The organism is Oceanisphaera arctica, from assembly GCF_002936955.1.
Taxonomy (GTDB): Bacteria; Pseudomonadota; Gammaproteobacteria; order Enterobacterales; family Aeromonadaceae; genus Oceanimonas; species Oceanimonas arctica.
In genome coordinates this window covers 1-106,965 of record NZ_MPZM01000008.1, presented here as the reverse complement: position 1 = coordinate 106,965, position 106,965 = coordinate 1, and the positions used below count along the sequence as shown (strand labels likewise).

The 106,965-nt window shown below is 57.8% G+C and carries 107 protein-coding genes, 1 tRNA gene and 1 pseudogene; 69 read left to right on the top strand and 40 right to left on the bottom strand.

The features are described 5' to 3' along the window. Positions 1 to 147: 147 nt before the first annotated feature. The 10 genes from UN63_RS05920 to hemB all read left to right on the top strand — a co-directional run bounded on the left by UN63_RS05920 (position 148) and on the right by hemB (position 7,196). Positions 148 to 348, top strand: coding sequence for a tautomerase family protein (locus UN63_RS05920; protein ID WP_104485855.1), 201 nt, complete (start codon positions 148 to 150; stop codon positions 346 to 348). Positions 349 to 471: 123 nt separating this feature from the next. Continuing rightward, positions 472 to 858: a fluoride efflux transporter CrcB gene (crcB, locus tag UN63_RS05915; protein ID WP_104485854.1), complete on the top strand. Its 387-nt coding sequence runs from the start codon at positions 472 to 474 to the stop codon at positions 856 to 858. A gap of 57 nt (positions 859 to 915) precedes the next feature. Further along, on the top strand, positions 916 to 1,671 hold the full coding sequence (gene ubiE / locus UN63_RS05910) for a bifunctional demethylmenaquinone methyltransferase/2-methoxy-6-polyprenyl-1,4-benzoquinol methylase UbiE (protein WP_104485853.1): 756 nt from the start codon (positions 916 to 918) through the stop codon (positions 1,669 to 1,671). After that, on the top strand, positions 1,671 to 2,291 hold the full coding sequence (locus UN63_RS05905) for a ubiquinone biosynthesis accessory factor UbiJ (protein WP_104485852.1): 621 nt from the start codon (positions 1,671 to 1,673) through the stop codon (positions 2,289 to 2,291). Before ubiE ends, UN63_RS05905 begins: the two co-directional genes overlap by 1 nt. Continuing rightward, positions 2,288 to 3,925 carry a ubiquinone biosynthesis regulatory protein kinase UbiB gene (ubiB, locus tag UN63_RS05900; protein ID WP_104485851.1) on the top strand — a complete coding sequence of 546 codons (1,638 nt, stop codon included), beginning with the start codon at positions 2,288 to 2,290 and terminating at the stop codon, positions 3,923 to 3,925. The genes UN63_RS05905 and ubiB overlap by 4 nt, the downstream gene beginning before the upstream one ends. A gap of 83 nt (positions 3,926 to 4,008) precedes the next feature. After that, on the top strand, positions 4,009 to 4,263 hold the full coding sequence (gene tatA / locus UN63_RS05895; RefSeq protein WP_104485850.1) for a Sec-independent protein translocase subunit TatA: 255 nt from the start codon (positions 4,009 to 4,011) through the stop codon (positions 4,261 to 4,263). A gap of 2 nt (positions 4,264 to 4,265) precedes the next feature. Beyond that, entirely contained in the window at positions 4,266 to 4,637 is a 372-nt protein-coding gene (gene tatB, locus UN63_RS05890; protein ID WP_104485849.1) for a Sec-independent protein translocase protein TatB, read from the top strand. After that, positions 4,638 to 5,387, top strand: a complete 750-nt coding sequence (tatC, locus tag UN63_RS05885; RefSeq protein WP_104485848.1) for a twin-arginine translocase subunit TatC — start codon at positions 4,638 to 4,640, stop codon at positions 5,385 to 5,387. Then, positions 5,384 to 6,163 carry a 3'-5' ssDNA/RNA exonuclease TatD gene (tatD, locus tag UN63_RS05880; protein WP_104485847.1) on the top strand — a complete coding sequence of 260 codons (780 nt, stop codon included), beginning with the start codon at positions 5,384 to 5,386 and terminating at the stop codon, positions 6,161 to 6,163. The genes tatC and tatD overlap by 4 nt, the downstream gene beginning before the upstream one ends. A gap of 19 nt (positions 6,164 to 6,182) precedes the next feature. After that, a complete protein-coding gene (gene hemB, locus UN63_RS05875; RefSeq protein WP_104485846.1) occupies positions 6,183 to 7,196 on the top strand; it encodes a porphobilinogen synthase in 1,014 nt (337 codons plus the stop codon). A gap of 42 nt (positions 7,197 to 7,238) precedes the next feature. On the opposite strand, the gene gppA is transcribed toward hemB, so the two are convergent. Together gppA and rhlB are read right to left on the bottom strand one after the other, a co-directional pair. Next, positions 7,239 to 8,729, bottom strand: a complete 1,491-nt coding sequence (gene gppA, locus UN63_RS05870) for a guanosine-5'-triphosphate,3'-diphosphate diphosphatase (RefSeq protein ID WP_104485845.1) — start codon at positions 8,727 to 8,729, stop codon at positions 7,239 to 7,241. 5 nt (positions 8,730 to 8,734) lie between these two features. Next, positions 8,735 to 10,033, bottom strand: a complete 1,299-nt coding sequence (rhlB, locus tag UN63_RS05865) for an ATP-dependent RNA helicase RhlB (RefSeq protein ID WP_104485844.1) — start codon at positions 10,031 to 10,033, stop codon at positions 8,735 to 8,737. 116 nt (positions 10,034 to 10,149) lie between these two features. On the opposite strand from rhlB, the gene trxA reads away from it, so the two are divergent. The 4 genes and pseudogenes from trxA to fre all read left to right on the top strand — a co-directional run bounded on the left by trxA (position 10,150) and on the right by fre (position 14,254). Beyond that, positions 10,150 to 10,476 (top strand): thioredoxin TrxA, encoded by a 327-nt coding sequence (trxA, locus tag UN63_RS05860; protein WP_104485843.1) that lies wholly within the window; start codon positions 10,150 to 10,152, stop codon positions 10,474 to 10,476. 185 nt (positions 10,477 to 10,661) lie between these two features. Then, positions 10,662 to 11,927 carry a transcription termination factor Rho gene (rho, locus tag UN63_RS05855; RefSeq protein ID WP_104485842.1) on the top strand — a complete coding sequence of 422 codons (1,266 nt, stop codon included), beginning with the start codon at positions 10,662 to 10,664 and terminating at the stop codon, positions 11,925 to 11,927. Between the two features lie 113 nt (positions 11,928 to 12,040). Beyond that, positions 12,041 to 13,556 (top strand): annotated as a pseudogene (gene ubiD, locus UN63_RS05850) (4-hydroxy-3-polyprenylbenzoate decarboxylase). 2 nt (positions 13,557 to 13,558) lie between these two features. Further along, positions 13,559 to 14,254: an NAD(P)H-flavin reductase gene (fre, locus tag UN63_RS05845; protein ID WP_104485840.1), complete on the top strand. Its 696-nt coding sequence runs from the start codon at positions 13,559 to 13,561 to the stop codon at positions 14,252 to 14,254. 30 nt (positions 14,255 to 14,284) lie between these two features. On the opposite strand, the gene UN63_RS05840 is transcribed toward fre, so the two are convergent. Beyond that, on the bottom strand, positions 14,285 to 14,464 hold the full coding sequence (locus UN63_RS05840) for an acetyltransferase (protein ID WP_104485839.1): 180 nt from the start codon (positions 14,462 to 14,464) through the stop codon (positions 14,285 to 14,287). After that, entirely contained in the window at positions 14,451 to 14,717 is a 267-nt protein-coding gene (gene ubiK / locus UN63_RS05835) for a ubiquinone biosynthesis accessory factor UbiK (protein ID WP_104485838.1), read from the bottom strand. The genes UN63_RS05840 and ubiK overlap by 14 nt, the downstream gene beginning before the upstream one ends. A 119-nt stretch (positions 14,718 to 14,836) precedes the next feature. On the opposite strand from ubiK, the gene UN63_RS05830 reads away from it, so the two are divergent. Further along, the gene (locus UN63_RS05830; RefSeq protein ID WP_104485837.1) at positions 14,837 to 15,883 is read left to right on the top strand and encodes a potassium channel family protein; all 1,047 of its coding nucleotides are present in this window, start codon (positions 14,837 to 14,839) and stop codon (positions 15,881 to 15,883) included. A 568-nt stretch (positions 15,884 to 16,451) separates the two neighbouring features. Here the strand turns inward: UN63_RS05830 and ilvY are convergent. Further along, positions 16,452 to 17,336, bottom strand: coding sequence for an HTH-type transcriptional activator IlvY (gene ilvY / locus UN63_RS05820; RefSeq protein WP_104485835.1), 885 nt, complete (start codon positions 17,334 to 17,336; stop codon positions 16,452 to 16,454). A gap of 153 nt (positions 17,337 to 17,489) precedes the next feature. Between ilvY and ilvC the strand changes: the two genes are divergently transcribed. Then, entirely contained in the window at positions 17,490 to 18,977 is a 1,488-nt protein-coding gene (gene ilvC, locus UN63_RS05815) for a ketol-acid reductoisomerase (RefSeq protein WP_104485834.1), read from the top strand. A gap of 528 nt (positions 18,978 to 19,505) precedes the next feature. After that, entirely contained in the window at positions 19,506 to 20,288 is a 783-nt protein-coding gene (gene tcdA / locus UN63_RS05810; protein ID WP_104485833.1) for a tRNA cyclic N6-threonylcarbamoyladenosine(37) synthase TcdA, read from the top strand. A 445-nt stretch (positions 20,289 to 20,733) separates the two neighbouring features. On the opposite strand, the gene csdE is transcribed toward tcdA, so the two are convergent. Together csdE and UN63_RS05800 are read right to left on the bottom strand one after the other, a co-directional pair. Continuing rightward, positions 20,734 to 21,153: a cysteine desulfurase sulfur acceptor subunit CsdE gene (csdE, locus tag UN63_RS05805; protein WP_104485832.1), complete on the bottom strand. Its 420-nt coding sequence runs from the start codon at positions 21,151 to 21,153 to the stop codon at positions 20,734 to 20,736. Next, entirely contained in the window at positions 21,153 to 22,373 is a 1,221-nt protein-coding gene (locus tag UN63_RS05800; RefSeq protein ID WP_104485831.1) for an aminotransferase class V-fold PLP-dependent enzyme, read from the bottom strand. The genes csdE and UN63_RS05800 overlap by 1 nt, the downstream gene beginning before the upstream one ends. A 211-nt stretch (positions 22,374 to 22,584) precedes the next feature. Between UN63_RS05800 and rep the strand changes: the two genes are divergently transcribed. Then, the gene (gene rep, locus UN63_RS05795) at positions 22,585 to 24,600 is read left to right on the top strand and encodes a DNA helicase Rep (RefSeq protein WP_104485830.1); all 2,016 of its coding nucleotides are present in this window, start codon (positions 22,585 to 22,587) and stop codon (positions 24,598 to 24,600) included. Positions 24,601 to 25,035: 435 nt separating this feature from the next. After that, a complete protein-coding gene (locus UN63_RS17050; protein WP_181068188.1) occupies positions 25,036 to 25,209 on the top strand; it encodes a hypothetical protein in 174 nt (57 codons plus the stop codon). Here UN63_RS17050 and UN63_RS05790 read toward each other — a convergent pair. Continuing rightward, positions 25,188 to 25,565 carry a c-type cytochrome gene (locus UN63_RS05790; protein WP_373294574.1) on the bottom strand — a complete coding sequence of 126 codons (378 nt, stop codon included), beginning with the start codon at positions 25,563 to 25,565 and terminating at the stop codon, positions 25,188 to 25,190. The genes UN63_RS17050 and UN63_RS05790 overlap by 22 nt on opposite strands. Positions 25,566 to 25,857: 292 nt before the next feature. Between UN63_RS05790 and UN63_RS05785 the strand changes: the two genes are divergently transcribed. Further along, positions 25,858 to 26,394: a MarR family winged helix-turn-helix transcriptional regulator gene (locus UN63_RS05785; RefSeq protein ID WP_219821075.1), complete on the top strand. Its 537-nt coding sequence runs from the start codon at positions 25,858 to 25,860 to the stop codon at positions 26,392 to 26,394. A gap of 170 nt (positions 26,395 to 26,564) precedes the next feature. Then, positions 26,565 to 27,185 carry a glutathione S-transferase family protein gene (locus tag UN63_RS05780; RefSeq protein ID WP_104485828.1) on the top strand — a complete coding sequence of 207 codons (621 nt, stop codon included), beginning with the start codon at positions 26,565 to 26,567 and terminating at the stop codon, positions 27,183 to 27,185. Positions 27,186 to 27,216: 31 nt separating this feature from the next. Here UN63_RS05780 and UN63_RS05775 read toward each other — a convergent pair whose 3' ends face one another. Next, the gene (locus tag UN63_RS05775) at positions 27,217 to 28,125 is read right to left on the bottom strand and encodes a DMT family transporter (protein ID WP_104485827.1); all 909 of its coding nucleotides are present in this window, start codon (positions 28,123 to 28,125) and stop codon (positions 27,217 to 27,219) included. Between the two features lie 125 nt (positions 28,126 to 28,250). On the opposite strand from UN63_RS05775, the gene sbcD reads away from it, so the two are divergent. Together sbcD and UN63_RS05765 are read left to right on the top strand one after the other, a co-directional pair. After that, a complete protein-coding gene (gene sbcD, locus UN63_RS05770) occupies positions 28,251 to 29,462 on the top strand; it encodes an exonuclease subunit SbcD (protein WP_104485826.1) in 1,212 nt (403 codons plus the stop codon). Next, the gene (locus UN63_RS05765) at positions 29,459 to 32,881 is read left to right on the top strand and encodes an AAA family ATPase (RefSeq protein WP_104485825.1); all 3,423 of its coding nucleotides are present in this window, start codon (positions 29,459 to 29,461) and stop codon (positions 32,879 to 32,881) included. Before sbcD ends, UN63_RS05765 begins: the two co-directional genes overlap by 4 nt. 213 nt (positions 32,882 to 33,094) lie before the next feature. On the opposite strand, the gene UN63_RS05760 is transcribed toward UN63_RS05765, so the two are convergent. Then, entirely contained in the window at positions 33,095 to 34,558 is a 1,464-nt protein-coding gene (locus UN63_RS05760; RefSeq protein ID WP_104485824.1) for a DUF3360 family protein, read from the bottom strand. 249 nt (positions 34,559 to 34,807) lie between these two features. Between UN63_RS05760 and UN63_RS05755 the strand changes: the two genes are divergently transcribed. The 8 genes from UN63_RS05755 to UN63_RS05730 all read left to right on the top strand — a co-directional run bounded on the left by UN63_RS05755 (position 34,808) and on the right by UN63_RS05730 (position 42,041). Then, positions 34,808 to 35,491, top strand: coding sequence for a glutathione S-transferase (locus UN63_RS05755; protein ID WP_104485823.1), 684 nt, complete (start codon positions 34,808 to 34,810; stop codon positions 35,489 to 35,491). A gap of 58 nt (positions 35,492 to 35,549) precedes the next feature. Next, positions 35,550 to 36,851, top strand: coding sequence for a mechanosensitive ion channel family protein (locus UN63_RS05750; RefSeq protein WP_104485822.1), 1,302 nt, complete (start codon positions 35,550 to 35,552; stop codon positions 36,849 to 36,851). A gap of 542 nt (positions 36,852 to 37,393) precedes the next feature. Then, entirely contained in the window at positions 37,394 to 38,029 is a 636-nt protein-coding gene (locus UN63_RS16935) for a hypothetical protein (protein WP_146084719.1), read from the top strand. Positions 38,030 to 38,082: 53 nt separating this feature from the next. After that, on the top strand, positions 38,083 to 38,397 hold the full coding sequence (locus tag UN63_RS05745; protein WP_104485821.1) for a hypothetical protein: 315 nt from the start codon (positions 38,083 to 38,085) through the stop codon (positions 38,395 to 38,397). Position 38,398: 1 nt separating this feature from the next. Then, the gene (locus UN63_RS05740) at positions 38,399 to 39,073 is read left to right on the top strand and encodes a C39 family peptidase (RefSeq protein WP_104485820.1); all 675 of its coding nucleotides are present in this window, start codon (positions 38,399 to 38,401) and stop codon (positions 39,071 to 39,073) included. Positions 39,074 to 39,084: 11 nt separating this feature from the next. Further along, complete coding sequence (locus tag UN63_RS16930) at positions 39,085 to 39,537, top strand: hypothetical protein (RefSeq protein WP_146084718.1); 453 nt, start codon at positions 39,085 to 39,087, stop codon at positions 39,535 to 39,537. Positions 39,538 to 39,813: 276 nt separating this feature from the next. Further along, positions 39,814 to 41,058, top strand: coding sequence for a VpsR-related response regulator (locus UN63_RS05735; RefSeq protein WP_104485819.1), 1,245 nt, complete (start codon positions 39,814 to 39,816; stop codon positions 41,056 to 41,058). Positions 41,059 to 41,060: 2 nt separating this feature from the next. Continuing rightward, positions 41,061 to 42,041: a transporter gene (locus UN63_RS05730; protein ID WP_104485818.1), complete on the top strand. Its 981-nt coding sequence runs from the start codon at positions 41,061 to 41,063 to the stop codon at positions 42,039 to 42,041. A 96-nt stretch (positions 42,042 to 42,137) separates the two neighbouring features. On the opposite strand, the gene UN63_RS05725 is transcribed toward UN63_RS05730, so the two are convergent. From UN63_RS05725 to ytfE, 7 genes are all read right to left on the bottom strand, one after another. Next, a complete protein-coding gene (locus tag UN63_RS05725; RefSeq protein WP_229793524.1) occupies positions 42,138 to 43,211 on the bottom strand; it encodes a c-type cytochrome in 1,074 nt (357 codons plus the stop codon). Further along, positions 43,211 to 43,822: a c-type cytochrome gene (locus UN63_RS05720; protein WP_104485817.1), complete on the bottom strand. Its 612-nt coding sequence runs from the start codon at positions 43,820 to 43,822 to the stop codon at positions 43,211 to 43,213. Before UN63_RS05720 ends, UN63_RS05725 begins: the two co-directional genes overlap by 1 nt. A gap of 129 nt (positions 43,823 to 43,951) precedes the next feature. Next, positions 43,952 to 44,446 (bottom strand): M48 family metallopeptidase, encoded by a 495-nt coding sequence (locus UN63_RS05715; RefSeq protein ID WP_104485816.1) that lies wholly within the window; start codon positions 44,444 to 44,446, stop codon positions 43,952 to 43,954. 143 nt (positions 44,447 to 44,589) lie between these two features. Continuing rightward, positions 44,590 to 44,946 carry a metalloregulator ArsR/SmtB family transcription factor gene (locus UN63_RS05710; RefSeq protein WP_229793525.1) on the bottom strand — a complete coding sequence of 119 codons (357 nt, stop codon included), beginning with the start codon at positions 44,944 to 44,946 and terminating at the stop codon, positions 44,590 to 44,592. Continuing rightward, positions 44,940 to 45,353, bottom strand: coding sequence for an arsenate reductase/protein-tyrosine-phosphatase family protein (locus UN63_RS05705; RefSeq protein ID WP_104485866.1), 414 nt, complete (start codon positions 45,351 to 45,353; stop codon positions 44,940 to 44,942). The genes UN63_RS05710 and UN63_RS05705 overlap by 7 nt, the downstream gene beginning before the upstream one ends. A gap of 202 nt (positions 45,354 to 45,555) precedes the next feature. Beyond that, positions 45,556 to 47,832, bottom strand: a complete 2,277-nt coding sequence (locus UN63_RS05700; protein ID WP_104485814.1) for a nitric-oxide reductase large subunit — start codon at positions 47,830 to 47,832, stop codon at positions 45,556 to 45,558. Beyond that, entirely contained in the window at positions 47,825 to 48,502 is a 678-nt protein-coding gene (ytfE, locus tag UN63_RS05695) for an iron-sulfur cluster repair protein YtfE (protein WP_104485813.1), read from the bottom strand. Before ytfE ends, UN63_RS05700 begins: the two co-directional genes overlap by 8 nt. A gap of 152 nt (positions 48,503 to 48,654) precedes the next feature. Between ytfE and norR the strand changes: the two genes are divergently transcribed. Together norR and UN63_RS05685 are read left to right on the top strand one after the other, a co-directional pair. Next, a complete protein-coding gene (norR, locus tag UN63_RS05690) occupies positions 48,655 to 50,214 on the top strand; it encodes a nitric oxide reductase transcriptional regulator NorR (RefSeq protein WP_104485812.1) in 1,560 nt (519 codons plus the stop codon). Between the two features lie 88 nt (positions 50,215 to 50,302). Then, positions 50,303 to 50,884, top strand: coding sequence for a porin family protein (locus UN63_RS05685; RefSeq protein ID WP_104485811.1), 582 nt, complete (start codon positions 50,303 to 50,305; stop codon positions 50,882 to 50,884). 413 nt (positions 50,885 to 51,297) lie between these two features. On the opposite strand, the gene UN63_RS05680 is transcribed toward UN63_RS05685, so the two are convergent. The 9 genes from UN63_RS05680 to UN63_RS05640 form a co-directional block, all read right to left on the bottom strand. Continuing rightward, entirely contained in the window at positions 51,298 to 52,584 is a 1,287-nt protein-coding gene (locus tag UN63_RS05680; protein ID WP_104485810.1) for a TRAP transporter large permease, read from the bottom strand. A 53-nt stretch (positions 52,585 to 52,637) separates the two neighbouring features. Beyond that, complete coding sequence (locus UN63_RS05675; protein ID WP_244905167.1) at positions 52,638 to 53,270, bottom strand: TRAP transporter small permease; 633 nt, start codon at positions 53,268 to 53,270, stop codon at positions 52,638 to 52,640. Between the two features lie 124 nt (positions 53,271 to 53,394). Beyond that, positions 53,395 to 54,405, bottom strand: coding sequence for a TRAP transporter substrate-binding protein (locus UN63_RS05670; protein WP_104485809.1), 1,011 nt, complete (start codon positions 54,403 to 54,405; stop codon positions 53,395 to 53,397). 423 nt (positions 54,406 to 54,828) lie between these two features. Beyond that, the gene (locus UN63_RS05665) at positions 54,829 to 55,587 is read right to left on the bottom strand and encodes a MipA/OmpV family protein (protein WP_104485808.1); all 759 of its coding nucleotides are present in this window, start codon (positions 55,585 to 55,587) and stop codon (positions 54,829 to 54,831) included. A 358-nt stretch (positions 55,588 to 55,945) separates the two neighbouring features. Beyond that, entirely contained in the window at positions 55,946 to 58,177 is a 2,232-nt protein-coding gene (locus tag UN63_RS05660) for an NADP-dependent isocitrate dehydrogenase (RefSeq protein ID WP_104485807.1), read from the bottom strand. Positions 58,178 to 58,397: 220 nt separating this feature from the next. Continuing rightward, positions 58,398 to 59,861, bottom strand: a complete 1,464-nt coding sequence (locus UN63_RS05655; RefSeq protein ID WP_104485806.1) for a diguanylate cyclase — start codon at positions 59,859 to 59,861, stop codon at positions 58,398 to 58,400. Between the two features lie 217 nt (positions 59,862 to 60,078). Beyond that, positions 60,079 to 61,407, bottom strand: a complete 1,329-nt coding sequence (locus UN63_RS05650) for a dicarboxylate/amino acid:cation symporter (protein WP_104485805.1) — start codon at positions 61,405 to 61,407, stop codon at positions 60,079 to 60,081. A 304-nt stretch (positions 61,408 to 61,711) separates the two neighbouring features. Beyond that, positions 61,712 to 62,920 carry an ammonium transporter gene (locus tag UN63_RS05645; RefSeq protein WP_104485804.1) on the bottom strand — a complete coding sequence of 403 codons (1,209 nt, stop codon included), beginning with the start codon at positions 62,918 to 62,920 and terminating at the stop codon, positions 61,712 to 61,714. A 206-nt stretch (positions 62,921 to 63,126) separates the two neighbouring features. After that, positions 63,127 to 64,503: a hypothetical protein gene (locus UN63_RS05640; RefSeq protein ID WP_104485803.1), complete on the bottom strand. Its 1,377-nt coding sequence runs from the start codon at positions 64,501 to 64,503 to the stop codon at positions 63,127 to 63,129. A 219-nt stretch (positions 64,504 to 64,722) separates the two neighbouring features. On the opposite strand from UN63_RS05640, the gene UN63_RS05635 reads away from it, so the two are divergent. The 3 genes from UN63_RS05635 (at position 64,723) to UN63_RS05625 (ending at position 67,625) form a co-directional block, all read left to right on the top strand. Further along, complete coding sequence (locus UN63_RS05635; protein ID WP_104485864.1) at positions 64,723 to 64,968, top strand: DUF2960 domain-containing protein; 246 nt, start codon at positions 64,723 to 64,725, stop codon at positions 64,966 to 64,968. A 229-nt stretch (positions 64,969 to 65,197) separates the two neighbouring features. Then, positions 65,198 to 67,027, top strand: coding sequence for a sensor domain-containing phosphodiesterase (locus UN63_RS05630; protein WP_104485802.1), 1,830 nt, complete (start codon positions 65,198 to 65,200; stop codon positions 67,025 to 67,027). 256 nt (positions 67,028 to 67,283) lie between these two features. Then, complete coding sequence (locus tag UN63_RS05625; protein ID WP_181068187.1) at positions 67,284 to 67,625, top strand: helix-turn-helix domain-containing protein; 342 nt, start codon at positions 67,284 to 67,286, stop codon at positions 67,623 to 67,625. 383 nt (positions 67,626 to 68,008) lie between these two features. Here the strand turns inward: UN63_RS05625 and UN63_RS05620 are convergent, their stop codons facing one another. Further along, on the bottom strand, positions 68,009 to 69,352 hold the full coding sequence (locus UN63_RS05620; protein ID WP_229793526.1) for an aldehyde dehydrogenase: 1,344 nt from the start codon (positions 69,350 to 69,352) through the stop codon (positions 68,009 to 68,011). Here UN63_RS05620 and UN63_RS05615 point away from each other — a divergent pair. Both UN63_RS05615 and UN63_RS05610 read left to right on the top strand, forming a co-directional pair. Beyond that, on the top strand, positions 69,351 to 70,016 hold the full coding sequence (locus tag UN63_RS05615; RefSeq protein WP_229793527.1) for a Na+/H+ antiporter NhaC family protein: 666 nt from the start codon (positions 69,351 to 69,353) through the stop codon (positions 70,014 to 70,016). The two genes, UN63_RS05620 and UN63_RS05615, sit on opposite strands and share 2 nt — an antisense overlap. Positions 70,017 to 70,163: 147 nt before the next feature. Further along, complete coding sequence (locus UN63_RS05610) at positions 70,164 to 70,634, top strand: copper chaperone PCu(A)C (protein ID WP_104485800.1); 471 nt, start codon at positions 70,164 to 70,166, stop codon at positions 70,632 to 70,634. Between the two features lie 66 nt (positions 70,635 to 70,700). On the opposite strand, the gene UN63_RS05605 is transcribed toward UN63_RS05610, so the two are convergent. The 5 genes from UN63_RS05605 to UN63_RS05585 form a co-directional block, all read right to left on the bottom strand. Then, the gene (locus tag UN63_RS05605; protein WP_229793528.1) at positions 70,701 to 71,120 is read right to left on the bottom strand and encodes a CoA-binding protein; all 420 of its coding nucleotides are present in this window, start codon (positions 71,118 to 71,120) and stop codon (positions 70,701 to 70,703) included. A 117-nt stretch (positions 71,121 to 71,237) separates the two neighbouring features. Then, positions 71,238 to 71,672: a thioredoxin TrxC gene (trxC, locus tag UN63_RS05600; protein ID WP_104485799.1), complete on the bottom strand. Its 435-nt coding sequence runs from the start codon at positions 71,670 to 71,672 to the stop codon at positions 71,238 to 71,240. A gap of 2 nt (positions 71,673 to 71,674) precedes the next feature. Beyond that, a complete protein-coding gene (locus UN63_RS05595) occupies positions 71,675 to 72,082 on the bottom strand; it encodes an META domain-containing protein (protein WP_104485798.1) in 408 nt (135 codons plus the stop codon). A gap of 9 nt (positions 72,083 to 72,091) precedes the next feature. Then, on the bottom strand, positions 72,092 to 73,081 hold the full coding sequence (locus tag UN63_RS05590; RefSeq protein ID WP_104485862.1) for a 2-hydroxyacid dehydrogenase: 990 nt from the start codon (positions 73,079 to 73,081) through the stop codon (positions 72,092 to 72,094). Positions 73,082 to 73,140: 59 nt separating this feature from the next. Beyond that, positions 73,141 to 73,995 carry a type 2 periplasmic-binding domain-containing protein gene (locus UN63_RS05585; protein WP_104485797.1) on the bottom strand — a complete coding sequence of 285 codons (855 nt, stop codon included), beginning with the start codon at positions 73,993 to 73,995 and terminating at the stop codon, positions 73,141 to 73,143. Positions 73,996 to 74,115: 120 nt separating this feature from the next. On the opposite strand from UN63_RS05585, the gene UN63_RS05580 reads away from it, so the two are divergent. Together UN63_RS05580 and UN63_RS05575 are read left to right on the top strand one after the other, a co-directional pair. Next, positions 74,116 to 74,805 (top strand): MOSC domain-containing protein, encoded by a 690-nt coding sequence (locus tag UN63_RS05580; protein WP_104485796.1) that lies wholly within the window; start codon positions 74,116 to 74,118, stop codon positions 74,803 to 74,805. Between the two features lie 62 nt (positions 74,806 to 74,867). Then, positions 74,868 to 74,944, top strand: a tRNA-Pro gene (locus tag UN63_RS05575). Between the two features lie 327 nt (positions 74,945 to 75,271). On the opposite strand, the gene UN63_RS05570 is transcribed toward UN63_RS05575, so the two are convergent. Then, positions 75,272 to 76,195 carry a LysR substrate-binding domain-containing protein gene (locus UN63_RS05570; protein ID WP_104485861.1) on the bottom strand — a complete coding sequence of 308 codons (924 nt, stop codon included), beginning with the start codon at positions 76,193 to 76,195 and terminating at the stop codon, positions 75,272 to 75,274. Between the two features lie 213 nt (positions 76,196 to 76,408). Here UN63_RS05570 and UN63_RS05565 point away from each other — a divergent pair, with 213 nt between their 5' ends. Both UN63_RS05565 and UN63_RS05560 read left to right on the top strand, forming a co-directional pair. Next, the gene (locus UN63_RS05565) at positions 76,409 to 77,191 is read left to right on the top strand and encodes a HalD/BesD family halogenase (RefSeq protein WP_104485795.1); all 783 of its coding nucleotides are present in this window, start codon (positions 76,409 to 76,411) and stop codon (positions 77,189 to 77,191) included. Between the two features lie 207 nt (positions 77,192 to 77,398). Next, positions 77,399 to 78,754 carry a Na+/H+ antiporter family protein gene (locus UN63_RS05560; RefSeq protein WP_104485794.1) on the top strand — a complete coding sequence of 452 codons (1,356 nt, stop codon included), beginning with the start codon at positions 77,399 to 77,401 and terminating at the stop codon, positions 78,752 to 78,754. A gap of 88 nt (positions 78,755 to 78,842) precedes the next feature. On the opposite strand, the gene UN63_RS05555 is transcribed toward UN63_RS05560, so the two are convergent. Continuing rightward, complete coding sequence (locus UN63_RS05555) at positions 78,843 to 79,058, bottom strand: RNA-binding S4 domain-containing protein (RefSeq protein ID WP_104485793.1); 216 nt, start codon at positions 79,056 to 79,058, stop codon at positions 78,843 to 78,845. Between the two features lie 313 nt (positions 79,059 to 79,371). Here UN63_RS05555 and UN63_RS05550 point away from each other — a divergent pair, with 313 nt between their 5' ends. The 19 genes from UN63_RS05550 (at position 79,372) to rmuC (ending at position 95,033) form a co-directional block, all read left to right on the top strand. Next, positions 79,372 to 80,505: an aminotransferase class V-fold PLP-dependent enzyme gene (locus UN63_RS05550; RefSeq protein WP_104485860.1), complete on the top strand. Its 1,134-nt coding sequence runs from the start codon at positions 79,372 to 79,374 to the stop codon at positions 80,503 to 80,505. Between the two features lie 732 nt (positions 80,506 to 81,237). Further along, a complete protein-coding gene (gene phnC / locus UN63_RS05540; protein WP_104485859.1) occupies positions 81,238 to 82,086 on the top strand; it encodes a phosphonate ABC transporter ATP-binding protein in 849 nt (282 codons plus the stop codon). Then, entirely contained in the window at positions 82,083 to 83,072 is a 990-nt protein-coding gene (gene phnD, locus UN63_RS05535) for a phosphonate ABC transporter substrate-binding protein (RefSeq protein ID WP_104485791.1), read from the top strand. The genes phnC and phnD overlap by 4 nt, the downstream gene beginning before the upstream one ends. Before the next feature lie 55 nt (positions 83,073 to 83,127). Further along, positions 83,128 to 83,913 (top strand): phosphonate ABC transporter, permease protein PhnE, encoded by a 786-nt coding sequence (gene phnE / locus UN63_RS05530; protein WP_104485790.1) that lies wholly within the window; start codon positions 83,128 to 83,130, stop codon positions 83,911 to 83,913. 86 nt (positions 83,914 to 83,999) lie between these two features. After that, a complete protein-coding gene (gene phnF / locus UN63_RS05525; RefSeq protein ID WP_104485789.1) occupies positions 84,000 to 84,695 on the top strand; it encodes a phosphonate metabolism transcriptional regulator PhnF in 696 nt (231 codons plus the stop codon). Next, positions 84,696 to 85,139, top strand: coding sequence for a phosphonate C-P lyase system protein PhnG (phnG, locus tag UN63_RS05520; RefSeq protein WP_104485788.1), 444 nt, complete (start codon positions 84,696 to 84,698; stop codon positions 85,137 to 85,139). It begins immediately after the preceding gene. Beyond that, a complete protein-coding gene (gene phnH / locus UN63_RS05515) occupies positions 85,139 to 85,735 on the top strand; it encodes a phosphonate C-P lyase system protein PhnH (protein WP_104485787.1) in 597 nt (198 codons plus the stop codon). Before phnG ends, phnH begins: the two co-directional genes overlap by 1 nt. A 2-nt stretch (positions 85,736 to 85,737) precedes the next feature. Beyond that, positions 85,738 to 86,838: a carbon-phosphorus lyase complex subunit gene (locus UN63_RS05510; protein ID WP_104485786.1), complete on the top strand. Its 1,101-nt coding sequence runs from the start codon at positions 85,738 to 85,740 to the stop codon at positions 86,836 to 86,838. Then, entirely contained in the window at positions 86,835 to 87,722 is an 888-nt protein-coding gene (locus UN63_RS05505; protein WP_280530380.1) for an alpha-D-ribose 1-methylphosphonate 5-phosphate C-P-lyase PhnJ, read from the top strand. Before UN63_RS05510 ends, UN63_RS05505 begins: the two co-directional genes overlap by 4 nt. Before the next feature lie 35 nt (positions 87,723 to 87,757). Then, entirely contained in the window at positions 87,758 to 88,576 is an 819-nt protein-coding gene (gene phnK / locus UN63_RS05500; protein WP_104485857.1) for a phosphonate C-P lyase system protein PhnK, read from the top strand. Between the two features lie 8 nt (positions 88,577 to 88,584). After that, entirely contained in the window at positions 88,585 to 89,313 is a 729-nt protein-coding gene (gene phnL, locus UN63_RS05495; RefSeq protein WP_104485785.1) for a phosphonate C-P lyase system protein PhnL, read from the top strand. After that, on the top strand, positions 89,310 to 90,446 hold the full coding sequence (gene phnM / locus UN63_RS05490) for an alpha-D-ribose 1-methylphosphonate 5-triphosphate diphosphatase (RefSeq protein ID WP_104485784.1): 1,137 nt from the start codon (positions 89,310 to 89,312) through the stop codon (positions 90,444 to 90,446). Before phnL ends, phnM begins: the two co-directional genes overlap by 4 nt. 17 nt (positions 90,447 to 90,463) lie before the next feature. Then, positions 90,464 to 91,021: a ribose 1,5-bisphosphokinase gene (gene phnN, locus UN63_RS05485; protein ID WP_104485783.1), complete on the top strand. Its 558-nt coding sequence runs from the start codon at positions 90,464 to 90,466 to the stop codon at positions 91,019 to 91,021. Between the two features lies 1 nt (position 91,022). After that, positions 91,023 to 91,805 (top strand): phosphonate metabolism protein PhnP, encoded by a 783-nt coding sequence (gene phnP, locus UN63_RS05480; RefSeq protein ID WP_104485782.1) that lies wholly within the window; start codon positions 91,023 to 91,025, stop codon positions 91,803 to 91,805. 75 nt (positions 91,806 to 91,880) lie between these two features. Next, the gene (locus tag UN63_RS05475) at positions 91,881 to 92,030 is read left to right on the top strand and encodes a hypothetical protein (RefSeq protein ID WP_104485781.1); all 150 of its coding nucleotides are present in this window, start codon (positions 91,881 to 91,883) and stop codon (positions 92,028 to 92,030) included. An 81-nt stretch (positions 92,031 to 92,111) separates the two neighbouring features. After that, positions 92,112 to 92,528: a DUF4399 domain-containing protein gene (locus UN63_RS05470; protein ID WP_104485780.1), complete on the top strand. Its 417-nt coding sequence runs from the start codon at positions 92,112 to 92,114 to the stop codon at positions 92,526 to 92,528. Positions 92,529 to 92,543: 15 nt separating this feature from the next. Continuing rightward, positions 92,544 to 93,383 (top strand): PfkB family carbohydrate kinase, encoded by an 840-nt coding sequence (locus tag UN63_RS05465; protein ID WP_104485779.1) that lies wholly within the window; start codon positions 92,544 to 92,546, stop codon positions 93,381 to 93,383. A gap of 58 nt (positions 93,384 to 93,441) precedes the next feature. After that, entirely contained in the window at positions 93,442 to 93,678 is a 237-nt protein-coding gene (locus UN63_RS05460; RefSeq protein WP_104485778.1) for a hypothetical protein, read from the top strand. A gap of 8 nt (positions 93,679 to 93,686) precedes the next feature. After that, the gene (gene rmuC, locus UN63_RS05455; protein WP_425320320.1) at positions 93,687 to 95,033 is read left to right on the top strand and encodes a DNA recombination protein RmuC; all 1,347 of its coding nucleotides are present in this window, start codon (positions 93,687 to 93,689) and stop codon (positions 95,031 to 95,033) included. Here rmuC and trkA read toward each other — a convergent pair. Genes trkA through def form a run of 4 tightly spaced genes read right to left on the bottom strand, consistent with a single transcriptional unit; the run spans position 95,030 to position 99,200 of the window. Further along, positions 95,030 to 96,406, bottom strand: a complete 1,377-nt coding sequence (gene trkA / locus UN63_RS05450) for a Trk system potassium transporter TrkA (protein ID WP_104485776.1) — start codon at positions 96,404 to 96,406, stop codon at positions 95,030 to 95,032. The two genes, rmuC and trkA, sit on opposite strands and share 4 nt — an antisense overlap. After that, a complete protein-coding gene (gene rsmB / locus UN63_RS05445; RefSeq protein WP_104485775.1) occupies positions 96,403 to 97,698 on the bottom strand; it encodes a 16S rRNA (cytosine(967)-C(5))-methyltransferase RsmB in 1,296 nt (431 codons plus the stop codon). Before rsmB ends, trkA begins: the two co-directional genes overlap by 4 nt. Positions 97,699 to 97,723: 25 nt before the next feature. Further along, the gene (fmt, locus tag UN63_RS05440) at positions 97,724 to 98,668 is read right to left on the bottom strand and encodes a methionyl-tRNA formyltransferase (protein ID WP_104485774.1); all 945 of its coding nucleotides are present in this window, start codon (positions 98,666 to 98,668) and stop codon (positions 97,724 to 97,726) included. A 22-nt stretch (positions 98,669 to 98,690) separates the two neighbouring features. After that, positions 98,691 to 99,200 (bottom strand): peptide deformylase, encoded by a 510-nt coding sequence (def, locus tag UN63_RS05435; protein WP_104485773.1) that lies wholly within the window; start codon positions 99,198 to 99,200, stop codon positions 98,691 to 98,693. A gap of 95 nt (positions 99,201 to 99,295) precedes the next feature. Here def and UN63_RS05430 point away from each other — a divergent pair, with 95 nt between their 5' ends. Genes UN63_RS05430 through hemF form a run of 6 tightly spaced genes read left to right on the top strand, consistent with a single transcriptional unit; the run spans position 99,296 to position 104,100 of the window. Then, entirely contained in the window at positions 99,296 to 100,420 is a 1,125-nt protein-coding gene (locus UN63_RS05430) for a LysM peptidoglycan-binding domain-containing protein (RefSeq protein ID WP_104485772.1), read from the top strand. Further along, a complete protein-coding gene (dprA, locus tag UN63_RS05425) occupies positions 100,401 to 101,498 on the top strand; it encodes a DNA-processing protein DprA (RefSeq protein ID WP_104485771.1) in 1,098 nt (365 codons plus the stop codon). Before UN63_RS05430 ends, dprA begins: the two co-directional genes overlap by 20 nt. Positions 101,499 to 101,500: 2 nt before the next feature. Further along, positions 101,501 to 101,974 carry a DUF494 family protein gene (locus UN63_RS05420; protein WP_104485770.1) on the top strand — a complete coding sequence of 158 codons (474 nt, stop codon included), beginning with the start codon at positions 101,501 to 101,503 and terminating at the stop codon, positions 101,972 to 101,974. A gap of 47 nt (positions 101,975 to 102,021) precedes the next feature. After that, positions 102,022 to 102,570 (top strand): DNA topoisomerase family protein, encoded by a 549-nt coding sequence (locus tag UN63_RS05415; protein ID WP_104485769.1) that lies wholly within the window; start codon positions 102,022 to 102,024, stop codon positions 102,568 to 102,570. A 28-nt stretch (positions 102,571 to 102,598) separates the two neighbouring features. After that, complete coding sequence (gene tsaC / locus UN63_RS05410; protein WP_104485768.1) at positions 102,599 to 103,162, top strand: L-threonylcarbamoyladenylate synthase type 1 TsaC; 564 nt, start codon at positions 102,599 to 102,601, stop codon at positions 103,160 to 103,162. A gap of 29 nt (positions 103,163 to 103,191) precedes the next feature. Further along, the gene (hemF, locus tag UN63_RS05405; protein WP_104485767.1) at positions 103,192 to 104,100 is read left to right on the top strand and encodes an oxygen-dependent coproporphyrinogen oxidase; all 909 of its coding nucleotides are present in this window, start codon (positions 103,192 to 103,194) and stop codon (positions 104,098 to 104,100) included. On the opposite strand, the gene hdfR is transcribed toward hemF, so the two are convergent. After that, positions 104,097 to 104,951 (bottom strand): HTH-type transcriptional regulator HdfR, encoded by an 855-nt coding sequence (gene hdfR / locus UN63_RS05400; protein ID WP_195826265.1) that lies wholly within the window; start codon positions 104,949 to 104,951, stop codon positions 104,097 to 104,099. The two genes, hemF and hdfR, sit on opposite strands and share 4 nt — an antisense overlap. 169 nt (positions 104,952 to 105,120) lie before the next feature. Between hdfR and aroE the strand changes: the two genes are divergently transcribed. Next, complete coding sequence (gene aroE / locus UN63_RS05395) at positions 105,121 to 105,945, top strand: shikimate dehydrogenase (RefSeq protein ID WP_104485856.1); 825 nt, start codon at positions 105,121 to 105,123, stop codon at positions 105,943 to 105,945. Next, positions 105,942 to 106,202, top strand: coding sequence for a DUF1488 family protein (locus UN63_RS05390; protein ID WP_104485765.1), 261 nt, complete (start codon positions 105,942 to 105,944; stop codon positions 106,200 to 106,202). The genes aroE and UN63_RS05390 overlap by 4 nt, the downstream gene beginning before the upstream one ends. Positions 106,203 to 106,309: 107 nt before the next feature. Here UN63_RS05390 and UN63_RS05385 read toward each other — a convergent pair whose 3' ends face one another. Further along, entirely contained in the window at positions 106,310 to 106,846 is a 537-nt protein-coding gene (locus UN63_RS05385) for a gamma carbonic anhydrase family protein (protein WP_104485764.1), read from the bottom strand. Between the last annotated feature and the right edge of the window lie 119 nt (positions 106,847 to 106,965).

Genomic DNA, 106,965 nt, shown 5'->3' with positions numbered 1-106,965 from the left:
AAAAATAGTGAGGTGTGAAGGGTAAGGTGAGGTGCAAACACAGCGCCGAGCTTCGATCACCAAGCTCAACACGCCTCACGGAAAGTTGACTCGGCTCACATTTTTTACTGTAATGATTGCCTATTTTATTACTGAAAGGAAGTCGTAATGCCGATTCTCAATATCGCCCTGATCGAAGGACGCAGCAACGCGCAGAAAGAAGCGTTGATCCGTGAAGTGACCGACGCCTGTGTACGTGCGCTGGACGTCAAGCCGGAAACGGTCAGGATCCTGCTGCAGGATATTGCCACTCAGGACTTCGGTGTAGCCGGTGAATCGGTCAAGGCCAAGCGGGAACGCCTTGCCTGAATTTTTCAGCGTATCAGGGCAGCGTCTACAGCCCTGCTATCAAGGACCTTACACAACTGACTGTGGGTTTTTGATGATGCGCGGCGTAAACTGAGCCATTATTTTTTCTGAGCCGGTTTTAAAATGAAAACCCTGCTGTTTATTGCCGTCGGTGGTGCAACGGGAGCCGTATTGCGCTTTGTCATCACCGACCTGATGGCCCGTCTACTGGGCCGTTCTTTCCCCTACGGTATTCTGACCGTCAACCTGCTCGGCTCCATGCTGATGGGCGTCATGTTCGTGCTGGTGCAACAGCAGGTGCTCAGCACTCATTCATGGCGTCCTTTTGTCATGGTCGGAATGCTGGGTGCACTTACCACCTTCTCTTCTTTCTCGCTCGATACGGTGTTATTACTTGAGCATGGTCAATGGCTTAAGGCCGTGTTGAATGTGTGTCTCAATGTGGTTTGCTGTATCATGTTTACGTATTTTGGTATGCAGATTACCGGCAGTCTGATAGCTTCCCGTTAGTCGGGACCACGCATTTGCAGTACACTAACTCACTTTGATTTTATAGGTGCCTTCAGCATGCCAGAACAGCACAAGTCGACGACCCACTTTGGTTACAAAACGGTGGAAGCCAATGAAAAAGAACAGATGGTCGCCAGCGTATTTCACTCGGTAGCCGCGAAATACGACCTGATGAATGACCTGATGTCTTTTGGTGTTCATCGGTTGTGGAAACGTTTCACCATCGATTGTTCTGGAATACGCAAGGGACAGAAAGTGTTGGATCTGGCCGGTGGCACCGGTGATTTGACCGCGAAATTTTCCCGTATCGTCGGCGAAACCGGACAGGTGGTGCTGGCTGATATCAACGATTCCATGCTCAAGGTGGGCCGGGACAAACTGAGAAACAGGGGGCTGGGCAGCAACATCGCCTATGTGCAGGCTAATGCAGAGGCGCTGCCGTTCCCGGATAATCACTTCGATCTGATTACCATTGCCTTCGGCCTGCGTAACGTAACCGATAAAGACAAGGCGCTGGCGTCCATGCAGCGGGTACTTAAGCCCGGCGGCCGTTTGCTGGTGCTGGAGTTCTCCAAACCTCAGCACGAAATCATGAACAAGCTGTACGACTTCTATTCGTTCAATATTCTGCCCAAGGTCGGCAGCATCGTAGCCAAAGACAGTGACAGCTACCAGTATCTGGCTGAGTCTATCCGTATGCACCCGGATCAGGAAACCCTGAAGTCGATGATGGAGCAGGCAGGTCTGGAGCAGGTGGAATACTTTAACCTGACCGATGGCATAGTAGCGTTGCACCGCGGGTTCAAATTCTGATGAAAGACTTGCTGTTTCCCTTGCTCAATGGTTCGCTCGAGGCGGTATTTAATCGTTTTATGCTGCAGGATAGCGAGCGATTGAAGAAGATGACGCCATTACAGGGGAAGGTGTTGCAGCTGACCGTGACCGATGTGGCTGGCCTGTACCTGCTGTTTTCCGCCGAACGGTTGGAAATACTGCGGCATTATGAAGGCGCGGTGGACAGCCATCTGAGTTTGTCACTCAATGCCTTGGGCCTGCTGAAAGACAAAGGCCTGCTGATGCAATATATCCGTGACGGGCGTATCGATTTGCAGGGAGACCCTCAGCCCTGGCAGGATTTTTCCGCCTTGGTCAAAGATCCCAATATCGATCTGGAAGCGTTGCTCGCCCCTTATACCGGCGACATCATGGCGCACCTGTTGTGTCGTCATGGCCGTGAGTTCAGGACGGCCGTAGAGCGCCGAGCTCTGGGAGTACGGGATCAGCTAGGAGATTATGTGCGGGAAGAAGCCCGCCTGGCGGTGGGCCCGCTGGAGCTGGCCGACTTTAGTGATGACGTGGCCGAGCTGAACAAGCGCTTGTTGCAGTTGCAGGGACGACTGGCAACGCTGACGGATAAGGTTGTGCATTCATGAAAAAACTGCGGGAGTTATTCCGGCTCTACCAGATTGGAAAAACCCTGTTCGAGTATGGCCTGGATGAACTGATACCGGCACGGCTACAGGTATTGCCGGCGCGGTTGGCAAGAAAAAGCCTGTTCTGGCTGAAAAATCGGCATCCGGACTTGTCGCGCGGCAAGCGTATCCGCCTGGCGTTCGAGCATCTGGGGCCTGTCTTTATCAAGTTCGGTCAGATGTTGTCGACGCGCCGCGATCTGTTACCACCGGATATTGCCGAAGAGCTGGCACTGCTGCAAGACCGGGTGCCCCCCTTCGATGGCATCCTGGCCCGCAAGCAGATTGAAGCCAGCCTGCGGCAGCCCATAGAGGTATTGTTCGATAACTTCGATGAAAAACCGCTGGCCTCGGCCTCCATTGCCCAGGTACATACCGCCAGGCTGAAAACCGGTCAGGAGATCGTGATCAAGGTGATCCGACCCGATATCGAGAAGGTTATCGAGGCCGATGTCAGCCTGATGCATTCCATGGCTACACTGGTGGCCCGCCTGGTGCCCGAGCGCAGCAGTCGGTTGCGGCCGGTCGAGGTGGTGGAAGAGTACCGAAAGACTCTCTTTGACGAGTTGAACCTGCTGCGCGAAGCGGCTAACGCCATTCAGTTGCGACGCAATTTCGAAGGTTCTCGTACCCTGTACGTGCCGGAAATCCATTCCAGCTACTGTCATGAAAATGTGCTGGTGATGGAGCGTATCTACGGTATTCCGGTCTCCGATATTGAGGCGCTGGAAGCCAATGGCACTAACATGAAGCTGTTGGCGGAGCGGGGCGTGGAAGTGTTCTTTACCCAGGTGTTCCGTGACAGCTTTTTTCATGCGGACATGCATCCGGGCAATATCTTCGTCTCTTACGAACACCCGGAAGATCCCCAGTGGATCGGCATCGACTGCGGCATAGTGGGCACCCTCAACCGGGACGACAAGCGTTATCTGGCGGAGAACTTCCTGGCGTTCTTTAACCGGGATTACCGCAAGGTAGCCGAGCTGCATGTGGAGTCGGGCTGGGTGCCGGCTGACACCAAGGTGGAAGAGTTCGAGTCAGCTATCCGTACCGTGCTGGAGCCCATCTTCGAAAAACCGCTGTCGGAAATTTCCTTCGGCCATGTACTGCTGAACCTCTTCAATACCGCCCGCCGCTTCAATATGGCGGTGCAGCCGCAGCTGGTGTTGTTGCAGAAAACCCTGCTCTATGTCGAGGGTGTCGGTCGTCAGCTGTATCCGCAGCTGGACTTGTGGAAGACGGCCAAGCCCTTTCTGGAAGAATGGATGCAGCAGCAGGTCGGTTACAAGGCGGTGATCAATGCGGTGAAGGAAAAGGCGCCGTTCTGGGCCGAGAAGCTGCCCGACTTGCCGGAGCTGGTCTATGACGCTCTGCGCCAGGCAAAGTTGCAGCAGCGGCAGGTGCAAGGTCTCTATAACCAGTTTGCCCAGCAAAATAAAGGCCAGGGCCAGGGGCGTTTCTTGCTGGCCATGGGCGCCACTATCTTGCTGGCCAGTACCCTGCTGCTGGGGATGGATAAAAGCGAGTGGGCCATGTCTGGTCTGGTACTGACTTTGGTTGTATGGTTGCTGGGCTGGCGAAAAATAGCACGTTAATTTGATCTGGTGTCCAGATACTGTCATCAAGCTCGGATATCATGTTTATTGATTGTTTACTCTTTATATAGGAAAGGTGTGCTATGGGTGGAATCAGTGTTTGGCAGCTGCTTATCGTGGTGTTGATAGTGGTGCTGTTGTTCGGTACGAAGAAGTTGCGCGGTATGGGTTCCGACCTGGGCTCGGCGGTGAAGGGCTTCAAGAAGGCGATGACCGACGAGGAGAAGGACAAGAAGGATGCCGACTTCGAGCAGCAGACGCTGGCCGACAAAAAAGAACAGGGTGATGCCCTGAACAAGAAAGATCAGGAAAAAACCAAAGATAAAGATCAGGTATAACCATGTTCGATATCGGTTTCTGGGAGCTGGTGGTAATTGGGGTGGTCGGGCTGCTGGTACTGGGGCCGGAGCGACTTCCTGTGGCCATCAGAACTGTGTCCCGGATGTTCAGGACGGTACGGGACACCGCCAATGCGGTGAAAACCGAGCTGGCTCAGGAATTAAGAATGGAAGAGTTGCATCGGGATCTGAAAAAAGCCGAACAGCTCGACATGAAAAACCTGAGCCCGGAGCTGCAAGAGTCCATCGACCAGTTGAAGGATGCTGCTGCCTCCGTTACTCGCCCCTATGAAAAAAGAGAGGCCGGTAGCGCCGGTGTCCATGGTGCCGAAACCGATACCCCGCCATCGAAAGAGCCTCAGGATAAATCTTAAATGAGTCAAACACAGCAGCCGCTGATCAGCCATCTGGTTGAGCTGAGGAGTCGCCTACTCAGGGCCTTTGCCGCGATTGTGCTGGTCTTTCTGGCCCTGGTGTATTTTGCCAACGACATCTACAGCATTCTGGCCGAGCCGCTGCTGCGGCAGTTGCCGGAAGGCACCAGCATGATTGCCACCGGGGTAGCGACGCCGTTTCTGACCCCAATGAAGCTCACGCTGATAGTGTCGTTTTTTGCTGCCATTCCCTATGTGCTCTATCAGGTCTGGGCCTTTATTGCCCCCGGCCTGTACAAGCACGAGAAGCGGCTAATAGCCCCGCTGGTGTTTTCCAGCGCCCTGCTGTTTTATGCGGGCGCTGCGTTCGCCTATTTCGTGGTATTTCCGCTGGCCTTCGGTTTCTTCACCAAGATGGCGCCGGAAGGGGTGACCATTGCCACCGACATTGCCAGTTATCTCGACTTCGTGCTCGGCCTCTTCGTGGCCTTCGGCATCGCCTTCGAGATTCCCATCGCCACCATTTTGTTATGTTGGACCGGGGTGACGACGCCGAAAGATCTGTCTGGCAAGCGGCCCTATGTGATTGTGGTGGTGTTTATCGTCGGCATGCTGCTGACGCCGCCGGATGTGATATCCCAGACCCTGCTGGCTATTCCCATGTGGTTGTTGTTCGAAGTCGGGGTCTTCTTCGCCCGTTTCTACGTGCGTGATAAAGGCGAGGAAGAAGAGCAGGACGACGCCTCATGATCGACATCGGGGTCAACCTGACCAACAGCCAGTTCGACAAAGATAGAGATCAGGTCATTATCAGGGCCAAAGCTGCCGGTATCTCGGCGCTGGTGCTGACCGGCACCAATCTGGAAGAAAGCCGGGCGGTGGCCGATTATGCCGCCACCGAGCCCGGATTCTGTTACGCCACCGCCGGCATTCATCCTCATGATGCCAAGACCTTCGACGGCCAGAGCCTGTCGGTACTGCGAGCACTGGCGGCACAGCCCCAAGTGGTGGCCATCGGCGAGTGTGGCCTCGACTATAACCGGGACTTTTCGCCGCGGCCCCAGCAGGATGCGGTGTTTGAAGCCCAGCTAGAGCTGGCGGCCGAGTTGCAGCTGCCGGTATTCATGCACTGCCGGGACGCCCATGATCGCTTTCTCGATATCCTCAGGCCCTGGCGCAGTCGGCTGCCAGCGGCGGTGCTGCACTGTTTCACCGGCAGCGAAGCCGAGCTGCGCGGCTGTCTGGCACTGGATCTTCATATCGGTATCACCGGCTGGATCTGCGACGAACGTCGTGGCCAGGAATTACAGCGTCTGGTGTCGCTGATCCCGGACCATCGATTGATGATCGAAACCGACAGCCCCTATCTGTTGCCGCGAGACTTGTCACCCAAGCCGTCCAGCCGACGTAACGAACCGGCGTACCTCCCTCATATTGCCCGGCGCATTGTCGCCTGCCGGGGCGACGATCCCGACGCCCTGGCAGCCGCGACTACGGCGACCAGCCGCGCTTTTTTCCGTATTTAGGACGTATTCAGGAGTAGCTATGACTCAACAAGTGTTTGCTGGTTTTCCCTCTCGTCGCTTGCGTCGCTCACGCAAGCATGATTTCAGCCGTCGACTGGTACGCGAAAATACTCTGACGGTGGACGATCTGATCTATCCGGTGTTTGTCTTGCCCGGCTTTCAGCGTAGGGAAGCGGTAGCGTCCATGCCCGGTATCGAGCGACTGTCCATCGATCTATTGCTGGAAGAAGCGGCGGAGCTGGTGCAATTGGGCGTGCCGCTGATTGCTTTGTTCCCGGTGGTGAACCCGAGTGAGAAAACGCTGCTGGCCGAAGAAGCCTACAATCCGGAAGGGCTGGCCCAGGAAGCGGTACGAGAGCTCAAGAAAGCCTTTCCCGAACTGGGCGTAATGACCGACGTGGCATTGGATCCCTTCACCGTGCACGGTCAGGACGGCATTCTCGACGACGACGGCTATGTGCTCAACGATGTGACCACCGAAGTACTGGTGAAGCAGGCGCTGAGTCACGCCGAAGCCGGAGCCGACATTGTGGCGCCTTCCGACATGATGGATGGCCGTATCGGTGCCATTCGTCAGGCGTTGGAAGAAGCCGGCTTTATTAACACTCAGATCATGGCCTATTCCGCCAAGTACGCTTCCAACTATTACGGCCCTTTCCGCGATGCGGTCGGCTCCGCGGGTAACCTCAAGGGTGGCAACAAGTCCACTTATCAGATGGATCCGGCCAACAGCGATGAAGCGCTGCAGGAAGTGGCCCTGGATATCCAGGAAGGCGCCGACAGCGTCATGGTCAAGCCGGGCATGCCCTATCTGGACGTGGTACGCCGGGTGAAAGATCAGTTTGGCGTACCGACTTTCGCCTATCAGGTCAGTGGTGAGTACGCCATGCACATGGCGGCCATTCAGAACGGCTGGTTGAAAGAGCGGGAAACCGTACTGGAGTCACTGATGTGCTTCAAACGCGCCGGGGCCGACGGCATCCTGACCTACTTTGCCAAGCGGGTCGCGACCTGGCTGAAAGAAGAAAAGTAAAACAGGGACTGGGGATTTGGGACTGGTTAGGGTCCCTAATCCCTAATCTTGCTCCTGAATCACCAGCGGCCAGCCTTGTGCGGTTTGGCGCTGAGCTTCTTGCTGTAACTCACTGGCGCGCAGATGATGGGTCTGACTCCAGTTAGCCGGTAGCGTCAGCGTTAGCTGCTGAGCATCTGCCACCAGCCGGAACTCCGGCACCGTGCCGCGGGTGCGGCGCAGGCAGAGGATGATGGCCAGACGCAGTAGTCGGGCCAGCAGAATAGCCTGCTCTGTTTCGATGGCGCTTTGCTGCTCCAGCGACTCCTGTCGGAAGTCGTCCCGCTGGTTCAGTAACAGGGCGGCCAGCAGCTGTTTCTGAGCAGGTGTAAAGCCCGGCAAGTCCACATGGCGGATGATATAGGCGGCATGCTCGGGAGCGCGTTTGTACTCTATGCAGAGCCCCAGTTCGTAGAGCAGGGCGGCCCAGCCCAGCATGGCGGTGGCTGGGGAGTCGATATTCTGGCTGTTGGGCAGTTGCTGCAGGGCCTTGAGGGCGGTGTTGCGCACTCGTTCGGCCTGTTCCCTGTCCAGCTGATAGCGGCTGATCAGGCTGTCGGCGGTGCGCACCCGGGCATCACACTCTCGGCGGCGGCCCAGCATGCCGTAGATCAGGCCCTCGCGCAGAGCGCCGCCGGCCAGCGTCATGCTGTCTATCGCCAGCATCTCGAACAGGGCGATCAGAATCGCCAGGCCGGACGGAAATACGGTGACGCGATCCACTTGCAAGCCGGGTTGCTGGAGCCGGTCGAGATGGCCACAGGCGATGGCCTGTTGTTTGAGTTGCATCAGCTTGGCCAGGGTGATTTGTTCATCCTCACCCTGACTTATCATGATTTCCTGAATGGCCTGCACGGTGCCGGAGGCGCCGATGCAGTTTTGCCAACCGAGTTTGAGGTAGTCGCCGGCAACTGGCATCAGGGTCTGACGGGCGGCGGCAATGGCGTGGTCAAAGTTGGCGGCAGACAGCTGCCCGCCGACGAAGTAGCGATTAAGCCAGGTGACGCAGCCCATGTGCAGGCTGTTAAGCAGCTGCGGAGCCGTGCCTTCACCGACGATCAGCTCGGTGCTGGCACCGCCGATGTCGATCACCAGCCGTCGGCCGACACCGGATGAGGTCCAGGCCACGCCTTCATAGATGGTGGCGGCTTCTTCTTCACCGGAAATAATGCGGATGGGATGGCCCAGAATGGCCTGAGCCCGTTCGAGAAAGACCGTTATATTGGTCGCCAGGCGCAGGGTGGCGGTGCCGACGATACGAATATGGTCGGCGGGAATGTCCTGCAACTGTTCGGCGAACAGTTGCAGGCAATCCCAGCCTCGTTGCATGGACGCCGCATCGAGGCTGCCGTCGGCTTGCAGGCCGGCGGCGAGGCGCACCTTGCGCTTGATCTTGGCCAGGGTGCGGCAGGCGCCGGCCACTTCATGCACCACCAGCATATGGAAGCTGTTGGATCCGAGATCCACGGCAGCATAAAGGTCGGCGTTTTTCACCTGGCTTAGCTCCGGGTACCCTGCGGGCGGCGACGATTGTTGCCGCCCGGACGACGCTGGCCGCTACCCTGGCGTGGACCGCGATTGGCGTGAGCTCTGTGATGGTGAATGTGCGTCGGGGGCGTCACATCATCGAGCAGGGCGTCCTTGTCGTATTTGCTGACCGGAATTTCATGCTCGATATAGGCTTCCACCGCCGGCAGGTTGAACACGTATTCTTCGCAGGCAAAGCTGATGGAACAACCGCTGGCGCCGGCTCGGCCGGTTCGGCCGATACGATGCACATAGTCTTCCGCATCATCGGGCAAGTCGTAGTTGAACACGTGCGTCACATCGGGAATATGCAGGCCACGGGCCGCCACATCGGTAGCGACCAGAATATCCAGCACACCGTTGGTGAAATCCTCGAGTATGGACATCCGTTTCTTCTGGGGAACATCACCGGTCAGCATGCCGACGCGGTGCCCATCTGCCTGCAGCCAGGCGTGAACCTTTTCGCAGCTGTGCTTGGTGTTGGCGAACACGATGGCCTTGTCGGGCCATTCTTCTTCCATCAAGGTCAGCAACAGCGGCAGCTTGTCTTCCTGTGCCGGGTAGAACAGCTCTTCCTTGATGCGAATACCGGTTTTGCGTTCCGGCTCTATCTGCACGTGCTCGGGGCTGTTCATGTGCTCGTAGGCCAGCTCCTGAACCCGCAGCGACAGGGTGGCGGAAAACAGCATGTTCTGGCGCAGGGTAGCTGCCGGCATACGGCGGAACAGGAAGCGGATGTCCTTGATAAAGCCCAGATCGAACATGCGATCCGCTTCATCCAGAACCACTACCTGAATGGCGCCCACATCGATGACTTGTTTCTTGAGAAAGTCGATGATGCGACCCGTGGTGCCGACCAGGATATCGACGCCGGCTTCCAGCACCTCTATCTGTTTCTCGTAGCCATCGCCGCCGTAGGCCAGACCCAGCTTGAGGCCGGTACTGGCGCTGATGGTGTCGGCGTCGTTGAAGATCTGTATTGCCAGCTCGCGGGTAGGCGCCATGATAATGGCCCGAGGCTGGTTCAGCTGGCGGTTTTCGAGTGCCGGCGTGGTCAGCAGATGATCAAAGGTGGCGGCGAGGAAGGCGATGGTTTTACCGGTGCCTGTCTGGGCTTGTCCGGCGATATCCTTGCCTGCCAGTAAATGGGGTAACGACAACGCCTGAATGGGCGTGCAGTTGTGAAATCCCTTTGCTTCCAGTCCGGCCAGAACCTGCGGCTGCAGGCCCAACTGGGCAAATTTTACGTCTGTTAAGTGTGTTTTGCTCATAGTGTTCAGAATATCAGGTTAGGCTTGCAATAATAAACAGGATCATTTGAAATAGGCCAACTAAATTGCCCCCGACGTTGTGTGTCGCGGGATAAAACGACTGATTGGAGTTGGAGATGAGTGACAAAATTGTTCAGCTGACCGATGCCAGCTTCGAAGCTGACGTGATTAAGGCCAATGGCCCGGTTCTGGTAGATTTCTGGGCTGAATGGTGTGGTCCTTGCAAGATGATCGCCCCCATCCTGGCCGAAGTGGCCGGGGAATATGAAGGCAAGGTCACCGTGGCCAAGCTGAATATCGATCAGAATGCAGATACTCCGCCCAAGTTTGGTATTCGTGGTATCCCCACGCTGCTGCTGTTCAAGAATGGCGAAGTAGCGGCCACCAAGGTAGGTGCGCTGTCCAAGACTCAACTGAAAGAGTTCCTGGACGCCAACCTGTAATGGTGAGATAAGGGGGGCGCAACGCACCCCTTATCGTTTTTTGCTAGACGGCCTTTCTTTTTGGTGCTAGTTTATTGTTCGTTTGCTAGCCTATTTTGTGCCCCAGAGGCCCTCCGATTTCAAGTCTCACCCCGGCAGACTTTCCTGATTATTTAACACATCCTGGTTGACAGAAACCCACCACTATGAACCTTACCGAACTCAAGAATACCCCCGTCCCTGAGCTAGTAAAGCTTGGGGAAACCATGGGCCTGGAAAACCTCGCCCGTTTGCGCAAGCAAGACATCATCTTCGCTATCCTCAAGGCTCATGCCAAAAGTGGTGAAGATATTTTCGGCGATGGCGTGCTGGAAATATTGCAGGATGGCTTTGGCTTTTTGCGCAGTGCCGATTCCTCTTATCTGGCCGGCCCGGATGACATCTATGTCTCGCCCAGTCAGATCCGTCGTTTCAACCTGCGCACCGGTGACACCATCGCTGGCAAGATCCGCCCGCCGAAAGAAGGCGAGCGCTACTTCGCGCTGTTGAAGATCAATGAGGTCAACTACGACAGACCCGAAAATGCCCGTAACAAAATACTGTTCGAAAACCTGACCCCGCTGCACGCCAACGAGCGGATGAAGATGGAACGGGGCAACGGCTCTACCGAAGACATCACCGCCCGGGTGCTGGATCTGGCATCGCCGATCGGCAAGGGCCAGCGTGGCCTGATCGTGGCGCCGCCCAAGGCCGGTAAGACCATGCTGCTGCAGAACATCGCGCAAAGCATCGCCTACAACCATCCGGAATGTGTGCTGATCGTCCTGCTGATCGACGAGCGTCCGGAAGAAGTGACCGAGATGCAGCGCATGGTGAAGGGTGAAGTGATTGCTTCTACCTTCGACGAGCCTGCCGCCCGTCACGTACAGGTGGCCGACATGGTGATCGAAAAGGCCAAGCGCCTGGTCGAACACAAGAAAGACGTGGTGATCCTGCTCGACTCCATTACCCGTCTGGCCCGTGCCTACAATACCGTAGTGCCGTCCTCCGGCAAGGTACTGACCGGTGGTGTGGATGCCAACGCCCTGCATCGCCCCAAGCGTTTCTTCGGTGCGGCCCGTAATGTGGAAGAGGGCGGCAGCCTGACCATTATCGCCACTGCTCTGGTAGAAACCGGCTCCAAGATGGATGACGTTATCTACGAAGAGTTCAAGGGCACCGGTAACATGGAACTGCACCTGTCGCGCAAGATTGCCGAGAAGCGGGTGTATCCGGCCATCGACATTCCTCGTTCCGGCACCCGTCGTGAAGAGTTGCTCACCACTCCGGACGAGCTGCAGAAGATGTGGATATTGCGCAAGATCGTGCATCCCATGGGCGAGAGTGACGGCATCGAGTTCCTGATCGACAAGCTGGCGATGACCAAGACCAACGATGAGTTCTTTGAAGCCATGAAGCGGCAGCAGAAGTAATCATCAGAAGTTAAAAAGAACCGCGGCCCGTCCGCGGTTTTTTATTGCCCGATACAAGCTATCTCTAACGGGGTATAATCTTCGGCGTTATTCGATGCTCTTGGAATAAACCTATGAAATATAAGGACTTGCGCGACTTTATTGCGCAACTCGAAGCTCAGGGCGAACTCAAGCGTATCCAGCATGAAATCGACCCCTATCTGGAAATGACAGAGATCTGTGATCGCACGCTCAAGGCGGGTGGTCCGGCCCTGTTGTTTGAAAACCCCAAGGGCTTCGATATGCCGGTGCTGGGCAACCTGTTTGGCACCCCCAAACGGGTGGCTATGGGCATGGGCCAGCAGGATGTTGAGTCGCTGCGCGAAGTGGGACGCTGGCTGTCTTATCTGAAAGAGCCGGAGCCGCCCCGCGGCCTGAAAGAGCTGATGGAAAAGCTGCCCATCTTCAAGCAGGTGCTCAATATGCCGGTCAAGCGGCTGAAGAAGGCCCCCTGTCAGGAAGTGGTGCTGGAAGGTGACGATGTCGACCTGACCCAGCTACCCATTCAGCATTGCTGGCCCGGCGATGCGGCGCCCCTGATCACCTGGGGCCTGACCATTACCCGCGGGCCTTACAAGAAGCGCCAGAATCTGGGCATTTATCGTCAGCAGTTGCTGGGCAAGAACAAGGTGATCATGCGCTGGCTAAGCCACCGCGGTGGTGCCCTCGATTTTCGTGAGTGGCAGGAAGCCAATCCCGGCCAGCCTTATCCTGTGGCCGTGGCCTTGGGCGCCGATCCGGCGACCATTCTCGGCGCCGTCACGCCGGTACCCGATACCCTGTCCGAATATGCCTTTGCCGGCCTGCTGCGCGGCAGCCGTACCGAGGTGGTCAAATGTATCGGCAGCGATCTGGACGTGCCGGCCAGCGCCGAAATCGTGCTGGAAGGCTATATCTATCCCGACGAAATGGCGCCGGAAGGTCCCTATGGCGATCACACCGGCTATTACAACGAAATTGACGAGTTCCCGGTGTTTACCGTGGAGCGTATCACCCGCCGGCAAGACGCCATCTATCACTCCACCTATACCGGTCGTCCGCCCGACGAGCCGGCGATACTGGGTGTGGCGCTGAACGAGGTGTTTGTGCCCATACTGCAGAAGCAGTTTCCGGAGATAGTCGACTTCTATCTGCCGCCGGAAGGCTGCTCCTATCGTATGGCGGTGGTGACCATTAAAAAGCGCTACCCGGGCCATGCCAAACGTGTCATGCTGGGCGTTTGGTCGTTTTTACGGCAATTCATGTATACCAAGTTCGTTATCGTGTGCGACGACGATATCAACGCCAGAGACTGGAACGACGTGATCTGGGCCATTACGACCCGAATGGACCCGGCGCGAGATACCACTCTGATCGAACACACCCCCATCGACTATCTGGACTTTGCCTCGCCGGTATCCGGCCTGGGCTCCAAAATGGGGATGGACGCCACCAACAAGTGGCCGGGTGAAACCGACAGAGAATGGGGTCTGCCCATCGAGATGACGGACGAAGTAAAACAAAGGGTCGACAGTTTATGGGATCAACTCGGGATCTTGGGGTCTGTTGACCTGTAGCTCGAGTGCCAAACAGAGTGAACTCAAAGGATAGTCATGCAGAAAGTAACATGTAGTGTTGAAGCCCTGGAAGAAATGGCCGAAACCCTGTGGTATGTGCGATTGAAGCCGGAATTGTCCGTGGATTTTCTCCCCGGCCAGTATCTGCTGGTGGTGATGGCGGAGGACGACAAACGTCCCTTCTCTATCGCCAATACCGCGAATGAAGAGGGTGTGCTGGAACTGCACATCGGTGCCGGTCCGGATAATACCTATGCCATGCAGGTGCTCAAGCGCATGCAGGAGCAGGGGCAGATTGAAGTACAGCTGCCGGCGGGCAAGGCCCACCTGCGTTCAGGCTCCCGTCATCCGGTGATCCTGATGGCCGGTGGTACCGGTTTTGCCTACACCCGCTCTATCTTGCAGCAGATGCTGGCGGATGGTCTGCACCAGCCGGTGTTCCTGTACTGGGGCGTGCGCTTCGAGCAGCACCTGTATGCGGATCAGGAAATGAAGGCCTGGGCCGCCGAGCACAAGGAGCTGACCTATGTGCCGGTGGTGCAGAACGGCGATGACTGGCAGGGTCGTACCGGCCTGGTGCATGAGGTCATCATGGAAGACTTCCCCAGCATGGCGGGCTACGACATCTATGTGGCGGGTCGCTTCGAGATGGCCGGCGTGGCGCGGGAAGCCTTCAAGGAAAAGGGCGTAGAGGCGGATCACCTGTTCGGTGACGCCTTCGAGTTTATTTAAACCCGGCCAGGAGTAGGGGATTGATATTCCCTATTCCTGATCATGGTTTTCGCCGGGCAGTTGGCTCAGATTCAACGCCCGGATGGCGTCCATAGCCAGTTCGAATCGGCCTTGCTGGCACAGGCCCAGCAGGCCGCTTTCTTCATAAGTGGCCAGCGCCGCCTGCAGGCAGCGTTGACGGATTTGCTCGGCGAACTCAGCCTCGTTCATCCTGATTGTCGGTTAGGTGACGCTCCAGCAGGGCCAGCTTGGTTTCCATCTCGTTCAGTTTTTCCCGGGTGCGCAGCAGTACCTTGGTCTGCACATCAAACTCTTCCCGCGTGACCATATCGAGTTTACCCAACTGGGCCTGCAACACGGTACGAATGCGTTTTTCCGCTTCTTCACCCATGTTCTTCAGCCCGCTGGGGAGGCTGTTTTGGATCTGTTTGGCGATATCTTCCAGTTTCTTCGGATCTAGCATGGTTATCTCCTTGGCTATGGGGCCATTTTACCCCTAATTGCCGGCGGCGGTCAGGTCGGACTTTCCATTTTGGCACGAAAGCCGTAGTTTTAGATGACCAAGCTTCAAATGAGATAAACATGTTCCATCTGCTTACACGTTTGCTCTATCGTCTGACCCGTCGTCTCAGTTGGCAAAATCTGCTGGTATTGTTGCTGTTACAGGCCGGTGGCAGCTGGCTGCTGCTTGTTCTGGCGGGAGAGCAGGAGCTGACGGAGCCGTCGGTGTTTTTCTATTACAACGCCGTGGTCATCAGCACCGTCGGTTTCGGTGATTATTCGCCGGTGACCGAGGCGGGCCGCTGGGCGGTGGCATTGTTTCAGATCCCCTTCGGCCTGTTGGTGTTCGGCAGTTTTATCGGTAAATTGACCCAGACTTTGGTGGCCTGGGTAAGGAGAGGTATGTCAGGCAAGGCAGACTATTCACATTGTTCCGGCCATACGCTGCTGTTCGGCTGGAACGGCGCCCAGACCGAGCGCATCGTCGATCTGTTGCTGGCAGACAGCGCCAGTCATGCGCAGGAAATCCTGCTGTGCGTCACTCAGGACATGGAGCATCCCTTTCCTGAAAAACCGGCGGTCAAATTCGCTCGTCTGCATTCTTTCACTAATCCCGACGAGCTGGCGCGGGTGGGGCTGGCAAGCGCCACCCGTGTACTGGTCGATGGGGAAGACGACGATCAGACTCTGACCACCTCGCTGGCGCTGTCCGCCAAGGCGGCTCCGGATGCGCACCTGTGCGCCTGGTTTACCGAAGCCAGCAAGGCGGAACTGCTGCGGCTGCATTGCCCCAACGTGGAGGTGTCCAGCTCGAAGGAGGCGGAGATCCTGGTGCGTTCGCTGCAGGATCCGGGTGCCAGCCTGATCCAGGAGCAGATTTTCTCCACCTTGCTGGGGCCGACCCTGTATCGCATTCAGGTACCGCAAAGCGCGGAAGAGCTGGTTTATGGTGACTTGCTGAGTATTTTCAAGCAAGAGCACAATGCCACCCTGCTGGGTATTTCCAGCCAGGCCAGCGGCCAGGACATCGAGCTGAATCCCGTGGGGGGTACTCGAGTTAGCGGCGGCAGTTTCCTCTACTATATCTGTCCGGAACGGCTGCAGAGTACGCAGATAAGCTGGGAGTAGTTTCAGAGGCTTCGATGGTTACCTCAAACCCATGAAACAATCGAGCTGTTTGAGTGTTATATCAATCCCGGACAAAGGGCCCGCTCCGCCGACTCGCCGTAAATACCTCCCTGTAGGCGCAGCCGTGCCATCCGTAGCGCGGCCGGGAAATGCTCCTGCCATCCAGGCATTCCCACCATCCATGGTGGTCAGATGGTCGGCCGAGCAGATCCCTTTGTCCTCCCTGATGCCAGGGAGTTGCCTGTTGGCATCGACTACAGGCAACTCGGAGTTCCAGAAGAGGCAACAGAGATCGACTCCCACGACCGTGAAATGCCAGGGCCGAAAAATGCTCCTGCCGTTCCGGCATTCCCGCCGTCCCTGGCGGTCAGATCGCATTTCCGAGCCCCCAAGGGGCGAGCTTGTCTCGCCGTGACGAACGGTTGCAGCCTGACCGAACATCCAGTGAATGTTCGCAGTAGGCTGCAACGGTGAGTGCCATTTACCAGTGGCGTGTCGAGGGAGACGGCTGTATTGCCTCTGGTCTGAGGCCATTCGATAGTTATGGAATTGGTATAACAGGCCAGTACTACGAAGGCTCCAGCGCAGTCTGCTGAAAGGCGCGGATCAGCGGGTCGTCCAGCCGTTTCTTCAGCAGGCAGACTCCCACCTCGATGGACTTGAGCGCCGGGCTGGCCGACAGCACCCGCACCTTGTCGCCCATGGGGCTGTGATCGATCACCACCCTGGGCACCACGCCGATGCCGAAACCCAGCGCCACCATGCCGATAATCGCCTCGTTGCCGGCCACCTCCGCGTAGATATTGGGGTTGATGCCCTTGGCCTTGAACCATTGATTGGCCCGCTTGCGGGCCACGCCCTGCTCCGACACGATCACTGGCAGCCGCTGCCAGTCCAGCGGGCGTTGCTCCAGCAGCTCGCTGACCGGGCCCGGCGATGTGGGGGCAATAAACACCATGGGTACCGTCTGCAGGTTGACGAAATGCACCTTGGCCGGCAGGGCGTCGGGGCGGGCGGCGATGGCCAGCTCGGTTTCATCGTCCAGTATCTTGTCGATAGCCAGCGCCGGGTCGCCGGTTTCGAGCCGGATTTCCAGCCGGGGATAGCGGCTGCGAAAACGCTCCAGTATGCCGGGCAGCAGAAAATAACTGGCGGTGACCGAGCAGAATACACGCAATCGCCCCTGCAGGCTGTCGTCGCCGTGTTTCAGCTCCTGCTTCAGATGTTGCCAGTCCGCCAGCCAACCCTGGGCAAACTGTTGCAGTCGGGCCCCGGCCGGGGTCAGGGTCACGCTGCGGTTGTCTCTTACCAGTAACTCGCAGCCGGTATCCTGCTCCAGCCGCTGTATGGCCCGGCTGAGGGTGGAGGGACTCACGGCCATGGCATCGGCGGTGTGACCGAAGTGCAGACTCTGGCTTAAATGTATAAACAGTTCCAGGTGACGGAAGTCCATTGGCGTTCCAGTAAATGACGTTGCATAAAATGAAATACTCTGTTTCGAATATATCATTTTAAGCAATGAATAGCCTGGGGTATAGTGTTTCAGTCGTCACCGGAAAAACGGTGCAAGCATTCAAATTAAACGGATTAACTGGAGCAAAAGGTCATGGCTACTAACTATTTCAACACCCTGAATCTGCGTCAGCAGCTCGAACAGCTCGGCAAGTGTCGTTTCATGCACCGCGCCGAATTTGCCGATGGTTGTAACTACCTGAAAGGAAAAAAGGTGGTTATCGTCGGTTGTGGCGCCCAGGGTCTGAACCAGGGTCTGAACATGCGTGACTCCGGTCTGGATGTGGCCTATGCCCTGCGTGCCGAAGCCATTGCCGAAAAGCGCAAGTCTTTCCAGCAGGCCACCGAGAACGGCTTCAAGGTAGGTACCTATGAAGAGCTGATCCCCACCGCCGATCTGGTCATGAACCTGACGCCGGACAAGCAGCACACCTCTGCCGTTAATGCCGTTATGCCGCTGATGAAAGACGGAGCCGCCCTCGGTTACTCCCACGGTTTCAACATCGTTGAAGAAGGCATGCAGATCCGCAGCGACATCACCGTCGTGATGGTAGCGCCCAAGTGCCCCGGCACCGAAGTTCGCGAAGAATACAAGCGTGGATTCGGCGTACCGACTCTGCTCGCCGTACACCCCGAGAACGATCCCAAGGGTGAAGGTCTGGCTATCGCCAAGGCCTGGGCTTCTGCCACCGGCGGCGACCGTGCCGGTGTTCTGGAATCTTCCTTCGTAGCCGAAGTGAAATCCGACCTGATGGGTGAGCAGACCATTCTGTGTGGCATGCTGCAGGCTGGCGCCATCGTTGCTCACGAGAAGATGGTTGCCGACGGCATCGACGCCGGTTATGCAGGCAAGCTGATCCAGTTCGGTTGGGAAACCATCACCGAAGCCCTGAAGCAGGGCGGCATCACCAATATGATGGACCGTCTGTCCAACCCGGCCAAAATCAAGGCATTCGACATGGCCGAAGAGCTGAAAGAGCTGATGCGTCCGCTGTTCAACAAGCACATGGATGACATCATCCAGGGTCACTTCTCTGCCGGCATGATGGCCGACTGGGCCAATGACGACAAAGACCTGCTGACCTGGCGCGAAGAGACTGCCGAGACCAGCTTCGAGCAGTACCCGGCTTCCGAGGAAGTGATCGACGAGCAGGAATACTTCGACAACGGCATCCTGCTGGTTGCCATGGTTAAAGCCGGTGTTGAGCTGGCCTTCGAAGCCATGACTGCCTCTGGCATCATCGACGAGTCTGCTTACTACGAGTCTCTGCACGAGCTGCCGCTGATCGCCAACACCGTTGCCCGTAAGCGTCTGTACGAAATGAACGTGGTTATCTCCGATACCGCCGAGTACGGTAACTACCTGTTCGCTCACGCCGCCGTGCCGCTGCTGCGCGAGAAGTTCATGCCGAAGGTTGGCACCGACGTGATTGGCAAGACCATCAAGGTCGAGTCCAACTCCGTTGACAACCGTCGCCTGATCGACGTGAACGAAGCCATCCGTAACCATCCGGTTGAGACCATCGGCAAGACACTGCGTTCTTACATGACCGACATGAAAAACATCGCCGTTGGCGGTTGATAGCTAAAAATAAACAGAGCTACAAAGACAGGGAGGCGCAAGCCTCCTTTTTTTATGGCCGGGACTCGGGATTAGGGACTGGGGATTGATACCAATCTGAATAAAAATATGATCTTTCTTAAGTCCAAACTCAGAGGCAACACAGCCGCCTCCCACGACACGCCATAAACTCATCCCTGAGGGCTCGGAAATGCCATCCCTGGCATTTCACGGTCGTGGGAGGTCGTCTCTGTTGCCTCTTCCTGAGCTTCGAGTTGCCTGCAGACAGTGCCAACAGATGACTCTGCGGCATCAAGGAGGACAAAGGGAGCTGCTCAGCCGACCATCCGCACCACGGATGGTGCGGCTGAGCCTACATGGAAGTATTCACGGCGTGTCGGCGGAGCTGGCCCTTTGTCCGACCTTTGCAGAGTAACCAAATAGATCAGTTATTTAATCAGTTTGGTATGAGCTTGTTCCAGTCCCGAGTCCCTAATCCCTGTTCCCCGTCAGTCTGATATAATGCCCGCTCAATCAGGAGAGTAAGCAATGAGTTTTGACGAGCGTTTTGGTGGTATTGCCCGACTGTACGGGGCCGATGCCCTGACCCGGTTTGCGGCGGCCCATGTGTGTGTGATCGGCATTGGCGGGGTGGGATCCTGGGCGGCGGAAGCCCTGGTTCGCTCCGGGATAGGCGCCATTACCCTGATCGACATGGACGATATCTGCATCACCAACACCAACCGTCAGATCCATGCGCTGAACAACCAGATTGGTCAGGAAAAAACCGTGGCCATGGCCGAGCGGATCGCCTTGATCAACCCCGACTGTCGGGTGACGGTGGTGGACGACTTTATCAGCCCGGACAACCTGGCCGACTATCTGCAGGGTAATTTCGATTATGTGGTGGATGCCATCGATTCGGTCAAGGCCAAGGTGGCGTTGATCGCCTATTGCAAACGTAACAAGATCCGGGTGATCACCGCCGGCGGCGCCGGTGGACAAACGGATCCGACCCAGATCATGATCCGTGATCTCAGCAAGACCATTCAAGATCCACTGGCGGGCAAGGTACGGGGCGATCTTCGTCGTTTTCACAACTTCAGCAAGAACCCCAAGCGCAAGTTTGGCGTGGACTGCGTCTTCTCCACCGAACAGCCCCGCTACCCGGACGGGTCCGGTGGTATCTGCAGCACCAAGAAGGAATCGGACGGCATCATGAAGATGGACTGCGCCTCCGGTTTCGGCGCCATCACCCATATCACCGCCACCTTCGGCTTCTTCATGGTTAGTCGGGTACTTTCAAAGCTTGCTACTCAGGCTGACAGTTAGAAGTAGCTGATAGCATACGCAATGTGGAGCAACAGAGCGGTTGCGCTCCGCCGACTCGCTTCAAGCCCATCCATGGGACGCTCGGCACATGCCATCCATGGCATGGTGACGGTCGGCTCCGGCAATCCCCGCTGCTGCTCCATGAAGTGGCTGAGTTTCTTGTTGAATATCAACAGTCAGCTCAGTGTCTGAGAAGGAGGGCAAAGGGTGTCTGTTTCGCAGCGCCCTTCGCGCCAAGGATGGCGTGACGGAGCCCCGTGGGGCGAGCTTGCTCGCCGTGACGAGAAGTTTCAGCCCGACCGAACATTCAGTGAATGCTCGCAGCGGGTTGAAACATCGAGTGTCATGTCCTCACGGCGTGCCGGAGAAGCAGTGCGCTTTGTCCGACGGAGGTGCATGACACAGCAAACGACAAGAGTTTGCGACGCTTCGCATTGCGGCCGAGTCAGCTGTCGGCTTTGGTTTTAATGGCTGTGACCACAGCTCTTAAGCCGTTACCCCGGGAGGGGCTCAGGTGTGGCAGCAGTTGCAGTTCGGAAAAATAGGCTTCCATATCGAAGGCCTGGATCTGCTCGGCGGTCTTGTTGCTGAGCGCGGCCAGCACCACCGTCATCAGCCCCTTGACGATGCGGGCATCCGAGTCGCAGTGAAACTGCCAGACACCTTTTTCATTCAGCTCGCTCACCAGCCAGGCCTGGCTTTCGCAGCCATGGATGGCGTTGTCCTCGACCTTGTGCTCGTCTGCCAGGGGCGGCAGTTGTTTGGCCAGCTTGATAAGTGTCTTGTATCTGGCTTCCCAGCCGTGGGCCCCATTAAACAGGGCGCGAATGTCGGTGTCGGTAATGGTGTCGCCGAATGGATGCATCAGAAAAACTCCCGGGCTTTGTGAATGCCGGCCAGCAGGGCCGCGATTTCCTCGTGGGTGTTATAAAAGGCAACAGAGGCACGAATGGTGCCCTGTTCCAGCCCGAGAGCCTGCATCAGCGGCATGGCACAGTGGTGGCCGGTGCGCAGTGCTATGCCCTGCATGTCCAGCAGGGTGGCCAGATCCTGGGGGTGCACCTCGTCCATCACAAAAGAAACCGCGCCGACCCGGACACCGGGCCTGCCTATTATACGTACGCCGGGAATGGCCTCCAGGCCGGTGACCAGGGCGTCCAGCAGGCTGTCTTCATGCTGGGCCAGAAGGGTGCGATTGAGGCCGGACAGATAATCGACGGCGGCCCCGAAGGCGATGGCGCCGGCAATGTTGGGGGTGCCGGCTTCAAACTTGAACGGCAGGCGGTTGAAGCGGGTCTGCTCGAAGCTGACGTGACTCACCATTTCGCCGCCGGTCTGCCAGGGTGGCATCTGCTCGAGCAGCTCTTTTTTACCATAGAGGCCGCCGATACCGGTGGGGCCATACATCTTGTGGCCGGAAAAGGCGTAAAAGTCACAGCCCAGCTCCTGTACATCCACCGGCAGGTGGCCCATGGCCTGGGCACCGTCCACCAGGGTCACGGCGCCCACACTCTTGGCCATGGCGATCAGCTGCTTCACCGGATTGATCACACCCAGGGCGTTGGATACCTGACCGATGGCCAGCAAACGGGTGCGGCTGTTGATCAGCTGCGCTGCGGCTTTCATGTCCAGATCGCCGGTGGGCATCAGCGGGATCACCCGGATCCTGGCGCCGGTGGCCGCGGCCACCTGCTGCCAGGGCACGATATTGGCGTGATGCTCCAGGGTGGAGAGCAGGATTTCATCGCCGGCCTTGAGGTTATGCATACCAAAGCTGAAAGCCACCAGGTTGATGGCCTCTGTGGTGCCGCGGGTCCAGATAACCTGCTCGGGAGCCGGTGCATTGATAAAGCGCTGCAGCTTGATGCGGGCCTGTTCGAAGGCTTGGGTTGCCTGCCCGCTCAGGGCATGGGAGGCGCGATGCACATTGGCGTTGGTATCACGATAATAGTGATTGAGGGCATCCAGCACGGCCTGGGGCTTCTGGGTGGTGGCGGCGTTATCCAGGTACACCAGTGGATGACCGTTGACGATTTGGGCCAGAGTGGGGAAGTCGCGTCTGAGGGTGAGGATGTCCGGAGCCATGTGCCTGTCTGGTGAATGAGCGCTGACCGGGATCATGAGCCAAAGCCGGAGCGATGACAAGATGCCTTTAAGCGGGGATCAGGGATTGGGGATTGGATAATCAAAACCAAACAAAGTGCGATCTGCTAATCCCCAGACCCTAATCCCCGTCCTTTAACCCTTTGGCTGCAGCCGGTAGAATAAGCACCCCTGTTCAGCTGTCGGAAATGCCATGAAACTCAATCCAGCCCAAGACGACGCCGTACGCTACATAGCCGGCCCCTGCCTGGTGCTGGCCGGCGCCGGCAGCGGCAAGACCCGGGTGATCACCAATAAAATCGCCTATCTAGTGCGCCAGTGCGACTACAAGGCGCGCCACATTGCCGCCGTCACCTTTACCAACAAGGCGGCGCGGGAGATGAAGGAACGGGTAGCCCAGACTCTGGGCAAGGGCGAGGCCCGGGGACTGATGGTGTCTACCTTCCATACTCTGGGGCTGGATATCATCCGCCGCGAACACAAGACCCTGGGCCTGAAGGCCGGCTTTTCGCTGTTCGACGATCAGGATCAGCTGGCGCTGATCAAGGATCTGACCGAGAAGGAGCTGGAAGGCGACAAGGAAAAGATCTCCCGTTTGATCAGCACCATCTCCAACTGGAAGAACGATCTGGTGCTGCCGGCGCGGGCGGCGCGGTTGGCCAGCGATCCGGAAACGGTCTTGTACGCCCAGTGCTACGAGCGCTATCAGCGGCAGATGAAGGCCTACAACGCGCTGGACTTCGACGATTTGATCCTGATGCCGACCCTGTTGCTCAAGACCAACAGCGAAGTGCGCGCCTTCTGGCAGAACAAGATCCGCTACCTGCTGGTGGACGAATATCAGGATACCAACACCAGCCAGTACGAACTGGTCAAGCTGATTGCCGGCGAGCGCGCTCGCTTTACCGTGGTGGGTGACGACGATCAGTCCATCTATTCCTGGCGGGGAGCCCGGCCCCAGAATCTGGTGCTGTTGCAAGAAGACTACCCCAGTCTCAAGGTGATCAAGCTGGAGCAGAACTATCGTTCCCGCGGACAGATATTGCAGTGCGCCAATATCCTGATCGCCAACAATCCCCACGTGTTCGAGAAGCAGCTGTTCTCGGAGATGGAGTATGCGGCGCCGGTAAGGGTCTTGTTCGCCAAGAACGAAGAGCACGAGGCCGAGCGGGTGGTGGCCGAGATCATGGGCCACAAATTCATGAACGGCAGCAAATTCGGCGAATACGCCATCCTCTACCGGGGCAATCATCAGTCGCGGATGCTGGAAAAAACGCTGATGACCAACCGCATCCCCTACAAGATCAGCGGCGGCACCTCGTTTTTCTCCCGGGCCGAAATCAAGGACATCATGGCCTACCTGCGGCTGCTGGTGAATCCGGACGACGATAACGCCTTCCTGCGGGTGGTGAATACACCACGGCGGGAAATCGGCCCCACCAGTCTGGAAAAGCTGGGTACCTACGCCAACAACAGGGGCAAGAGCCTGTTTGCCGCAAGCGCGGAACTGGGGCTGGAGCAGACTTTGACCGGCCGTGGTCTGGTGTCGATACGCGCCTTCAGCGACTGGCTGGTGCGCCGGGGCGACGAGGCGGCGCGCGGCAACGCGGTCGAGGCGGTGCGCGACATGATCAAGGACATCAACTACGAAGAATGGCTCTACGAAAGCTCACCCAGCCCCAGAGCTGCCGAGATGCGCATGCAGAACGTGTCCACCCTGTTCAAGTGGGTGAGTCAGATGCTGGAAGGCTCGGATCTGGACGATGCCATGACCCTGCCCCAGGTGGTGACCCGGCTGACCTTGCGCGACATGATGGAGCGCGGCGAAGACGAGGACGACGGCGAACAGGTGCAGCTGATGACGCTGCATTCCTCCAAGGGCCTGGAGTATCCCTATGTGTTCATGGTGGGCATGGAAGAAGGGTTGTTGCCGCACCAGAGCAGCATCGATGAAGACAACATAGAGGAAGAGCGTCGGCTAGCCTATGTGGGTATTACCCGGGCCCAGCAGGCGCTGACCTTTACCCTGTGCCGGGAGCGACGCCAGTTTGGCGAGCAGATCCGTCCAGAGCCCAGCCGTTTCCTGCTGGAGCTGCCGCAGCAGGATCTGGACTGGGAACACAATCGCAAGCCGCCGAGCGAAGGTGAACGGATGGAAAAAGGCCAGGCCAGCATCGCCAACCTGCGAGCCATGTTCGGCAAGAAATAAAGCGGTAATCCATAAGCTGTCAGCGGTAATACCAATTACATTAAACACTCGATCTGTTTGACTGTCATGCCAATCCCGGACAAAGGGCCCGTTCCACCGACTCGCTCAAGCACCTCCTTGTGACGCTCAGCACATGACGTCCGACCGCCATGGACGGCGGGAGTGCCAACATTGCAGGAGCTTTTGTTGGCCCTGTCATGTGATGGTCGGTGGAGCAGATCCCTTTGCCCTCCTTGATGCTCCTGCGTTGCCTGTTGGTGCCGTCTGCAGGCAACTCGGAGTTCCAGAAGAGGCAACAGAGAACGGCTCCCACGACCGTGAAATGCCAGGGCCGAAAAATGCTCCTGCCGTTCCGGCATTCCCGCCGTCCCTGGCGGTCAGATGGCATTTCCGAGCCCCCACGGATGGGTTTATGGCGTGTCGAGGGAGGCGGCTGTGTTGCCTCTGGTCTGGGGGCCTCAATATGACCAGATCATTACTGGGATTGGTATAAGTCAAACAATCGTCGTTGAGGATACGGCGCAGGCAACAAAAAAGCCGCATTTCTGCGGCTTTTTATCAAAAACGGCTCAGAGCCGCCGTTTTACTCAGATGGCGTCGATCATGTAATCAACGGCGTTGGCAATTTCTTCATCCGAGCAGTTGCCACAGGCACCGCGAGGTGGCATGGCGTTGAAGCCATTCAGCGCGTGGTTCAGCAGAGTATCGCGACCCTTGGCGATACGGGATTCCCAGGCGGCAGCATCACCCTTGATGGGCGCGCCGGCAGCGCCGGTAGCGTGACAGGCGGAACAGGCGGCGGTGAACACAGCATCACCGCTACGCGGTTCGGCGGGTTCGCTGCTGCTTCCGGCGGCAGCGGTGTCGACAATGCCTTCCAGATCGGCGGCGGTGTAGACGCTGCCGACCGGCTTGGTACGCTCGGCAACGGCTTCAGGCGACATATCATTGGCGGCGTAGGCCATACCACTCAAAGAGGCAGCGGCAACGCCGGCAAGCAACAGGTTTCTTAACAGGCTCACCTTTTTATTCTCCCAGTTGGCTTATTTATTTCCATTGAATTTCGTTAAACCCGCGGAGTATACCCCAAGTGTGGCGGTCATTAAACGGTCGGGTTAAAAGCGGGGCGGACTGAAAAAACCGAGTTTGCTGCGACCTGGGATGCATGACAGCCGCGCAGCGACGGAATTCTTTATGTTATTATCAATATCTCTTGATATGAAAATGGCTGCGAGCAGAACGGAGCATCCGATAATAATGAATGATAACCACACGCAGAATACCTCTTCCGGCACCGGCGATCAGGTGATGGATCAAATCGACCGCATCATTACCCTCTGGCAGCGTGTTCGCCCCGATCTGGACTTTGACAGTACCGAGGTTATCGGCCGCATCGTGCGTCTTGAATATTTCATTACCCGCCGTGTGTTGCAGGACCTGGCTCATTACGGGCTGAATGTGGGCGAATTCGACGTGTTAGCGGCCTTGCGTCGTCATCCGCCGTCTTTCCAGCTATCTCCCAATCAGTTACAGAGCATGGTGCTGATTTCTTCCGGTGCCCTGACCAACCGTATCAATCGGCTGGAAAGCCGTGGTCTGGTCAGCCGGGCTCAGGCGGATCATGATCGGCGCGGTGTCATTGTGACGCTCACCGAAGAAGGTTTCAGGGTGGTGGAAGAGGCGGTCAGGCATCATCTGGCTGCCGAGGCCGAACTGGCCGGCGCCCTGTCGAGTGATGAGCAGCAGCAGCTTGCCGTTTTGTTAAAGAAAATGCTGCTGAAGGTGGAAGACTGAGGCCTACTTCAACTTTATGACTATCCGGTGGCAAAGTATGGGCAGGAATATCGCGCATTGTCGTTTTCTTGCTGATAATTAATCGAGACATAAGCCGGAGGCTCGGGCCGGCTAAATACCAAAAATACAGACTGACCGAGCGGCCTGAGGGCCACCAAGGAGGTTATTGAATGAAGTTATATTACAGGCCAGGTGCTTGTTCACTCGCTCCGCATATCGTGCTGTCCTGGCTGGACATACCCTATGAGCTGGAATTGGCGGATACCCGGGATCCCGAGTTTCTCAATATTAATTATCTGGCTGCGGTGCCGGTGCTGTTTACCGAAGAGATGGGGGCCCTGTATCAGAACAGCGCCATCTTGCGTTATCTGTCGCGTTTACCCGAAGGCGAGCATCTGGGGCCGGGTACCGATCCTGTGCTGCAATATCAGTGTGATTACTGGCTGAGCTTTTTCAACACCGATGTTTATCGGGCCCTGGCACCTCACTTTACCGCCCGTAAATACACCACTGATACGAGTGGAGCGGCGCTGGATGCCATCAAGGCGGCGGTGCCTGCACAGGCAGCACCCCTGCTGCAGCGGATGGACCATCATCTGGCCAGTCGCAACTGGTATATGGATGACCATCTCAGCATAGTGGACGCCTGCGCCTTCGTGTTTACCTTCTGGGCCTCGCGAGTGTTGCCTGACGGACTCAATGCCTATCCTAATGTTGCCCGTCACTTTCAGGACATGAAAGCAGATCCGGCGGTGCGCCAGGTTCTCGACAAGGAAGGGTTACCGCTTTAAGGCACATGCTGTAAAACATGGCGTCGGCTTTTTAGTGACGCGCCACTATCAGCAGGGTGCCTATCACGGTTGCCAGCGCCCCCAGCCAGGCTCCATTGGCCGGGCGGCGCTTCATGATCAACCACAGCAAGGGCAGCACCAGCACAGGGCTCACCGAACTCAGCATGGCCACCATTCCCACCTCACCATGGCGCAGAGCCAGCAAGATCAGTGTCATGCCGACGCCCATCGCCAGAAAAGCGTTCATTGCCACCATGCCGAAGATTGACCAGTTGATGTGGCGCAAGGGTTTGGCGACCGATAGTCCACACCACAGCAGCGCCAGGTGAGCCAGAAAGGCGGCACTCATGCGCACCGCCGAGGCCGATACCGGATCTAGCGGGTCTATCTCGCTCATCATCACCGGCTTCACCATCAGGGTTGCCACCGACTGACACAGGGCCGACACCAGTCCCAGTGCGATACCCGGCCAGGGGCTGCCATTGTCCTGCTCCCAGGCGTGGGTTTCATTGCTGCGTTTGCCCATGAAAATGGCGGTCATCACACCCCCCACCAGCAGGAAGCAACCGACCAGGGTCCAGCCGGCGATCACCTCACCGAACACCAGGTAGGCCAGCAGGGCGGAAAACAGCGAATGGGTGGCAAACAGCACCCCGGCCCGGCGGGGGCCGAGTCGGTTCATGGCGGCAAAAAGCGCGGTATCGCCGATGAAAATGCCGATCAGGCCGGAAATGGCCATGATACTCAGGCCGTGACTGCTCAGGCTGCTCCAGCCGCCGGTCAGCAAGGCGACCGACCACAGCATCAGGCTGACACAGAACATGCGCCAGCGGGAAAAGGCAAAGGCGCCCAGATGACGGGCCGCATTGGCCGACAGCAGGCTGGCCACGGCCCAGCAGGCCGCCGCCGCCAGGGCGAGATAATCGTATGAAAAGGACATGTATCACTACAAATCAGCGGGAAAGGCCCAGTCTAGCAAGTTTTACTTCGCCGCCAAGGGAGATTTGCCAGCCATCGGCTTAGCGGGTTTAATAGCGGTCTCTGCCGTCACCAACAAGAGTCACCATGCGCATACTGCACACCTCCGACTGGCATCTGGGCCAGCATTTCATGGGTAAAACCCGCCTCGATGAACACAAGGCCTTTCTGCGCTGGCTGGTCGAGCAGGTAAAGGAGCATGAGGTGGCGGCGGTGTTGGTGGCGGGCGACGTGTTCGATACCGGCACCCCGCCCAGCTATGCTCGCGAGCTTTATAACGGCTTTATCGTCGAACTGCAGCAAACCGGCGCCCAACTGGTGATTCTGGGCGGCAATCACGACTCGGTCGCCATGCTGAACGAGTCTCGCCGCTTACTGGGGTGCCTGAATGTACAGGTGATACCGGGCATGCTGGACGATGCGGATCATCAGGTGCTGGTGCTGTCAGACCGCGACGGTCAGCCGGGCGCGGTATTGTGTGCCGTGCCCTTCATCCGGGCGCGCGAGGTCATGGCCAGCGAGGCCGGGCAAAGCGCCGCCGACAAGCAACAGGCCTTGCAACAGGCCATTGCCGATCATTACCAACAGCTGTTCGAGCGGGCCGAGCAGCAACGGCAGCAGCTGGGGTTGCCATTACCCATCATCGCCACCGGCCATCTGACCACGGTCGGTGCCAGCAGCAGCGACTCGGTGCGGGAGATTTATATCGGCACCCTGGACGCCTTCCCCGCCAGCGCCTTTCCCCCGGCCGACTATATTGCCCTGGGCCACATCCATAGACCGCAGAAAGTGGGCGGCCATGAACATATCCGTTACTGCGGCTCGCCCATACCGCTGAGTTTCGATGAGGTAGGGCAGCAGAAAGAGGTGCTGCTGGTCGAGGTAAGCGGAGAAGGGCTGCAAACGGTGACGCCGCTGCCGGTGCCGACCTTTCAGACCCTGGCGCGAGTCGGCGGCAATCTGGAGGAGCTGGCGGTAGCGATGAAGGCGGTGGCCGCCGACCATGAGGTCCCCGTGTGGCTGGAAGTGACCGTGTCTGAGGATGATTACCTGAGTGACCTGCAACCTCGTGTGGAGCAGTTGGCCGAAGGCTTGCCGCTGGAAATATTATTGGTCCGCCGGCAACGGGCCCAGAACGGTAACGGACTGACCGCCGAGCAGGGCGTGACCCTGAGCGAGCTGACACCGGTCGAAGTATTCGAGCGACGGCTGGCACCGGAGCCGCTGGAGGCCGAGCGGCAACAGGCGCTGAGCGAGCTGTATCGGCAACTACTGGTGCAGATGGAGGAAGAAGCATGAAGATCCTCAGCCTGCGTCTGAAAAACCTGAATTCCCTGAAAGGGGAGTGGAAAATCGACTTTACCCAGTCGCCGTTTCGGGACAGCGGCCTCTTCGCCATCACGGGCCCCACCGGCGCCGGCAAGACCACACTGCTCGATGCCATCTGTCTGGCGCTCTACCACCAGACGCCGCGCATGAAGAACATCTCCGCCAGCGGCAACGAGCTGATGACCCGCCATACCGCCGACTGTCTGGCGGAGGTGGAGTTCGAGATCAAGGGCGAAGGCTATCGCGCCTTCTGGAGCCAGCGTCGCTCCCGGGACAAGGTCGACGGCAAGCTGCAGGCCCCCAAGGTGGAACTGGCCCGGCTCGACGGCACCATTATCACCACCAAAATCAACGACAAGCTGAATCTGACCGAGCAACTGAGCGGCCTGGACTTTGGCCGTTTTACCAAGTCCATGCTGCTGGCCCAGGGTGGCTTTGCCGCCTTCTTGCACGCGGACGCCAACGAGCGGGCCGAACTGCTGGAAGAGCTGACCGGCACCGATATCTACGCCCAGATCTCGAAGCGGGTGTTCGAACAGACCCGGGAGCAGAAAGGTGCTCTGGGTCAGCTGGAAGCCCGGGCTCAGGGCATGGAACTGCTGAGTGACGAGCAGCGCCGGCAATACCAGGCCGAGATCGACGCCGCCGACGTGGAGCTGAAGCAAAAAAGCGCTGCTTTGCTGCAGGCACAAACGAGCTTGTCGCAGATTGCGGCCTATCAGCAGGCCACAGCGCAAACGGCGGAAGCCCAGCAACAGCTGCAAGCGGCCGAGCGAGCCTGGCAGGCCGACGAGCCGCAACGTACCCGATTGGCGCTGGCCCTGCCTGCCAGTCGTTTACAGTCGTCCTGGGCGCAACGCGAACAGCACCAAACCCGACAGCAGCAGCTGAACCAGCAGCTCAGCCAGTTACAGCGCGAGCAACAGCAGCTGACCGAACAGAGCCACCATGCTTGCTGGCAAGGGGTGCAGCTGAGCGAGCAGCAGATGAAGCAGTTACACCAGGCACAACAGCGACTGAGCGAAGAACAGACACAGCTTCAGCACAACATGGCCGGTAATCCGGTCGCCGAGCGCCTGGGTGAATATCTGGCAGGTTGGCGTGAGCAAATTCGCGGGCGGGAGAAAGAACAGAACACACTCGAACATGTGATCCAGGATCTGATCAAGCTGCAGACACAAGTGACTACTCTTGCTCACCAGCAACAGCAGTCGCAACAGCAAGCAGATGCGGCTCGGCGCCAGCTGGAACAGGCCAGCGCCGCCGAAGTGCAACAGCAACAGCGACTGGAACAAGCGCTGGCGGGGCAGTCACTGGTCAACTGGCGCCAACAGGTGCAAGGCCTCAGACAAGAGCAACCGGTGTGGAGCCAGCTGTTGTACAGTTGGCCGCAGCTGGCAAAACTGCAAACGGCGCACCAGACATTGCAGCAGCAGCTAACGGCACAACAACCAGAACTGACGCAGTTGGATCAGCAGCTGAAGCAGTCGCGGGCCGACTATAAGGTGCTGCAAGAGCAGATCCGCGATAAAGAAAAACTGCTGGAGCAAGAACAACGCATTCGCGCATTGGAACAACACAGGGCCAGATTACAGCCAGACGAAGCCTGTCCGCTCTGTGGCAGTGAAACCCACCCCTCCATTGCGGCCTATCAGGCACTGGATGATGCCACGGCGCTTAGTCTGGCTGACAAGCAGCAACAACGAGCCGAGCTTGAACAGCAAGGACAGCAACTTAACCAGACGTTTGCCAGACAGCAGGCCGAGGTTCAGCAAGCCGATCACCAGTTACAACAACTGACACAAGACATCAAGGCGCTCACTGAGCAGATACAAACCTGGCTGGCACAGCTTGCGATCGATGCTGAAAATCTGGAAGCGCAGCAGCAAGAAATTGCTCAGCGTCAGCTGCATTTACAAACCCTCGAGCAGCAACTCTCGGACATAGAGCAACAGCAAGAGCAGGTGCTGCAGGCGCAACAGCAACGCCAGCAAGCCGAGCAGACCCTGACTCAGGTGCAACATCAACACAGCTTGCAGGTGCAGCAGCAGCAGTCGCTTACCGAACGGGTCGAGCAGCAGCAGCACCAGATTAATCAGCAACAGCAATTATTGCAGCAACAAGAGGCGGCGCTGATCGCCTCGCTGCAGGCGCTGAATTGGTCGGCCCCGTCAAACTGGCAAACCTGGCTGGCGGAGCGTGAACAGGCATGGCAGCAGTGGCAGCAGCAACAGGCCCGCATGCAACAATTGCTGGGTGAGCAGCAGCAACTGACGGGCCAGCAACAGCAGGCCGAAGCCGAACAAGCCCGGTGGCAGGCACGCTGGCAGAGGTTTTCGCTTGCCGATTTTGTAGTATTGAGCGTAGTCGCGGACCCAAGTGCCGCCCTGGCTCAGCTTGCAGATCAGTGGCAAACACTGACAGAACAATTACAGCAAAAAACGGCTCGGCTACAGGCGATGCAACAGCAAGCCGCGGAGCAGGCCGTGGAGCTTGAAACCCGGCAACAAGCCTGGCTTCAGGCTCTGGCTGCGAGCCCCTTCGCCGATGATGCAGATTTTTTAGCCGCTCTGTTGAGTGACACCGAGCAAGAACAGTTAGCACAGCTGCAGCAACAGTTGGAGCAGGCATTACATAAAGCGAATACCTTGCTCGAACAGGCACAGCGGCAGCAGCAGACGGCTAGCGAACAACTGGGTGAGACCGCCCCCGCAGCTCAGGCAGCCTTACGGGAGCAGATGCAGCAATTACAAGCCGAACTCAACCGTATTCAGCAGCGTATCGGCGGCCAGCGGGCCAGCCTGGAAGCCGACGCCGAGCGGCGGCAGCGCCAGCAGGCGTTGTTTGCCGATATAGCGGCGCAGCGACAACAGCTGCAGCTTTGGGAGCAGTTGAACCACCTGATCGGTTCGGCCGACGGCGCCAAGTATCGGCGCTTCGCCCAGGGGCTGACGCTGGAACATCTGGTGCAGCTGGCCAATCAGCGCCTGGTGCGCTTGCATGGTCGCTACCGGCTGGCGCGCAAAACCGGCGGCGAGCTGGAGCTATTGGTGATCGACACCTGGCAGGCGGACGTGGCGCGTGATACCCAGACCCTGTCCGGCGGCGAAAGCTTCCTGGTCAGCCTGGCACTGGCGCTGGCGCTGTCGGATCTGGTCAGCAGCAAGACCCGCATCGACTCGCTGTTTCTGGACGAAGGCTTCGGCACCCTGGATGCAGAGACCCTTGAGGTGGCACTGGACGCGCTGGACGCGCTCAATGCCAGCGGCAAGATGATCGGGGTGATCAGCCATATAGAAGCACTGAAAGAGCGGGTGCCGGTGCAGATCAAGCTGAGCAAGAGCCAGGGCCTGGGTCTGAGCCGGCTGGCACCGGAATTTGCCGTGTAATCAGCTGTCATACCAATCCCGGACAAAGGGCCTGCTCCGCCGACCCGCTCAAGCACATCCTTGTCATGTGATGGTCGGTGGAGCAGATCCCTTTGTCCTCCTTGATGCTCCGGCATCGCCTGTTGGTACTCCTGCGGACAACTCGGTGTAGCAGAAAAGGCAACAAAAAAGCCGGAGCATGGCTCCGGCTTTTTATCTGGTTTGGTGTAACCGTTATTCGGCGGTGATCAGTGCCGGTATGCCCGGCAGCATGCCCACGGCGGCCATGATGGCCAGCAGGATGACAAAGGTGACACCGGGGATCACCCAACGGTCCGTCCGGCGCAGTGTCTTGCCGCGCTCCTTGTCGCCAATCAAGCCCAGGTTGTCGAGCAGCATGGTCATGGACCAGCCGAACACCGGATTGACGAAGGCGGAGGCGAATACCACTATGCCGGCAGACTGGCTGCTGGTGGTGTTGCGGGTCATCTGCATGCCCGCTTCCAGCAGCGGCATGAATACTCCCACGATCAGCGCCACCCGCAGTACCGGTGCCCAGACCGCCAGATCCATGGGGTAGCCCCAGAGCGCGGCAATAATGCACATGATGCCGGTCAGTATGGCGCCGGCGGGAATGGGGCGCTTGGCGATGGCGGCGGGGATCATGTAGGTACCCCAGGAAGACGCCAGGTTACCACCACCCAGTACGCTGCCTACCGCCTGACGGACCGAGGCGATGCCCATGGTGTCGTCCACGTTCATCAGCACCTTGGTGGCTTTTTTCGGGTAGTTCAGCTCCTGGAACACTCTGTGACCCATGAAGTCGGGCGACCACATGGCCACCGCCAGCACGGCGAAGGGGGCCACGCTGATGAAATGATGCAACTCGGGCCAGCCCATCTGCCAGCCGGTGTTTTCACCCCACCAGTAGGAAGGAGAAAGGTGTGGCATGCCGGGTTCGGTAACAAACTCGAAAGGCGCGCCCAGGGCGATGGCAATCACGAAGGCGATGCCGGAGCCGAGCGGAATAGACAACCAGCGCATCTCCAGCCGGGCCAGCAGGGCATACATGATGATGGTGCTCAGGATCACCGCGAAGGCGACATAGCCCATGTCCAGGCCATTGGCCCAGGCGGTGAGTGCCTTGATCTGGCTGAACAGGCCCACGGCGCCCAGATAAATCAGCAGGCCGCCGCGCACCCCGTCGCTGGTCAGCGCCATCAGCTTGCTGCCGCCCTTGCTGACACTGAGCAGCAGGCCGAACAGCCCGACCAGCAAACCCAGTGCCAGCGGGTGGCCGCCGGAGGCGACAATCAGCGGGATCAGCGGGATCATGGGGCCGTGGGTACCGGCCAGGTTGGCGGTAGGGTTGATAAGTCCCGAGAACAGGATCACGAACAGCACGGCGGCGATCAGCATTTCGAAGCGGACGTTTTCCACCACGAAGGCATCGGACAGCCCCAATGGCCCCGCAAAGGCGGCGACCACGGCGGCGACCATGACTATCTTGCCGATGGTGGCGGCGAGGGCGGGCACCAGGTCTTCCAGCTCGAAACTGTAATCCCTGAACGGCAGGTTCAGCCGCCAGCGTTTGGGCGACATGATCGACAGCTCATGCTCCAGATAGGCGGCACGGCTGTCGAAGTCGCGCCGGGGCTTGCGCTGATCGCGATAACTCTGGTTGTTGGGTTGTGACACGGGAGTCTCCTTGATGGTAACCATCTCAATGGTGTCATTGCGGAGTCCATGATATGACTTGTTATGGAATTGTTATATTCGACATAAGTCTTAATTGCTCGGGACTCATGACATCATCCTGAAATAGTGGTACCGGGGGATGGGAGCCTGTCTGTGGCATAGATAAAGCAGATGACAGCCGCTATGTTGGTGTTTTGTTATCTCATTCTTCAGGCCCGTGAGAATGGGCATCGTCAAGGGAGACATGGCGTGATACAGCTGCATCATCTGAATAATTCCCGTTCCCAGCGCATCCTCTGGCTGTTGGAAGAGCTGGGGCTGGAGTATGAAATAAAGCATTACCGGCGCGATACCGACACCCAGCTGGCGCCCGACAGCCTGAAGCGAATACATCCGCTGGGCAAGGCGCCTGTGCTGACCGATGGCGGCATGACCCTGGCGGAGTCCGGCGCCATCATCGACTATCTGGCGCAGACCTATGGCCGGGACACGCTGCTGCCGGCCAATAACAGCCCGGCCTGGTGGGATTATGTGTACTGGCTGCATTATGCGGAAGGTTCCTTGATGCCACCGCTGCTGATACGCCATGTGTTCGACAAGGTGCAGCAGGCGCCGGTGCCGTTTTTTATCCGGCCTATCGTCAACAGAATAGTGGCGGGGGTAGACAAGGTCTTTCTGCATAAGCAAATACAGACCCACCTGAATTTTGTGGCCGACCACCTGTCCTGCCATGACTGGTTTGCCGGCAAGCGCTTCGGCGCAGCCGACATCCAGATGAGCTTTCCGCTGGAGGCCGCCATGCACAGGAGTGAGCTGGCCGACAGCTACCCCCGGCTTCGTGCCTATGTTTCTGCTCTGCAGGCCCGGCCGGCTTATCTGCGCGCCCTGAAAGCCGGAGGCCCCTATCTTTACGGGCCCAAAGCCAGGGTTTGATAGTGGTGGTAATAGTCTTTAGCATGTCGGCCTGACTGTTACTGAACGGAACACCATGATGGACGAGGTAAAAGACCTAAAGGGGCTGATCATGCCCTGGCTGAATACTCATATTCCACAATACGCGGGCCTGGCCTATACCGCAGCCGTCTTGCTGCTCATCATCATCATCTCGGCGACAATCCACTTCGTCCTGCACCGGGTGGTGATCTCGTGGGTAGGCAGTCGGGCACAAGGTAATCGACAGGTCTGGCGCAAGGCATTTTTTGAACGCAAGCTGTTCAACCGGCTGGCGCAGACCCTGCAGGGAATCATCATCCATATTCAGGCCGGGCTCTGGCTCGACGGCGATGCCCTGGCGCTGCCCGTTATTCAGACGACGGCGCACCTGTGGGCCCTGCTCTATGGCCTGCTGTCGTTGTTTGCGCTACTCGATGCCCTGCTGGATATCTTTCGGCAAAAGCCCGCCATGCAGAATTTTCCCTTGAGAGGCATCTTTCAGAGCATCAAGCTGATTGCCAGTATCTTTATCGGCCTGCTGATTATCGCTACGCTGATTGGCAAGTCGCCGCTGCTGTTGCTTAGTGGCCTGGGTGCTATGACGGCGATACTGATGCTGGTATTCAAAGATCCCATATTGGGGTTGGTGGCGGGTATTCAGCTGTCGGCCAATAACATGCTGACCGTGGGTGATTGGTTGGATATGCCCAAATATCGTGCCAACGGTGCCGTGATCGACATAGGGCTAACCACGGTCAAGGTGCAAAACTGGGACAAGACCATTACCACCATTCCCACCTACGCGCTTATTTCCGACTCCTTTATAAACTGGCGGGGCATGAGCGAGTCGGGCGGACGACGCATCAAGCGCAGCCTGATGATCGACAGCAGCAGCGTGCGCTTTCTGGATGAAGAGGATGTGGCTCGCCTGCAGCGGGCCAGGCTGCTGGCGCCGTATCTGGAGCAGAAGGTAGAGGAAGTGAATCGCTATAACAGTGAGCAGCAGCTGGACCTGTCGTCACAGGTCAACGGCCGGCGGCTGACCAACCTGGGTACCTTTCGTGTCTACCTGAACACCTTTCTGAAGAGTCATCCGCAAATCCATCAACAGATGACCTTGCTGGCCCGTCAGCTCGAGTCCACTCCCAACGGCATACCGATGGAAATATATGCATTTACCACCACCACCAGCTGGGTGGAATACGAAGGTATTCAGGGCGATATCTTCGATCACGTGTTTGCGGTGCTGCAGGAATTCGGCCTGCGGGCGCATCAGGCCCCCACCGGATACGACATGCGGTCGCTGGGCCGGTCATCAACCCTTGATATCGATCGGGAAAGCATCCGCAGAGTGGGATGAACAAGCAACAATGAAGCAGGATGAAATAAAATAAGAAAGGGCCAATTGGCCCTTTTTTCATGTTGTCTTCGGTCTGGAAATGAAAGTACAAAAAAGTTCCCTTCATTTTTTAATAAAGACAGCTTCAATTGTATATCTATAATACAGTTAGCATCATTTGATTCCCTTTGACATGGCGAAGGGAGCAGCATCCTGACAAACTTGTTTATTATCAGTGGCTTTCTCATGTTGTAAAGGTCATTTTATTGCTCGATTCATCAGAATATGGTGTGCTTTCATGGTGCGCCGTATTAAATATGATACAAGTTTCTCGTTGTTTATTATTACTTGTGGTTTGTATATAACAAAGTGATGTATCGAACATTACCTTTGATACATCCCGTTTTTTTTACTCGGCTAATCTTTAAGTCAGGGTTGAGAAGAAACCCTGAACCCGACCAGAACACCCATAGTGATATACCAACAAGAAGTGAATGAGTTGATATGTCAGAGATGTATGGCCGGTAAAATAATTAGACGGTAAAAAGAAGAGGGATTTTATTATGTCTATGCAAAAGAAAACCTTGGCAATACTGGTTGCCCTGTCTGTCGGTGCTTCATTTGGTGCAGTAGCCAATGGCAGTGACCAAGGCCACACTACTGGAAACGGCCATAGGCAGAAGGTTGTCGAACATGAGCATGATTATGATCATGAGCATGATCACTCTGGTGATTGGAAAGGTAAAAAAAGAGGTCGCCGAGGTGGTGGTGACAGTTACACTCGGGGGGACAGTTTACGCTTGAGTGTAGGAGATATAGACATCTACGCCGTTGGGCAGGCAATAGAGTCCAAGCAGAAAGCAGAACTGGGTAATTTCGACTTCAACTGGGATCAGAAAAAAAATGATGCCTCAGCAGATGCCGATGCAAAAGCTAATCCGGATTTGACTTCCGGTCGACAAGGTATGAAGAAGCGTCGTTATGGCTATGGACACCCTAGTAGCGAAGCCGACTTGGCTAGCAATTCAGCCGATGGCGGTAAAGCTTTTGCTGTGGCCTCATCCAGCATGAAAGTGAGAACTGGTGATAACACCGTTGGTAATTCAGCAGCATTTCATGGTATCGGTACTCAGACCGCGGTTTCTGGTATGAATGTTAGCGTTCAGAATAGTGTGAATATTAATGCCACCAATTTCTGACTTTAAGCCTTGTTGCCGGCTCATGCAGGGCCGGCTATTTATCTGGAGGGAATATGAAAAAGTTGATTTATTTATCTGCTTTTTTTAGCTGCTCTCTTTTTGCTGGTCAAGGCTTGGATATGCTTGAGAGTGCAAATGACACCTTGCTTGAAAGAAGCCGGGGTATGTCCAGTCTGGTTCAGACTAATGATAGTCAGCAAGATGGTACCATTGGTGATAGTAATATGAGTAACTTGATAACAGGTAAAAACAGTATAAACCCTGGAGCTTTTAATAATGCTCGTGGGATTATTATGATTAACCTGGTGTCAGGTAATTCAAATATTACCAATATGAGTTCAAATGTTAATATAGTGTCGGTAAAGTGATATGAAAAAACTACTTTGGATGGTGGTATTTTTTCCGGCAGTCAGTTTTGCATTGAACTTTCCTGGAGCTGGAGGGTCTCGCTTGAGGGTGCCGGTGCAGAGCTTTTCCGAAATGAAATTTGGGGAGGTGGTGAAGCAGAAATATGATTTCAGCTGTGGTTCGGCGGCCTTGGCGTCCTTGTTGAGCCATCATTACAATATGCCAATGACAGAAGCTAAAGTTTTCGAAGAGATGTTCAAATTCGGAGACAAGAAGAAAATTGAAGAACAGGGATTCTCCATGCTGGATATGAAAAACTTCCTGGCGAGGAGGGGGTTAAAAGCAGATGGTTTCGAGTTGGGGAGGGACGATATTGTAGAGCTGGGAATGCCGGCAATCGCCTTGGTTAACTACAGTGGGTACAACCACTTTGTGATAGTTAAAGGAGTGATGGATGACAAGGTGCTGGTAGGCGATCCCGCATTAGGATTGCATATCATGAGTGCTGATGATTTTGACAAAAGCAGTAATGGTATATTTCTTTTTGTAAGGGATAAGGTCGACCTGGCAAAAGCTGGTTTTAATAAAGTGAAAGACTGGGAGCATTCAGCCCCCGACGCGCCATCTCGTATGGCATTGATGCAGCGCTTGCCACACCTGACAGATCTGATGTTGCCATCCGAGTATGATTACTGATAGAGGTGACAATGATGAAATGGCTGATAGTTTCACTGTTTTTTGTTCATGCTATGGCCTTTTCGAAAAGTTATGACGTTTTATTTGATAACGTACCTGCCTTATCGGAAAGCGTACTGGACCAGCAACGAGGTGGTTTTGTTTCACTTGGAGGTAACTATTCAATTGGTCTTACAATGAGTGTGCTGGTTAATGGTGCAACTGTTTTTCATAGCAACTTAACCAATCTGGCTAACTTGGCTAACAATGAAATTAAAAATGCAGGAGGGATTTCAGGTCTTAATATTACTCCTTTGCTCGGAAGAGGGCAGTTGGGTTATATAATAAAAAACTCGGCGAATGGAGTTGCAACTGATGCCAGGATTGATGTTGATTTGGTTACACCAATAAATATCGAGCAATATCGCTCTCGACAGCGAACGTCCAGCAGAGTGCGAGCAGCAACGGAGCGGTTAGGTTATTGATGGTTGTTGATGAAGTATCGTTGAATGTTCATGTATGTTTTTTTGTATCTTTTGTTATAGAACCGGTAAGATTTATTTGAATCTTGCCGGCTTTTTTGATGGGGCTTAATATGAGTCTCTGTGTCGATGTTATGAATTTTTAGTATATGGTACAGCTATTTCATTTTTTCAATTTTTTCATGTGGTTATGATTTGACTGTCTTGTTTGTTTCTTGCCTGGTTAAATTCTGTTCTATAGTGATATCCATCACTGGATGATAGTAGTGGTGGTACAAGATGGCCTTGGAAAGGGAGATTCTGGTTCTTCAGCACGCTAACTCTTCGGGTTTGAGAGTGTTGAGTAATCAATATGAGAATTGGTTCTTGGTTAGATATTCTAATCTTGAGGCGGCAGGGCTATATCTTGATAGTAAAGAGTCGGCAATAGGGATCATGGATTGTAGCAGCTCGGTGCAGCCCGATGCTGAAATAGAGCAGTGGTTAACCTGTTACCAGGGCGTATCCTGGGTTGCGATTCTTTCAAGAAAACAGCTGTTAAAAAAAGAGTGGCAACTCTTCGTGGCTACATATTGTTACGACTACCATACTATACCTGTGTCGGAAGAAAAGTTGTTTATTACCATAGGCAGAGCTTATGGGATGAGCAAGTTGAAAAACAAGTTAAGCCTGTCATTCCAGAAGGGAGAGGTGATAGGTCGGCATGAAAGCTTTCAGAAAGCCTTGAGACAGATCTATCGCTGTAAGAGTGGACCGGTAACGCTTTCGGGGGAAGCGGGAACGGGAAAGCGTTTGCTTGCAGAGCGGTGGGCCAAGCTGAACGGATTTGAATTTATAGCACTGGATGCCAGCAGTATAGAATTGACGAATTACCTTTCAAATCTTGGTAGAGCCACTTCTCATGGCTCTACCAGTGATGCCTGTCTTTGTATCAATGATGTCGTAGACCTGACGGGTTCTGAGCAAACTCATATTTGTAATTTTTTGTTGATGGAGGTGAGTGGCTGTGAGTTTGTTTTTTGTTGTGGCTTGAGTATTGATGAAGTTGATGAGTCCGGTTCTATTACATCTGAGTTTTTGACATTGCTGAAAAAAAACTGGATTGATATTCCTCCATTAAGAGACAGAGGGCAAGATAAGGTTATCCTGGCTAAATACTATCTTTACAAGCTGAGTCGGGAGCAGAAGAAAAGAGTACTTGGGTTTTCTAATGATGCCGAAGATGCCATTGCCAGTTACGACTGGCCTGGCAATGTTGATGAACTTATTGAAAGAATAACAACGGGATTGTTTTGTTATGAAGGAGATTATTTAAACGCAGAATCAATGGGGTTTGATAATACCCCCCTCACTGATAAATACAACAACTTGAGTCTTAGGCAGGCAAGGGAAGAGGCCGAAGCACTTGTCATAAAGAGGGTGCTTGAACTGGTATCGGGGAAACCAGGAAGGGCTGCCGAGCTGCTTTGTATTTCCAGGGCTTCGTTGCATCGATTGATAGCAAGATATGGAATCAGGAGATAAACATGAAAAAAAGGATACTATCAGCCGGCTTGCTGCTTTCCGTGGTGGGTGCAGTGCAGGCACAAGACAGGCAGGTTGTTGACTCGATAGCCAACACCCTGGAAACGCGAGGTTTGCTTACCCCCAAGGGGCATTTTGAAATTGAACCCTCAATCAGTTATTCCCAGAATACATCCAACCGTATTTCCATTGTGGGTTACAGCGTGTTACCCGCTCTGGTGGTGGGCTTGATAGAGGCGTCGGATGCGGATCAGGCGACCTTCACTTTTGGATTGGCTGCTCGTTATGGCCTGACTAACCGGATAGAGCTGGAGTTGAGGGCGCCCTGGGTATATCGCTACGACACCTTTTCTATAAGAGAGGCTAATACCCCGACAAATTCGCCAAGAAAATTTACATCCGAAGGCGCTGCCTTGGGAGACATTGAAGCGGCCATTCGCTATCAGTGGAACCTGGAATCGGCTCCGTTCTGGATCGGTGGCTTGAGAGTAAAATCAGACACAGGTGATTCTCCATTCGATGGTGAAGTCAATGACAACGGTATCTTCGTAGATCCGCCGACTGGCTCCGGCTCTTGGTCTATCGAGCCGAGTATGACCCTTATTTACCCTACCGACCCTGCCGTTTTATTCGGTACGGCGGGGTACACCTGGAACCTGGGAGATGATGCCGGTCGGGATCTGAACGAGGATGGTCTGGCAAATGATAAGTTCAATCTGGGCAACAGCTTCTTCCTGGGCATGGGAATGGGCTTTGCGGTCAACAACCGGCTGTCGTTCAGTTTGGGTATGAATCACAGAACCGTGTTCAAATCCAGCATAAACGGAAGAAAAACCGGCTCAATTCTGCAGCTGGACAGCCTGTCTACCGGCTTTTCGCTGGCACTGACCGACAAGACTACCCTCAATATGAACCTGCAGGCGGGTCTGACGGAAGATGCCCCCGATGTAGAAGTGAGCTTTAGTCTGCCAGTGGCATTTTAATGTCATGCTCGGCAAGCTGAAGGTGCCGATGAACTAATATGAGCGATGAAAAAAGGGCCGGATATCCGGCCCTTTTTATTCGTTTTTTAAAGCAGGTTACTGCGGCTTGTTGGGATGGTTGGGGTAGCTTTCGCTACCCAGTACCTTGCCTTCGACCTCGGTACCGTAATAGCTCTTGCCACCGTGGTACTGCTCACGGGTCTTTTTCAGATCGCCGTGATGACGCGGGTCCTGCGGGCGTTCCCGGGTATCCAGATACATGGCCACGTCCCAGGCCTGCTGGTCGGTCAGCTTGCCGGGCTGGCCCAGCGGCATGTTGCGCTTGATGAAGTAGGCGGCGGTATTCACCCGTTGCATGCCGGCCCCCCAGTTATAGGTATCCGGGCCCCACAGCGGCGGGAACACATAACGATCGTTTACCTGCTGGCCTTCGCCATTGGTGCCGTGGCATACCGAGCATTCCTGCTCATAGACCGCCTTGCCGCGGGCAATGTCCGGGGCCTGCTCCGGCTCATCCAACTTGGGATAGCCGCGGCCAGGCAACGCCGGCTCTTTGCTGCCACCTGCATCCATGTAGGACTGCATGAAGGGGAAGTCGTCGCGCTTGCCGCCCTTGAGCAAGTCTTCATCGCTGGGGACTGTCATGGCGGCCGGATCGAAGTCTTCTCCGGTCAGGGTGCCCTGAGCCAGCCAGTAGGCGTAGGCGGACAAGTCCACCAGTGCCGGATCGCCCAGCTCGGGCGGTGTGCCGTTCATGGAATACATGAAGCAACCCTGAAGCCGTTCCTGATAGTCGTTTATCTTGTTGTTTTTCTTGCGGAAGGCCGGGTAGCTCATATAAGCGGCCCAGAGCGGGGCGGCATTTTCCTTTTTGCCGGCATCCATATGGCAGTTGATACAGTTGAGGGCGTTGCCCACAAACTGGGGGGCCAGCGACTGGGTATCGACGAAGTATTGATAGCCGCGGAGTACCTTGTCACCGAATTCTCCTGCCGGCAGCTTGTCCCAGCTGGGAGGAAGAGGGTGCTCGCTGGCGGCCTTGCCGACCGGCAGCTCATCCTGAACGGCGAGCTTGTCGGGGTGGGCGGCCTGAGCGGAGCCTGCCGCCTGAGCCGAGCCGGTGACAGCCAGCGACAGACCGAGTAACAGAGCAGAAGACGGTTTCATCATTATTTTGCTCCCACGCTGGCGAAGTAGCTGGCAACGGCGGTGATTTCTTCCGCAGTCAGTTTATTGGCCACCGAGGCCATCAGGCCGTGGGTGTCGCCACTGCGGGTGCCGGCCTGCCAGGCTTTGAGCTGGCTCTCTATATAATCGGCATGCTGGCCGGCCAAACGCGGGAAGGACTCACCCACCCCCACCCCTTCGGGGCCATGACAGGCCACGCAGCTGGGCAGATCGCGCTGCCAGTCGCCCAGATACGCCAGCTTTTCTCCGTCGGTCATCTGTTGCGGCGACTTCTGGCCACGGAAAGCGGGATTGTCGGGCAGCTCAACCGGCAGGCTGGCAAACCATTCGCTGGTGGCCTTGATACCGGCATCGTCCAGCATCATGGCCATGGGCTGCATGATGGCGTTATTACGCTCACCGGATTTGAAATGCTGTAACTGCGCAGCCAGATAGGATGCCGGCATGCCCGCGATGGAGGGGGCGAGATTCGGCATGCCGAGCCCGCTGGCCTGGTGACAGCTTACGCACACCGCTGCCTGAGGCGGCATTTCGGCCGCGGCCGGTAACGCATTCATGACCAGGGCGCTGGCCAACAATACCGATTTTTTCATAGTTGTGATCCTGACGTTATGCTTCCACGCGTATTCTAGAAGTGTGGTGAGTGGGGTGATATACGTACTTTCCACATAACCCTGGTAGATTTGACCTGCGAGGTACATTTGACCCGCTATGAGCGGGTTTCACACCTCTCGTTCCCGCCACTGCAACCACAGCCGGGTGTCCAGCTCAAGCTGGTGATAACCGGACTCCATATGGCAGCACAGTTGGTAAAAGGCCTTGTTATGATCCTTTTCCTTAAAGTGCGCCAGCTCGTGTACCACTATCATGCGCAAAAACTCCGGCGGAGCCTCCTTGAACAGGGCGGCCACGGTAATGCTGTTGTGGGCCTTGAGTTTGCTGCCCTGTACTCGGGACTGATAGGTGTGCATGCCCAGGGCGTGCTTGAGTACATTGAGTTTGCTGTCGTAGCGCACCTGACTGAGCGGTGGGCTCTTGCGCAGATACTGGCTTTTCAGGCCGTTGATATAGCCGTACAAGGCCTTGTCATTCTGGATCTGGTGTTGGTGCGGATACTTGCGTTCAAGATAATCTCCCAGCCGGCCGCTGGTGAGCAGTTCACCGGCCTGAAGCTGGATTTGTTCCGGATAACCGGTCAGGTATTTTAGGAAATTCACGCCGTGCCTCGCGCTGACTGAGCTGACGGCCATTATAAAGCGGAAGAATCGGCGTGTCCGTAATGATGCGAAGCCTGTGATACGGCAGGCTGGCACCCGGTCCGGAGTCATCAGCAGAAGGTCGAGGCGTTATCGGAGGCGACTCAGCAGCACAACTGCTGGCGTTCGGGCCTGTTGCCCATTTTTGCCAGTCGCGCCCGGGCGGGCTCGATATAGTGCTGATAATGGCTGAAGGTTTGTTCCAGCAGCGCCAGAGCGCCGGTGTTCAGGCCGGGGGCCAGCCGGTAATGCACCCACTGGCCCTCGCGGCGGTCGGTCAGCAATTCATGCTGGCGCAACAGCGCCAGATGACGGGAAATTTTAGGCTGGCTCTGGTTCAGGGCATGGGTCATTTCGCAGACGCACATTTCCTGCTCGGCCATGATCAGCAACATCAGTTGCAGCCGGGTGTCGTCGGCCAGCGCCTTGAACAGGGCGAGCGGAGAGTCTGCGGTTACCACAGGGGCTTTGCCTTGCGATCCTGGAGCAGTACCAGCAGCTTGATGCGCTCGAAGATTTCGTGCACCACCTTGGCCGCCTGTGGCTGGGAACAGCATAGTGTATCCTCGAAATGCCAGGCCATGAACTGGTTGGCCGGTATGGCTCTGGCCGCTTCTTCAGCCTGTTCGCAGAGGCTGATCACGATATCGAAGTACCGTTCCTCAATGCTGTCCAGCCCCTTGCTGTTGAGCCCCTCGGTATTGACGCCGAGTTGCGTCAGGGCGGCCAGGGTATGAGTATCTATCACGGTCGGCTGCAGGCCCGCACTCATTGTCTCAAAGCGGTCGGCGGCGAGATGTTTGAGCAGCGCCTCGGCAATAGGAGAGCAGACGGCGTTGCTTTGGCAGACAAAAAGCACAGAGGTCATGGCGGAATCGGAGTCCTGAATGATGGCCACATCATATATATGGGCCTTCGTATGTCAACGACATCGGCGCCATGGCTTCATCATGCTGTCATCTTGTTCGGTTAAAGAGCTGGATGCGTGTTCGCCAGGCGGTAGCCAATAAAAAGCCCCGGTGCCGCTAGGGGCACCGGGGCTTGATGATTCGACCTGAGTCGGCTAGCGATTACTTGGAAGCCAGTTCGGCCACTCCCTCTTCTGCCTGCTTGCTGCGGGGCCAGAGGCCAATCACCACCTGCCAGGTCACGGCCAGGGTTCCGATGATAAAGACCACGTCACCGAAAGTGCGTACCCAGCGCAGGGTTTGCAGCAGACCTTGCTGCATGAAGCTTTCGCTGCGGGCATACCAGAGGCCCTCGCTGGCGCTGGCCACAAACTGAATGACGCCCACCGGCAGCACGCTGGTGAACAGCATCAGCACCAGACCACCGTTGAGCCACCAGAAGGCGGTTTTCATCAGCGACTCGTTAAAGACCAGGTTGGGGCGAATGTAGCGCAGCACCAGCAAGGTGAAGCCCAGGGCCAGGAAGCCATAAACACCGAACAGGGCCGCGTGAGCATGGGTCGCAGTGGTGTTCAGCCCCTGAATATAATAGAGCGCGACCGGCGGGTTGATCATGAAACCCAGTACTCCGGCGCCCAGCATGTTCCAGAAGGCCACGGCCACGAAGAACATCAGCGGCCATTTCACGCTGGCCATCCAGGGCGCGCGGTTTTTCAGGCGCCAGTTTTCCCAGGCCTCGTAACCCAGTACCACCAGCGGCACCACTTCCAGCGCGCTAAAGGTCGCGCCTACGGCCATCACCGGGGTGGTGGTGCCGGAAAAGTACAGGTGGTGGAAGGTGCCCGGAATGCCGCCGAGCATGAACAACGAGGCGGAGGCCAGGCTGGCGGTGGTGGCCATGCGCTTGGACACCAGGCCCATGCTGCAGAAGATAAAGGCCAGGGCGGTGGCGGCGAACACTTCGAAGAAGCCTTCTACCCACAGGTGGACTATCCACCAGCGCCAGTATTCCATTACCGAGATATGGGTACGTTCGCCGTAGAAGAAACCGGCGCCGTAGAAGAGGCCGATGGCGGCACAGGAGGCGGTCAGCAGTGCCAGCAGGTGTTTGTCACCGGGCTGACGCAGAGCCGGCACTATGCCGCGCAACATCAGCACCAGCCACAGCACTATGCCGGTGAACTTGCCAATCTGCCACAGGCGGCCCAGGTCGACATACTCATAGCCCTGATGGCCCAGCCAGAAGTTGAGGTTGGCGGGCATGATCTGCGCAATGGCCAGGTAGTTACCGGCAAAGCTGCCGACCACCACGGAGACCAGCGCCCAGAACAGCACATCCACGCCCAGTTTCTGGAACTTGGGATCCTTGCCACCGTTGATGATGGGGGCGAGGAACAGGCCTGCAGCCAGAAAGCCGGTGGCAATCCAGAACATCGCGCTTTGCAGGTGCCAGGTGCGCGTCAGGGTATAGGGCAGCCATTTGGAAAGCTCAATGCCGTAAAAATGCTGGCCTTCCACCGTGTAGTGAGCGGTTATACCCCCCATCATCACCTGGAAGGTGAATAGGGAGACGACCAGGAACAGGTACTTGCCCAGTGCCTTTTGCGAGGGCGTCAGTTTGAATCTGGTCAGGGGATCTTTGGCCGGGGCTTCGGGCTCTTTCTCGTCTTCCTTGCGCAGGAAGGCCCAGGCCCAGATAAGGCCGCCGACACCGGCAATCAGCAGCACCACACTGACGATGGACCAGACGATATTCTCGGCGGTGGGTTTGTTGTCGATCAGCGGCTCATGGGGCCAGTTGTTGGTGTAGGTGGCACCCCCTTCAGGGCGTTCGGTACCTGCGGCCCAGGCGGTCCAGAAGAAGAAGTTGGTCAAATCCGCGCGACGCTCGGCGCTCGGCAAGGTGTTCTCCTTCATGGCATAGCTTTGGCGGGTGCTCTGATAGTCCGCATCGTTGCCGAACAGGCGACTGTAATAGTCGGCGGTATCGGTCATGGCCCGGGCGCGACGATCGGAGATCACCAGCACATCATCGGCGGCGTTATAGCCGTTGGTGCGGTACTCTTTTTTCAGCCGATGTTGCAGCAGGGCCTGCTGCTCGTCGTCCAGCTCGGCGTAGTGGCTGCCGAAATCATCGAGCGCAGACAGATCCAGCCAGGCCATCAGCTCCCGGTGCAGCCAGTCGGCGGTCCAGTCCGGTGCCTGATAGGCGCCATGACCCCAGACCGAGCCCAGCTGCATGCCACCGACCGATTGCCAGGCAGTCTGACCATCGAGAATGCCGTCTTTGGTGGTGAGCAGGGTGCCGCTTTCGGTCACGACCTGAGCGGGAATGGGCGGAGCCTCGCGATAAACTTCCCGGCCAAAATAACCGAGTACGGCAAAGGTAAGGCCGAGAACGACGAGTAGTATCGTCCACAGGCGACGATAATTAGCCATGTTGCACCTCCTGGCGCGTAGATGTTTGGAACAAAATGTTGTTCTCCAGATGAATATGCTGCATTAAATCGGTGTACAGCTCGCCAATACCGGCATAAAGCGCCTGCCAGCTAGCGCAGGCTCCCGCCGGCAGGGCGAGGTAATCGGTGAGCTCCATCAGGCGGGCGAGCGCCTGGCTGTGGTCGTCGTGCTCCATACGCATCACACTGATGGGGGCCTGAGCCGGGGTGAACATGCCCTTGCGCAGCATGGGGAACAGAATTTGCTCTTCCTTTTGCATATGGCTTTCCAGCTCCTGGCGCAGGGTCTCCAGGTGATCGGCCAGACCATGAGGGCATTCGGCATGGTCGGTGTGAGTCAGCTCGACCCGGCGTGACAAGTCGGACAATGTTGCCAGTTGTGTGCGGTGAACTTCATGATATCGATCAATAATGTGGTCGATAAGCTGGTCTGTGGTGGCACGGGACCAGTTGGTTTCATCTTCGTTGCGGGCCGGCAGCGACTCCAGCCGGGTCAGCACCTCGGCGGCATCCAGACCGCGTTTGGCCAGCGCTTCACTCAGCAGGTCACTGCCGTCGCAGCAATAATCCAGCCGGTAGTGATGAAGTACCCGGGTGGCGCCCGGAATGTCCCTGGCCAATGAGCCGAGGGAATGGTTGAGCAGGCTCATGTGTTGCTCCTTGATTGAGGTAACCTGCCCAATAATCAGCAATCAGCATGCCAGTTTTTAAGTTTATGATATTATTGTTATTTTTATTTTTATGGTATTTTTTACCCTGTTTGCATAGGGTAATTAAAACCCTTAAATGGTAATTAATACCCATGATTTACGAGATCCTGCTTGCTGATCTGACTACCGATTTGCCCAGTGCGGTGCGGTTGCAAAGCCTGGTCCGTACCCTGCGAGAATCTTTTCATGCCGGTGCAGTGTGTCTGCTGCGGCTGGATGACGATGTCCTGAGCCCGGTGGCGGTAGACGGCCTGGTGCGCGAGGCACTGGGCCGACGCTTCGTGGTGGCGCAGCATCCGCGGCTGGCAGCCATTCTTGCCAGTCGCAGCACGGTGGCTTTTGCGCCCAACTCAACGCTGCCAGATCCCTATGACGGTTTACTGGAGCACCATGTCGGCGAGGCGCTGCCGGTGCACGACTGCATGGGTATCAGTCTGTATGTTGAGGGGAATTTGTGGGGCGCCCTGACCCTGGATGCGCTCGAGGCGGGTACTTTCGATCGGGAAGCGCACGCACAGTTGCAGCGGCTGATGCTGCCGGTGGCGGCGGCGGTGCGGATGACCCGGCTGGAGCAGGATATTCGTGGCCTGCGGCTGGTGCGTCAGGATGCGCCCGAGCTGCTCAGCGAGCGTAGAGAAGGAGAGATACTGGGCCAGAGCGGCCAGCTCAGGCAATTATTGCAGGAGCTGGATGTGGTGGCCGATTCCGAGCTGCCGGTGTTGCTGACCGGAGAAACCGGGGTGGGCAAGGACCTGTTTGCCCACCGTCTGCACCAGCACTCGCGTCGGCGACGGAAACCGCTGGTGCAGGTCAACTGCGCCGCCCTGCCCGAGTCACTGGCCGAGAGCGAGCTGTTCGGCCATGTGAAAGGCGCCTTTTCCGGTGCCGGCAACGCCCGGCCCGGGCGCTTCGAGGCCGCCGACGGCGGTACCCTGTTTCTGGACGAGGTGGGCGAGCTGCCGCTTGGTATTCAGGCCAAGTTGCTGCGGACATTGCAGAACGGCGAAATCCAGCGGCTGGGGGAAGACAAGCCGCGGAAGGTCAATGTGCGGGTGATTGCGGCCACCAACCGCCAGCTGCACGACAGCGTGCGCGACGGACATTTTCGCGCCGATCTCTATCATCGCTTGTCGGTGTATCCGGTGCCGATTCCGCCGCTGCGGGAGCGGGGCGGTGACGTGCTGGTGCTGGCCGGCCACTTTCTGGAACTGAACCGGGCACGATTGGGCGTGCGTAGCCTGCGCCTGTCTCCGGCCTCGGAGCAGGCCCTGTGCCGGTATGACTGGCCCGGCAACGTGCGCGAGCTGGAGCATGTGATCAGCCGCGCGGCGATCAAGGCCCTCAGCCGGGGAGCAGTGCGGGAAGACATCATCACCCTGGAGCCCGAGCTGCTGGACTTGGCCGGCGACTCGCAGGGCTCTGTCGCCACCGCAACCGAAGCGGGGATAAACACGGGTGCGACACCGGATAGTGCTGATCTGGTTTCTGGCCCACCCCCGGTCAGCCTGCAGCAGGCGACTAACGACGCCCAGCGCCGGGCCATAGAACAGGCACTGATGCAGAGCAAAAACAACTGGGCCGCCGCCGCCCGTTTGCTGGAAATCGACCCCAGCAATCTGCACAAGCTGGCGAAAAGACTGGGGATGAAATAATTCATATGGAGCCAAGTGGATTGTTGTTCTACGCTTTCCAAGCACAGTGGTGACATAACATCCAATAATAATCTCAAGGACGATATATATGAAATTGAAAGCATGTCTTGCGGGAGCATGTCTGTTGGTGGCGTCTGGCGCCCAGGCTCAGCAATATTCCTCAGGTAGTCCCTTTGTCTATTCACAACCCGAGTTTTATGTTGGGTTGAACTATGCGCAGCTCAGTCTGGACGCCGAAGACGACTTCTTTGAGGAATCGGCTGACTGGAATACGATAGGGGTTAATCTTGGTGTTCAGCCTTCTCCCTATCTGGCCTTTGAAGGTCGCTATGGTAAGGGAGTGGGTAGCGATGAGCACTTCGATGGTGCAGTAGAAACCAAGTTGAAACATTATTTTGGTGTATATGCCCTGCCGCAGATTCCCATTCAGGACTTCATGTCGGTCTATGGTCTGCTGGGCTGGACCAAGGCCAAGGCAGAAGCCAGTGTAGCTTCGGCGCGGTGGAAAGGCTCCGAGTCTGAAGATGACTTCAGCTATGGCGTCGGGGTGCGCTTCCTGGACAAGAGCCGTCCCGGTGGCGTGGCCTTCTTTGCGGAATATGCCCAGCTGATCAACCGCAGCGACTATGACATCAACGGCCTGATGGTGGGCCTGAGCTGGCATTTCTGAACCGAAACCGCGTTACTCTCAAGGGGCCTCAAGGGCCCTTTTTTGATCCCCTTGCATCGGGCAGCTGGTCTTCTCGAGCACCGAGTTGCTTGTAGACGACGCAAACAGGCGACGCCGGAGCATCAAGGAGAACAAAGGGATCTGCTCCGCCGACCAGCACATGACAGGGCCGAAAAATGCTCCTGCTATTTCGGCATTCCCGCCGTCCCTGGCGGTCAGATGTCATGTGCTGAGCGCAGAGGGGGCGAGCCTGTCTCGCCGTGACGAGCGTTTCGGTCTGACCGAACATCCAGTGAATGTTCGCAGCAGGCTGAAACTGTGAGTGGCATTTACCTGAGCGGGTCGGCGGAGCGGGCCCTTTGTTCGGGATTGATATGACAATCGAATAGATCGATTGCTCCATGGGACTGGTATCAATCGGGAAAGGCCAGATCGCGTAAAAACAGGGCAATATCCGGAAAGGCAATAATCAGCCCGGCGGCGGCCACCAGCATGAAAATAAAGGGTGGGGTACCGCGGATCACCTCCATATAGGGGCGCTTGAAAATGGCAATGGCGGTGAATATATCGCAGCCGAACGGGGGGGTGGCCGAGCCGATGGCCACCTGCAGGGTAATGAGCACCCCCACTAGTACAGGATCCAGCCCGGTGGCCTGAATGGCCGGGGCGAAGATGGGCGTCAATACCAGGATGACGACGATGGGGTCCACAAACATGCAGGCGATGAAGAAGGCCACGCAGATGGCGATCAGAACCCCGACCGGACCGGCCTCGTTGACGCCAACCGACTCCAGAATGGCCTGGGGTACCTGGGCGAACGACAGTATCCAGGAAAAGCCGTTACCGACTGCTACCAGAATAAAGACCACGGCGGTAATCAGGCCGGTGGACTTGGCGATACGATAGATCTCGGGAAGCTTGAGCGAGCGGAACACCACGAACTCCAGCAGGAAGGCGTAGAGCACACAGACCGCCGCCGCTTCCGTGGGGCTGAATATACCGCCGTAAATGCCGCCGACGATAATCACCGGAAAAAACAGCGGCCACAGGGCCATCTGAACCGCGCGGAACCGTTCCGACCAGCTGGCTTTCGGCTCGGTGGGAACATTATGCTTATGGGCGTAATACAGGCAATAGAGCGAAAACATCAACAAAATCAGCAAGCCGGGACCGATGCCGGCGATAAACAGCTCGGCGATGGAGGTTTCGGAGATGACCCCGTAGATGATCATGCCGATGCTGGGCGGGATCAGAAAGGCGATGTCGCTGGCATTGATGATCAGCGCCAGGGTAAAGGAGTCGGAATAACCGGCCTTGAGCATTTTCGGGCGCAGCGGCGAGCCGACCGCCACTACCGTGGCCTGAGTGGAGCCGGACACGGCGCCGAACAGGGTACAGGAGGTGGCGGTGCTGATTGCCAGTCCGCCCTTGATGTGGCCGATGAAGGCCATGACCATGTTGATCAGTCGGTCGGCGGAGTGGCCGCGGGTCATGATGTCGGCGGCGAGAATAAACATGGGCACCGCAATCAGCGAGGCGGGACGAATGCCGCCCATCATCTGCTGAATAAAGGTCTCCATCTGGCCAAAGCCGTCGAACATCATCACAAAACCGACCACGGAGGCGGTGATCAGCGGAATCATCATGGGAAAGCCCAGCAGCAGCAGCCCAATCATGATGGCCATTAACAGCGTTGCCATGGTTTATGCCTTTTTATGGTTATTGACGTCAGGCGCTTTATTACCGCCCGGGATTAAACTTTGGTCTCGGTATTGGTTTCGGTATGGGTTTTGGTCTCGCCGTAGCCATCCATCACCCCGGTGGAGAGATAGATACCATCGCTGGTCAGGTTCTTGACGGCGGTCAGCAGGTATTGAATGCCGGTAACGGCGAAGCCCACGGGGGCCCAGATATAAATCCACCAGATCTCGATGCCGAGTGCCGGCAGAATGCGGCCACGGCTGTGGAGTGTGTCGATATAGCCGTAGGCGTGGTAGCTGAGAAAAAACATCATCAGGGCGGTAAAGAGGGCGATGAGGATCATCAGTATCTTTCTGACCTTGGCCGGCAAGGCATCGTACAACGCCGACATGCGGATATGGCGGCCGTGACGGGCGGCGTAGCCGAGGCCGGCGAAGGTGATGAAGATAATCAGAATCCGGTTGATCTCGCCGGAAAAGAAGAAGCCCTCGCCAAACACAAAGCGGGCGATGACATTGGCGCAGGTGTTGATGGCCATCAGCAGCACGCCGGACGCCAGCATCACGGCCTCGAATCGGGCGATCCATTCATCGATTGCGCCGAGAAAGCCGGGCAGGCCGGAGTCATAGGAAGCGGTGTCATCTTCTAGTTCAGGAGTGTGCTCAGACATTTTGTTATCAGACATTGTGTGCTTAGACAAAGTTGTGCTCCTAAGCCGTCTCTGTTCCGGCGGCAGAGGCACCTCCGGATGGGATTTATACGGCCCCGCCAGGGAAGTCTGGTGAGGCCGTGGGCTCATTATTAATTATTTACAGATCTTTCAGATCCTGTTTGAACTGGTCCAGCAGCGCCTTGCCGCTGTCACCGGTCATGTCGATAAACTTGTCTTCCACCTGGGGCGCCCGTGCCTTGAAGGCGGCAATCTGGCTCTCATCCAGGCGAGTCACCGTGACCTTGTCGCTGTTCTTGGTGATTTTCTCCAGCGAGCGGTCGGCGAGGCCGTCAATGTGCTCGATGATTTCCTCGAAGGCGTGATCGGCGGCCTTCTGCACCAGTGCCTTGTCCTCATCGGGCAGGCCCTGGTAGAAGTCCTGATTCGCCATCATGGCGGTGGTGAACCAGCCGTGGCCGGTGAAAATCAGGTTGGGAGACACTTCATAGAGGCCGCCGGACTCGATCCAGAAAATCGGGTTTTCCTGACCCTGAATCATGTTGGTCTGCAGGGCGCCGTAGACCTCACCCCAGGGCAGGGGGGTCGGGGTGGCGCCGAAGGCGGAATAGGTTTCCGACAGCAGCGGGTTGGTCATGACCCGAATTTTCTTGTTGTTCAGCTCTTCTGGCGTGGTGGCTTTTTCATCCAGGGTGATGACCATTTCGCCTTCGGGATACATTTTCAGCAGTTCCAGACCCTTCTGCTCATAAAGCTTGGGAAAGTCTTCGTTGATGGCCTTGCTCTCGCGAAAGAAGCTCACCACCTTGCTCATATCGGTGGGCATCAGGTAGGGAATGAAGAAAATCTGGGCTTCGGGGATCAGGGCGCCGGTAAAACCGGGAGACTGGTTGACGAAGTTGAGAATGCCGGCCTGCGTCTGCTCCATGATGTCATCGGATTCGCCCAGCTCGCCAAAGCGATAAATCTGCAGGGTATGATCCGAGTGCTTTTCGATATATTCCTTGAACTTGTGCGCGTATACGTCCTGTACGTCGCCTTCGTATTCTTCGTGGGCATAGCGCCAGTTGTCGGCCTGAGCGGCAGTACAGGTGAACAGCGCCAGCGCCGACAGTCCGGTCACCAGCTTGAGTCCTTTTTGCTTGTTCATTCCGTGCTCTCCTTCGTTTCGGGTTCTAACCTCATTTGGGGCTATTATAGACTGTCAAAAGACGACCATGGACGCAAGGGAGCAATGCAATCAAGTGCGTGAAGGAGAGCAGAGTTAGCTTGATAAACGATTGTTAATGTAGGTTTTTATTCTGATTTAAATATCTGTATCGTTATTTTTATGATGTTCTTGCGGTTTTTTGTGGGTCAGGCAGTAGAGGTTACTCAAGTCGCCATAAGTAATAAACTGACGAACAATACGGGTGATAAACGGCGGAAATATGGTTTCATCACTAATGAATGTGGGGCAATGTGAGACTGAAGTGGCCGAGTTGCCTGTTGGCGCCGTCTTCGGGCAACTCGGTGTTCAGAAAGAGGCAACCCTACTGCCTCTTTCTTCCACATGTATGACTAAGAGACAGCCTTAGAAGTGGTAGCTGAGTACCGCGCCGGCCAGGGTCTGGGTGGCGTCACCGGTCTGACGAACGATGGGGCTGTCTTCTGCATCACCGGTGAGCTGGGTAATACCGGCCAGACCGGTAATACTCCAGTCGGGCGCAAAGCGGTAGCTGATGCTGCCGCTCAGGCCCAGGCGCAGGTAACCCTCGTCGGGACGATAGCGCGACAGACCGCTGCGGGCGGCATCGGCGGAGGACACACCGAACATGTCTTGGGTCCATTCCTTGCTGCTGTAAACCAGGCTGGGGCCAAAGCCCGCATGCCAGTTCGGGGCAATCTCGTCACGCCAGCCGGCTCGCAAGGTCACCTGGTAGCCGTCCACATCGCCGCCAAGCGGTGTTTCTGCCTGCAGGCTGTAGCGCCAGGGCCCCGGTTGGTAGGCGACTCTCAGGCCACCGGTCAGACCGGCATCCACCTTGTCGAAACGGCTCAGGTCGCCGGTGTTGTCGCGGCCCAGGTGATAACCGATAAAGGGGGACAGGGACCAGTCTTGCTGCTGAATCAGGTTCCAGCCCAGACCATCGCGCAGGTTCAGGTAGAAAAGGTCACCATATGTCAGGTTGATATTCGGCAGGGCCCGGTTCTTGTAGTCGTCACTGCCCAGATAATCGGGGGTGACCATGGCGGCGGCACCGATGCTGCCGGTCCAGGTAGATTGGGCCATGCAAGGGGCGGCCAGCATGGGCGCCAGGGCGGCGAGGGAATATATAAATGAACGAGACATAAAAACGGCTATCCTCTTGTTATCTCTTATTATTAAGTTATTTTTGATCATTAATACGTCACGGCCGTTCCCTGGCAGTCCTTAGGAGTTCAGGACGAGTGTATTTTTGTGTTGATCCCGGTCTGCAGGCCCGGTTTTCAAGGGCCGAAAACGACGTATATCAGCAGAGTCTGATCTTGCCGCAGTGTAGCATGAGCCGGGCTGTGTTATTGGTGTCAGGGGGGCGGCACCGCCCATTATGGGCGCACCGACGTTGACCACATGGGCATGGTATTCACCCTGCCGCATTCAATAAAAAACCCCCGTCATCCAGGATGCCGGGGGTTTGGTTTAACCGGGTCGACTCAGGCGGTCAGGCTCAGCCTTTCAGTGCGGCCAGGGTCTGATTCAGAGTGGCGCTGGGGCGCATCACCTTTTCTACCGCAGTCGGGTCGACGTGGTAATAGCCGTTCAGGCCGGCGGACTGACCTTGCACCGCGTCCAGCTCGGCGACGATTTTCTGCTCGTTGTCGGCCAGGGCCTTGGCCAGCGGCGCGAAGTGGGCGGCCAGTTCGGCGTCGTCTGTCTGGGCAGCCAGTTGCTGGGCCCAGTACAGGCTCAGGTAGAAGTGGCTGCCGCGGTTGTCCAGCTCACCGGCTTTGCGTGACGGCGACTTGCCGTTGTCCAGCAGCAGCTCGGTGGCCTTGTCCAGGCACTTGGCCAGGATCTTGGCGCGGGCGTTGCCTTCCTTGATACCCAGCTCTTCCAGCGACACCGCCAGCGCCAGGAATTCACCCAGCGAGTCCCAACGCAGGTGGTTTTCTTCCATCAGCTGCTGTACGTGCTTGGGCGCGGAGCCGCCGGCGCCGGTTTCGTACATGCCGCCACCGGCCAGCATGGGCACTATGGACAGCATCTTGGCCGAGGTGCCCAGCTCCATGATCGGGAACAGATCGGTCAGGTAGTCGCGCAGCACGTTGCCGGTCACGGAAATGGTGTCCTGGCCGCGCATCATGCGTTCCATGGAGAAGCGGATGGCTTCGTTGTAGGACATGATGTGGATGTCCAGACCGTTCAGATCGTGCTCCTGCAGATAGGCTTCCACCTTCTTCTGCAGCTCATTGTCGTGGGCGCGCTCGGCGTCCAGCCAGAACACTGCAGGAGTAGCGGAGTGGCGGGCGCGGGTAACGGCCAGCTTGACCCAGTCGCGAATGGCCGCGTCCTTGGTCTGGCAGGCACGCCAGATATCGCCTTTTTCGACGTCGTGCTGCATCAGCACCTGACCGTTGGCATCGACAACGCGCATGGTGCCGTCTTCACGCAGCTCGAAGGTCTTATCGTGCGAGCCGTATTCTTCGGCCTTCATCGCCATCAGGCCCACGTTGGGCACGGTACCCATGGTGCGCGGGTCGAAGGCGCCGTTGGTCTTGCAGAAATTGATCACTTCCTGATAGATACGGGCGTAGGTGCTCTCGGGCATCACCGCCTTGGTGTCTTTCTGCTTGCCGTCGCGTCCCCACATCTGACCGGAGTTGCGGATCATCGCCGGCATGGAGGCATCCACGATCACGTCGCTCGGCACGTGCAGGTTGGTGATGCCCTTGACCGAGTCGACCATCGCCATTTCGGGACGGTGCTCGTAGCAGTCGTGAATGGCCTGTTCGATTTCGTCCTGGGTGGACTGGGGCAATGTCTTGATCTTCTCCAGTACGCTGTTCATGCCGTTGTTGGCATTGACGCCCAGCTCGTCGAACAGCTCGCCGTATTTCTCGAATACTTCCCGGTAGAACACCTTGACCGCATGGCCGAATACGATGGGGTGAGACACCTTCATCATGGTGGCCTTGACGTGCAGTGACCACATGACGCCGGTCTCTTTACAGTCTTGCAGGGTCTGCTCGAAGAAGGCTTCCAGTGCCTTGGCGCTCATGAACATGCCGTCCAGCACTTCGCCGGCCTGCAGCGGTAATTCTTTCTTCAGCTCGACCTTGCCGGCCTTGTTGACGAACTCGATACGAACGGTCTGCTCCTTGTCCATGGTGACGGACTGCTCGCTGGAGAAGAAGTCGCCGCCGTTCATGTAGTCGGCGTGGGAGCGGGAAGCCTTGCTCCAGGCGCCCATGGAATGGGGATACTTGCGTACGAAGGCTTTTACCGCGGCCGGAGCACGACGATCCGAGTTACCCTGACGCAGTACCGGGTTGACGGCGCTGCCGAGAATGCGGGAATAACGCTCCAGAATGGACTTTTCTGCGTCGTTTTTGGCTTCTTCCGGGAGATCGGGAATATCAAATCCCTGGGCCTGCAACTCGGCCACGCAGGCACGCAGCTGGGGTACCGAGGCGCTGATGTTGGGCAGCTTGATGATGTTGGCGTGCGGGTCCTGGGTCAGTTCGCCCAGTTCGCTCAGGCCGTCGGCCACGCGTTGCTCTTCGTTCAGGCGCTCGGGAAAGGCGGCCAGAATGCGGGCGGCCAGCGAGATATCGCTCAGAGTCACGTTAATGCCGGCGGAGCTGGCAAAGGTGCGCACTATGGGAAGCAAAGAGTAGGTGGCCAAGGCGGGAGCTTCGTCGGTCAAGGTATATACGATGGTGGGTACTTTGGTAGTCATTATTTCGCTCTTTCCCTGCTTGATAGATGGGGTTCAACGGCTCAGCGCGGCACTGGCTTGTGGCGGGTGCTGGCGCTGGCCTACGCCGCTGGATTGAATTTCCGACCGGCATTGTATGACATATCGCACTCAAGACTTAAGTGCCCTGAGTGAATTCTGTGGCGTCACTCGACTAAAGAGACATGGGCCGCTCTGGATTTGGCATAAAGCAGACCCGGTGTCAGGCCTTGTTGTCGTGGTCGCCGTGTTCTGTAGCCGGGGGCGTCGGTCTGGCTGCGCAGGCCTGATCTCTGCCGTTGTGCTTGGCCTCGTAGAGGGCATCGTCGGCTCTCTGCACCAGGGTGTCCACGGTATCGGCGGGTTCGAGCTGGGCGATACCGGCGCTGGTGGTAATGCTGTCGCCACAGGGAAAGCGATGCTGGCGTATGCTGGCCAGCAATCGTTCGGCCAGCAGCCGTCCCTGATCTAGATCGGTTTCAAAGCACAAGACCAGGAATTCCTCGCCGCCCCAGCGGCAGATGGCGTCGGTCTCGCGCAGATTATCCAGCAGCAGTTGGCCGAACCGGACCAGCACCTTGTCGCCGGTCAAATGACCGCATTGATCGTTGACGTGCTTGAAGTGATCGATATCGAGCATGATCACCGTCAGCGGACGTCGGTAACGTTGTGCTCGACGCAGGTCTTTTTCCAGCGTCATGTTCAGGCCGTGCCGATTGGGTAATCGGGTCAGGGAGTCGGTCTGCGCCATCATCTCGAGTTGCCGGTTCAGCGACTTCAGGCGGCGCGCCCAGAACAGGCTGGTACCGATGACGGCGGCGAGCAATATTCCAAGGCCATAGGCCAGGGTGTAATCGGTGACCACCTCCGACACCATCTGCAACGACAGATGGCGATCCATCACTCTTTGCCGCTCCTGCTCGGTAATGGCGGCGATGCCCAGATCGAGAATATCGCGCAGGGTATGTTCCGACTGGAGGACCCCCATGCGCAGCCGGTTTTCGTAACCGGGGATCTGTCCCGAAATCTTGAGGTTGTACCATCCCTGCTGCTTGATGGTGTGGGCCGCCACCACCAGCGATCTCAAGGTCAGGTCGGCTTTGCCATCCGACACCAGTTGCATGGCCGCGGGTTCGGTATCGGTGTCGATAATGGTCAGGTTGGGAAAATTCCGGGCAAAGAGTTCGGACATGGCGGTGCCCCGTTGCAGGGCTATGGTCTTATCGGTCAGGCCGGCTACATCGGAGATAAAGGGGTGCTCTTCCCGGGTGATCAGCACATTAGGGTCGTCGAGCAGCGGCTCGGTAAATATCAGCCATTGCTCGCGTTCCGGGGTCTGGTTGAGCAGACTCAGAACCACGCAGTCTCCGCGTTGGGAGGCGGCCAGGCTCTCCTCCCAGCCGGAAGTGGGATGCAGCTGTATCTGTAATCCGGTCTTGGCGTTGACCAGGGCGATAAGGTCGGCGGCAATGCCTACATGCTGCTTGTTTTTGTCTATGGCTTCGAAAGGTAACCAGTCCGGATCCACGCACATCGACAGGGTCGGGTGGGCATCGATATAAACTTGCTGGGTAACGCTGAGCGGCACCTGGGGTTCGCCGGCCCACAGCCTGGTGGTGGAGACAAGCAACAGGAAGAGACCGAACAGCAGCCGGTAATCGGGTAATCGTCCTAACCGTCGTAACATTGAAGCTGGCCTGCCCAAGGCGGGCATCGAGGCTGAATTCATCCCTGACCTCAGGCGGTGGTGTATGAGTCCATAATGCGACTTGCGGCGGCCGAGGGCAATGGTTACCAATGCCATTTTGCTGGCCGTCACGCAGAAAAAGTAATCGATACGGGGAGGGGCGGATAAAAAAAACGCCCGGGTCAGGCCCGGGCGTCGTACAGGTTAAAACCGGCTGTCAGCCCTCGTTTTTGGCCTGCGGCCGGGCACCGTGCGGAAAGTGAATTTCTTCTTCTCTCTTGCCGGCGTTGGGGTTGTTGAAGCGTGCCACATCCATGGCGCCTTCGCTCTTGCCCACGATGCAGGTGACCACGGAGTCACCCGTGATGTTGACCGCGGTGCGGATCATGTCGAGCAGACGGTCCACGCCGATGATCAGCGCAATGCCTTCTACCGGCAGACCCACCTGGTTCAGCACCATGGCCAGCATGATCAGGCCCACGCCGGGTACACCGGCGGTGCCGACAGAGGCCAGGGTGGCGGTCATGATCACCATCAGGTAATCGTTGAAGGTCAGGTCGATGTTGAAGGCCTGGGCGATAAAGGCGGTGGCCACGCCCTGCATGATGGCGGTGCCGTCCATGTTGATGGTGGCGCCGAGCGGCACGGTAAAGGCGGCAACCTTGTTGTCTACGCCCATGCGGCGCGTGGCGGTTTCCATGGTCACCGGAATGGTGGCGTTGGAGGAGGCGGTAGAGAAGGCGAACATGACTGCATCTTCCATTTTCTTGAGGAAGGTCAGCGGATTCAGGCCGGTAAAGGCCCGGAACATGATGGAGTAGGTCACCAGGCCATGCAGCAGCAGGGTACCCGCCAGCACCAGGAAGTATTCCATCAGGTTGACGATGGCATCCAGACCCAGGCTGGTGAACAGCTGGGCCATCAGGCAGAAGACGCCGTAGGGCGCCACGTTCATCAGCAAGGTCACCAGCTTCATGATGACTTCGTTGAAGTCACCGAACATGGCGGCGATACGCTCACCCGGTTTACCGGCCAGGCTGATGGCGATACCGAACAGTACTGCAAACACGATGATCTGCAGGGTATTGCCCTGAGCCATTGAATTGATGGGGTTGGTGGGGAACATGCCGACGATGACGTCACCCAGGCTCGGGGCTTCCTTGGTGGCGAAGGTGGTGGCCGCCGTGAGGTCGACGCCGTCACCGGGTTTGAACAGATTGCCCATCAGCAACGCCAGGCTGATGGCGATGGCGGTGGTCACCAGGTAAAACGCCAGTGTCTTGCCACCGAGGCGACCCAGGGTGGACAGGTCTTTCAGCGAGCTGGTACCGCATACCAGCGACACGAAAATCAGCGGCACCACCAGCATCTTGAGGCTGGCGATAAAAATTTCGCCACCAACCTGCAGCAGGCCATTGACCACATACTCCTGCACGAAGGCGACCTCGCCCAGCAGGGTACGGAAGATAAAGCCGGCCACAATACCGAGGCTCATGCCCAGCAGGACCTTGCTGGTCAGCGACAGTTTTTTCTTGTCGGTTGTCATCAGATGGATTCTCCTTATCCGATATAAGGGAGCGAAACGGTGGCATCAAGGATGCCCTGAGGTGAGGTTTGGAGCCTCTGATTCGTCACACCGAACGTGTCAGGTGTGACGGAGCGGCGCACAGAATGCCAGCTTTTTGTTTTGGCGTGAAGTTTTCTGCTTTAAAAGCACCCGCTGGCTCTCATTGTTACCGCAGAAGGCGAGCTCAATATGCGATTATACTGATGGCTCAGATCACAACAGGCGCCACCCTGTGAATCAGGGTAGCGCCTGTTGTCACCGTTTGCGGATAATTCGGTATGACTCAGTCGTTGAAGGTGGCGGCAATCTTGTGGATGCTGAGATCGGCGCCGTTGAATTCCTGCTCTTCGGTCAGGCGTATGCCCACCAGCAGCTTGATGCTGCCGTATACCAGCAGGCCGCCCAGTAGGGCCACGACGATACCGGCAAAGGTGCCCAGTAGCTGAGAGACAATACTGACTCCCCCCAGGCCGCCCAGTGCCTGCTGGCCGAAAATACCGACGGCAATACCGCCCCAGGCGCCGCAGATGCCGTGCAACGGCCAGACACCCAGCACATCGTCGATCTTCAACTTTTTCTGCTGCAGGGTAAACAGCCACACGAACAGGGCGCCGGCGATCATGCCCACCACCAGAGCGCCGATGGGGTGCATCAGATCCGAGCCGGCACAGATGGCGACCAGACCGGCCAGGGGGCCGTTATGGATAAAGCCCGGGTCATTCTTGCCAAGGATCAGCGCGGCGATAATGCCGCCCACCATGGCCATCATGGAGTTCAGCGCCACCAGGCCGGAAATGCCGTCCAGAGTCTGGGCCGACATCACGTTGAAGCCGAACCAGCCGATGGACAGTATCCAGGCACCTAGTGCCAGAAAGGGGATGTTGGAAGGCGGAAAGGCCACCAGCTTGCCGTTACGATAGCGGCCCCGGCGTACGCCCAACAGCAATACGGCCACCAGGGCTATCCAGCCGCCGACGCCATGCACTACCACTGAGCCGGCAAAGTCATGAAAGGGCGCGCCGAAGGTGGTTTCCAGCCAGGCCTGCAGGCCGAAGTTGCCGTTCCAGGCGATGCCTTCGAAAAACGGATAGACGAAGGCCACCGACAGTGACGAGGCGCACAGAATGGGCCAGAAGCGGGCCCGCTCGGCGATGCCGCCGGAGACGATGGCGGGAATGGCGGCGGCGAAGGTCATCAGAAAGAAAAACTTCACCAGCTCATAGCCCTGGTCTGCCGACAGGGTCTCGGCATCCTGAAAGAAGGTGACGCCATAGGCGACCCAGTAGCCGACAAAAAAGTAGGCGACGGCGGAAAAACCGAAGTCGGTCATGATCTTGGCCAAGGCGTTAACCTGATTCTTGTGGCGCACTGTGCCCACTTCCAGAAAGGCGAAGCCGGCGTGCATGGCAAAGACCATGACAGACCCCATCAGAATAAACAGGGTGTTGGCACTCTGTGCCAGGGTGTCGATGGCGGTACTGATACTGTCCATGAATATCTTCTCCTTCATGCCCTGTGATGGTGCAGGCACAGCATTATTATGGTGCAATACTGTTGTTGTCTGTCCAGAATGGTGCGAGGCGTCTTGTGACGTCGCTCACATTAAATAACCAGCATTAATCATGCCAAGATGGTGAGCGTCGATGGTTTAGTCGCCCGGTTTACGCTGTCTGGCGAAGCGGGCAAGGGGGGATCTAGTTATGTTTCCGGAGGAGAACCGGCTGGTTTTCGCTGAGGGATTTCTTCTATTTCCACGATTTTGGAACGGCTCATCACCACCTTCCAGCGCTGGATGACCGGCGGCTTCTGGCCCTGGATTTCACGGGTGACCAGGTTGATCAGATAGCGCTTTTCCACCGGCTGACGGGAGACTTGGCCTTCTTTGAGCTGATAGACGTGGTGCGAGCCTTTTTCCATTAGTTTGGACAGCAAGCTCAAATCCAGATGCAGCAGCTCGCGGGTCTGTTCGTAGCCACTCAGAAAGCGGGTGGGCAGCATGCGGGAGTGACTGCCGTAGTGCATGACCACTTCTTCCCGCTGGCTCACGTTGGCGTGACGTGCCGCCAGAATTTCTTCGCTCAGCCGGGAGGGGCGACGATAGTCGAACCACTCCAGCTGACGACCCACCAGCTGGGTGCTGTGCACATCGAAATACTGCCGTCGCCACTTGGGACGCCCCTTGCGCAGCCAGCGCCACAGGGTGTTGCGCAAGTCGTCCTTGAACAGTTCACGCAGTGCATAGAGCAGGGCCAGGGCGAAGATGACCATCAGCGAGATGCCGCCCAGGGTTTCGCGCACCTCGTAGGCGGCCAGCGACACCGAGGTCATCACCACGGCGGTGACCCCCGCCTTGAGCAGCTTCTGCTCGCCTCCGCCCAGCTCCCGGGTTTTCTCCTTGAGCGTGACCGGATATTCGATCAATCTGCGCAGCAGTCGCATCTTGTTGGAAATACGCGACAGCGCCTCCGTGGTGTGGCTGGAGTTATATTGCTGCTTGTCACGATGCTGGCGCTCGATATCACAGATTTCCAGCAGCAGTGACTTGGTTGTCTTGTAGTCGCCACTGCGGGGCAGGTGGGCCACCAGCGACAACAATCGCTGCTCGGTAAACCAGGACAGATAGTTGTCTATATTGACGTAGTACTTGAGCAGGGTCTGATCGGTGGGCACGTTACGGCGCAGGCGGCGCAGAATATCCTGGGCCAGGGCGATCACCTCTTCTATTGCTTCCTGGCTGGCACCGTCTTTTTCGTTACGCAATTTGTGACTGGACTGCTCCAGCCCCACTACATACTGATAGGCATAGAGGCTGAGGCTAAGTCGGTATTGTTCTGTGGTGAGCTTGCCCCGGCGGGCAAGACGGCTGTGTACCAGGGGTAGCAGCGGCTGGTCGCTGAAGTAGGTGCGTTGTACGTGAATAGCGCCGTGGTAAAACTCTTCTTCCGGCACCACATTGGTGTTCAGCCCCAGTTCGCCGGGAATAAAGAGGTAAATATCCAGCCGGTGCTCGGTCGCCTCCCGCAGGATACGAGATATCTTGAGGGCGAAGCCATCTTTACGTTCAACGCTGATCACGGGCCGGGTTTACACCATAAAAATGAATAATGACAACATCTTAACGTATTTTTTTGCGAAGTGCCCAGGGTCTGTGAAACCGATAAAGTCGTGCCGTATGGGTCATTCCTGGCCGACGGATGGTGCCAGCCGCTGAAAATCCACTCGCATCAAGGGGAACTGGGCTTGAGTCGGTATGGCGGTTGCGGCGACAATGGCATTTTTCCGGGGAATACCACCATGGCTTTTCGTATCAGTTACCTCTATAACAAGCAGCAAAAAGAAATCGGTTTTGCCAATGACAAGCACCACAGCGTTTATGACGCGATCGCAACGGCGGAAGGGGTGGATCTGACCGAGTTTCATCGCATGGAAAGTCAGGTGGCCAATGTCAGCCGCAACGACCGCAAGACCATGAAGGACTTTCGCGAAGAATACTTCCGCAAGCTGGGTTTCAGCCAGGTGACCATAGTGCGCGAAGAGTAACCCGCAACGCCTCGATCCCTTGCCGATGACGGGCCCTCGTCTCGGCTGGTCTCATGTCAGCCGCCATTTTTTCTGTCGGTATTAATACGCCATCAATCTGATTTAAAACAAAATGTTATGAAAATTTTGCGGGCGTCGACGGTTTTCATATTGAAGTCGGAATGCACATGGACAGTGTCAATTGGGTTTGCCATTATAGAGTGGCATCTCAGCAGCTAACGGACTAACTGTGGAACAAATTCAGACCTTTTTCGGTTATCACAAGGCCCTGACGCAGCTGTTGTATGGCCGGGATTTCATCGGGCAGGACAAACACAAGAAGCTGGAAGCCTTGAGCGCCCTCTGTGGCGAGCTGCTGGAAGTCGACAATGTCAGCATCTGGACGCTTAGCCTCTGTGGTAACCATCTTGATCGTGCGTTGCGTTATCCCCGGGCCACGGATAACCGGGATCCTGGTTTCAGCCTGAGTCGGGACCAGCACGGGATCTATTTCTCGGCGCTGGATGCCGCCGAAATCATCTGTACCGATGATGTACGCGCCGATCCTCGCACCCGCTCTTTTCATCCGTATTACGTGAATGAAAAAGAGAGTGTGGCGTCGATGCTGGATGCTCCTGTCTTTGATGGCAACCGCTTGTGTGGCGTTATTTGCCTGGAAAGCCGGCAACAACGCCAGTGGAGCCTGGCCGATATCGCCTGCGTGACGGCCGTTGCCGATACCATCAGCCTCATCAATACCCACGAGGCATGGCTGAAAAGCCGCAAAGAGCTGGACTACATTACCCATCATGATGATTTTACCGGCCTGCTGAACCTGCGCTCGCTGCGTAATCATATCCAGCAGCTGACTGAGCAGCAGGCACAGGAATCTTTTGCCCTGTTGTGGTTCGATATCGACCGGCTTAACGCCATCAATAATGGTATGGGACAGCAGGTGGGTGATGCCGTGGTGAGCGAAGTGGCGGCCCGGCTGCGGGGCATGCTGCTGCCGGGCAAGGAGATGGTGGCGCGGGTCGGCGGAGACGAGTTCGCCATGATCTACCGTTTTCCGCCGGGGAGCGGCACTATGGACGAGGCGGTGGATGCCATTCTGGAAACGGTCAATTATCCCATCCGGATAGGGGAGCAGAAAGTCCAGGTCAGTGCCAGCATCGGCATTTCCTTTTTCCCCAATGACGGCGGTGATGTGTCCACCCTGCTTCGTCACAGCGAGTCGGCCATGTATCACGCCAAGGCCTGCGGTCGGCGTCAGGCCCAGTATTACAATCAGGATATTTCGACCACCGCCAAGGCGCGTTTTCTACTGGAAAATCAGCTGACCGATGCCATCGCCAACGATGGCCTGAGTGTGTTTTATCAGCCGATCATGTCCGCAGACGGTCGCTCTGTAGTCAGTGCCGAAGCCCTGGTGCGCTGGCAGCATGAGACTCAGGGCTTTATGTCGCCGGCGGAGTTTCTGCCCCTGGCTTACGAGGCGGGACTTGTCGCCAGTCTGGATCTCTGGGTGCTGGAGCGGGTATGCCGGGATATTCAGGCCGCGCGTGAACAGGACTTGCCGATGCCACCGGTAGCGGTGAACCTCTCTGCCGACTCCATCATGGATCCCCTGCTGGCGGATAAAGTATGGGAAAGACTCCAGCGTTATCAGGTGCTTGGCGCGCAACTGGAGCTGGAGGTGATCGAAGATGCCATCAAGGGAGACTCCAAAGTCCTGCGGCGCACGCTGGAAGAACTGGTGCGCATGGGCATCAAGTTGTCCATCGACGACTTTGGCACTGGCTATTCCTCGCTGCTGCGACTCAAGAGCCTGCCGTTCACCAAGCTGAAAATCGACCGCTCCTTCATCCAGGATCTCCCCCAGGACCCGGATGACTGCGCCATTACCCTGTCGATCCTCGGCATGGCCAGGGGCCTGGGTCTGAATGTGGTGGCCGAAGGGGTGGAAAACAGTGAGCAGGAAGCCTGGCTGCAGCATCAGGGCTGTAATTATCTGCAGGGATTCAAATACCACAAGCCGATGCCCATCCATGCCTTTCTTGAGCTGCTGGTCACCGCCTGAATATTCGGTTGTATATCTTGAGCTAAATAATGGTATCCATTTTCCGCCTTATCATTCCATTCTGTTCTGGCGGATATAATTCAATAAAACTCTCCTCTGGCATTAACTTCTATACAGGTGGAAAACTGCTGCAGCCCGCGACTGTCATTCACTTACGGATTATTTGACCTTGCTGCAGAATGCAAGGCGCACAACCCCCCCCCTCTTTTATTGGCGTAACGATATGACGACAGCGGAACAACAAGGTAGTGATGATATGTCCAGTGATGTGGGTGTCCGTCTGAAGGCGGTGCGTACGCTGCGTAATATTTCCCAGCGGGAACTGGCCAAGCGCACCGGTGTGACCCACTCCAGCCTGTCGTTGATCGAACAGGGCAAGGTCAGCCCCTCGGTCAGTTCGCTGAAGAAAATCCTCGATGGCATCCCCATGACGGTGGGGGAGTTTTTTACCCTGGATTTGCAGAATACCGATCAGATGCGGGTACTGCAGAAAGGCGACAGCTATTACTTCTCTACCACCCAACCACACCGGTTTCGCAATAACAGTGATCAGCCCTGCCGGATGGTGAGCTGCTCGACCCCCGCCAAGCATTTCTGAACAGACAAAAATCGGGCTCCATGAAGGAGCCCGATTTGTTTATCCTGCTTTCTGAACACCGTGTTGCCCGCAGACGGCGCCAACAGGCGACTCCGCAGTATCAAGGAGGACAAAGGGATCTGCTCCGTCGACCATCACATGACAGGGCCAACAAGTGCTCCTGCTATGTTGGCATTTCTGCCGTCCCTGGCGGTCAGATATCATGTGTTGAGCGTAGAGGGGGCGAGCTTGTCTCGCCGTGACGAACGGTTTCAGCCTGACCGAACATCCAGTGAATGTTCGCAGTGGGCTGAAACTGTGAGTGTCATTTACCTGAGCGGGTCGCCGGAGCGGGCCCTTTGTCCGACGTTTACACAGAAATGAAATAGATCATTTGTTTGGTATCAGCTCCCGAGGGCAATCCAGGTGGTCTTGATCTGGCTGTATTCCGCTAGCGAGTGCAACGACTTGTCCCGGCCGTTGCCGGATTGCTTGGCCCCGCCGAAGGGTACCGTCATGTCGCCACCGGCGTAGTTGTTGACATAAACCTGCCCCGACTCCAGTCGCCGCGCCGTGTTCAGCACCGTGTTCAGCGCCTTGTCCAGATTCTGGGTCCAGACCGACACCGCCAGCCCGTAGGGTGAGTCGTTGGCGATGGCAATCGCCTCATCGGCGTTGTCGAAGCCGATTACCGCCAGCACAGGGCCGAAGATTTCCTCTCGGGCCAGGGCCTGATGGTTGTCGACCCGATCGAACACCGTCGGCGGAAAGTAGCAACCGCCGCCGTCGGTCAGCACCGGCTCGCCGCCGACTTGCAGGCGGGCACCTTGCTCTATGCCCCTGGCCACATGACTGCGGATGCCGTCGAGCTGGGTTGCATCGACGATGGCGCCCATGGCGCTTGCCGGATCCAGCGGATTGCCCGGCTGCCAGTCTTTGGCGTAGGTGATGATACGCTCGACCAGTTCCTCGCGAATGCTGTTTTCCACCAGCAGGCGGGAACCGGCGATGCACACCTCGCCCTGGTTAAAGAAGATGGCCTGGGCGGCTTCCCTCGCCACCTTGTCCAGATTCCCCGCATCGGCAAAGACGATGTTGGCGCTCTTGCCGCCGCATTCCATGAAGGTGCGCTTCAGGTTGGACTCGCCCGCGTACTGAGTAAGGAGCTTGCCGACCTGGGTCGAGCCGGTAAAGGCCAGGGCGTCGACGTCCGGATGCAGTACCAGCGCCTTGCCGACGGTGTGACCAAAGCCCGGTAACACCTGAAAGATACCGTCGGGAATGCCGGCTTCCCGGGCCAGGGCCGCCAGCCGAATGGCGCTGAGCGGTGACTTTTCCGAGGGCTTGAGGATCACCGCATTACCGGCGGCCAGCGCCGGGGCGATTTTCCAGCAGGACATCATCAGTGGAAAATTCCACGGTACTATGGCGGCCACCACTCCCAGTGGCTCTCGGGTGATCAACCCCAGGCTGTCGGTGCCGGTGGGGGCCACTTCGCCGTACACCTTGTCGATGGCTTCCGCGTTCCAGCGCAGGCAGTTGATGGCGGCGGGCAGGTCCACATTCAGGCTGTCGCCGATGGGCTTGCCCATGTCCAGGGTCTCGAGCAGAGCCAGCTCTTCGGCGTGTTGCTCGACCAGGTCGGCCAGCTTCTGTATGACTTGTTTACGGGCAGCCCGGCCATTGCCGCCTGGATGTCGGTGGTGCCGGCATTGCTGGCCATCGTGCTGGCACTGGTATACCGGCATGGAAGAGCTGGGCCACCCCGCCGAGTACAGCCTGCGTGATGTGTTTGGCAATGGAGACTCTTTCACCGCCATGATGTGGGGCTCTCTGCTCAGCACCCTGGTGGCGCTGATCATGACCCAGGCGCAGCGACTGCTGAGCATGGACGAAGCCGCCCATTACTGGTTCGAGGGGGTGCAATCCATGCTGCTGCCGATCACCATACTGATGATGGCCTTTACCGCCTTCGCCACCGGCTCGTCCTGGGGCGTCATGGGTATCATGATGCCGCTGGCCTGGGCGGTATTGCTGCATCACGGGCTGGCCGGTGACCCCGAGTTTATGCACCTCTTCTATGCCTCGGTGGCGGCGGTGCTGGCCGGTGCCGTCTGGGGTGACCACTGCTCGCCGCTGGCGGAAACCACGCTGCTGGCCGCCATGGCCTCCGGCTGTGGCCTGGTTGAGCATGTGCGGACTCAGTTGCCCTACGCGCTTTTCGTGGGCGTTATCGCCACCCTGTTCGGCATAGTGCCGGTGGCCTATGGTCTGCCCTGGTGGCTGGGTATCGCCATCTGTGCCCTGGCCATGGCGATGGGCCTGCGAGTGCTGGGCAAACGGGCGGAAGACAGTCCGGCGGACGATACGCAAGATGTGTCCGTCACCAAGGCCGCGGATGTGGCCAGCTAAGCCGACACAGAGAAGTTGTTTCTGGTATTGAAGGCCGGGGCTGATGCCCCGGCCTTTTTGTGGGTGCCGATGGCGTAATGCCGGATGGAAATTGCCGGCAACTTACTTACAATGAACGGATCCTAATCGTCTGAAAGGAATAAAAAAATGGCACCATTACGCACCCTGCTGGCCACGGCCCTGTTGTTGGGATCCGCGGTGGTTTCTGCCCACAGCTATCATGGCGGTGATCTGGATATCGGCCATCCCTGGAGCCGGCCGCTGCCGCCGGTCGCCACCACCGGCGTGGCCTACCTGACGGTCACCAACCAGGGTGAGGCGGAAGATGTGCTGCTGAGCGCCGAGAGCCCGGTCGCGGAAAAAGTGGAAATACATACCCACATCAAGGACGGCGACCTGATGAAGATGCGCCAGCTGGACGAGCTGGTGATCCCGGCCGGTGGCGAGCAGACGCTGGCGCCTGGCGGCCATCACCTGATGCTGATGGGTCTGAAGCAGGTGCCGGCCGCCGGCGAGCGCTTTCCGCTGACCCTGCATTTCAAAGAGGCCGGTACCATAGAGGTGGAAGTAGCGGTGGATGCGGAGCCGACAGAGCCGCAAGAGCACCATCAGCACTGATGGCAGTAAAGCAAACACAACAAAGGGGCCTTGGCCCCTTTGTTGTGTTTGGAATGGATATGGCGGCTAGCCCAGCAGTTGCCGGTGTACCTTCTTGATGCAGAGATCCTCGACGTATTCCAGTTCGGCCTCGGCGGCGGATTCGGCTGCCGCCGTGCTCTGAACCCCCTCCTGCAGCCACAGACACAGGGCGTCATGCTCTATGGCCTCGAGCGCGATATCGGCGGCAAACTCCCCTCGACGAAATACGTTGATCAGCTGCACCGGCTGGTCCAGCTCGTCCAGCTCCGCGACACAGGTCTGACCGAGGATGATGGCGCCGGCCAGTTGCGGGTTGATAGGATGAACCTGATACCCCTGTTGCAGCAGATATTCCATCACCTGATAGCTGGCCCGCTCCGGTCGGTTGGAGGCTCCCACCAGGGCGATGCTGAGCGTCTGATTCAGGATGCGCGCCAGGCGCTGTTGTTCGAGTTGATCCATCATGCATTCCACAGGAATAAAAACCTCCTTATACCAGTTTGCCGGTCTGATAATCCATGATCGCCTGCTCAATTTCTTCCTCAGACTTTTTTCTCGGACAGCGCCTGTTTGTCTTACCCTTTACACCGGCAGGCTCTGCAGCCACTGTCGTAGTTGGCCGGCCGACAGCGCGCCGGACTGGCGGGCGATTTCCTTGCCCTGCTTGAAGGCGACCAGGGTAGGGATGGAACGAATTCCGAAGCGGGATGCCGCCGCCTGATGGGCCTCGGTATCCAGCTTGGCCAGCCGCAGCCGGCCACTCACCTCGCCGGCGGCGGCGGTAAACACCGGCGCCATGCTCTGGCAGGGGCCACACCAGGGGGCCCAGAAGTCGAGCACCAGCGGCAGGGTTTCGTTCGCCAGCAGCCGATCCAGTTTGGGGCCGTCCAGTGTCAGCGGTTGGGGCGGCAGCAGGGATTCTTTGCATTTACCGCACTGAGGCGTCTGCTGCAGCCGTTCGCCGGGAACCCGGTTCTTGGCCTGACAGGTGGGGCAGATCAGAAAGTGCTCGATCATGGTTACATCCAGTCGGCCAGTTGATAGGTCAGGGTGTATTGCTCGCCGACCAGCTCCAGCTGCTGGCCCTGGTTGTTGACGGTAGCGCCCTCGCCCAGGGTTTGCAGCACGGCGGTTTCCACTTGCTGCGCCGCCGGGCCGCAGGCCATCTTGGTACTGGCCAGGGGATCGGCTTTCAGGCGACCCTGCTCCAGGGTGGCGCTGCCGAAGAAGCGGTTACAGCCGGCCATGCCGTTGATGGTGAAGTGCTCGGCAATTTCCAGATCCGACTTGATCTCCGGGTCGACGGGGGTGCCGTTAATGGCGGTCAGATTCCAGTGGTGATGCTGCAGGTCGGATTCGACCACCTTGAGGCCGCCGCTACAGGCGGTCAGCAGCAGGGCAGTGGCGGCGACGAGGGTTGTTTTCATAAAGACTCCTTAATTGATTTGATTATCACAAGGTTCGTTGCGGGACAGTCGTTGCAGGTTGTCCAGGGTGATGTGGGCGATGGCGGCGAGCGCCTCGTGAGTCAGAAACGCCTGATGGCCGGTCAGAAGCACGTTGGGATAGGTCGACAATAGATGAAAGGTGTCATCATGGATGATTTCACAGGACTTGTCGCTGAAGAACAGGTTTTCCTCTTCCTCATAAACGTCCAGCCCCAGGGCGCCGATTTTGCCGCTGTTGATGGCGGCGATGGCGTCCTGGGCGTGGAGCAGGCCGCCCCGGCTGGTGTTGATGATCATGACGCCGTCTTTCATTTGTTCGAAGCTGTCGTGGCGCAGCAGATGGTAATTTTCCGGCAGCAGCGGACAGTGCAGGCTGATCACGTCGGCTTCGCGGAACAGTTGTTCGAGGGGGACGTAACGGGCGCCCAGCGGCAGCGCCTCGGGGTTTTCTACCGGGTCGTGCACCAGCAGTGTCATGCCCAGGCCCTGCAGGATGCGCAGGGTGGCCATGCCTATTTTGCCGGTGCCGATGATGCCGGCAGTCTTGCCGTGCATGTTGAAGCCGACCAGGCCGTTGAGCGAGAAATTGGCATCCCGGGTGCGCTGGTAGGCCTTGTGAATATGGCGGTTGAGGGTCAGCATCAGCCCCACAGTGTGCTCGGCTACCGCTTCCGGCGAATAGGCCGGCACCCGCACTACCTGGATGCCGGCGGCGCTGGCCGCCTCCAGATCCACATTGTTGTAGCCGGCACAGCGCAGGGCGATGATGCCGACGCCGGCCGAGGCCAGGGTGTTGATGACGTCGGCATCCAGCTTGTCGTTGACGAAGACACAGACCGCATCAAAACCCCGGCAAAGCGCTGCTGTGTGTGCTTCCAGTCGGGCGTCGAACCAGGTGATGTCGAAGCCGTAGTCCCGATTGTGCTCGTCGAAGGGGTGTTGCATATAAGGCTGACTACTGAAAAAGGCGATTTTCACCGGATGTGACTCCATTGAGGATCATGACTCAATGATAGTGAACAGCCGGCGGCTGTTTTTCAAGGCCGGGCGGCCGGGTGCCAGTACTGCGCCGGTATCCGGCGGGTGGCGTCGGTCAGGAAGGGGTTGGCAAGCTCCAGTCGTAACCGCGGCTGTTGCAGCACCGGCAGGCTGGCGCGGATCGGTGGATACTGCTCGAACAGGGCCATGAAACTGCCATCCATGTAGGCCCGGCCCAGTCCCCGCTCGAGGGCCTCGGCCAGCGCGGGATATTCGGGGCTGACGAAAAAGTAGATGGCGAAGGGATAGTGCAGCAGCAAGCGGGGCTCGGCCATCAGCAGCGGATATTGCCCGGTGGCGACGACCAGCTCGACCTGGGCCTCCACCAGGCCGCGCGGATAATAATCCACATGCCGGTTACGGTTCAGCATGTCCAGAATGGTGTCTTGGGGGGCAGCGCTGATGTTCAGTCCCGCCTGCTTGAGAATATCGATATCGCTCCAGCCGATGCCCTGCACACCGGTAAAGGCCGCCAGCTCACTCAGGCTCTGCACCCGGCTGAATTCCTGTTGCCGGGTCTGGTTGATCAGCAGTAGCCGAAATCCGGACAGGCCGCGCAGCAGCGGCACCCGTACCGGCAGCAGCGCCTGCTCGTATTTGTCAGAGGTGCCCATCCAGAGCAGGTTAATCGGTTTGCCAGTGAGCAACCTCTGCGCCAGCCGCTGCAGGGGTTCGTTCAGCACTATCTGATGAATGGTAAAGTCTTCGCCGCTCTTTTCCAGCGCCAGGGCCAGCAATTGCCGATAGTAGGGATACAGGGGCGGAGCGGGCTCCGGCAGGGGAATATTGACCGTCAATGCCGCCTGTGCAGACAGGCTGAACAGAGCGAGCAGCGATAGCAGCAATCTCTTCATGGCGGTCGATCCTTGATGATCCCGTAATGAGTGAGCCCATACTTTGTTATAGACTGAATCCGCCTGCCTGACAGGACGTTTCCTTAATCTCATTGTTTTCAGGGCCATAGGGAGGTCATCATGCATGTGAAGATACTGGCGGGCCAGCCGGCCATGCTGAACCCGCACATCAGCAGTGCCATCGATAAACGACCGGTTAATACCCGGCAATTCTGCAGCCTGACCGGGTTGAGTGACGATACTCAGGTCTCAGGCCATTTTCACGGTGGGCCCGAGCGGGCGCTGCATTACTACCCGCGAGAGCATTACGACTTCTGGCGCAGCTGGTTTCAGGGCATGGGGCTGACCGGTTCGCACGCGCTGCTGGCGCCGGGGGCGTTTGGCGAGAATATTTCCGGCACTGGTCTGCAGGAAACGGAGGCCTGCATCGGAGATATCTACCGGCTGGACCAAGCCCTGATCCAGATAAGCCAGCCGCGTTCGCCCTGCTACAAGCTCAATGCCCGCTTCGGTTATGATTTTTTCTCGGTACTGGTGCAGGCCAATGGTCGAACGGGCTGGTTGCTGCGGGTACTGGAAGAAGGCGAAGTGAGTCCGGAGGCCGAAATGACACTGGTCGACAGGCCCTGTCCGCAGATGCCGGTGAGGCGGGTCGGCGATATTGTGTTCAATCAGGCCTTCGAGCGTTCGGCGTTACAGGAGTTGGTTGAATCAGACTGTTTATCAGTCAGTTGGCGTGAAAAAGCGGCAGCTTATCTGGCCGAGGGACGGGTGTCGGACTGGAGCCTGCGGCTGCTGGGACCTAAATAGTGCCAGCGCTTAAAAATAGCTTGCAACAATATCGCCATTTCTGTAAATTCTCGCCCCGTTGACGGCATGTAGCGCAGCTTGGTAGCGCACTTCGTTCGGGACGAAGGGGTCGGAGGTTCGAATCCTCTCATGCCGACCAGATTCATGAAAAAGGCTCACCACTCGGTGAGCCTTTTTTGTTTTCCGGTTTCCGCACATCTGATTTTCACGCCAGCTCCATTAACAATAACAATCGATTTGCTTGAGTGTCATATCAATCCCGGACAAAGGGCCCGCTCCGCCGACTCGCCGTAAATACTTCCATGTAGGCTCCGCCGCGCCATCCTTGGCGCGGAGGGTCGGCTGAGCAGATCCCTTTGTCCTCCTTGATGCTCCGGCGTGGCCTGTTGGTGCCGTCTACAGACAACTCGGTGTTGCCTCTGGTACCGCAAGTTTCAATATAATCAGATGCTTAATGTCACTGGTGTTACGTTCGGTCGCTATCGGCCTGTTGTCGCAGCCAGTCCAGCAGTTCCTGTGCCTTGGGTTTGTTCAGAATGCGTTTGGGATAAATCAGAAAGTAGGACTTGTTGAGCGGCAGTGCCAGCGATGACAGCGCGACCAGTTTGCCCTGTTGCAGCTCTTCGCGGATAAGCGATTGCTGCCCCAGCAAGATCCCCCGGCCCGCGACGGCGGCGTCTATCGCCATGGCCGACAGATTGAACGAAGGCCCCGGGTTGGGCGGTCGGGTGGTGATGTTGGCCGCCAGCAGCCATTCACTCCAGTCCGGCAGAAAACGCCCGTCACGTCCCCAGTCCACATGGATCATGGGGTAGTCGAACAGCTGTTCCGGGTTGTCCAGCGGCGCTGGGGCCTGGAGCAGGCCGGGGCTGCAAACCGGGATCACCGAATCACGAAACAGTTCTATCTTGTCCTGCTGGGGATAATGCTCGTCCCCGAATGAAAGGTAGAAGTCGGTGGGGTTGGTATTGAAGTCGGTCAGGCTGTGGGTGGCCTGAATACGAAGATCGATTTCCGGATGCCTGTCCATCCATTGATAGAGGCGCGGCATCAGCCAGCGGGATGCCAGGGCGGGCAGGGCGGTGAGGGTCAGGGTGTGATCACCCTGATATTGGGCCATGTTCTGCTGGGCCACGCGCAGGGTTTCGAAGGCTTCCTGGGCAAAGGCGAGATAGCTGATCCCCGGTTCGGTCAGCTCGACGCCGCTTTTGGATCGCACAAACAGTTTGACCCCCAGGTGTTCTTCCAGCTGGCGGATTTGCTGGCTGACCGCCGCGGGGGTGATGCACAGGCACTCGGCGGCGCTGGCCAGGCTGCCGGTTTTGGCGGCGGTTTCAAATGACAGTATGTTACTTAATTTGGGTAGTCGGTGGTGATAGACCTGCTCCATGTTACATCTCTCGTTACTGTTTTTATCCGGCACCATCCGGCGGGTGCCTGATCATGCGGCTCTGACGAGGCAGGGTCAAGCATGGCTGTATACCAAAAAGGTTAAATTTGGTTAACACATCATTAACTTTATATCGCTATTGCCGGTCGCCGGGGTTTTATATGGTGTATGCACAGACCACATCCGTTATCCGACTGACCGGAGCAATACGTTATGAGCACACTGAATACCATTCTCGACCTGGCTGCTTATCCCATCGATGACCAGGACTTCCGTGCCGAGTGTCGCAATACCCTGGCCCGTACCGGCGCCCTGGTGTTGCCGGGTTTCATGAAGCCCGAGGCCGTGGAGCAGGTCAAGCAGGAGGGACTGGAAAAACAGCACCAGGCCTATTACACCGCCAAGCAGCATAACGTCTACCTGGCGGAGTCTGACCCGGCCTTCGGCGAAGATCACCCGCGCAACCAGAAGGTGACCTCTTCCAAGGGTTGTATTACCGATGATGTTATCGGCGAAGATTCTCCCCTGCGCATCATGTACAACGCCGAAGCGTTCCGTGATTTTCTGGGCGATGTGCTGGAAGAAGAGCTCTATGAATATGCCGATCCCCTGTCTTCCATCAACCTGCACTATGCCAGCGAAGGACAAGAGCTGGGCTGGCACTTCGACAACTCTTCCTTCGCCACCACCCTGCTGATCCAGAAGCCTGCCGGCGGCGGCGTGTTCGAGTATGTGGAAAACATGCGCGACGCAGATCGGGGCGAAATGAACTACGAAGGCGTGGAGCGGGTGCTCAAGGGCGAGGTTGAAGTCAAGCAGCTGAGCATGGAGCCGGGCGCCCTGGTGCTGTTCCGCGGTCGCAACGCCATTCACCGGGTAACCCCGACCCAGGGCGATATCACCCGCATGCTGGTGGTGCTGGCCTACAACAACCAGCCTAACGTGGCCCTGTCGGAAACGGCCCGCATGACCTTTTACGGTCGGCTGACAGCCTGATTGATGTCGGTGAGCGGGAGCGGCTTCAAGAGCGCTCTCGTTTTACGCCGAACAGCCTGACAGTTCGGTAGCTTAAATCTGTTTTTTGGTGAGTACTATCCGGTTCGGTTGTGCTACGGGCATGAACCTAACCGGTTGCACAGGAGTCAGGTGTGGCCCCGTGGTGGGGTCTGGCGGCTGTTGTGATTAAAACGACATGGAGGTGTCATGAATACGATTGTACTTGCGGTATTGATAATGATTGTGCTGAGCCTGGTCCGGGTGCCGGTGGTGATAGCCCTGGTGGTGTCGGCGGTGGTTGGCGGCCTGTATGCCGGCATGCCGATAGCGGAGATTACGGCGGCCTTTAACGGTGGTCTGGGCAGTGGCGCCGTGGTAGCGCTGGCGTCGGCCACCCTGGGGGCTTTTGCGGTGGCGCTGTCACGCACCGGCATTGCCGATGTGATTGCCGGTAAAACCCTGCGTCTTATCGGAGCCAGCCAGGATGCGACCCGGCTGAAGTATGTCAAATGGGGTATTTATGCAGCCCTGGTGGTGATCGGTTTCTCTGCCGACACCATAGTGCCGATTCATATCGCCTTTATTCCCATGCTGATCCCGCCCTTGCTGGGCCTGATGAACATGATGAAGCTGGACCGACGCATCATCGCCTGCGTGTTGACCTTCAGTATCGTCATTCCCTACATGATTGCCCCGGTCGGCTTTGGTGCCATCTTCCTCAACGATATTCTCACCCAGAATGTCAATGAAGCCGGTGCAAGCCTGGGTATCGCTGTCACCAACGACATGGCGCCCAAGGCCATGCTGATCCCGGCCCTGGGCATGGTGGTCGGTCTGCTGATCGCCGTGTTCTTCAGCTATCGCAAACCCCGTGACTATCAGCATGTTGAATATCACCAGCCGGTTGCCGGCAGCGAGCCGCAGGATGAGGAGCCTCGTCGCTTGTCTGTTCTGCAGTTATGTGTGCTCGGTGTGGCCGTAGGCGGTGCCCTGCTGGTGCAGGTGTGGACCGGTTCCATGGTGCTGGGCGGTCTGCTGGGCTTTACCGTGCTGTCGATGAACGGCTTGTTCAAATGGAAAGATCAGGACGACGTCTTCACCCAGGGCATGCGCCTGATGGCCTTTATCGGCTTCGTGATGATTGCCGCCGCCGGTTTTGCCGGTGTGATGAAGGCGACCGGTGCCATTCCCGAGCTGGTGTCCGGTGCGGCCGATATTATCGGTGACAGCCCTGCCATGGCTGCGCTGGTCATGCTGCTGGTGGGTCTGTTTATCACCATGGGTATCGGTTCATCGTTTTCTACCGTGCCGATTATCGCGGCCATTTTCGTACCGATGGCGATGCATTTCGGTTTCTCTCCCATGGCGACCATCGCCCTGGTGGGGACCGCCGGTGCCCTGGGCGATGCGGGTTCACCCGCCTCGGATTCGACCCTGGGCCCCACCGCCGGGCTGAACGTGGATGGTCAGCACGACCATATTCGTGACTCGGTGATTCCCACCTTCATGCACTACAACATCCCGCTGATCCTGTTCGGCTGGATCGCGGCCCAGGTATTGTAAAAAAAAGGAACTGTAAGAGGAAAAGGTACTGTAAAGGAGGAAGTAGCTTCAACCATGTGCGGCGCCTGAACGGCGCCGCTCATGGTGGTTATTCGGTCACCTCGACCTCTTGTCCGTTAAAGCTGACGCACTGACCAACCACTATCTTGCAGCGCTTTCGCACTTCTATTTCGCCATTTACCTGTACCAGCCCTTCATCGATCACCATCTTGGCCATGGCGCCCGAGTCGCACCAGCCGAGTACTTTCAGCAGGTTGTGCAGGGGAATGAAGGCATGTCCTTCCAGACTGAATTGTTCGTTCATAGAGAGTTGTCATCCTGGTTTAAAGTATCGAGTTTGTGCTGACGCTGTAGTTATCTATGCTGTTATAGAAAGATAATCTGGTTCTTATCTATTAGATATTTGTTATGTACCGACAGATTGGGCATCATTAAGAACTCACGCTCGGGTGGCCGTTCCGGCTGCGCAACACCGGTCAGATACCGCGCGGACTCATAATGGGCTCGCCTCTTCGGGTTCACCTGTGCCATTCTTGGTGCGGAAGGTCTGTTTGCCGGCGCTGGCCGCTGACTCATATATGGCGTTTTTGTATCAGTTATTTGACCAAGAGGTAATTATGTCCGGATTACTGCCCAATATCGACCCCGATGGCCTGCTGGAATATTCGGTGGTGTATACCGATAGATCCCTGAACCATATGTCGCAGCGCTTTCAGCAGGTGATGCGCGATATCTCCGCCAGTCTCAAGGAGCTGTATCAGGCCCATTCGGTGGTCGTGGTGCCCGGCAGCGGTACCTTCGGCATGGAGGCGGTGGCACGTCAGTTTGCCACCGATCAGGACTGCCTGATCATTCGCAATGGCTGGTTCAGCTATCGCTGGAGCCAGATTTTCGAGGCCGGCAAGATACCCGCATCGGAAACCGTGCTCAAGGCCCGCACTGTCGAGGAAGGCCCGCAAGCGGCCATGGCGCCGGCCCCCATCGAAGAAGTGGTTGCCAGCATAAAAGCCAACAAGCCGGGTCTGGTGTTGGCTGCCCATGTGGAAACTGCCGCCGGCATGATACTGCCGGATCACTACCTCAAGGCGGTGGCCGAGGCGGTGCACGAGGTGGGTGGCCTCTTCGTACTCGACTGTATTGCCTCCGGTACTATCTGGGTAGACATGAAGGAATGCGGCGTCGACATTCTGCTCAGCGCTCCCCAGAAGGGCTGGAGCAGTTCTCCCTGTTGCGGCCTGGTGATGATGAGCGAGCTGGCACGCCAGCGCATCGAGCAGACTCAGAGCAGCAGCTTCGCCTGTGATCTGAAGAAATGGCTGCAGATCATGGAAGCCTACGAGCAGGGTGGTCATGCCTACCACGCCACCATGCCGACCGACGCCCTGACCCAGTTCCGCGATACCATCAATGAGACTGGCGGCCTGGGCTTTGCCGAGATGAAGCTGCGTCAGCAGCAGCTGGGTGACAAGGTGCGGGCGGCGTTGGCCGAGCGGGGCATCAAGAGTGTGGCCGCCGACGGCTTTGCCGCCCCCGGTGTGGTGGTGTGTTACACCGAGGATGCAGGCATCAAGAGCGGCAGCAAGTTTGCCGCCGAAGGGCTGCAAATCGCCGCGGGCGTGCCGCTCGCGTGTGACGAGCCGGCCGACTTCCAGACCTTCCGCATCGGCCTGTTCGGGCTCGACAAACTGCAGGACGTGGAGCGCACCGTCGCTACCTTCGAGCAGGCGCTGGACAAGGTGCTGCAGGGCTGACCCTTAACCTACGTCAGTAACGGAACAAACGAGGCCGCCCCATGGGCGGCCTCGTCGTTTCTGGCCTGTGCCCGACCTTTACAAGGTGCGTTAACAGCTCATACCAATCCCAGTAATTATCTGGTCATATTGAGGCCCCAGACCAGAGGCAACACAGCCACCTCCCTCGACACGCTACGAGTACATCCCTGTAAGCTCGGACATGCCATCCTTGGCATGTCACGGTCAGGGGAGGCTGGCTCTGCTACCTCTTCTGGAATACCGAGTTGCCTGCAGACTGCACCAACAGGCGACGCCGAAGTATCAAGGAGGACAAAGGGATCTGCTCTACCGACCATCACATGACAGGGCCAACAAATGCTCCTGCTATGTTGGCATTCCCGCCGTCCCTGGCGGTCAGATGTCATGTGCTGAGCGTCACATGGATGTGCTTGAAGCGGGTCGGTGGAGCGGGCCCTTTGTTCGGGATGAAGACCGATCGGTTGTTTAATGTGATAGGTATCAATCGCTTGATGCGAGCATTGCCAATGATGAAGCTTTTCTGAATGTCTTATCTAGACAAGTTGGTGCCCCCAGCTAGGTGCCGTTTTTAATATCTTTAATAACAGTCACTTCCCTACAACCCCCAGCTATAACAGTCCCCACCTGACACCTTTCTGACTTAATTCCTCAATAAAACCGTCATCTGCTGCCAGCAGTATGGCCCACGAATCCAATGTGAGGCTGCTGGCAATGAACAAGATCATCGAGATCAAGAGTCTGAGCAAGACCTTTGACCACAAGAAGGCGCTGAAGGAAGTCAGCCTGGAAGTTTCTCATCCGGGGATCACGGCGCTGTTGGGGCCGTCCGGCTCGGGCAAGTCCACCCTGCTGCGCCACCTGAGTGGGTTGGTGTTTTCCGATCATCTGCCAGCGACCGAAATTCGGGTCATGGGTCAGCTGGTGCAATCGCGGGGCAAGGCGGCACCTCAGGTGCGCCGTTGCCGTGCCCAGGCCGGTTATATCTTCCAGCAGTTCAATCTGGTCAATCGCCTGAGCGTGCTGACCAATGTGCTGATCGGCGCCCTGGGCAGTACCGCCAAATGGCGCACCCTGACCGGCTGTTTTACCCAGGACCAACGCCAACAGGCAATGACCGCGCTGGAACGGGTGGGCATGGCGTCCTTTGCCGATCAGCGGGTCTCTACCCTGTCAGGCGGTCAGCAGCAGCGGGTGGCCATCGCCCGATCGCTGATGCAGAAGGCGAGCATCATCTTCGCCGACGAGCCCATCGCCTCGCTCGATCCCGAATCGGCGCGCACCGTAATGGAGCTGCTCAAGGACATCAACGAGCAGGAAGGCATTCCCGTGGTTGTGACCCTGCACCAGGTCGATTATGCACTCAAGTATTGTCAGCAGCTGGTCGCCCTGCGGGAAGGGGAAATCTTCTACCAGGGCGCGGCGGCCGACATTACCGAACAGGCTTTGACGGCGCTGTACACCAAGGCTCCGGCCACTGCCACCATTCCGGCCCTGGCAACCAGACCGCTACGGCCCAACCCTGCTTTTGTATCCGCTTCAATTCAAGGACAACTGTCATGATGTATGCACTGAAAAAACTCGTGGGTGGCGCTACCTTGCTGGCCGCCGTGGTGGCGACGCCTGCCATGGCGGACGATACGCCGCTATCGACCATCAACTTCGGCATCATCTCCACCGAATCCCAGCAGAACCTCAAGCAGCACTGGGAACCCTTCCTGGCCGACATGGAGCAACAGATGGGTGTGGAGGTGAAAGCCTTCTTCGCTCCGGATTACGCCGGCATCATTCAGGGCATGCGTTTTGACAAGGTTGATATTGCCTGGCTGGGTAACAAGTCGGCGATGGAAGCCGTCGATCGGGCCGGGGGGGAAATCTTTGCCCAGACGGTGCGGGCCGATGGTCAGCCCGGTTACTGGAGCTTGCTTATCGCTCATAAGGACAGCCCGCTCAACAACGTTGACGATGTGCTGGCCCGACGCCAGGAGCTGGTGTTCGGCAACGGAGATCCCAATTCGACCTCCGGTTTCCTGGTGCCCTCCTATTACGTGTTTGCCCAGAACGAGGTCTCTCCTCGGGAGTTCAAGCGCACCCTGAACTCCAGCCACGAGATCAATGTGTTCGCCGTGCTGAACAAGCAGGTGGATGTGGCCACCAACAACACCGAAAGTCTGGAACGCTTCGCCGAGCACAGCCCGGAAAAGGTGAAAAACATCAAGGTGCTGTGGAAGTCGCCGCTGATCCCCGCCGATCCCATCGTCTGGCGTGAGAACCTGCCGGAAACCACCAAGCAGACGGTATACGACTTCTTCATGAACTATGGCCAGTCCGGTGACCCGCAGCAGCAGGAAATCCTGGCAACACTGCAGTGGGCCTCGTTCAGCCCGTCCAGTGATCTGCAACTGCTGCCTATCCGTCAGTTGCAGCTGTTCAAGGATCTGAAAGAGCTGGAAAACAATCAGGCCGATGACGAGGAGATCGCCCAGGTGAAAATGCAGCTGGCGGCGTTGAATCGTCAGATGTCCGCCCTGTCGGCCATGGCCAACTAATTACCGATGAGAGGCCGGTATGTCCGGCCTCTTGCGGTCATCGGAGACTATGAATATGAATACTGACGTCGTTAATCAGCCTGGCCATAGCTTGCGTTTATGGCAGCTGGCCAAATGGGGGCTGCTTGCCCTGGTGCTGGCCTGGGCCTGGCAGGGCGCGGAAATGAACCCCATGGTGCTGGTGCGGGATGCCGGCAACATGGCCGAGCTGGCCGCCGGTTTTTTTCCGCCGGACTTTACCCACTGGCAGCTGTACCTGAAAGAGACCCTGGTCACCCTGCAGGTGGCCCTGTGGGGCACCCTGCTGGCGATAGTGCTGTCGATTCCGTTCGGCCTGCTGTGTGCCGAAAATCTGTTTCCCCAGTGGATTTGCCAGCCGATGCGCAGGCTGATGGATGCGGCCCGGGCCATCAATGAAATGGTGTTCGCCATGCTGTTTGTGGTGGCGGTCGGCCTAGGGCCCTTCGCCGGGGTGCTGGCGCTGTTCGTGCACACCACGGGCGTGCTGTCCAAGCTGTTTTCCGAGGCGGTGGAAGCCATAGAGCCGGGGCCTATCGAGGGCGTGCGGGCCACCGGGGCCAGCAAGCTGGAAGAGATTATCTATGGCGTGCTACCCCAGGTGATGCCGCTATGGATCTCCTACTCGCTCTATCGCTTCGAGTCCAATGTCCGCTCCGCCACCGTGGTCGGCATGGTGGGAGCAGGCGGGGTCGGGGTCTTGCTATGGGAGGCGATTCGCAGTTTCCAGTTCGAACAGACGGCCGCCATCATGCTGGTGGTGATAGTAACGGTCAGTCTGCTCGACTTTGCGTCGCAGTTTATTCGCAAGAAATACATCTGATTTATTTAACCGGATTTGTCTAGACAAGATCGTATGGATTAACGATGTCGGTAAGTAAATCAGGAATAACGGTTAGAGGAATTGAAATGCGGATATATCTGAATATCAGTCGGCAGCTGGAATCGGATATCAGGCAGTATTTCAGGCCGGGCGAATACCTGCCGCCGGAGATGCAATTGGCCGAACGCTTCCGGGTTAATCGCCATACGGTGCGGCGCGCCATCGATGAACTGGTGGCCAACGGCCTGGTTCAGCGGCATCAGGGCAAGGGAAACATGGTGTTGCGGCAGCCGCATCTGTACCGACTGCATGATGGGGCCCACTTTACCGGCAACTTGCTGGAACAGGGCTCCCTGCCCAGCAGCCAGGTAATCAAGTCCCGGCTGATACCGGTGAATAGCAAGCTGGCAATGGAATTACAGGTAGAGCAAGAGCAAAAGATTATTCATATACAGACGCTGAGGAAAACGGAAGGTATTCCTCGTTGTGTGATTAATCATTATTTGAGTAACCCGGACTGGTGGTCGGTATTAAGGCATTTCCGCCAGGGTTCGTTACACGATTTCTTAAGAAAAACACTCGAGCTGGAGTTGAAGAGAAAATCAACCAGGTTAAGTGCCAGGGCGCCCTCGAATGAAGAGTGCCGTTTATTGCAGATAAACAAGTCGGTTCCGGTGATGCGAATTAAAACCAGGAATCAGCTCAGGGGTTCGGATCAGATTGCGGAGTTTTCCGTGAGCTCATCCCGTTCCGATTTAATTGAATATGTCGTGGAGCACTGAATGAATACACCACAACGAAAACAATGGATGTCGGTACTGGCCCGGGCATCCTGGGCCGAGCTGGAAGCCGGTTGGCATGCTCAGGCACTGACACCCGAATATCAGCTTATCCGGGCGCCGGAAGTCGGTCTGGCACAGGTCAGGGCGCGGATGGGCGCCACGGGCAGTCTGTTCAACCTGGGCGACACCACCATTACCCGTGCTGTGGTCAAGCTGGCCGGCGGTGAGTTGGGTTACAGCTATGTTCGTGGCCGCAACAAGCGTCATGCGGAGCTGGCAGCGGTGATCGATGCACTGATGCAGACCCGGGACGCTCATGAACAGCTGAGCCAGGGGCTGATAGCGCCGCTGGCGGCATCGAGAGTCGAGCAGGAAGAGCTGCGTCGCCGGGAAGTCGCGGCCAGCAAGGTAGACTTTTTTACCATGGTGCGAGGAGAAGACTGATGACCGGTATCACCACGGCATTTACGGATGCCATTCACGACAGCCAGGCTTGTTTTCGTCGTCTGCTGACTGCCATGTCCGAGCCGGGCACCCGGGTCGAGCTGGATCGGGCCGGAGAGTTCGGCGACCTGAGCGCCGGTACCGTACAGGTGCTGCTGACCCTGGCGGATAGCAGCACCCGGCTCTGGTTGTCGTCGACCCTGAGAGAGGATCAGACGGCATGCGACAACCTGCGCTTTCATGTGGCGGCGCCGCTGGTTGAACAGGCGTCGGGCGCGGACTTTGCGGTGCTATCGCAGGCCGATCTGGCGGCCTGTGGAGCCGTGTTGCAGTCCCTGCCGATGGGCTGTGAAGAATACCCGGATCAGGGGGCAACCCTGGTGATCGAAACCGACTCCCTGGCGGCGGGGCCGGAGCTGGTGCTGTCGGGACCGGGCATTCCCGAGCGGCGACCTGTCCGGCTGGGCAGCCTGCCGCAGGCGTTGGTTCGCTTCCTGAGCGAGCGGGATTTGTCCTCGCCGCTGGGCATCGATTTGATATTTGTCTGTGACCGCGAGCTGGTTGCGATTCCGCGTTCTACCCGGGTGGAGGTGTAAGCATGTATGTAGCAGTCAAAGGTGGTGAAAAGGCCATTGCCGCAGCGCACCAGCTGCAGGCGAAGAAACGTCGCGGCGATACCGCACAGCCGGAGCTCAGCGTGGCTCAGGTGGAAGAACAACTGGCCGGTGCGGTGGATCGGGTAATGACCGAAGGCGGCGTCTATGACAAGGAGCTGGCGGCGCTGGCGGTCAAGCAGGCCGGCGGCGATCTGGTCGAGGCCATTTTTCTGCTGCGGGCCTATCGCACCACGCTGCCGCGACTGGCGGTGACCGAGCCGGTCGACACATCCCGCATGCGTATCGAGCGTCGCATTTCGGCCACCTACAAGGATCTGCCCGGCGGCCAGGTGCTGGGTCCGACCTATGACTACACTCACAGGTTGCTGGATTTTGCCCTGCTGGCCGAGGGTGAGCATCCGGGGCCCGAGCCGGTGGTGACCGAGCCACAGGTCTGCCCCCAGGTATCGGCCATTCTCGAAAAACTGGAATTGATGGTGACGGAAAGCGACGACGGCCAGACGCCGGCCGACGTGACCATGGCGCCGGTGACCTACCCCTGTGATCGTTCTGCCCGGCTGCAACAGCTCGTGCGCGGTGACGAGGGCTTCCTGCTGGCGCTGGGCTATTCCACCCAGCGCGGCTATGGTCGCAACCACCCCTTTGCCGGTGAGATCCGCTCCGGGGAAGTGACACTGGAACTGGTGCCGGAGGAGCTGGGCTTTGCCATCGAGATTGGCGATATCGAGCTGACCGAGTGCCAGATGATCAACGGCTTTGTCGGCGGCAAGCAGCAGAAGCCGGCTTTTACCCGAGGCTACGGCCTGACGTTCGGCTTCGGTGAGCGCAAGGCGATGTCGATGGCGCTGGTGGACAGGGCGCTGCAGGCGCCGGAGTACGACGAGCAGGTGGCAGGCCCGGCCCAGGACGAGGAGTTTGTGCTGGCTCATGCGGACAACGTGGAGGCCTCGGGCTTCGTGTCCCACCTGAAACTGCCTCATTACGTGGACTTTCAGGCCGAACTGGAACTGCTGCGCAAGATGCGCAGGGAATACGAACAGGAGCATGGCTTGGCGGCCAGCCAGGCAGGGGAGCAGGCATGATGAATACTCACTCTCACCAAACCAGTAGCGCCGACGGCGCGGAAAACCAGGAATATACCTACAACTACGCCTATCTGGATGAGCAGACCAAGCGCATGATCCGCCGGGCTCTGCTCAAGGCGGTGGCCATCCCCGGTTATCAGGTGCCTTTCGGTGGTCGGGAAATGCCCATGCCCTACGGCTGGGGCACCGGTGGCGTGCAGCTGACGGCGGCGGTGATCGGTCGTGACGACACCCTCAAGGTGATCGATCAGGGTGCCGACGATACCACCAATGCGGTGTCCATCCGCTCCTTCTTCCAGCAGGTGGCCGAGGTGAACACCACCGAAGTGACCACGGAAGCGACCCTGATCCAGACCCGGCACCGTATCCCGGAAACGGCGCTGCAGGCGGGCCAGATCCTGGTGTATCAGGTGCCGATCCCCGAGCCGTTGCGCTTTATCGAGCCGAGAGAGACCGAGACCCGCAAGATGCATGCCCTGGAGGAGTACGGCATCATGCACGTCAAGCTGTATGAAGACATTGCCCGCTATGGCCATATCGCCACCGCCTATGCTTATCCGGTGCGGGTCAACGAGCGCTACATCATGGATCCCTCGCCGATCCCCAAGTTCGACAACCCCAAGATGGACATGATGCCGGCCCTGCAGCTGTTCGGCGCCGGTCGGGAAAAACGCATCTACGCCATTCCTCCCTATACCCGGGTAAAGAGCCTCGACTTCGAGGATCATCCTTTCGAGGTGCAGCAGTGGGACGAGCCCTGCGATATCTGTGGCGCCACCGACAGCTTCCTCGATGAAGTGGTGACCGACGATCAGGGCAGCCGGGTCTTTATCTGTTCCGATACCGACTATTGTCGCCAGCAGCTGGAGCAACAGGCATGAATCAACACACCCAATTTATCGCGGGAGAGTCCCTTATGACGTCGCAAGAGGTGACCGTCAACGTCCAGGAGCAGCCGCTGCTGTCGGTAGAGAACCTGAGCAAACTCTATGCTCCGGGCAAGGGCTTTACCGAGGTTTCCTTCGACCTTTATCCGGGCGAAGTGCTGGGCATAGTGGGGGAGTCCGGCTCGGGCAAGAGTACCCTGTTGCAGGCCATTTCCGGCCGCCTGGCGCCAGACGAAGGTGAAGTGCTGTATCTGCGTGGCAGCGCCGGCAGCCTGTTGGAGCAGGTAGTCAGTTTGTACCGCATGGCCGAAAGCCAACGCCGGCAGCTGCAGCGTACCGACTGGGGTGTGGTACACCAGCACCCGCTCGACGGTCTGCGACCACGGGTATCGGCCGGCGGCAACATCGGCGAGCGGCTGATGGCGGTTGGCCAGCGCCATTACGGCAGCATCCGCGAGCAGGCGCTGAAGTGGCTGCAGGACGTGGAAATTCCCGCCGACCGTATCGACGACATGCCGGTGACCTTCTCCGGCGGCATGCAGCAGCGGCTGCAGATCGCCCGCAACCTGGTGACCCACCCCAGGCTTATCTTCATGGACGAGCCCACCGGCGGGCTGGATGTGTCGGTGCAGGCCCGCCTGCTGGATCTGCTGCGCCGTCTGGTGTCCGAGCTGGGATTGGCGGTGATCATCGTTACCCACGATCTGGCGGTAGCCCGCCTGCTGGCCCACCGGCTGATGGTGATGAAGCAAAGCCGGGTGGTGGAAACCGGGCTCACCGATCAGGTGCTGGACGATCCCCAGCATCCCTATACCCAGTTACTCGTGTCTTCCGTTCTGCAAAGCTAGGAGCAGCCATGACCTGCACATTGAAAGTGTCGAATATTCGCAAGACCTTTGTCCTGCACAATCAGAATGGCATCCGTTTGCCGGTATTGTCCGGCGCCTCGCTGAGCGTGTCGGCGGGAGAGTGTGTGGTGCTGCACGGCCGGTCGGGTACCGGCAAGTCGACCCTGCTGCGCGCCCTGTACGGCAACTATCTCACCGACAGTGGCCGGATCGAAGTGCAGCATCAGGGCCAGTGGCTGGACATGACTCAGGCGCCGCCGCGTACCCTGGTCAATGTGCGCCGTCACACCATCGGCTGGGTCAGCCAGTTTCTGCGGGTGATCCCCCGCATCAGCGCCCTGGAGGTGGTGATGCAGCCGATGATAGAGCAGGGCGGTGACAGGGCCGAAGCCAGAGCTCGAGCCGAGGTGCTGCTGACCCGGCTCAATGTGCCCGAGCATCTGTGGCAGCTGGCGCCGGCGACCTTTTCCGGTGGCGAGCAGCAGCGGGTGAATATAGCCCGGGGCTTTATCGCCGATTACCCGATTTTGCTGCTCGACGAGCCGACTGCTTCCCTGGATGCGGCCAACCGGGCCGTGGTGGTTGAGTTGATTCGCGAAGCCAAGGCGCGAGGAGCGGCCATTGTCGGCATCTTCCACGACGAGGATGTACGGGAGCAGGTAGCCGACCACCTCTATGACATTCAACCCGAAGCCGCCCCCCGGCCTGCGACAAAGCAAGAGGAGCATTCAGCATGATTATTACCAATGTGAAACTGGTACTGGAAAATGAGGTGGTCGCGGGCTCGGTCGAGATCGGCGACGGGAAAATCCGCGCGTTGGCAGACGGCCCCAGCCGGCAGCCGGGCGCCGTCGACGGCCAGGGTGGCTGGTTGCTACCCGGTCTGGTGGAGCTGCATACCGATAACCTGGACAAACATTTTACCCCGCGGCCCAAGGTCAGCTGGCCGCCCTTCGCCGCCATGCGCGCCCACGATGCCCAGGTGGTATCCGCCGGCATCACGACAGTGCTGGACGCGGTGGCCATCGGCGATGAACGGGACGGCGGTACCCGCCAGGACAACCTCGACCGCATGATCCATACGGTGGTGGACAGCGAGCGTCGCGGCCTGAACCGGGCCCAGCATCTGCTGCACCTGCGTTGCGAGCTGCCTCACGAGACCACGGTGCCGCTGTTCGAGCATTATCTGGAGCTGCCGGAGGTACGGCTGGTGTCGCTGATGGATCATTCCCCCGGTCAGCGCCAGTTCGTCAACATGGTCAAGTACCGGGAATATTATCAGGGCAAGTACCACCTCAATGATCAGCAGATGCTGGAGTTCGAGCAGAGCCAGCTGGCATTGTCGGCCCGCTGGTCGGCGCCCAACCGGGCGGAAATTGCCCGCCAGTGCCTGGAGCGGGGCCTTTCCCTGGCCAGTCACGACGACGCCACCCTGGAACATGTGCAGGAGTCCCGTCAGCTGGGCATGGTGATTGCCGAATTTCCGACCACGGTCGAGGCGGCGACCGCCTCTCATCGGCATGACCTTATGGTGATGATGGGTGCGCCCAATGTGGTGCGCGGTGGTTCCCATTCCGGCAATGTGGCCGCCCACGAGCTGGCCGCCCTGGGGGTACTGGATGTACTGTCGTCCGACTACTATCCGGGCAGCCTGCTCGACGCCGTGTTCCGGCTGGCGGAAGATGATCGCAATGCACTGGGGCTGGCGGATGCGGTGCGGCTGGCGACCTGTAACCCGGCACGAGCCCTGGGGCTGAGCGACCGCGGGGTACTGGCGGAAGGTCGGCGGGCCGATCTGGTGCTGGCACGACAGCATGACGGCCAGGTCTATCCGACCCGGGTCTGGTGTCGGGGTGAGCTGGCGTACTGATGCAGGAGAATGGCGTCATGAAGGATGGCAGGGGACGGCTGTTTTATGTGATAGGCCCCTCCGGGGCCGGCAAGGACAGCTTTATGCTGGAGGTGCGAAAGCAACTCGGTAGCCAGGTGCTGGTGGCCCACCGCTATATCACCCGCGCTGCCTCGGCGGGGGGCGAAAACCATGTCGAACTTTCCGACGAGGAGTTTCGACTGCGACAGCAGCTCGGTCTGTTTGCGCTCGACTGGGAGGCCAACGGCCATCGCTACGCCCTGGGATGCGAGCTCGAGCGTTGGCTGGCATCCGACGTTGATGTCATGGTCAACGGCTCACGGGCCAGTCTGCATCGGGCGCAGGCCCGGTTCGGGGAGCAGCTGGTGCCGGTGATGATCAGTGTCTCTCCGGATATTCTGGGGCGGCGATTGCGGACTCGGGGACGGGAAAGCGAAGATGACATTGTCCGGCGGCTGGAGCGGGCGCGGGTCCAGAGTCGTGGGCTGCCGGACTCGGTGTGGCGGCTGGACAACGGCGGCCCTCTGGCTGAGACATTGCGCCAGTTTCAGGGCTATTTGCAGGGAGCTGGATAAGATGATGAGTCTGACCCTTCTGGGAACGGGCGCCGCCGGGGGCATGCCGCTGTATGGCTGCGACTGCCGTTATTGTGCCCAGGCTCACACCGAGCCGGAGCAGGGGCGTGAACCCTGTTCGGCCCTGTTGGAGTGGGATGGTCATCGGCTGTTGATCGACGGCGGCCTGATGGATCTGCACCGGCGCTTTCCACCCGGCAGCCTTAGCGGCATCTTGCTGACGCATTTTCATGTGGATCACGTGCAGGGCCTGTTTCATCTGCGCTGGGGCCGGGCGGCGCCGATACCGGTGTGGTGCCCGGATGATCCCGAAGGTTGTGCCGATCTGCTCAGACACCCGGGCTGCCTGGAGTTTCATCCCACCATGGCGCATGGCCGGGAGTGGCAACTGGGCCGGCTGACCATCACCCCGCTGGACATGCATCATTCCCGGCCGACCCTGGGCTACCTGTTCGAGCTCGGGGGCCGACGACTGGCCTACCTGACCGATACCCTGGGGCTGCCGGCGCAGAGTCTCTCCCTGCTGCAGAGTCTGCCGCCGCTGGATGTGCTGGTGATTGACTGCAGTTTTTCGCCCGGTGTCGGCGGGCGCAATCATAATAGCCTGAACCAGGTGCTGGAGCTGCAGGAGGCACTCAATCCCGAGCGAATCATCCTGACCCATATCGGTCATGACTTTCATGTCTGGCTGCGGAAAAACCGGCTGCCGGAGAACATGACGGCGGGGTGGGACAATATGCAAGTGACATTGTTCCGGGATGTTTCGGGTACAGATGGATCTTGAATCTGTGCGCCAGGGGATGGCTCCGGCGCCTCGCCTTGGCTACTATGCGGCTTCGGACTTTTCTGGAGGTACGCCATGGCAAGGGCAAACGAAGTTAAAAAAGGCATAGTGGTCGATCCCCCCTTCGCTACCGGTCTGACCGTTCAGGTGCCGGAATACCTGAAAATCGGTGACAAGGTGCGCATTCATACAACGGAACGGCGCTATACCAGCCGGGCAGATTGAGTCCGTGGTGGCTCGGCCTAAATGGCGAGCCACCATCGCCCAGCTGCTATGCTTGGGCGATATTATCCACTGGGAGTCATGATGATGAAAAAAACGAGTCTATTCGGTGCCGCCACCTTGCTGGCGGCATTATCGGTATCCGCCACCCCGGCACCGGAAGGGGCCAGGGTCTATTTCATCAGCCCGGCCGATGGTGAGCAGCTGAGCGCAGACTTTACCGTACGCTTCGGGCTGGAAGGCATGGGCGTGGCGCCAGCCGGCACGGAGAAGGACGGTACCGGTCATCACCACCTGCTGATCAATGCCCAACAGATGCCGGATTTGACCCAGCCGCTGCCTGCCAGCGATCAGGTGCGGCACTTCGGTGGCGGCCAGACCGAAGCCCGGCTTAGCCTGCCGCCGGGAGACTACCGGTTGCAACTGGTGCTGGGGGACGCGCAGCATGTTCCGCATCAGCCACCGGTGATGTCGGATGTTATCCAGATCACAGTGAAATAGCGTCAAGGGTAGCGAATGGCAAAAATACTGCTGCTGGCCAATCTGAATTGCGACCATGTGCTGCTGTTGAATGAACCGCTGACGGCCGGTAGCCGGCTGTTGTACCGGGATCAGGGACGGCGGTTGGGTGGTGGTGGCGCCAATACCGGCGTGGGGCTCTTGTGGGCCGGGCATCAGGTGAGCATTGCCGCCCGGGTCGGAAACGACGACACCGGTGACTGGCTGCGGCAGCAAGCCGCCGAGCTGGGGCTGGATATTACCCATGTTGAGCAGTTTGATGGTGAAACCGGCGAGCTGCTGGTGCTCGTCGACAGTCTGGGCGAACGGACCATATTACGCCAGCACCGGCGTCCGGCGCTGCCCGGTGGCCTGCCCATGGAACCGGTGGACTGCCTGTACGTCAATCATGACGGCGGTGAGGCCGGCGCTTACATGGCGCAGATGGCGGAACACAGCCTGGTGGTCAGTCAGTATCCCAAGGGCGGTCGCTGGTCCCGGCCCTGCCAGGTGATGATCGCCTCCGCCGCCGATCTGGCCCGGCAGCAGGACTTGTTCAGTCATGCCCGAGAGCTGGCCGGTGAACGGCTGCAATGGCTGGTGGTGACGCACGGCGAACAGGGCGCCGAGGCGTTTTCTGCCGAGCAGCATATTCGGGTGCCGGCCCGGCCGGTATCGGTAGTGGATGCCACCGGCGCCGGCGACGCCTTTGCCGGTGGCCTCATTCACGGCCTGGTGGCGGGGCTGCCGATGTCGGCGACGCTGATACAGGCCGGGCAGTGGGCCGCCTATACCCTGTCTTGCAGCAGCTCCATCCCGTCCGAACAGTTAAAGAGCTATCTGCGCCGTTCCGGCTGAATTCCTTCGTGGTCACTGTTAAGCTGTTGCCTGATCATCGTATGTTGGGACTCACACCTTGGATAACGGCCTCTTTATTTCTTTTCTCGTTCAGTGCTGGCGCTGGTCGGTATTCCTGATGTTTCCGCTGTTGTTATTTATGTACAGCCAACTGCGAGGGCTGCCGCTGGCCGAGTTCGACAATGGTATCAATCAACACAAGTGGCTGATTATACTGTTGTATTTTCTCTATATTTTGCTCTGGTTACGCTTTAACCGGCGGGTGCTGGCCATGCTTGAGCAGCGGAGACGCTGATGGACCTGATGCTGACCAATACCTGGCCCTATCTGCTGGCGGCGGCTGCCGCCCTGGCAGGCTGGGGGCTGACACGGCTCGGCCTGGGGACCCGGCTGCAATTGCTGGCCCAGCAAAACCAGCAGCTGCAGGCTCAACTGAGCGAGCGCAGCGGCGAGCTGCAGGACACCCGGAAACGACTGGATCAACAGCAGCAACTGATGCTGAAAATGAACGGTCGACTCAAGGAATATGAAACCCTGCTGCGCCAGGAGCGGCAGTGGGCGGCAGAAAAGCAGGCCCAGTTGGAGGCGAGCGAAACCCGGCTGGGGCAGCAGTTCGAGAATCTGGCCCAGCGTATCTTCGAGCAGAAAACCCACAACTTCCGCGAGCTGAACCAGAACAGCCTGGACGGGCTGCTGTCGCCGCTGCGCGAGCAGCTGGAGGGGTTTCGTCGCAACATGCAGGAAACCTATGCGGACGAAAGCCGCCAGCGCCACAGCCTGAAATTCGAGATAGAACGACTGGCCGAGCTACACCAGCAGATGAGCGTCGATACAGCGGCCTTGACCAAGGCGTTGAAAGGCGACAGCAAGCAGCAGGGCAACTGGGGCGAGGTGGTCTTGTCGCGGGTTTTGTCCGAGTCGGGGTTGCGCGAAGGCCACGAGTACAGCACCCAGCTCAGCCTGAACAACGCCGAGGGCAAGCGCTATCAGCCGGATGTGGTGGTGCACCTGCCGCAAGACAAGGACATCATCATCGACGCCAAGGTCTCGCTCACCGCCTACGAGCGCTACTTCAACGGCGAGGACCCGGCTGAACGGGAACAGGCCCTGCGCGATCACGTCACCTCGGTGCGGGGCCATATCCGCGAGCTGGGGCGCAAGGACTATCAGCACCTGCAGGGGGTGAGAACCCTCGATTATGTGCTGATGTTCGTGGCGGTGGAACCGGCCTTTCTGGTGGCGGTAGAGGCGGAACCGGGACTAATGAAATACGCCCTGGACCACAATATTCTGCTGGTCAGCCCCACCAATCTGCTGGTAGCGCTACGCACCATAGAGAATCTGTGGCGGGTGGAACGGCAGAATCAGAATGCCCGTAAAATTGCCGAATCGGCAGGAAAAATCTACGAAAAACTGCGTCTGTTCACGGAAGACATGGAAGCCATGGGCCAGTCGTTGCAACGGGCCGACGACAGCTATCAGCGGGCGATGAAGAAATTGACCAGTGGTCGTGGCAACTTGATCCGCCAGGCCGAGGCCTTTCGCGAGCTGGGGGTGGAAGTCACCAAACCCCTGCCCGAGCACTTGCGGGAAAGAGCAACCGAAGAAGCGCCGCTGCATTCCCTGCCCGGCGGCCGGGCAGCAGATTAAAGGAAGAAGGGGCTGGGCTGGAACAGCCGCTCCACTTCCGGAATGAATTTCTTGTCTACCAGAAACAGCACCACGTGATCGTTCTGCTCGATCACAGTCCTGTCGTGGGCGATCAGTACCTCGTCGCCGCGCACTATGGCGCCGATGGTAGTGCCGGGAGGCAGCTTGAGTTCACCCACCTTGCGACCGACCACCTTGGAGGTGGATCTGTCACCGTGGGCGATGGCTTCGATGGCTTCCGCCGCCCCACGACGCAGGGAGTAGACGTTGACGATGTCGGCCCGACGCACGTGGGTCAGCAGCGCCGAAATGGTGGCCTGCTGGGGGGATATGGCCACATCGATGCTGCCGCCCTGCACCAGATCGACATAGGCACCGCGCTGGATCAGCACCATCACCTTTCTGGCGCCCAGTTTTTTGGCGAGCATGGCCGACATGATGTTGGCCTCGTCCTTGTTGGTGACGGCGATGAACACATCCACCTGATCGATATGCTCTTCTACCAGCAGTTCCTGATCGGCGGCGTCACCGCAGAAGACGATGGTGTGCTCCAGCAGTTCGGAAAGCTGCTCGGCTCTTCTGGGATTGTGCTCGATAAGCTTGACCGAATAACGCTTCTCCAGCCGGCGGGCCAGACCGGCACCTATGTTGCCGCCGCCGACGATCATGATGCGCTTGTAGTCACTTTCCAGTCGTTGCAGTTCCGACATCACGGCGCGGATATGGCCGCTGGCGGCGACGAAAAACACCTCGTCGTCGGCCTCGATAATGGTGGTGCCCTGGGGGCGTATCGGCCTGTCCTGACGGAAGATGGCCGCTACACGGGTATCTATGTTGGGCATGTGTTCGCGCAGGGTAGACAGGGCGTTGCCCACCAGAGGGCCGCCGTAATAGGCCTTGATCGCCACCAGACCCACCTTGCCTTCGGCGAAGTCCACCACCTGCAGGGCGCCCGGATACTGGATCAGCCGATAGATGTATTCGGTTACCAGCTGTTCGGGGGCGATCAGATTGTCGACCGGAAGCGCCTCGTTGAGAAACAGCCGTTCGCGCTCGGCCAGAAACTCCGGCGAGCGGATCCGGGCCACCTTGTTGGGCGTGTTGAACAGCGAGTAGGCCACCTGACAGGCAATCATGTTGGTTTCGTCGCTGCTTGTCACCGCCACCAGCATGTCTGCATCCTGGGCACCGGCTTCGCGCAGCACGTTGGGATAGGCGCCGTGGCCGTTGACCACCCGCAAATCGTATTTGTCCTGCAGCTCCCGCAACCGCTCGCTATCGGTATCGACGATGGTTATATCGTTATTCTCGCCCACCAGGTTTTCCGCCAGGGTACCCCCTACCTGACCGGCGCCGAGAATGATGATTTTCATGGTAATTTACTCAGCTTGGCGTAGTAGAAGCCATCTCGCTGTTCGGCTCCCGGCAGTAATTGCCAGCCCGGTTGCTCGACCGTATCGCTCGGGTGCAGGGGTAGGTGACGGGCATCCGGGGTGCGTTGCAGAAACGCCTTGATCTGGGCGCTGTTCTCATCCGGCAGTATGGAGCAGGTGGCGTAGAGCAGGGTACCGCCGGGCTTCAGTTGTTGCCAGAGGGCGTCCAGGATCTGCGCCTGCAGGGCGGCCAGCTGGGCGATATCGTCCGGGCGGCGCAGCCACTTGATGTCCGGATGGCGGCGAATAACGCCGGTGGCCGAACAGGGCGCGTCCAGCAGGATGCGATCGAAGGCCGGGCCCTGCCACCAGTCGGCAGGCTTGGCGGCATCACCCTGAATAACCGTCGCCTGCAGCCCGATGCGCTCCAGATTCTGGTATACCCGTTTCAGCCGTTCGCCGTCCATGTCGACGGCAACCAGCTGGGCCAGTGCCGGCTGGCGTTCGAGGATATGGGCGGTTTTGCCACCGGGGGCGGCACAGGCATCGAGAACGGTCTCGCCGGGGGCGGCTTCCAGCAGCTGGGCGGCCATCTGTGCCGCAGCATCCTGCACAGAGCTGTGACCCAGCTCGAAACCGGGCAGTGTGGTCACATCCGCCGGGCGGGCCAGACGCAGGGCGCCCTCGGCCAGATTGTCGGGTTCCGCTTCCTGACCACTTTGCTGCAGCAATGCCAGGTAGTCTTCCCGTGAGTGATGGCTCTGGTTGACCCGAATCCACATCGGCGGATGCTGGTTATTGGCCTCGAGGATGTCCTGCCACTGCTCGGGATAGGCCTTTTGCAGGCGTTTGACCAGCCAGTTGGGGTGGGCCAGGCGCAATTGAGGCAGGGCGTCGACTTTGGCGGTCAGCTCGTCCTGTTGGCGCTGAACGTTACGCAGTACGCCGTTGACCATGCCCTTGAAGGGCTCGGCTTTCAGGAGCTTGCAGGCGTTGACGGTTTCCGCCAGGGCGGCGTGAGCCGGGATGCGTGTGTAGAGTAGCTGATAGATGCCCACCAGCAGAAGCGAATGCACCGACTGATATTTGCCCTTGAGCGGCTTTTCCAGCAGTTGCTTGGCGATGGCGTCGAGTCGGCTATACCAGCGCAGGGTGCCGAAACACAGCTCCTGCAGCAGGGCGCGATCTTTGGCGGCCACTTCCTGCTGATAACGCGGCAGCAGGGTAGATAACGACTGCCCCTGGTTGAGTACCTGATGAAGGATGTTGGCCGCGGCGGCACGGGTTTTCATATGATTACCACTGAGTTAAGTGTGTTCACGCCAGGCGATTGCCGGGCTGGAACCAGTCCTTGCGGGCGTTGAGCAGATCCTGACAGTTCATGGCTTTCTTGCCCGGCGGTTGCAGGCTGAGCAGGCGCAGCACACCCTTGCCGGTGGCCACGACGATACCAGCCTTGCCGGCACGGATTATGGTGCCGGGCGCCTGGTCGGCACTCTCATCCAGTACTTCGGCCTGCCAGACCTTGATGTTGTGCTCGCCGACCATGAAGTAGCTGAATGGCCAGGGGTTGAAGGCGCGCACGCAGCGTTCGAGCTGTTCAGCCGGTTGCTGCCAGTCGATAAGCGCTTCTTCCTTCGAAAGCTTTTCCGCGTAGTTGGCCTGGGTGTCATCCTGAGGCTCGGCTTTGATGCTGCCATCGGCTATCCGGTTCAGGGCCTGCAGTAGCGCCTGAGGGCCTATGTCGGCCAGCTTGTCATACAGGCTGGCGGAGGTATCCTGAGCCTCGATCGGCAGGCGAGCCAGATGCAGCATGGCACCGGTATCCAGACCCTTGTCCATCTGCATGATGGTGACGCCGGTTTCCCGGTCGCCGGCCCAGATGGCGCGTTGAATGGGGGCGGCGCCACGCCAGCGCGGCAGCAGAGAACCGTGCACATTGATACAGCCCAGACGCGGCGCGTCCAGTACCACCTGAGGCAGGATCAGACCGTAGGCCACCACCACCATGATGTCGGCGTTGAGGGCGGCAAGCTGCTGTTGCGCTTCTTCATTGCGCAGGCTCTGGGGCTGAAATACCGGAATGCCTGCTAGTTCGGCGGCCACCTTGACCGGGCTTGGGGTCAGCTTCTTGCCACGACCGGCAGGCCGGTCCGGCTGGGTATAAACGGCGACGATATTGTGTTCCGAGCCGAGCAGCGCCCGCAGATGACGGGCGGCGAAGTCCGGGGTGCCGGCAAAAATGATATTGAGTTTGCTCAAGGGGCGTCCTTTATTATTGGAATTATTGTGCTTCTTGCTTGGCAAGCTTTTCCATTTTCTGGCGTATGCGCTGGCGCTTGAGCGGAGACAGGTAATCGACAAACAGCTTGCCGATCAGGTGATCCATTTCATGTTGTATGCAGATGGCCAGCAGATCGTCGGCTTCCAGCTCGAATACCTTGCCATGACGATCCTGGGCCCGGATCTTGATGCGCTCGGCTCTTTCCACCAGGGCCCGAGCGCCGGGCACCGACAGGCAACCTTCTTCTATACCGGTGCTGCCGCTTTGCTCGAGAATTTCCGGGTTGATCAGTACCAGCTGTTGCTGCCGGTCTTCAGACACATCCATTACGATCAACTGCTGATGAAAGTCGACCTGAGTCGCCGCCAGGCCAATGCCTTCTTCGGCGTACATGGTTTCAAACATATCATCTACAATTTGCTGTAAAGTCGGAGTGAACTCGGTGACGGGTTTGGCGACGGTACGCAGCCGCTCATCGGGAAAACGTAATACTTCTAACACTTTTGCCATGACTACCTTGCTTATTTCTGTATCGATACTGATAGTATTTTAGCCATTTAAGCGCATAAAAAACAGTAAGAGTTAACTTTAGGGACACGGATGTGATGAAACAGAGATGCCGATTTTTACTCGGGTTGCTGGCGGGGTGTTGTTTTGGCCTGCAGGCCAACACCCTTGAGTCGAATACCAGCCGCCTTGAGCTGAATGAGAGTTACCCCGAGCGCTACACGGTGCGCAAGGGAGACACCCTGTGGGATATTTCTGCCCACTTCCTTAAATCCCCCTGGCTGTGGCCGAAATTGTGGCAGGCCAACCAGCAGATAGCCAACCCCCACCTGATCTACCCGGGCGATGTGCTGCGGCTGATCTGGGTGGATGGTCAGCCCAGGTTGGTGAAAGACGATGGTACTAATGTGGCAACGGTGCGTCTTTCTCCTCGGGTACGGACCGAAGCTGCCGTGGCGACCATACCGCTCAGTTCGATGCTGAACTTCGTTGACAGCCACAGAGTCATGTCACCGGCGGTATTTGGTCAGGCATCTTATATCCTCGGCGATCAGCAAGGCCGGGAAGCCATGGTGAAAGGGTCATCGGTCTATGTTCGCGGCCAACTGACCTCGGGCACCATCTATGGAGTTTATCGCCCGCAGGAAATACTGACCGACCGCTTTACCCATGCCGAGCTTGGACAGAAGGCAGCACTGGTCGGCACTGTGCTGGCACAGGAGCAGCGGGGTTACCAGATGACCGAGGTACAGGTCAGCAGCATGAAGCAGGAGATGCGCCAGGGAGACAAGGTGCTGCCCCTGACCATGGATGGTGGTATTGCGGCATTTTACTACCCCCGGCCGGGACCGGCGCTCGACCAGGCTTATATTCTGGCCATGGGTACCGAGGGCAGCGTCACCGGACGACATGGCGTCGTATTTATCAACAAGGGTAATGCGGATGGTGTTCGTAGCGGTGATCTCTATGCGGTGATGAAACCCGGGCCCGGTGTATACGACGTTAACCCCGGCTCTTCCGGCAGGCTGAGCTATGCGGACAGCGCAGGAGCCTATCTGCGCACCAGCAGCCGGCCCGAGCAGCTGCCGGCTGAAGCGGTGGCCCGCATCATGGTGTTCAAGGTGGACGAGCAGACCAGTGCCGCCCTGGTGCTGGACAGCAAAGGTCTGGTTCAGACGAATTATTCGCTGAGCAATGTGAGTGATGCCGGATTCGGGTCTTGAGCAGCATCCGCTGCTCCCCTGGCTTGCGCTTCAGCATACCAGAGGCATAGGGCCGGTTCGGGCCATACGGCTGCATACCAAACTCGGCGCGCAGTGGTACAACTCTGTGCAACTCGCCGCCAGCGGCCTGAGCGAAGAGCAACTGGAACAGCTGCAGACACCGCACCTGTCGATTCTGGAACCCTTGCTGGAATGGCAGGGGAAAGCGCCGAATCGTCATATTTTGTCGTGGGATGACCCCGCTTATCCGGAGCAGCTCAGGGCAGTCTCTGGAGCCCCGTTGCTGCTGTTTGTGGAAGGGGAACTCTCGGCCTTGCCACTGCCACAAATTGCAGTGGTCGGTAGTCGCCACCCCTCCTATGTCGGCAGAGAAAACACCAAAAATCTGGTTCCGGCGCTGGCGGCTGCCGGTGCCGTCATTACCTCGGGGCTGGCGATAGGAATCGATGGCCTCAGCCATCAGGCGACACTGGATGTCGGTGGTACCACTCTGGCGGTGCTGGGGTCGGGACTGGATCGGTGTTATCCCAAGCGGCACCTTCGTCTGGCCGCAGAACTGGCCAGTCAGGGCGGCGCCTTGTTATCCGAATGCTACCCTTGGGAAGGACCGCTGGCGCATCATTTTCCTCGCCGTAATCGCATTATCAGTGGTTTGAGTCTGGGGGTGTTAATCGTAGAAGCCGCCGAGCGCAGCGGTTCCCTGATTACCGCACGTTACGCCATGGAGCAGGGGCGAGAGGTCTTTGCCATTCCCGGCGCGCGGCAAAACCCGCAGGCCAGTGGCTGTAACCGGCTGATACAGCAAGGAGCTAAGCTGGTTTCCGACGCGAATGATGTTCTCGAAGAGCTGGTGGCATTTTCGGTGGCGGCGATCAAAGTTCGGCCAACTGCCACAGAGGAATTATTGCCTTATCCGGAGTTGTTGGATAACGTAGGTATAGAGACAACGGCGGTGGATTTGATCGCGTCCCGTTGTCAGCAGCCGGTGCAGGAGGTACTTACCCGGTTGGTCGAGCTGGAATTGGCTGGCTGGGTGGAGGCTGTACCCGGGGGTTATGTCAGAGCGAGGAGGGGCTGATCATGTTCGATGTACTTATGTACTTGTTCGAAACTTACATCCATACCGATGTAGATGCCATGGTGGAACAGGATGCTCTCGCCGATGAATTAACCCAGGCGGGCTTTCACAAGGAAGAGATCCTCAAGGCGCTGGCCTGGCTGGAACGCCTTGCCGAATTGCAGGAAGCGGAAGCGGCACCGACATGGGCGAGATCCGCACCTGATTCATTCCGTATCTACACACAGGAAGAGCTGTACAAGATTGACGCCGAAGGGCGTGGTTTCCTGTTGTTCCTCGAGCAGATCAAGGTACTGGATGCCGAAACCCGCGAGATTGTCATCGATCGACTGATGGAGCTGGATCCACCGGAAATCGAGCTGGACGACCTCAAATGGGTGGTGATGATGGTGCTGTTCAATGTGCCCGGCAGCGAATCGGCCTATCAGCAGCTGGAAGAGCTGATTTTCGAACAGCCGGAAGGGGCGGTTCACTGAAGGCGGCCGCGCTGTTAGAATTCGGTCAATGAATTCGGAGGCGCGGCATGTCGAAAATCGATTCCAGTCTGTTTAATACCCAGGATCATGCTCCTGATTGGGGCGATGAACCTTGCCCCCGGTGCGGCGGTGCTCTGGAATTGCGCCATGGTAAACATGGCGCCTTTGTTGGTTGTACGTCCTACCCTGCCTGCGATTATCTGCGCCCGCTCAAGGTCATCGAGCACGATCAGGACGTGGAGAAAGTGCTGGAAGGCAGCCAGTGTCCGTTATGCAGTTATCCTCTTGCCATCAAGAAAGGCCGCTACGGCCTTTTCATCGGTTGTACCCATTATCCCGCTTGCCACCATGTGGCCGACATCAACGATCAGGGCCAGACAGACCCAAGGTGCCCGGCCTGCAGCAAAGGTCAGCTGGTGGCCAGAACCTCCCGCTATGGCAAACGCTTCTATGCCTGTAATCATTATCCGGCCTGTCGCTATGTGATTAACGAGCGGCCGGTGGCCGAGTCCTGCCCCGAGTGCGGTTTTGGCATTTTGACCGAGCGTAAGGGCGGATTGCATTGCCCCAACAAGGGCTGTGGCTACCGGCGTTGAGTCGTTTTATGAAGGAAGTTGTCAGTTAATGAACCCGCAAGCATTGAACGTCGCGCTCGAGCAATTGCGCCAGGGCGGTATCATCGGTTATGCCACCGAGGCGGTATTTGGCCTGGGCTGCGATCCCGATAACGGTGACGCCGTACGGCGGTTGCTTGAAATAAAGCAGCGGCCAGTCGACAAGGGACTGGTGCTGATCGCCGCCGATTTCAGCCAGCTATTGCCCTATCTGGATCTCGCGGCGCTGCCGCCGGGGCGGCTTGAGGTTATTCTCAACAGCTGGCCCGGCCCCTATACCTGGATTATTCCGGCCCGGCCCGAAGTGCCGATCTGGCTCAAGGGACGGTTCAGCTCGCTGGCGGTTCGGGTAACGGCGCATCGGCAGGTTCACGATTTGTGTCTGGCTTTCGGCAAGCCGTTGGTCTCTACCAGCGCCAATAAAACCGGGGAGCCTCCGGCGAGAAGCGAACAACAGCTGGCGGAGTTAATGGGAGCCACACTCGACTATATTCTGCCCGGGCAGACGGATGGGCGCGCCAATCCGTCACTGATCCGGGATGGCATTACCGGCGCCGTGGTGCGCCCGGCCTGAACATCACATTGGAATTAGAAGGAAAAGACATGAGCGGTAAACCGGATATCACGGCCGTTAAAGCATTTCTGCTGCAGTTACAGGATGATATTTGCACTCGGCTGGAGCTGGCGGACGGCACCGGCCGCTTCGAAGAAGATAGCTGGACGCGTGAAGAAGGCGGCGGTGGCCGTAGCCGGGTCTTGCGCAACGGCAGCGTGATCGAGCAGGGGGGCGTCAACTTCTCCCATGTTCATGGCACCGCCATGCCGGCCTCGGCAACGGCACACCGGCCCGAGCTGGCCGGTCGTTCCTTCGAGGCCATGGGCGTGTCGCTGGTGATCCACCCTCACAATCCTCATGTGCCGACCAGTCATGCCAACGTTCGTTTCTTTATTGCCGAGAAAGAAGGCGCCGATCCGGTCTGGTGGTTTGGCGGCGGTTTCGATCTGACGCCCTACTATCCGGTGGAAGAGGACTGCCGGCACTGGCACCAGGTATCCCAGGATCTCTGCGCGCCTTTCGGCGATCAGGTGTATCCGGAATACAAGGCCTGGTGCGATCGCTATTTTTATCTCAAGCACAGAGATGAAACCCGGGGCGTGGGCGGACTCTTTTTCGATGATCTGAATCAGTGGCCCTTCGAGCGGTGTTTCGAGTTCATGCAGGCAGTCGGCCGGGGCTATCTCGACGCCTATCTCCCTATTATCGAGCGGCGCAAAGACACGGCTTACGGCGAAGCCGAGCGGCAGTTCCAGCTCTATCGGCGTGGCCGTTACGTGGAGTTCAACCTGGTGTATGACAGAGGCACGCTGTTTGGCTTGCAGACCGGGGGTAGAACCGAGTCTATCCTGATGTCGATGCCCCCGCTGGCGCGCTGGGAATATAACTGGCAACCGGAGCCGGGAACGGCTGAAGCCCGGCTCAATGACTTCCTGGTGCCAAGAAGCTGGTTTTAATCGCCGTCGTTCTGGGGACCAAACAGGGTGATCACCTGATCGATCAGTCCCTGGCGTTCCCCACCCGGAAGATAGGCCGCATAGACTTCCCGCTTGATTGAGGGGGTGTCGTCCACGATGAACAGCTGTTCCTGCTGTTGGTAGTTGTTGATCATGGAGCTGGGTAGAAAGGTGCTACCGCCATGGTGCAGCAGATATTCCAGCGCAATCCGCACCGAACCGGTATGCAGCAGGGGCGGGGTCGCGGTATTGAACAGCTTGGCATGTTGGGTATTAAAGGCCGTGCCCCAGTCGATGCGAATATAATCCTGAGCCATGGCCTTGGTGGTATCCAGGCCCGGATAGGTGGATACCAGCTGTAATTCCATGGTGTGTATGGCGATATGTCGGACCCCCTCGATACGAGCCGGATCGGTCAGAAACGCCAGATCCAGGGTGCGACCGAGCAGGGCGCGGGTCATCTGCTCCGGAGTGCGGATATCGGCACGCAGTGACAGTGCCGGCAATTCGCAGTAAAGCCGGTGCAATCCATCCTGCAGATAGGCATCCCACAGGTTGGCGGTGCCGGCTACCGCCAGTTGCTGGGTCTGACGTTCGCTCAGGGCCACCTCGTGTTGGGCCCGGGCCCAGGCCAGCAGCATGGACTCGGCGTGAGGGATCAGCGCATCGCCGGAGGAGGTCAGCTGAATATTGTTGCGCAATCGGGTAAACAGCGTGACCCCCAGCTGGCTTTCGAGCTGGCGAATCCGAAAGCTGACTGCCGACGGCGTCAGGTAAAGGTGCTCCGCCGCCTTGCCGAAGTGGCGGGTGCGGGAAACTTCCAGAAAGGTTTTTAAGAGTTCAGTATCCAAGGCTAGCCACAAAATTTTTGTTCGTTAGCGCAAAATCTATTCGTTTTAGTAATTAATGCAACCAAAAAAGCGTCGGCGGTGGCAATATTATCATTATTGCCGTCGGTTCCGGGTGCAGGCAGACCTTATTCGGTACCGGCGTTTACGCCCAGTTATGAGAGCAGAAATCATGGACAGATATGCCGTCATCGGTCATCCCATCAAGCACAGCCAGTCACCTTTTATTCATTGCAGCTTCGCCGAGCAAACAGGCGAACAACTCGACTATCGGCGCCTGCTTGCGCCCCTCGATGGTTTTGCCGATACCCTGAGCCACTTTGCGCGCGAAGGCGGCAGGGGGTGCAACATTACGGTGCCGTTCAAGACCCAGGCCATGGAGCTGGCAGGGGAATTGACGGAAAGAGCCCGCTTGGCCGGTGCCGTCAATACCCTGCATCTGCAGGAGGATGGCTGGTGGCTGGGGGACAATACGGATGGCGCAGGCCTGGTGCTGGATCTCAAGCGACTGGAATTCCCCCTGGCTGGTGCCAGAATATTACTGCTTGGTGCCGGTGGTGCGGCCCGTGGCGCCATGGCGCCATTATTGGCGGAACAGCCGGCACAATTGGTGGTGGCAAATCGCACTCCCGCGAGAGCCGATGAGCTGGTGCAGCGTTTTGGACATCTGGGCAATATCACCAGCGCGCAGCTGGAACACCCCGGTACTGGCTTTGATATCATCATCAACAGCACCTCCGCCAGTCTGCAGGGAGAGGCGTTGTCACTCGACGCCGCTGTTTGTCATCCCGGGACCCGGGTCTACGATATGATGTATGGGCGTGAAGAAACCGTCTTTCTCGCCTGGGCCAGGGAGCTTGGGTTGGAACATCGTCATGATGGCTTGGGCATGTTGGTGGGGCAGGCAGCGGAAAGCTTTTATCTCTGGCGTGGTGTACGGCCAGACATTATGCCGGTGTTGACATCATTGCGAGCCAAACTGGAGGCAGCAACATGAATCAGGACATTATTGTAGACGACGATCTTGACTGGCAACCGGAGCGACAAGGCATTGCCTTCACCGCTCACTGGCAGGGACGCAAAATCGATTGTTTTCTGGCTTTGGCCCACCTCGAGCACATGACCGGCCAGAGCCTCATAGATGAAGGCACTATCATGCTGGCATTCGAGTCGGTACGCTTCGATATCGAAGAGCGGGTCGCCGAGCTGGTGGGAGAAGAAGCCTTCGGGCCCGACGGCGGCTTGTACTTGTAAATAGTTAGAGGAAAGCGCGAGGGGTGAGGCGCAAGACAGACACCAGCACAAAAATGGCCGGTCATGTCTTTTTCTGGCTCTCCTCACGCCTTCCACCTCATACCTCACTATTGTTGCAGGTACTCGTCTTTAAGGCGCACATAGTTCGCCGCCGACTCGGGCAAAAATGCTTTTTCTTCTGGCGTCAGCGGACGCACCTGTTTGGCTGGTGAGCCGACATACAGATAGCCCGACTCCAACTTCTTCCCCGGGGGTACCAGACTGCCGGCACCGATAATCACGTCATCTTCTATATCTGCTCCATCCAGCACTATGGCTCCCATGCCGACCAGCACCCGGTTACCTATGACACAGGCATGCAGCATCGCCTTGTGCCCGACGGTCACGTCCTCTCCGATCAACAAGGGTAATCCCTCGGGCCTGCCCAGACTCTTGCGAGTGACATGCAGCACGGCACCGTCCTGAATATTGGTGCGGGCACCGATACGGATACGGTTGACGTCACCGCGGGCGGCCACCAGTGGCCAGATGCTGGCGTCTTCCCCCAAGACTATGTCGCCATAAAGTACGGCGGAGGCTTCCACGAAGGCTCCCTTGCCCAATACGGGGGTGATCCCGTTATAGTTTTTTAATGGTGTGAGCATGATTGACTCCCGAAAGGCGAACATTGATATAGCCATCTTAACGGTTTTATCGATAAAAACGAGGCTGCGTTGTGTGTAACTCTGTAGATAACGTGTGTTAATGCTGGGTGTTTAAGCAG

Excerpts from the sequence above, each read along its gene's own strand:
- tcdA (WP_104485833.1), top strand. The coding sequence starts at position 19,506 with ATGAGTTTTGACGAGCGTTTTGGTGGTATTGCCCGACTGTACGGGGCC.
- rhlB (WP_104485844.1), bottom strand. The coding sequence starts at position 10,033 with ATGAGCAAAACACACTTAACAGACGTAAAATTTGCCCAGTTGGGCCTG.
- phnG (WP_104485788.1), top strand. The coding sequence starts at position 84,696 with ATGAATACACCACAACGAAAACAATGGATGTCGGTACTGGCCCGGGCA.
- UN63_RS05665 (WP_104485808.1), bottom strand. The coding sequence starts at position 55,587 with ATGTCTCGTTCATTTATATATTCCCTCGCCGCCCTGGCGCCCATGCTG.
- phnE (WP_104485790.1), top strand. The coding sequence starts at position 83,128 with ATGAATACTGACGTCGTTAATCAGCCTGGCCATAGCTTGCGTTTATGG.
- phnL (WP_104485785.1), top strand. The coding sequence starts at position 88,585 with ATGACCTGCACATTGAAAGTGTCGAATATTCGCAAGACCTTTGTCCTG.
- rmuC (WP_425320320.1), top strand. The coding sequence starts at position 93,687 with ATGCTGACCAATACCTGGCCCTATCTGCTGGCGGCGGCTGCCGCCCTG.
- UN63_RS05765 (WP_104485825.1), top strand. The coding sequence starts at position 29,459 with ATGAAGATCCTCAGCCTGCGTCTGAAAAACCTGAATTCCCTGAAAGGG.
- UN63_RS05510 (WP_104485786.1), top strand. The coding sequence starts at position 85,738 with ATGTATGTAGCAGTCAAAGGTGGTGAAAAGGCCATTGCCGCAGCGCAC.
- aroE (WP_104485856.1), top strand. The coding sequence starts at position 105,121 with ATGGACAGATATGCCGTCATCGGTCATCCCATCAAGCACAGCCAGTCA.
- UN63_RS05920 (WP_104485855.1), top strand. The coding sequence starts at position 148 with ATGCCGATTCTCAATATCGCCCTGATCGAAGGACGCAGCAACGCGCAG.
- UN63_RS05790 (WP_373294574.1), bottom strand. The coding sequence starts at position 25,565 with ATGGCCTACGCCGCCAATGATATGTCGCCTGAAGCCGTTGCCGAGCGT.
- tatA (WP_104485850.1), top strand. The coding sequence starts at position 4,009 with ATGGGTGGAATCAGTGTTTGGCAGCTGCTTATCGTGGTGTTGATAGTG.
- ubiB (WP_104485851.1), top strand. The coding sequence starts at position 2,288 with ATGAAAAAACTGCGGGAGTTATTCCGGCTCTACCAGATTGGAAAAACC.
- UN63_RS05605 (WP_229793528.1), bottom strand. The coding sequence starts at position 71,120 with ATGATGGATCAACTCGAACAACAGCGCCTGGCGCGCATCCTGAATCAG.
- UN63_RS05750 (WP_104485822.1), top strand. The coding sequence starts at position 35,550 with ATGGACGAGGTAAAAGACCTAAAGGGGCTGATCATGCCCTGGCTGAAT.
- UN63_RS05560 (WP_104485794.1), top strand. The coding sequence starts at position 77,399 with ATGAATACGATTGTACTTGCGGTATTGATAATGATTGTGCTGAGCCTG.
- UN63_RS05705 (WP_104485866.1), bottom strand. The coding sequence starts at position 45,353 with ATGACCTCTGTGCTTTTTGTCTGCCAAAGCAACGCCGTCTGCTCTCCT.
- UN63_RS16935 (WP_146084719.1), top strand. The coding sequence starts at position 37,394 with ATGTCTATGCAAAAGAAAACCTTGGCAATACTGGTTGCCCTGTCTGTC.
- UN63_RS05745 (WP_104485821.1), top strand. The coding sequence starts at position 38,083 with ATGAAAAAGTTGATTTATTTATCTGCTTTTTTTAGCTGCTCTCTTTTT.
- crcB (WP_104485854.1), top strand. The coding sequence starts at position 472 with ATGAAAACCCTGCTGTTTATTGCCGTCGGTGGTGCAACGGGAGCCGTA.
- UN63_RS05570 (WP_104485861.1), bottom strand. The coding sequence starts at position 76,195 with ATGGAGCAGGTCTATCACCACCGACTACCCAAATTAAGTAACATACTG.
- UN63_RS05385 (WP_104485764.1), bottom strand. The coding sequence starts at position 106,846 with ATGCTCACACCATTAAAAAACTATAACGGGATCACCCCCGTATTGGGC.
- tsaC (WP_104485768.1), top strand. The coding sequence starts at position 102,599 with ATGAACCCGCAAGCATTGAACGTCGCGCTCGAGCAATTGCGCCAGGGC.
- UN63_RS05635 (WP_104485864.1), top strand. The coding sequence starts at position 64,723 with ATGGCTTTTCGTATCAGTTACCTCTATAACAAGCAGCAAAAAGAAATC.
- UN63_RS05470 (WP_104485780.1), top strand. The coding sequence starts at position 92,112 with ATGATGAAAAAAACGAGTCTATTCGGTGCCGCCACCTTGCTGGCGGCA.
- ilvC (WP_104485834.1), top strand. The coding sequence starts at position 17,490 with ATGGCTACTAACTATTTCAACACCCTGAATCTGCGTCAGCAGCTCGAA.
- UN63_RS05785 (WP_219821075.1), top strand. The coding sequence starts at position 25,858 with ATGAATGATAACCACACGCAGAATACCTCTTCCGGCACCGGCGATCAG.
- fre (WP_104485840.1), top strand. The coding sequence starts at position 13,559 with ATGCAGAAAGTAACATGTAGTGTTGAAGCCCTGGAAGAAATGGCCGAA.
- UN63_RS05580 (WP_104485796.1), top strand. The coding sequence starts at position 74,116 with ATGCATGTGAAGATACTGGCGGGCCAGCCGGCCATGCTGAACCCGCAC.
- UN63_RS05645 (WP_104485804.1), bottom strand. The coding sequence starts at position 62,920 with ATGGACAGTATCAGTACCGCCATCGACACCCTGGCACAGAGTGCCAAC.
- UN63_RS05780 (WP_104485828.1), top strand. The coding sequence starts at position 26,565 with ATGAAGTTATATTACAGGCCAGGTGCTTGTTCACTCGCTCCGCATATC.
- UN63_RS05430 (WP_104485772.1), top strand. The coding sequence starts at position 99,296 with ATGAAACAGAGATGCCGATTTTTACTCGGGTTGCTGGCGGGGTGTTGT.
- UN63_RS05735 (WP_104485819.1), top strand. The coding sequence starts at position 39,814 with ATGGCCTTGGAAAGGGAGATTCTGGTTCTTCAGCACGCTAACTCTTCG.
- phnF (WP_104485789.1), top strand. The coding sequence starts at position 84,000 with ATGCGGATATATCTGAATATCAGTCGGCAGCTGGAATCGGATATCAGG.
- UN63_RS05505 (WP_280530380.1), top strand. The coding sequence starts at position 86,835 with ATGATGAATACTCACTCTCACCAAACCAGTAGCGCCGACGGCGCGGAA.
- ilvY (WP_104485835.1), bottom strand. The coding sequence starts at position 17,336 with ATGGACTTCCGTCACCTGGAACTGTTTATACATTTAAGCCAGAGTCTG.
- UN63_RS05685 (WP_104485811.1), top strand. The coding sequence starts at position 50,303 with ATGAAATTGAAAGCATGTCTTGCGGGAGCATGTCTGTTGGTGGCGTCT.
- UN63_RS05740 (WP_104485820.1), top strand. The coding sequence starts at position 38,399 with ATGAAAAAACTACTTTGGATGGTGGTATTTTTTCCGGCAGTCAGTTTT.
- UN63_RS05725 (WP_229793524.1), bottom strand. The coding sequence starts at position 43,211 with ATGATGAAACCGTCTTCTGCTCTGTTACTCGGTCTGTCGCTGGCTGTC.
- UN63_RS05615 (WP_229793527.1), top strand. The coding sequence starts at position 69,351 with ATGGAAGAGCTGGGCCACCCCGCCGAGTACAGCCTGCGTGATGTGTTT.
- dprA (WP_104485771.1), top strand. The coding sequence starts at position 100,401 with ATGCCGGATTCGGGTCTTGAGCAGCATCCGCTGCTCCCCTGGCTTGCG.
- UN63_RS05680 (WP_104485810.1), bottom strand. The coding sequence starts at position 52,584 with ATGGCAACGCTGTTAATGGCCATCATGATTGGGCTGCTGCTGCTGGGC.
- UN63_RS05565 (WP_104485795.1), top strand. The coding sequence starts at position 76,409 with ATGAGCACACTGAATACCATTCTCGACCTGGCTGCTTATCCCATCGAT.
- trkA (WP_104485776.1), bottom strand. The coding sequence starts at position 96,406 with ATGAAAATCATCATTCTCGGCGCCGGTCAGGTAGGGGGTACCCTGGCG.
- UN63_RS05730 (WP_104485818.1), top strand. The coding sequence starts at position 41,061 with ATGAAAAAAAGGATACTATCAGCCGGCTTGCTGCTTTCCGTGGTGGGT.
- UN63_RS05800 (WP_104485831.1), bottom strand. The coding sequence starts at position 22,373 with ATGGCTCCGGACATCCTCACCCTCAGACGCGACTTCCCCACTCTGGCC.
- UN63_RS05595 (WP_104485798.1), bottom strand. The coding sequence starts at position 72,082 with ATGAAAACAACCCTCGTCGCCGCCACTGCCCTGCTGCTGACCGCCTGT.
- UN63_RS05670 (WP_104485809.1), bottom strand. The coding sequence starts at position 54,405 with ATGAACAAGCAAAAAGGACTCAAGCTGGTGACCGGACTGTCGGCGCTG.
- UN63_RS05550 (WP_104485860.1), top strand. The coding sequence starts at position 79,372 with ATGTCCGGATTACTGCCCAATATCGACCCCGATGGCCTGCTGGAATAT.
- UN63_RS05420 (WP_104485770.1), top strand. The coding sequence starts at position 101,501 with ATGTTCGATGTACTTATGTACTTGTTCGAAACTTACATCCATACCGAT.
- csdE (WP_104485832.1), bottom strand. The coding sequence starts at position 21,153 with ATGCATCCATTCGGCGACACCATTACCGACACCGACATTCGCGCCCTG.
- norR (WP_104485812.1), top strand. The coding sequence starts at position 48,655 with ATGATTTACGAGATCCTGCTTGCTGATCTGACTACCGATTTGCCCAGT.
- UN63_RS05585 (WP_104485797.1), bottom strand. The coding sequence starts at position 73,995 with ATGAAGAGATTGCTGCTATCGCTGCTCGCTCTGTTCAGCCTGTCTGCA.
- UN63_RS05660 (WP_104485807.1), bottom strand. The coding sequence starts at position 58,177 with ATGACTACCAAAGTACCCACCATCGTATATACCTTGACCGACGAAGCT.
- tatC (WP_104485848.1), top strand. The coding sequence starts at position 4,638 with ATGAGTCAAACACAGCAGCCGCTGATCAGCCATCTGGTTGAGCTGAGG.
- UN63_RS05675 (WP_244905167.1), bottom strand. The coding sequence starts at position 53,270 with ATGTCTGATAACAAAATGTCTGAGCACACTCCTGAACTAGAAGATGAC.
- rho (WP_104485842.1), top strand. The coding sequence starts at position 10,662 with ATGAACCTTACCGAACTCAAGAATACCCCCGTCCCTGAGCTAGTAAAG.
- UN63_RS05555 (WP_104485793.1), bottom strand. The coding sequence starts at position 79,058 with ATGAACGAACAATTCAGTCTGGAAGGACATGCCTTCATTCCCCTGCAC.
- phnP (WP_104485782.1), top strand. The coding sequence starts at position 91,023 with ATGATGAGTCTGACCCTTCTGGGAACGGGCGCCGCCGGGGGCATGCCG.
- phnH (WP_104485787.1), top strand. The coding sequence starts at position 85,139 with ATGACCGGTATCACCACGGCATTTACGGATGCCATTCACGACAGCCAG.
- phnD (WP_104485791.1), top strand. The coding sequence starts at position 82,083 with ATGATGTATGCACTGAAAAAACTCGTGGGTGGCGCTACCTTGCTGGCC.
- trxC (WP_104485799.1), bottom strand. The coding sequence starts at position 71,672 with ATGATCGAGCACTTTCTGATCTGCCCCACCTGTCAGGCCAAGAACCGG.
- ytfE (WP_104485813.1), bottom strand. The coding sequence starts at position 48,502 with ATGAGCCTGCTCAACCATTCCCTCGGCTCATTGGCCAGGGACATTCCG.
- sbcD (WP_104485826.1), top strand. The coding sequence starts at position 28,251 with ATGCGCATACTGCACACCTCCGACTGGCATCTGGGCCAGCATTTCATG.
- UN63_RS16930 (WP_146084718.1), top strand. The coding sequence starts at position 39,085 with ATGATGAAATGGCTGATAGTTTCACTGTTTTTTGTTCATGCTATGGCC.
- UN63_RS05830 (WP_104485837.1), top strand. The coding sequence starts at position 14,837 with ATGTTCCATCTGCTTACACGTTTGCTCTATCGTCTGACCCGTCGTCTC.
- phnK (WP_104485857.1), top strand. The coding sequence starts at position 87,758 with ATGACGTCGCAAGAGGTGACCGTCAACGTCCAGGAGCAGCCGCTGCTG.
- UN63_RS05390 (WP_104485765.1), top strand. The coding sequence starts at position 105,942 with ATGAATCAGGACATTATTGTAGACGACGATCTTGACTGGCAACCGGAG.
- phnC (WP_104485859.1), top strand. The coding sequence starts at position 81,238 with ATGAACAAGATCATCGAGATCAAGAGTCTGAGCAAGACCTTTGACCAC.
- ubiK (WP_104485838.1), bottom strand. The coding sequence starts at position 14,717 with ATGCTAGATCCGAAGAAACTGGAAGATATCGCCAAACAGATCCAAAAC.
- UN63_RS05840 (WP_104485839.1), bottom strand. The coding sequence starts at position 14,464 with ATGAACGAGGCTGAGTTCGCCGAGCAAATCCGTCAACGCTGCCTGCAG.
- phnM (WP_104485784.1), top strand. The coding sequence starts at position 89,310 with ATGATTATTACCAATGTGAAACTGGTACTGGAAAATGAGGTGGTCGCG.
- UN63_RS05650 (WP_104485805.1), bottom strand. The coding sequence starts at position 61,407 with ATGACAACCGACAAGAAAAAACTGTCGCTGACCAGCAAGGTCCTGCTG.
- UN63_RS05465 (WP_104485779.1), top strand. The coding sequence starts at position 92,544 with ATGGCAAAAATACTGCTGCTGGCCAATCTGAATTGCGACCATGTGCTG.
- UN63_RS05475 (WP_104485781.1), top strand. The coding sequence starts at position 91,881 with ATGGCAAGGGCAAACGAAGTTAAAAAAGGCATAGTGGTCGATCCCCCC.
- UN63_RS05620 (WP_229793526.1), bottom strand. The coding sequence starts at position 69,352 with ATGCCGGTATACCAGTGCCAGCACGATGGCCAGCAATGCCGGCACCAC.
- UN63_RS05655 (WP_104485806.1), bottom strand. The coding sequence starts at position 59,861 with ATGTTACGACGGTTAGGACGATTACCCGATTACCGGCTGCTGTTCGGT.
- def (WP_104485773.1), bottom strand. The coding sequence starts at position 99,200 with ATGGCAAAAGTGTTAGAAGTATTACGTTTTCCCGATGAGCGGCTGCGT.
- phnN (WP_104485783.1), top strand. The coding sequence starts at position 90,464 with ATGAAGGATGGCAGGGGACGGCTGTTTTATGTGATAGGCCCCTCCGGG.
- rsmB (WP_104485775.1), bottom strand. The coding sequence starts at position 97,698 with ATGAAAACCCGTGCCGCCGCGGCCAACATCCTTCATCAGGTACTCAAC.
- UN63_RS05775 (WP_104485827.1), bottom strand. The coding sequence starts at position 28,125 with ATGTCCTTTTCATACGATTATCTCGCCCTGGCGGCGGCGGCCTGCTGG.
- UN63_RS05700 (WP_104485814.1), bottom strand. The coding sequence starts at position 47,832 with ATGGCTAATTATCGTCGCCTGTGGACGATACTACTCGTCGTTCTCGGC.
- tatD (WP_104485847.1), top strand. The coding sequence starts at position 5,384 with ATGATCGACATCGGGGTCAACCTGACCAACAGCCAGTTCGACAAAGAT.
- tatB (WP_104485849.1), top strand. The coding sequence starts at position 4,266 with ATGTTCGATATCGGTTTCTGGGAGCTGGTGGTAATTGGGGTGGTCGGG.
- UN63_RS05625 (WP_181068187.1), top strand. The coding sequence starts at position 67,284 with ATGTCCAGTGATGTGGGTGTCCGTCTGAAGGCGGTGCGTACGCTGCGT.
- ubiE (WP_104485853.1), top strand. The coding sequence starts at position 916 with ATGCCAGAACAGCACAAGTCGACGACCCACTTTGGTTACAAAACGGTG.
- rep (WP_104485830.1), top strand. The coding sequence starts at position 22,585 with ATGAAACTCAATCCAGCCCAAGACGACGCCGTACGCTACATAGCCGGC.
- trxA (WP_104485843.1), top strand. The coding sequence starts at position 10,150 with ATGAGTGACAAAATTGTTCAGCTGACCGATGCCAGCTTCGAAGCTGAC.
- hemB (WP_104485846.1), top strand. The coding sequence starts at position 6,183 with ATGACTCAACAAGTGTTTGCTGGTTTTCCCTCTCGTCGCTTGCGTCGC.
- UN63_RS05610 (WP_104485800.1), top strand. The coding sequence starts at position 70,164 with ATGGCACCATTACGCACCCTGCTGGCCACGGCCCTGTTGTTGGGATCC.
- UN63_RS05905 (WP_104485852.1), top strand. The coding sequence starts at position 1,671 with ATGAAAGACTTGCTGTTTCCCTTGCTCAATGGTTCGCTCGAGGCGGTA.
- UN63_RS05720 (WP_104485817.1), bottom strand. The coding sequence starts at position 43,822 with ATGAAAAAATCGGTATTGTTGGCCAGCGCCCTGGTCATGAATGCGTTA.
- hemF (WP_104485767.1), top strand. The coding sequence starts at position 103,192 with ATGAGCGGTAAACCGGATATCACGGCCGTTAAAGCATTTCTGCTGCAG.
- UN63_RS05415 (WP_104485769.1), top strand. The coding sequence starts at position 102,022 with ATGTCGAAAATCGATTCCAGTCTGTTTAATACCCAGGATCATGCTCCT.